Origin of the sequence: Frateuria sp. GZRR35 (assembly GCF_051900415.1) — a bacterium.
Classification (GTDB): Bacteria; Pseudomonadota; Gammaproteobacteria; order Xanthomonadales; family Rhodanobacteraceae; genus Frateuria_A.
Window position 1 is genome coordinate 1 of sequence record NZ_JBHZGL010000001.1, and the last position, 113721, is coordinate 113721.

Consider the following 113721-nt stretch of genomic DNA (forward strand, 5'->3'; position numbering starts at 1 on the left):
GCGCCCTTGGGCGCGACCGCGGGTTTCGATGCGACATGGCGGTCGCGCCCAAGGGCGCTCCTACAGGAACCGGTCGCTCTTCTGCAGAGAGCGCGCACTGTACGCGACCGGCCGAAACAGTCCACGGCCACGCACAGGGTTCCCTCCTGTCTCGGCTCGCATCGGCGGCGTGCACGCGGCGACCACGGCGGCGCGCGCAACGTCGCAGTCGTCCGGCGCGGGGGCGCCGGCGTGCGACCCGAGGGAGTGTCATGGAGATTTCAAGCAGCCGGCCGGTGTCATTTACCCAGGTCGGCAATGAGCTGGATGGCTTGAAGAACGAAGTGGAAGCGATGTCGCTGGTGCTGCGCGCGCTGGTCGAATCGCATCCGGCACCGGCCGAACTGGTCAAGCGCTGGCACGCGTTGAGTCGCGAGCCGATTGAGCAGACCCGCCCCAAGGGCTCCCACCAGGGCGTGCTGACGCGGCAGGAGCGGCTCTACCAGACACTGCAGCGCTGGTCGCACACCGTGCACAGCGCCGAGATATCCGGTGCGGTGTCGCCGCCAGGCAGGGGCGTGGGATGAGCCCGCCGGCACCGCGCTAGCGGTTGTCGCCTTTGGGAAACTTCACCCGGTCCGGCTCGGCGTTGAGCCGCGCCAGCATGGTCCCGATCAACCGTGTCTTGACGCTGCCGGCATGCCGCGGATCCACCACGTAGCGCACGATGGCGTCGATCCACGTGTTGGCGTTGACGCGGAACAGCACCGACGGCCGCTCGTTGACCTGCAGTTCGTCCACCGGCGTCTTGGCCAGCACCTCGCGAAAGGTGCGCACGCGCTCGAGCATGGCCTCGCCCAGTTCCTCCTCCGTCGCTTCGCGCATCACCTGGGCCACGAAGGCGAAATCGCTGTTGTAGGCGATCTGGAAATTGATCTCGTTCCAGACATACGGAAACACCGGCCAGGAATAGTTGTAGACCGCGCTGGTCAGCACGTTCGCGTTGGGGAACTTGATGATCCGCCCGCTCGGATGGTCCGAGGAAAGATACGGGCCGCCGACTTCCCACAGCGTGGTGTCCAGGTAGGTCACGTCGATCACGTCGCCAGTGGCGTCGCCGATCTGGATGCGGTCGCCCACGCGGTAGGGCTCGCGTACCAGGATGTAGACCCAGCCGATGAAGCTGGTGATCGGCGTCTGCAGCGCGAAACCCAGCACCAGCGAGATCAACCCCAGTGACGCCACCGCGGCGTACCAGTTGGCGAACAGCACCGATACCACGATCAGCGCCAGGATGATGTACACCACCAGCCGCAGGATGCGCTTGAGGTTGTAGCGCGTGACCGCCGTCTGCGCCCGCTCGATGGCGAACGCCCGCACCAGCCGCGAGGCGGCCAGCGTCAACACGATCGCCATGGCGCCCACGGTCGCGCGCCGGGCCATCGGCAGGTAGCGCCCGAGGATGCCGAAGAACTCCAGCCGCAGCAGGTAGAACAGGATGCCAAGCCCCACCAGCACCAGCGCGTAGACGAGCAGCCACAGCTTGTGGCCGGAGCGCAGCGGGTGCTTGTGCTTGTGGTGTGTCGCGGTGCTGTTGGCGAGCGCGCGGCGCACATCGGCGCGGCGCTCGACCCTGCGTACGGCCTTGTCGGTCATGCGTTCTCCCGGGGCGTTCCACGCACAGCAGACAACCGCGGCGGTGCCGGGCAAGTGAAGGCGTTGACCCGGGCTGCACGCGGGCGCCGGATGATGAGCCTGGTTCCGCGCAGGAGCGCACCCTGTGCGCGACCTGCGCGGAGTAGTCGCGCACAGGGTGCGCTCCTACAGGTTGCCACCAGCCAGGAGACCCGATGCCGGCCGAATCCGCACCCACCCGCGACACCGGCGAGACCTGCCCGCCGCCACGGCCACGCTGGAAGCGACGCCTGCTATGGGCCAGCCTTGGCGGGTTCGCGGCACTGGTGATTGGCGTGCTGGCGCTCAACCTGGTCCCGCAGACCCAGCAGTTGGTCCATCCGCTGGGTCCGCTGAGCCCGGTCGAGAGTCCGCAGTTCCGGCGCGAGATCGGCAACCTGCTCGGGCCGACGATCGTCGACGGCAACGCTGTGGCGGATTTCCAGAACGGTGCGGAGATCTTCCCGGCGATGCTGGAGGCGATCCGCTCGGCGAAGGTCAGCGTGGACATGGAGACCTACATCTACTGGTCCGGCCACGTCGCCGACCAGTTCGTGCAGGCGCTCACCGAACGCGCCCGCGCCGGCGTGCGGGTGCACGTGATCGCCGACTGGGTCGGCTCATCGAAGATGCATGACGACGTGGTCAAGGCACTGCGCGCCGGCGGCGTGCACTTCGAGTACTTCCACCCATTGCGCTGGTACGACATCGACCGCTTCAACAACCGCACCCACCGCAAGCTGTTGATTGTCGACGGCCGCGTGGCTTTTACCGGCGGCGTGGGCATCGCCGACGAGTGGAACGGGCATGGCGACAAGCCCGACATCTGGCGCGACATGCAGATCCGGGTGACCGGCCCCGGCGCACTGCAGATGCAGGCGGTGTTCGAGGACAACTGGATCACCACCACCGGCCAGGCGCTGCTCGGCTCGGCGTACTACCCCGAGGTGCCCGCGGCCGGCGACGTCGCGGTGCAGACCGTCGCCAGCTCGCCCGAAGGCGGCAGCGAGAACCTGCAGCTGATGTACCTGATGGCGATCGACGGCGCGCGCAAGGCGATCGACCTGGAGGCGGCCTATTTCGTGCCGGACGACCTGACGATGTCCGCGCTCAAGCGCGCCCTGGCGCGCGGCGTGCGCATCCGGCTGGTGGTGCCCGGGCCCTACACGGACAGCCAGATCATCAAGAACGCCTCGCAGACCCGCTGGGGCGAGATGCTGCAGGCCGGCGCGCACATCTACCGCTTCCAGCCGGCGCTGTTCCACAACAAGCTGATGATCGTGGACGGCTACCTCACCATCGCCGGCAGCGCCAACTTCGACAACCGTTCCTTCAGCCTCAACGACGAATCGAACGTGCTGGTGTTCGACCACGGCTTCGCGGCGCACATGACCGAGGTAGTCGACCGCGACATTGGCCGGTCGGAAGAGCTCACCCTGGAACAATGGCGACACCGCCCGTGGACGCGCCGCGTGCTGGACTGGCTCTCCGCGCTGGGCGCAGCGCAGTACTAGGAGCGTGGGCGGCAGAAACGTTCCGGGCTGCAAAAGCGGCCGCGCGATCCATATTTCCGCCCTTTTTTGGCCCATAGAGGAACTATGGGTCGGCAAAAGGTCGAAAGCCTGTCCTCACGCGCCCACTTTTTCGCCTCGGAAGTTTCTGCCACCCACGCTCCTAGAGGACCGCCGATGCCCGCCCGCAAGCCGCTCAAGGTCGCCACCTTCAACATCAACGGTGTGCGCACGCGCCTGGCCGCGCTGCTGGCATGGCTCGAACGCGAGGCGCCGGACATCGTCTGCCTGCAGGAACTGAAGGCGCCGGACGAGGCGTTTCCGGTCGAGCCCATCCGCGACGCCGGCTACGGCGCGATCTGGCACGGCCAGCGCTCGTGGAACGGCGTGGCGATCCTGGCCCGGGGGGTCGAGCCGCTGGAAAGCCGCCGCGGCCTGCCGGGCGACCCGAAGGACGTGCAGAGCCGCTATCTGGAAGCGGCCGCGCACGGCCTGATCGTCGGCTGCCTGTACCTGCCCAACGGCAACCCGCAGCCGGGACCCAAGTTCGACTACAAGCTGGCCTGGTTCGACCGCTTCATCGACTACGCGCAGGGCCTGGTCGAAAGCGAACATCCGGTGGTGCTGGCCGGCGACTACAACGTGGTGCCCACCGACGAGGACATCTACAACCCGCGCTCCTGGCGCAAGGATGCCTTGCTGCAGCCGGAAAGCCGCGAGCGTTATGCGGACCTGCTGGCCCAGGGCTGGACGGACTCGCTGCGGCAGCAGTTCGGCGAGGAGCGCGTCTATACGTTCTGGGATTACTTCCGCCAGCACTGGGAGCGCAATTCCGGATTGCGCATCGACCACCTGCTGCTCAACCGCGCGCTGGCACCGCGGTTGAAGGACGCGGGGGTGGACCGGTGGGTGCGGGCCTTGCCGCATCCGAGCGACCACGCGCCGACGTGGGTGTCGCTGGCGCGCAAGCGGCAGGGCTGAGGCAAGGCTTCCCCCATCCGCCCTTCGGGCACCTTCCCCCGTGAACGGGGGAAGGAACACCAGCGGCGGCCCCCTACCGAGCCTTCCCCCGTTCACGGGGGAAGGTGCCGACAGGCGGATGGGGGCAGCCCCGCCGCGCCCCCGCATTTCTGGCACATTGGTTCCCGCCTTTCGCACACTCGGGGAACCCATGCGCCTCCTGCCCTGCCTTGCCGGCTTCGCGCTGGCCGCCACTGGCCTGGCCGCCCACGCCGCCGACACCCTCGCCGCCAGCGCCTTCGCGCGCGACCCGGGCCAACCGATCGACCCGGCCTACACCGCGCAGATCGCCCGTTTCACCACCGACCCGAAGTTCAACACGCCCCTGACCGACTACCTGCCCGCCTCGGCAGGCGTTCCCACCCCGCTGCAGGTGCTCGGCCATATTTCGGGCGCCGCCGACTGGTTGCCCTATTCGGCCGACGTCTATCGCTACTTCCACGCGCTGGACACCGCCAGCCCGAGGGTGAAGGTCTTCAGCATCGGCAAGACCGAGGAAGGCCGCGAGATGATCGCCGTGGCGGTCGCCGACGAGGCGCTGCTGGCCAATCTGAAAGCCAATGACGCGCGCCTGGCGCAACTGGCCGACCCGCGCACGATCGGCATGGACGACGCGAAAGCCGATGCGCTCATCCGGCAGACCACGCCGGTCTACTACATCACCGGTTCAATCCACTCCACCGAAACCGGCGCGCCCACCGCGCTGATGGAGCTGGCTTACCGCCTGGCGGTGGACGACGCGCCCTACATCCGCAACATCCGCTCGCACGTGATCACCCTGATCACGCCGATCGTCGAGGTGGACGGTCGCAACCGCATGGTCGATCTCTACAACTGGCACAAAGCACACCCGGGCCAGGACTACCCGCGCCTGCTCTACTGGGGCCATTACGTCGCGCACGACAACAACCGCGACGCGATGAGCATGACCCTGGCGCTGACCCGCAACGTCGCCGACACCTACATCGGCTGGCACGCGCAGGTGTTGCATGACCTGCACGAGTCGGTGCCGTTCCTGTACGACAACACCGTCGGCGATGGCCCCTACAACGCCTGGATCGACCCGATCCTCACCAGCGAGTGGCAGCAGCTGGGCTGGGACAACGTGCAGAAGATGACCCAGCTCGGGCTCCCCGGCGTGTTCACCCACGGCGACTTTGATACCTGGAGCCCCGGCTACCTCATGTTCATCGCGGCCATGCACAACGGCATCAGCCGCCTGTACGAGACCTTCGGCAACGGCGGCGCCGACACGCGCAAGCGCATCCTCGATCCGTCCGAGTACGAGCGCACCTGGTACCGGCCCAACCCGCCGCTGCCGGAAGTGACCTGGTCGCAGCGCAACAACAACAACTACGAGCAGACCGGCGTGCTCACCGCACTGGACTACTTCGCCCGGAACGGCCAGGCGTTCCTGAAGAACTTCTACCTGAAGGGCAAGCGCTCGATCGAAAAGCCGACCGAGGCCGGCCCCGCCGCCTACGTCCTGCCCGGCGACGACAAGCGCGCCGGCACCCAGGCCCAGCTGCTGCGCGTGCTCGAGCGCCAGCACGTGGAGATCAGCCGCGCCAGCGCGTCCTTCAGCGTGACCCTGCCGGCTACCGGCGACGACAGGAAGACCCGCACGCGCCGCTTCCCCGCCGGCAGCTACGTGGTGCGCATGGACCAGCCCTACTCGCGCATCGCGGACACCCTGCTGGATCGCCAGTACTGGTCGCCGAAGGACCCGCAGCAGCATCCCTACGACGACACCGGCTGGTCGATGGGCGACCTGTTCGATGTCGAGGTGGTGCGGATCACCGATCCGGACGTGCTGAAGGTGTCCATGGCCAAGCTGGATGAGCCGATCCGCGTGCCGGCGGGCCTCGGCGGTGTCGACGTGCCTGCGGGGAAGTTGCCCCGCATTGCGTTGATGCACACCTGGCTCAGCACCCAGACCGAGGGCTGGTGGCGCATGGCGCTGGATCAGCTGGGCGTGCACTACGACTACATCAGCACGCAGGACGTAGCGCGCATGCCGGACCTGCATGCGAAATACGACGCGATCCTGTTCGCCCCCGTTGGCGGCGCCAGCCTGCGCCGCATCGTCGACGGCCTGCCGATGTGGGGCGCGCCGATGCCCTGGCAGACCGGCCCGCTCACGCCCAATCTGGGCCACATCGACAGCACGCCGGATGTACGCCCGGGGCTGGGCGAGGTGGGGCTGGCCAACCTCAAGCGCTTCGTGCACGAGGGCGGTCTGCTGGTGACCGCCGAGGACACCGCCCGATTTGCGATCGACGCGGGCCTCGCGCCCGGCGTGTTCGTCACGCCCACGGCCAAGCTCAGGGTGGTCGGCAGCGTGCTGCAGGCGGACTTCGTCGACCATGACAGCCCGGTCGCGGCGGGCTATGGCGACCATTTGGCGCTTTACAGCTCGGAAGGGCAGTCCTTCACCGTCGCCAACCTGCTCAGCGGCGACCGCGGCCTGCCCACCGCGCGCGACGCCGAACGGCCCACTGGCCGCGGCGGCCCGCAGGACGAGGACATGCCCGAAGGCCGCCCCTTCGCCCAGCCGCCCGCCCTGCCCGACGCCAAGCCGTGGCAGGCGCTGCCGCTCAACGAAGACCAGGCCTACAACAACCCCTGGGTGATCCCTGAAAACCAGCGGCCACGGGTGATCCTGCGCTTTGCCGACGCCAAGCGGCTGCTGGTCTCGGGCCTGCTCGACGGTGGCGGCGAAATGGCCGAACGCGCGGCCGTGGTCGAGGCGCATTACGGCAAGGGGCACGTGCTTTTGTTTGCCGGCAACCCGATCTGGCGTGGGGAGACGCTGGGAAGCTATCCGCTGGTGCTCAATGCGCTGACCCATTTCGATCGGCTGGACCAAGGCCGCTGAGGCCGGGCGGCCGTTCGACTTGTTTTGCGACACCAAGGCGAACGGTGTTTCACCGCACCGTTCGCACCGGCCACCGCATCCAGCACGGCTTTCCGAGCGTTCCCTGGCAGGCACCGGCAACGTCGAAGCCCGTTCCCTTGAGTACCCGCCTGCCTGAACACCGCCCGCCCGTCTCACGGGTTTTTCATCGCCCATTGCCGTTTGCGCCCGAAGACTCGGGCGCACCACTCCCAAGGAGAACGGCCATGAAAAAGCTCGCTTCGATGACCCTTGCGCTGGCCCTGGGCGCCTCCGGTGCAGTGATGGCGCAGCAGGCGATGACCGAGGCACAGGTCCGCGAGACGCTGATCCACCAGGGCTACAGCGACATCGACGACCTGAAGTTCGACGGCGGCATGTGGCGCGCCAAAGCCGAGAGCGCGGACGGCAACGACGTCTCCCTGCGCATCGACGCCAAGAGCGGCAAGGTCTATCCGGACGAGAAGGTCTCCCGCCTGAGCGCAGATGACGTGCGCGCGTCGCTGGCCACGCAGGGCTACACCGACGTGCACGACGTGGACTTCGACGACGGCGTGTGGCACGCCAAGGCCGACGACAAGAACGACCACCGCGTCGAACTCACCATCGATCCGGCAAGCGGCAAGGTAGTCGACAGCGACGACTGAGCCTCAGCGCGTCGGCGCGGTCGCGGCCGGGCTCAGCGCCTGGTCCGCGGGCGCGGCACGGAACTGCTGGCGCCAGCGCAGCGCACCCAGCACCAGCAGCACGAGCAGTGCCACCAGCAGCAGGATCAGTCCGAGTCGGCGCTTGGGCTTCTTCACGTATATTCCCGAGGTTCGCGGCCCACGCTAACGACGCCCGCGTCGTGACCGCGTGCGCACGGCGCTAGCCGGCGGGCAGCGGCCAGCGCCCGAGCACGCGGTACTCGGTGCGCCCGAGCAGGCTGTGGATGAGCAGGAACTCGCGTACCGTCCAACCCAGCGGTTCGATGGGCCGCGGCGCGACGGTGCGGGCGTCGTAGAGCAGCGTGATGTGCGGCACGAAGGCACGCTCGCGTCGCGCCAGGCCGGCCGTCGCAAGCCTCGCCCCGAGACTTTCGTACAGTCCGGCCAGGCCGGCGATGCCTTCGGCACCCAGCAACACGAACGGATGCTTGCCCGGGCGTCCGCGGAAGCTGTCCACGCGATCGAAGCGCGCCTCGAACGATGGCACGGCCACCCCGGCTGCCGCCGCGCAGGCTTCATCCACCCGTTGCTGCGGCAGGCCGGCGAAGTCGCCCAGGTGATGCAGCGTGACATGCAAATGGCTGGTGGGCCGCGGCCGCCCATGCAGCCCGAGGTCACCGCTCAGCTGTCCGGCAAGCGAAGCCATCCGATCCGCGATGTCCGGTGGCGGCATCACGGCGAAGAACAGGCGGTCGGTAGGATGCGGCGCGGCAAAGCCGCCCAGGGAGCTCTGGTGCATGGCGTCGTCGAGGGAAGGCAAAGCGCCATTGTAGGCGTCGATGCAGAATGGAGCGCCCACCACGAGGAGTCTTCCGATGCCGAAGATCGACGTCCCTGACGTTCCCGAGCGCCGCGGCTCGGGCTACCCGGCGCCCTACGCGGAGGCTGCGAAAGATCGCATCAAGCAGGCGCTGGGCGATGCCGGCGGCCTGTCGGATTTCGGCGTCAACCTGACCCGGCTGCCGCCGGGCGGCTGGTCAAGCCAGCGCCACTGGCACACGCGCGAGGACGAGTTCGTCTACGTGCTGTCGGGCGAGCTGGTGCTGGTCACCGACGCGGGCGAACAGCCCTTGCGCGCGGGCGACTGCGCGGCATTCCCCAAGAACGTGGCCGACGGCCATCACCTCATCAACCGCGGAAGCGACACGGCCGTCTATCTCGAAATCGGCACGCGCTCGGCGGATGACGCCTGCCACTACCCGGATATCGACCTGTACGTCGAAGGCGACCAGGGCTACGTCCACAAGGACGGCACGCCCTACTAGTTCATTCCCCGCCCTGGCGCAGGTCGCCCTCGGGGTTGCTCTGGCAGACCGCGTGGCCGCATCCGCATGGACCCGTTTCGGCGCGGCCCGAGGTGGCCGCCTCACGGCAATGGTCGCTGCAGTACTGACCGCCGCCGGGCTTGGTGGTGCATTGACAGGGAGCGTGGCCGCAGCGGTAACCCTCGTCGGACATGAGGTTTGACTCCAAATGGCAGGCATCGCGATGCCGTGGAAACGAACGCGGCGCATCGCGCTTCCTTGCCCTGGCTCAGCCATGGGCCACCGCAAGGGGGGGTGCGGGGAGCCGGGTGCCACCCGGCAAGGGAAGCGCGATGCGCCAACGCAGCCGAGGTTGCCCAGCCGCGCGTGAAGGCGCCGGCGAGGAATCGCGCAGCGTTCGTCACTTGTCGCGCAGGGCCTCGACCTGGATGCGCAGCGCAACCTGCATGTCGAAGCCGTAGTCCTTGCCCGCGTCCAGCCCGAACGCGCTGCGGTCGAAACTGCCCACCGCGTCGGCGCCGCAGTATTCGCGCTTGAACACTGGATGCGGGATGCACTTGAAGTGGTCGATCCGCAGCTCCACCGGCCGGGTCACGCCATGCAGGGTCAGGTTGCCCTCGACCCGTGTCGGCGCGCCATCCACGAAGCCCGCAAGCGTTCCCTTGTAGACCGCGCGCGGCTGGTGGGCGACATCGAAGAAGTCTTTGCCGCGGGCCCATGCGTTGAGCGCGTCGTGGCCGAAATCGATGCTGTCCAGCGCAATGCTCACCTCGAGGCTGCCATGGCCGGCAGCCTGATCCATCTCCACCCATCCCTGGCTGTGGTTGAACTTGCCGCGCCAGGTCGAGATGCCCATGTGGTCGGCCTCGAAGCTCGGGTAGGTGTGGTCCGGATCGAGCGTGTAGTGCACCGGCGCCGCGGTGGCGACGCCGGCCAGCAGCAACGCGACGGGTGCCAGCCGACGGGCAAAGCGGGAGGGGATGCGCATGATCTTTCCTTCGGTGGCTGGCGCCCTGGCGCCGATACGGAACGACGCGCGACGGTTCGGCGAATCGACATCCCTGGCCCATCCCCTTGCGTGCGGGTGGACCGGCGCGTCATCGCAACTACCTATCGCGTCAGTTTTTTGCAGGGAAACCTTGCTGCCATGATGCCCGGGCGGTCGCCACCTTGGAGTTTTCCATGGTACAGAGCACGCGGCACTCCTCCTCATGGCCGGTCGGCCAAGGCGAGATGGCCGAGTGCATCCGCCGGCACGACTGGGCTGCCACCGCGCTGGGACCGATCGCCGGCTGGCCACCGCATCTGCGCGCCGCGGTCGACATCTGCCTGGCCTCGCCGCTGCCGATCGCGCTCCTCTGGGGCGAACAACGCCTGCAGCTCTACAACGATGCCTACCGCGCGATCGCGCAGCAGCGGCATCCGGCGATCCTGGGGCGCCCGGCACTGGAAAACTGGGCCGAGGCACGCGACATCATCGGCCCCATGCTGGACCGGGTGTTCACCCACGGTGAGCCGAGCGAGGCGGAAAACTGGCCCGTGCTGCTGAACGATACGTCCGGCACGCCGGTCGAGCGCTTCTTCAGTTTCACCTTCTCGGCCATCCGCGACCGCTACGGCCGGGTGGCCGGGGCGTTCCATACCGCCGTGGAAAGCACCTCGCGCCTGCGCGCCGAACATCGCCTGCGTGGGGTCATGGGCGAGGCTGGCCTGGGCGCGGGCTTTCATGCGCTGTTCCAGGCGGCGCCGGCGCCGTTGCTGCTGCTCGCGCCGCCGGACTTCCGGGTGGTCGCCGCCAACGATGCGCTGTTGCGCGCCAGCGGCGAGTCGAGCGAGAACCTGCTGGGCCGTCCGGGCTTCGACCTGCTCGCCTCCTGGACGAATCACGCCGAGGTCGAACAGCAACTGCGGGCATCGCTGGAACGGGTGCTCACGCAGCGCGTCGCAGACACCCTGCCGATGGTGGTGCAGCGCCGTCGCTCGCGCCAGCGGGGGCCGCGCTACTGGTCCATCATCAATACACCCGTGCTTGACCCGCACGGCCAGGTCGCGCTGGTGCTCCATCGATGCGAGGACGTGACCGAACTGGTGCGTCTGCGCAGTGCCAGCGAAGCGCAGGCACAACTGGACCGCGACCAGCAGGCCCTGATGGCGCGCCTGTACGACATCGGCAAGACCGGGCACGGGATAGCGCCGCCGCGGCCATTGCGGCTGTTCGCCGCGATGCTCGATTCCATCCCCGACTACATCTACGCCTTCGATCGCGAGCACCGCTTCGCCTACGTCAACCGCGCAATGCACCACCTGTTCGGTCCGGCCGGCGACCCGATCGGCAAGACTTTCCAGGAGTTGGGCTATCCGCCCGCGCTCGCCGACCGACTGAACGGCCACCTGCGACACATCTTTGACACCGGCGACACCGTCGAGGATGAGCTTTTCTTCACCGGCCCGACCGGCCCGCGCGCGTACTACCAGTTTGTCTGGGGACCCGTGCGCGGCGACAGCGGCCGCATCGAGCAGGTGGTCGGCGTCTCGCGCGACACCAGCGAGCGCCGCCGCATGGAGGAGCGCCTGCGCCAGGGAGAGGCGCGTCAGTCGTTCCTGCTGCAGATGGGCGACCGCATCCGCGGGCTCAACGATGCCGCGCAGATCACCAGCGCCATCAGCGAGATGGTCGGCCACCACCTGCGCGTGGGTCGCTGCGGCTACGGCGAGGTCACCGAGTGCGGGCAATTCTTCATGGTCGAGCGTGACTGGACCGACGGCGAGATGCCCAGCCTCGCCGGACGCGTGCCGTTGGCTGCGTTCGGCACCGCAGTGGTGGAGCAGTACCGCACCGGCCAGACCGTCGTGCTGGACGACACGCTGGAAGACATCCGCACGCGCGGCAGCGAACAGGTCTATGCCGATGCGGGCCGCGTACGCGCCGGCGTCGGCGTGCCGTTGTTCAAGGGCGGCCGCTTCGTCGCGGCGTTCTACGTCCACCAGGCGCGCCCGCGGCACTGGCGCGACGAGGAGGTTGCGCTGCTGGGCGAGGTCGCCGAACGCATCTGGGCCGCGGTTGCCCGTGCGCGCGCCGAGCGCGCGCTGCGCGAGAGCGAGCGCCGCTACCGCACCCTGTTCGACGCACTCGACGAGGGCTTCTGCCTGCTCGAAAAAGTCGATACCGCGCCGGACCAGCCGTCCGATTACCGCTACCTTGGCACCAACCCCGCCTTTGTCACGCATACCGGCATCGGCGGCGTGATCGGCAGGACCATGCGCGATGTGTTCCCCGACGCCTCGGCGTTCTGGTACGACACCTTCGACAGCGTGATCGGCAGCGGCGAAGCCTTCCGCTTCGAACACGGCATGGTGAACCGCGGGCGGGTGTTCGACGTGTACGCCTGCCGGCTCGACGACAGCACGCACAAGCGCGTGGCCGTGCTCTTCCACGACATCACCGAGCGCAAGCGCCACGAACAGCACCAGCGGATGCTGCTCAACGAGCTCAACCACCGTGTCAAAAACACGCTGGTGACGGTGCAGTCGATGGCGATGCAGAGCTTCCGCGCAGGCGTCGACCCGGAGCTGGCGCGCATACAGTTCGAGGGCCGGCTGATGGCGCTGTCGCGTGCGCACGACATCCTCACCCGCGAGAGCTGGGGCCGTGCGCCGCTGGCCGAGATCGTGCGCGAGGCGATCGCTCCGTACCGCGACCAGCACCACGACCGCCTGCGGGCGGACGGGCCGCCCGTGTGGCTGCCGCCGCGCCATGCGCTGGCCTTTGCCATGGTGCTGCACGAGCTGGGCACCAACGCGGTCAAGTACGGCGCGCTGTCCAACCACGACGGCCGGATCGACATCCAGTGGCAGGCCAACGGCAGCCTGCGCCTGACCTGGACCGAATCGGGCGGGCCGCCGGTCGAACTGCCGAGCGGGCGCGGCTTCGGCTCGCGACTGATCGAGCGCGGCCTGCGCCATGAGATCGGCGGCCGCGTCAGCCTGGACTTCGCGCCTGCGGGCGTGGTCTGCACCATCGAGGTGCCGCTGGACGGGCTGGAACCGCTGGATCGCTTCTGATCCTTTCCAAAGCCGGGCCTGCTGTGCGCGTGTGCACAGTTCGGTTATCGTGCGCGGGCAGCCCTTATGCAGGGGGAGCATGGTGGTTGACGCAGGCCCGATCACGTTCGGCTACTACACCGCAGCGCTGGTGACGACCGCCGGCATTGCCCTGGCTTCGGGCACGCAGTTTGCCGTCATCGGGCTGTGGCGCCGGCGCGAGGCGATGTATCTCTCCTACGCGTCGCTGTGCCTTTGCATCGCCACGCTGGCCTTCGCCAATGCCCTGCTGCACTCGGCAAGCAGCCTGTCCATGGCCACCGGCGCCCTGCGCACCATGATCGGTGCGGCGGCAATTTCCTTCCTGCCGTTCGTGATCTTCATCCGCGCCTACACCGGCGGCCCGCCGCAACCCTGGTTGCAACTGGCGGTGGGTGTGACGGCCTGCTTTTTCGTCTGGCTCAACTTCCTGCTGCCCGGCACCGTGTTCTTCGTCGATCTGGCGCCGGGCACCGGCATCGCCCTGCCCTGGGGCGAGCGGCTGTACGACGTCGCCGGCACGGCCTCGCTTTGGGGTCTGCTGTTCCATGCGCTGACCTACATCGCCTTCCTGTGGGCCATGGCGCGCGCGGTGAAGCAGATCCGCGAGGGCGAGGGGTTGCGCGGTGCGCTGCTGGCGATCTGCCTGTTGGCACAGTTCGCCGCGCTGCTTTGGGGCGACATCGTGGTGGACGCGCTCAAGCACCACTACCCCTACCTGGATGCCTTCTCGTTCCTGCCGTTCGTGTTGCTGATGGGCCTGTCGCTGGCCGCGCAACTGCGCCAGCGCACGGTGCAGCTGGAGCTGACCACGCGTCGGCTGGAGGCCGAAGCCAACACGCGGCGCGAGGCCGAGTTCACCCTGCGCCACGTCGCCTACCACGACAGTCTTACCGGCCTGCCCAACCGCCTGCGCGCGCTGGACCACCTGGCCGAGCTGCACGCCGATGTGCTGGCCCGCGGACAGCACGGCGCCGTGCTGCTGATCGACCTGGACAACTTCAAGACCATCAACGACGCGCTCGGGCATCCGATCGGCGATCGCATGCTGGAGGCCATCGCCGACCGTCTGCTCGCCGCCGTACCGGCCGACGCGATGCTCGCACGGCTGGGCGGTGACGAGTTCGTGCTCGTGCTCGGTCCGCTGACCGGGTCCGCCGAGGCGGCGCGGGCGCAGGCCCAGCAGGCGGCCGAACGGATGGTCGCGCGACTGGCCGAGCCGGTGACCGTGGACAACCGCATCCTGGCGGTCGGCGCCAGCGTGGGCGTGGCCTCGTTCCCCGCCGGCGAAGAAGGCGTGGCCGATCTCCTGCGTCGCGCCGACATCGCGCTCTATCGTGCCAAGGCTGCAGGCCGCAACACCGTGCGCCTGTTCCTGGGGCCGATGCAGCAGGAGGCGGACACCCGGCTGGCACTGGAACGCGGCCTGCGTACCGCGCTGGAACAGGAGCGCATGCCCACGCAGTTCGCGCTGCATTTCCAGCCGCAGGTCAACCGTCGCGGCGAGCTGCTCGGCGCCGAGGCGCTGCTGCGCTGGCAGCACCCGCAACTGGGCGAGCTGTCGCCGGCGGTGTTCATCCCGCTGGCCGAGGAAACCGGCCTGATCCACGCGCTCGGCGCCTGGGTGATCGGCCAGGCCTGCGCGCACATCCGTGCGTGGGACCGCGACGGCGTGGCCTTCGGCGGTCGCCTGGCAGTGAACGTGAGTGCCTGGCAGCTCAACCATCCGCGCTTTGCCGAACAACTGGAAGCACAGGTACACGCCGCCGGCATCGAACCCTCGCGGCTCGCGCTGGAGCTGACCGAGAGCGCGCTGCTGCAGGACTTCGACAGCGCGCTGGAAACGCTCAACCAGCTCTCCGCGGCCGGCTTCCGGCTGGCGCTGGACGACTTCGGCACCGGCTATTCCTCGCTGAGTTACCTGCAGCGCCTGCCGCTGGACGTGCTCAAGGTCGACCGCGCCTTCGTCCGGGAATTGAGCCCCAACACGGCCAACCCGCTGGCGGGCTTCATCGTCGACGTGGCCCATCGGCTGGGTATGGCCACCGTGGCCGAAGGGGTGGAAACCGTGCCGCAGCGACTCGCGCTGGAACGGCTCGGCTGCGACGGCCTGCAGGGGTACCTGATCTGCCGCCCGCTGGACGAGCCCGGCTTTCGCCGTTGGCTGGCCGAACACCAGCAGGCGCGCGCCCTGCCGCAGGCGCAGCGCAACGCACCCGAGGCCCCGGAAGCGCGCGACCAGCCATCGCGCGACAGGAATTCATCGGGAGATTAGCCGCGTGCGGCAGGGCGCCCGCCCCGCTCCGCCTACGCCGGCTCCGGATCGGCATCGCCCTGCGGTGCCGCGCGCTCGGCCACTTTGCTCGCGTACATGGCCCGGTCGGCAGCGGCATACAGGCGCGTTTCGTCCTGGCCATCGTCCGGATACAGCGCCAGGCCGATGCTGGCGGCGATGGACAGCTGCAGGCCCTGGAACTCGGTGCTTGCATCGAAGGCGCGCGCCAGGCGCTCGGCACGTGCCAGCGCACCGGCCCGATCGGCCACTTCGGGCAGGATCGCGGCAAACTCGTCGCCGCCCAGCCGCGCCAGCGTATCGCCCGCGCGAACGCCCTGCTGGAGCCGTTGCGCCACGAAGTGCAACAAGGCGTCGCCGGCTGCGTGGCCCAGCGTGTCGTTGATGCGCTTGAAGTCGTTGAGGTCGATGACCAGCATCGCCATGCGCCCGCCGCTCTCGCGCGCGCGCCGGAGCGCCTGCTCCAGCCGGTTGGCGAACACGCGCCGGTTCGGCAGGCCAGTCAGCGCGTCGTGCTGGGAGGCATGTTCGGCGTGGCCGATCTGCTCTTCCAGCAGGGTGAAAATCATGCCCGTGGCGACCAGGAACTTGGGCAGGTTCCATGCCTCGTCCTGGATGCCCCAGCCGGCCAGCCACGGATCGAGCACGGACGCCACCGGGAACACCGCCGCCCACGCGACGAAGCTCACGGTGGTGAACGCCACGCCTACCGACGGCCCCGTCGCGCCGCGGTAGAAGCAGAACGCCACCGCTAGGTAGTGCCAGAACAGCATCCAGTTGAGCGCCTGGTCGATCGCGCCCTGCCAGACGTACATGGCCTGCACCGCATAGATGCCGACCACCACCGGTACGCACCAGGACGGCTTGCGCCGGTCGCGGCGAAACACCCAGGCGGTCGAGGCCAGGCCCAGCGCGGTGCACAGCAGATACGCAAAGCGCGCCTCGGCCCCGTAGGCGGCCAGCACGAAGAACGCCACATCAGGGATCGCCGCCGCCAGCGTGATGGCCAGATCCCGCCACCAGGCCAGGCGCGTGTCGGAGCCAGCCCAGATGAAGGCCACGCTGGTCAGCAGCAGCATTGACAGCGACACCGCCAGCGCGGCGTCGGCCGCCGGACCGGCTACCAGGTTGCGCTCGACGAACTGCGCCACGATGTGCACCAGGATCATCGCCCACCCGACCAGCCAGTAACGCGGGCGCATCTGGCCGGTTTTCCTGAGCAGCGCGGCGAACACCAGCACCAGGCCGCCGATGGCAAGGAAATCGGGAACGACGGACAGGTTCAAGCGCGTGTCTCCGCACCGTAGGCCGGCGCGATCAGCCAAAAGACTCCTGATCGTTTATCGGCCATGTGCGCGCAAGCTTGAATCGGCCCGCCACAAGGCGCAACCGCTCGCGCGCACGTACTCAAGTGCCTGCCTCGCCCGGCCGATAAGGAGACATGAAAACCTTCCTCCTGACCGGGTTGTTCCTGTTGCTGCCGGCCCTCGCCATCGCCGGCGAGCGCGTGGACGACGTGCTGCGCGACCAGCGCCTGCACGGGTACCGCTCGGTGGACTCGGCCGTCGGGCGGCTGGGCAAGGCGGTCGACGTGCCGGGGCCGGATGCGCCGCTGACTCAGCGCTGGCGCTACCAGAGCGCGCTGCTCGACCTGGCCATGGCCGGCGACAGGGTTGCTCCGATAGAAGCGGCCATCAAGTCCCTGGAGGCCATGGCGACCAACGACGCCTGCACGCGCTGCCGCTTCGACGCGCTGCTGGCCCGGGCCAACCTGACCGTGCGCACCACCACGCCCGCTGCGGGACAGGTCTATCTGAAGCAGGCCGCCGCGCTGCTGCCGCAACTGCACGACGATGCCTCCGCACCCGGGGCGCTGCTGTCCGCGCAGGCATGGAATGCCGGGGTGGACGGCCGCTTCAACGTGGCCATCGAAAAGCGCCTGAAGGCCTACGCATTGGCGGCCGCGCGCCATGACGAGGCCGAGCAGATCCGCCAGCTCGCGGGCATGACCCCGCTGAACGCCAACCTGGGCGACGTGCGCCGCGCCGTGGAGGTGGGCGAGGAGGCCTACGCCCGCGCCAATGCCGTGAACTACCACGCCATCATGGGCACCATTGCGCTGGACCTGGGCCACGCCTATTCGCTGCTGGACGACCGGCCGCACCAGCGGGTCGCACTGGAGCGCGCACTGGCCCTCTCCGAGCACGACCCCGGCCAGTTGGACACCCATATCCTGGCGCTCAACAACCTTTCCGACTACTACCTCAGCCAGCCCGGCCAGAACCAACGCGTACTCGACTATGCGCGCCGCGCCGATGCGCTGGCCCGCGACGCCGGCAGCGAAATCAGCCGCGCGGCACCATTGGCCAACATCGGCATCGCGCTCAGCCGGCAAGGCAAGGTCGACGCGAGTGTGACGACCTTGCGCGAGGCCATCGACCTTTCCGAGCGGCACGCCAACACCGTCTACGTCATCGGCATCACGCAGGAACTGGTCAAGGTGATGCAAAGTGCCGGCCGCTACCGCGAGGCGCTGGCGCAACTGCAAAAGGCCAACGCCCTGGAGGCCGACCTTACCCGGCAGCAACGCGAGAAGGCGGTGCTCGACCTGCAGGAAAAGTACGCGGCCGAGCGCAAGAGCCAGCAGATCGCACAACTGTCGGCGCAGAATCAGATCAAGCAGGCACAGCTGGCCGCGGAGAGCTGGCGCAACCGGCTGTGGATCGCCCTGGCGGCCATGCTCGCGCTGGGCTCGGTGCTGCTGATGCATTCGATCCGGCGCACCCGCCAGGCCAACCGGCTGCTGGCCCGGCAGTCCTCGGTCGACCCACTTACCGGCGCGTTCAACCGTCGCCATGCGCAGGGCTTGCTCGACCACCTGCAGCAACCGGCGCGCCGGCGCGCGACCGATACGGGACAGGAGGTGGGCACCGGCCTGCTGATGCTGGACCTGGATTTCTTCAAGCACATCAACGACACCTGGGGCCACGCCGCCGGCGATGCCGTGCTGGTGGCGGTCGCGCAACGCCTGCGCGGCCTGCTGCGCCATGGCGATGCGATCGTGCGCTGGGGCGGCGAGGAGTTCGTGCTGATCCTGCACAACACACCGGCCAGCGCCCTGCCCGCGTTGGCGCGCCACGTACTGCATGCGATCGGCGACGCACCGGTGAGATTTGCCGATCAGCCCGTGCCGGTAACCGTTTCGATCGGCGCGGTGAACTTCCCGGCCCGTCCCGGCCAGGGGTGGGAGGCTGCGCTGGCGCTGGCGGACCTGGCGCTGTACCAAGCCAAGGCCGGCGGCCGCAACCAGGCCTTCTGCTTGACCCGCGTATCGGCGGACGCCGACTCCGCGCGGCTCGCCCGCGACCTGGCACGCGCGAGCGCGGCCGGCGACGTGGATCTGGAAGTGATAGCCGGCCCCGTCAGGGTGCTCCCCGCCATCGGCGAGGAGCGCGTGGCGCTGTCGGCCTGAGGCCCGCGCGACGCTCATGCGTGGCGTGCCGGGCGATCCCGGCCGTTCGCGCCGATCATGTTGCGCACCTTGGCCAGCAGGTCCTCGTCGCGGAACGGCTTGCTCACGATGCGGTCGTCCCCGATGTCCCTGAATGCGCCGAAATCGGCATAGCCGGTCAGGAACAGGATGGGCAGCGAGGGCCGCTTGGCGTGCGCCTCGCGTGCCACCTCCGACCCGTTCATGCCAGGCATGGCGTAGTCCATCAGCATCAGGTCGACCTCGCCCCCCTGGCGGTCGAGCACGTCCAGCGCCGAACCGCCGCTGCCGGCCTCGATCACCTCGTAGCCGCGCTCGGCGAGGATCGCGGCGGTGACTTCGCGCACGTCGGTGTCGTCGTCGACCAGCAGGATGCGCTGCCGCGACGCGCCGCCGGCCGGGTGCACCGGTGTCGACGCCGCCTCTTCCGCGTGCGCCGCGGCGCCGGCCGCGCGCGGCAGGTACACCTTGACCGAGGTGCCTTCGCCCGGCCGCGTGTCGATCCGTACGCCGCCACCGGACTGCTTGGCAAAGCCATATACCTGCGCCAGGCCGAGCCCGGAACCCTTGCCCACCTCCTTGGTGGTGAAGAACGGCTCGAACGCCCGCGCGAGCACCTCGGGTGTCATGCCGCTGCCGTGGTCGGTCACCGCGACCATCACGTAATCGCCCGGCGCGGGCTCCTCGGGCCGCGACGCCGGGTCGCGCAACGCCACGTTCGCGGTTTCCACGATCAGTTCGCTGCCCACGGGTGAGGCGTCGCGCGCATTGATCGCCAGGTTGAGAATCACCAGCTCGATCTGGGTCGGATCGACCAGCGCGGCCCAAAGGCCCGGCTGCAGCCTCATGGTGAGCTGGACCGAACCGCCCATGGAGCTCTGCAAGAGATCGCGCATGCCGGCAACGATGCCGTTGAGGTCCACCGCCTTGGCCTCCAGCCGCTGGCGGCGCGAGAACGCGAGCAATTGCGCGGTCAGCTTGGCCCCGCGAGAGGCGGCGTCCTTCATGAAGGTCAGCCGCTGGCGGATGCGCGGATCGCTCTCGAGCTTTTCCGCGCACACGCGCTCCAGCATGCTGATGTTGCCGGTGATCACGGTGAGCAGGTTGTTGAAATCGTGCGCCACGCCGGAGGTGAGCTGGCCGACGGCTTCGAGCCGCTGCATCTGGCGCAACGTAGCCTCCACCCGCTCGCGCTCCTCGATCTGCGCCAGCAGTTGGCGGTTGGTCGCAGCCAGCTCGGCGGTGCGCTCGGCCACGCCGCGTTCGAGCGTCTCCTGCGCCTGCTGCTCGAGCGTGCGATCGCGCAGCACCTTGAGGTAGCCCAGCAGCCGGCCGCCGCCGTTGCGCAACGGCATCATCAGGCCGCTGGAAAAGAAGCGCGAGCCATCCTTGCGCACGCGCTGGCGGTCGTACTGCGCGCGCCCGGTCTCGGCGGCGCATCGCATTTCCTCTTCCAGCACGCCCTGGCTGCGGTCCTCGGGCGTAAAGATGATGTCCACTCGCTGGCCCAGTACTTCGTCTTCGCGCCATCCCAGGAGTCGCTGCGCACCGGGATTCCACAGCGTGATGCGGCCTTCCAGGTCGAGCGTCAGGATGCCGTAGCCGGTGGTGCTTTCCAGGATCAGCTTGAGTCGGTTGCTGGTCGCGCGCAGCGCGGCTTCGGCGCGCGCACGCTCGACGTTGGCCCAGGTGCGCTCGGCCACCTCGCGCACGACCGCTTCGTCCTCGTCGGTCCAGTGTCGCGGCTCGCGCTGCTGCACCGAAAGAAAGGCCGCCAGCCGGCCGCCCTTGACCAGCGGCACAGTCAGGCTGGCACGCAGACCGCCGAGCGCGTGATGGGCCTTGGCCACCTCCGGTTCGACCCTCGGGTCGTCGAACGGGTCGTCCACGCGGATGGCCACGCCGGTCAGCGCTTCGGCGATCAGCCGGGGACCGAGCTCGGACAGGCGGTGCCGGCCCACCGCGCTGGGCATGTCGCCGCGGAGCCAGTCGCGCTCGACGGTGAAGTATTCGCCCGTGTCGTCCACTTCGCAGTACCCCACCCGATCGGCACGCAGGTGCCAGCCCAGCCGGCGCGCGGCAACGGCCATCACGTCGCGCGGGTCGGTCAGGTCGCGCAGGGCGTCGCCCAGCCGGGTGCGGAAGCGCAGGCGTCGTTCGGCGAGCACACGCTGGGTGGTCTGGATCGCTTCATTGACCAGCCCCGTCACCCGTCCGCTTTCGTCGCGCACCGGTCCGATCCAGTAGTCGTAGTACGCCACCTCGCGAAACGTCTGGCGCTCGATCAGGAAGCGCGCGTCGCGAAAGCAACTGGGCGTGCCCTCCAGTGCGCGCTGGATCACCGGTTCGGTGATGTCGGGCGCTTCCGGCCAGACGTCGCGGAACGGACGGCCCAGCGCCTCCGGCCGGCTACCCAGCAGCGGCCGGTACGCGTCGTTGTAGATGCAGGTCAGCTCGGGCCCCCAGCCGAGTGCGATCGGCAATTCGCTCTCCAGCATCATGGACACGAGCGTGCACAGCGAGCCGGACCATTGATCGGACGGACCCAGCGGCGAGGCGGCCCAGTCGAACTCGCGGATGCACTGCGCCATCTCGCCGCTGCCGGCGATGAAACCGCCCCCTGCTGACGCTGGCAAGAAGGATCCTGGCAAGCTCACTCCTCGCGAGCCTCCGTGCGCGACATGTTGGTTGGATGGGATGGCCGGTTCCGGCGTTGCGGCAAACCCTGCCGTTGCCCGCACCCTGCGCCTTCCGCCCGGTCAGGCCGGCGGCCGGTCGCAAGTCACTGCCTGTGACGCCGTTCACACTATCGACCGGCCGTTGTCGCCGGGCCGGCAAGGGGCCGTGAGGGTGCTGTCTCGTCGCGCCTGCTTCGCCGGCCGGGCTTCACGCGATGGCCACCCCGGGTGTCGCCCCATGGCGCACCCGCATGTCCGAAGAAATGCTCGATTGCCTGATCGTGGGCGCCGGCCCCGCCGGCCTCACGGCAGCCACCTACCTGGCCCGCTTCCGCCGGCACATCCTGCTGGCCGATGCGGGAGCCAGCCGCGCGCGCTGGATCCCGGCCAGCCACAACTGCCCGGGCTTCCCGTTCGGCGTGGCGGGCAACGAGTTGCTGGCGCGTTTCCGGCTGCAGGCAGAGGCCTACGGTGTGCCCGGAGTGCGCACACGCATCACCCAGCTTGATCGCCATGCCGAAGGCTTCACCGCCAGCGACGGCCAGCGCCACTGGCATGCGCGCACGGTGATGCTGGCCACCGGGGTGGTCGACCGCCTGCCTGCGCTTGAAGGCGTGGAGGACGCAATCGCCACCGGCACCGTGCGTCTGTGCGCGGTCTGCGACGCCTACGAGGCACGCGATGACGTGATCGGCGTGCTCGGGCCCGCCGATGCGGCGGTCGGGCACGCGGCGTTCCTGCGCACGTTCTCCCGGCACGTCTGCGTGCTGCCCGTCGACGGTGCGTCGCCGGACGAGGATCTGCAGCGACGCGCGACCGATAGCGGGGTGCAGCTGTGGCCTGCCCCGCGGCGGCTCGAGCTGGTCGACGGCGCCTGCCAGGCTCACTTCGCCGACGGTCGCCGGCTGCGCATGGAAACGCTCTATCCAGTGCTGGGCGCCGACGCGCAGTCGGGACTCGCGGCGGCGCTGGGCGCGCGCATGGACGACGAAGGCGCGCTGGTGGTGGACGATCATCTGCAGACCAGCGTGCCGGGGATCTATGCGATCGGCGACGTGGTCAGCGCACTGAACCAGATAAGCGTGGCGGTAGGCCATGCGGCGATCGCTGCCACCGCCGTGCACCGGCGGCTGCCGTCCAACCACTGCTAGGGGCTCGACGTAGGGTGGGCTTCAGCCCACCGCCGGAGCCAGAGCGGTGACCTGAAGCACGCCTACGATTCATGGCGTCGAAGCGGCCCCAGCCGGCAGCGTGGCGCCGGTCAGCAACGCACGGATCTGCCGCAGCTTCGCCTTCACCCGGGCCTCGTCGTCCGCGCCCAGGCGCATCAGCAGTTTCTGCCCCGCCGAACGTGCCTCCAGGCCGGGATCGGCATAGCGGTAGAACACCTTCGGCTGCACCAGCGTCACCGGGGCGTCGGGCACCGGCGCGGCCAACATGTCGTCGATGGCGACCACCAGGCGATCGTTGAAATAGCCCTTCGGATAACCGAGGTCGCGATAGGCCTGCTGGAACAGCGGATAGTGCGCGACGTACCAGCCCACCAGCGCCTTGGGATCGACGCCTTCGAGCACCTGCATGTACGGCGCGTAGCGCTCGGCATTGCGCGGGCTCAGCGTGATCGAACCCTCAGCCTGCTCGACCAGGAACGCGCCCTGGGGCGTCTTCAGCGGCAGGATGTTGGTGCCCACGCTCTGGCGCGGCAGCGCGTCCACCGTGGCGACAAAGCGGCGGATGATCTGGTCACGCTGCAGCAACCCGTCGAGCGGTTTGCCACCCAGCGCCAGCAGTGCGCCGGCGACGTCGGTATCGCTGGCGTCCAGCGCCGGCAGCGGCGCGGTCGAGGCGGGCGCTGGCGTCGCCTGTGCGATCGGATGCTGGATCGCGGTGGAGGCGGCCGCCGGGCCGGTGCCGGTGGTGGCGGTCGTCGCAGTGGCCGCCGGCGCCGGTTCGCCACCCGCCTGGGTGGCCTTGCGCCAGATGAACACGCCCACCGCGATGGCCAGAACCACCACCACGCCGGAAACCAGCCACTGCCCTATCGAAGACTGCTTCTTTTTCAATGCGCGTACCGCCTGTATGAATTGCCTGCCCCCTGCATAACGCCCGTGGCGACGATGTGCAACCCGCGCGATGGTGCCGTCCTCAGGGAACCGCACCGAAAAGCATGCCGGTGCCCGTGGTAAGGCCCATCGCCAGGGCACCCCAGAACGCGATGCGCAGCGCGCCGACGCCGGCAGCGGCCCCACCCATCCGTGCGGCAAGCGCGCCGAGCAGCGCCAGGCAGGCGAGCGAGACGGCGAAGACCAGCCAGAGCTGCCCCGCAACGGGCGAAACCGCGGCCACCAGCAGCGGCACCACCGCGCCGACCGCGAAGCTCGCCGCAGAGGCAGCCGCCGCCTGCAGCGGGCGGGCCCGGAACACCTCGGTGATGCCCAGTTCGTCGCGCGCGTGGGCGTCGAGTGCATCGTGCGCCATCAGTTGCTCGGCGACCTGCCGCGCCAGCGCCGGCTCCAGTCCCCGCCCGACATAGATGTTGGCCAGTTCGCGGTGCTCGGCATCGGTGTCGGTGGCCAGTTCCTCGCGTTCGCGGGCGAGCTCGGCCTGTTCGCTGTCGGCCTGCGAATGGACCGACACGTATTCCCCCGCCGCCATCGACATCGCGCCGGCCACCAGCGCCGCGATGCCGGCGAGCAGCACCGCGTGGCGGTCAGCGTGGGCAGCCGCCACGCCCATCAGCAGGCTGGCGGTGGAAACGATGCCGTCGTTGGCGCCGAGCACGGCGGCGCGCAGCCAGCCCATGTGCCCGGTCCGGTGGCGTTCGTGGTGGTGGCGGCGCATGGGCGCTCCTCGGAGACAGATGGGGCGAGCATACCGTCGGCGGCCCTCGGCCACCGGCCACGGTCGCCCGTACTGGCTGACGTGCGCCTGGCAGGTTTTACGGCGTGGTCACCGCGCGACCGCCAGCATGGGCTCCGCTTCGAGGAGGAATCGCCATGTCCCGATCGACTACCCCGACCGGCTCCAGTCCGGGTAAAACCACCAGCAATCCAGCCATCAGCGGCGTCGGCACCGGCATGGGCGCGGGCAACGCCACCGGCCCCGGCGTCATTGGTGGCGTACAGGCCGGTACCGTCAACGATGCCGCCCAGGGCGCCAGCACCGGCGACGCGGCCGATCCGAGCCTGGGCAGCGGCATGGCCGTGCCCGAGCAGGGCAACCGCATGGGCGACGCAGCCACCGCGGGCGCGCCCGGGATGGGCGAGAAGCCGCTGGGGATCGGCGGCGCGCCGATCGAACCGTATGAGCTGCCCTACAAGGTGATCGCGCCACCGAACGCGGGGCGGTGACGCCCTCAAGGCCCGGACGTCTTGGGTCTGCGCTTCAGGAGCGCCCGCGGATGCCTTTGTGGCATGACGGTCGCGCCCAAGGGCGCTCCTACAAAAGGTGCGGACTACCGGGTGAGCATGGGCGCCCCTCTCACGCTGGCGAGGTGCCTCAAAAAAAACGGGCGCCCGAGGGCGCCCGTCCGTTTGCAGCAATGACGGATCGGCTTACTTCTCGCCGACCACGATCACCTTGACCTGCGTCTGCACGTCGGCGTGCAGGCTGATCACGACTTCATACTCGCCGGTGTTGCGGATCGGGCCTTCGCCCTGGATCACTTCACCCTTGCCGACCTTGTGGCCGGCCGCTTCCAGCGCCTCGGCGATTTCGCGCGGGCCGACCGAGCCGTACAGCTTGCCTTCCGGGCTGGCGTGCGCGGCGATGGTCACCTCGGCGCCTTCCAGCTTGGTCTTGCGCGACTGCGCTTCGGACAGCAGGTTGTTGGCCTTGGCCTCGTACTCGGCACGGCGCTTCTCAAAGGCTTCGAGGTTGGCGGCGTTGACCGGCACGGCCTTGCCCTGCGGCAGCAGGTAGTTGCGGCCGTAACCGGGCTTGACCTTGACCTTGTCGCCCAGGTTGCCGAGGTTGCGGACTTTCTCGAGAAGAATCAGTTCCATGGGTCTTTCCTTTCGTTAGCGCCGGTGAGGCCGGCGCAGCCGTGGACGGTTGTCCGAAGTTGCGTCTGGTTCCTTCTCCCCCGGAAGGGAGAAGGATCAAGCTCAGACGTCGTGGTTGTCGGTGTACGGCAGCAGCGCCAGGAAGCGCGCACGCTTGATCGCGGTGGCCAGCTGGCGCTGGTAGCGCGCCTTGGTACCGGTGATGCGGCTGGGGACGATCTTGCCGTTCTCGGTGACGTACTGGCGCAGCGTGTTGAGATCCTTGTAGTCGATCTCCTTCACGTCTTCGGCAGTGAAGCGGCAGAACTTGCGGCGGCGGAAGAACTTGGACATGGCTATGTGCTCCTGGATCAGTCGCTGTCGCGATCGTTGTCGCGCTCTTCGCGCTCACGGCGGGCCGGACGCTCGTCGCCGTCACCGTCGTCGTCGCGGCGGCGCGTGGACTTGGCGTCATCCTTTTCCTTGGACTTCAGGATGAAGGACGGCTCGGTGTCGGCTTCGTCGCGACGAACCACCAGGTGGCGCAGCACCGCGTCGTTGAAGCGGAAACCCGACTCCAGCTCGTTCAGCGCGTTCTGGCTCACCTCGATGTTGAACATCACGTAGTGCGCCTTGGCCAGGTTCTCGATCGGGTAGGCCAGCTGGCGGCGACCCCAGTCCTCGAGACGGTGGACCTTGCCGCCGTCAGCCTCGATCAGCGCCTTGTAGCGGTCGATCATGGCCGGGACCTGCTCGCTCTGGTCAGGGTGGACCAGGAACACGATTTCGTAATGACGCATGGTCATTGTGGTGTTGGCTCCTTGTGGATGCGGCCCTTAAAGGACCTCGCAGCCTCCCGCCGGATGCGGTGAGGCAAGTGCCTGCCCACGCCAAGGCGGCGCGGACAGAAGCGGAAGTGTAACTGGCGCGTCAAGGTGCGCGCAAGGCGTTGATTCGCGAGGGCCGACGGGGCCTGACCGTCGAGGGGTCATCCAACCGTGAAACTTTCCCCGCACCCGCACTCGCCCGTGGCGTTCGGGTTGTGGAACACGAACGCGGCATTGAGACCCTGGCGGCGGAAATCGATCACGGTGCCGTCGACCATCGCCAGGCTCTTGTCGTCCACGATCAGCCGGACGCCGTCGACCTCCAGCGTGTGGTCGCCGGGCTGGGCGGCCTCGGCCAGGTCCACCACGTAGGCGAAGCCCGAGCAGCCGGTGCGCTTGACGCCGAAACGCACGCCCACCGCATCGGGCGTCTGGGCGAGGAACTGGCGAATGCGCTCGCGGGCGGGGGGAGTGATCGAGATGCTCATGGCGCCTGAAGGTGAAGAAGGCCGCGGGCCTACATTATCATGCGGGTTTGCCCCGGCGCGCCGTACTCCGGCGCGGCGAATCGAACACGACAGCGTCCCAGATGCGGCGCGCGCGCAGGAGTTTCAACCCATGGCGGTAGTCAGCCCGACCTTGTGTAGCGTCAAGCAGGCCCTTTCCGGCGCCATCGAAGCCGGCAGCACCGTGACCGTGCGCGGCTGGGTGCGCACACGGCGTGATTCAAAGGCGGGCCTGTCCTTCGTCAACGTCAGCGACGGCTCCTGCTTCGACCCGATCCAGGCAGTGGCGCCGGCGACGCTCGCCAACTACGAAAGCGAGATCCGCCACCTGACCGCCGGCGCCGGCGTGATCGTCACCGGCACGCTGGTGCCCTCGCAGGGCAAGGGCCAGGCGTTCGAGATCCAGGCGACCGACGTGGAAGTCACCGGCCTGGTCGACGATCCGGAAACCTACCCGATCCAGCCCAAGCAGCACTCGATGGAGTTCCTGCGCGAGGTCGCCCACCTGCGCCCGCGCACCAACCTGTTCGGCGCGGTCACCCGCGTGCGCCACACGATGATGATGGCGATCCACCGCCACCTGACCTCCGAAGGCTTCTTCTGGATCAACACGCCGATCATCACCACCTCCGACGCCGAAGGCGCTGGCGACATGTTCCGGCTGTCCACGCTGGACCTGGCCAACCTGCCGCGCACGCCCGAGGGCAAGGTCGACTTCCGCAAGGACTTCTTCGGTCGCGAGGCGTTCCTGACGGTGTCCGGCCAGCTCAACGTCGAGGCCTACTGCCTGGCGATGAGCAAGGTCTACACCTTCGGCCCGACCTTCCGCGCGGAGAACTCCAACACGCCGCGCCACCTGGCCGAGTTCTGGATGATCGAGCCGGAGATCGCCTTCGCCGACCTCGCCGCCGACGCCGACTGCGCCGAGCGCTTCCTCAAGGCGATCTTCAAGGCCGTGCTGGACGAGCGCGCCGACGACATGGCCTTCTTCGCCGAACGCGTGGCGCCAGACGCCATCACGCGCCTGGAGAACTTCATCGCCCAGCCATTCGAGCGCATCGACTACACCGACGCGATCGAGATCCTGAAGAACTCGGGCCAGAAGTTCGAATACCCGGTCGCCTGGGGTGTCGACCTGCAGACCGAGCACGAGCGCTACCTGGCCGAAAAGCACGTCGGTCGCCCGGTGGTGGTGATGAACTACCCCGAGGCGATCAAGGCCTTCTACATGCGCCTGAACGACGACGAGAAGACCGTCGCGGCGATGGACGTGTTGGCGCCGGGCATCGGCGAAATCATCGGCGGTGCCCAGCGCGAGGAGCGCCTGGATTATCTCGACCGACGCATGGAAAAGTTCGGCTTGGATATCGCCACCTACGGCTGGTACCGCGACCTGCGCCGCTACGGCACCGTCCCGCACGCCGGCTTCGGACTGGGTTTCGAGCGGCTGCTGTGTTATGTGTGCGGCCTCTCCAACATCCGCGACGCGATCCCCTACCCGCGCGCCGCCGGATCCGCTGATTTCTGATTGCCATGCTCCGTCGCCTTCCGCTGACATTCCTGCTGGTCGCCCTCACCCTGCTGCTTGGCGCATGCCACGGCGTCAAGGTGCTGGTGCCGCCGAACCTGCGCGCGCCGACGGACACCGGCAATGCGCTGGAGCAGGCCAAGCTGCAGTTGCAGAAGGCCACGCCCTGCTGCGGCAGCTTCGCCGATTTTTCGTATCTGACGCCGCTGCCGTGGCGTCCGAAGAAATTCGAGCTGGGTCCCGGCAGCATGGTGGCCAGCCTCAATGGCGTGCGCAGCTATTTCCTCGCTTTCCGCCTGCCTGCCGACGCCAAGTTGCCCTACCGGGTGGCGCTGAAGTCCGAATTGAACGGCCGCTGGCTGCACTCGAGCTACCTGTTCGCGCCGACTACGGTGCTGCTCGATGCCGCGTTCCAGCCGATCGACTCGCAGGACATCCAGTTGTGCGAATACATGGGTTGGAGCAGCGCCACCACCGGCGCCTTCGGCCAGCTCAAGGTGACCAGCGACAAGGCACGCTACCTGGTCGTCTACAGCTCGGCCGACCAGCAGGCCGGCGACACCTACTGGGAGCAGTCGCCGGCCACGTTCTCGGCCGAGGCGCCGGTGCGGATGACCTCCAACGGCAGCTTCCGCATTCCGCACGGGCCTGACGGCACGGTCTGGATCGGCATGATGAACGAGAGCTACGCCAAGGCCGTGGAAAACGGCATCTGCGACAAGGCGCCGGAAGGCAAGGGCCTGCTCAACACGCTGCGCACCGCCCTGCCCACGCACTGGAGCAAGAGCGGCACGTGAACTCCCTCGTCGCACTCTACCTGCTGCTCCTGACCGGCGGCATCGCCTGCTTCGTGCTGTATTACCTGGCGCAGTACCGCATCGCGCGGCTGCTACGCGAGCGTCACCCGCAGCAATGGAAGATCATCGCCGAACCGGACCAGGGGCGACCCAGCACGGTGCGCACCTGGATGCGCATGCAGCACGTGCTGCGCTCCTCGCAGCCGCGCCTGCCGGAACTGCTGCAGGACGATGCGATCACCCGCTGGTTCGGCCTGTGGCGGGTGGCGCCGTGGCTGGCCTGGGGCTGCTGGTTCGCCGCGATGTTCCTGCAGTGGAAGGCGCGCTGAACACAGCTGCACTTGCTGTAGGAGCACGCTTGCGGGCGATGTTCTTTCCAAAGCCGGCGGGAGACAACATCACCCGCGAGGCAGTGCTCGTCTACAAGGAGGCATTCGATGCAACTGGATCTATCAGGTCGCCACGCGCTTGTCTGCGGCGCCTCGCAGGGCATCGGCCGCGCCAGTGCCATCGAGCTGGCCGAACTCGGTGCCACCATCACCCTGCTCTCGCGCTCGCCCGGTCCGTTGGAGGAACTGGCTGGCCAGTTGCCGCGCCCGCGCGAACAGGAACACCGCTGGCAGGCGGTCGACATGCTCGACACCACGCGCCTGCAGGGCGTGGTCACCGACGTGGCCGCATCCGGCCCCGTGCACATCCTGGTCAACAACACTGGCGGCCCGCCCGGCGGCCCGGCGCACACCGCCGATCCGGCTGCCTTCGAGGCGGCGTTCCGCCAGCACCTGCTCGCCGGCCAGGCGATGGTGCAGGCCCTGCTTCCGGGCATGCGCGAGGCCGGCTATGGGCGCATCGTCAACGTCATCTCCACTTCGGTGAAGGAACCGATCCCGAACCTGGGCGTGTCCAACACCGTGCGTGCGGCGGTCGCCGCATGGGCCAAGACGCTTTCCGGTGAACTGGCCGCCGACGGCATCACGGTCAACAACGTGCTGCCGGGCTACACCCGCACCGGCCGGCTGGACAGCCTGCTCGGCACGCAGGCGAAGAACAGCGGGCGCAGCGAAAACGGCATCGCGCGCGACCTGATGAGCACCATCCCGGCGCGGCGCTTCGGTGAGCCGGCTGAGGTCGCCGCCGTCATCGCCTTCCTTTGCACGCCCGCTGCCGCCTACGTCAACGGCGTGAGTGTCGCCGTCGACGGTGGCCGTACCCGCGCGCTGAGCTAAGCCCCCAACACACGCCCCGTTGTAGAAACCCGCTCGCGGGCGATGTTTTTGCCCCGATCCACGAGAGCCCGCAGCATCGCCCGCATGCGGGCTCCTGCAACGAACCAGCGGGTCGCGACATACGCCGCCGTCCGGTGCATTCCCGGCCCCCAGGTCGTAAGCTTGTCCGGATGCCTACCCTGCGCCTCGCCAACCTGATCGACGGCCGTCTGGTGGCCCCGCGTGCGGACCGCTGGCTCGACGTCCACGAACCGGCCACCGGCCAAGTTTTCGCAACCTGTCCCGACTCCGTCGCCAACGACGTGGCCGATGCCGTGGCCGCGGCGCGACGCGTCGCACCGGCGTGGGCGCACACGCCCGTCGAGCAACGTGCGGGCCTGCTGAACCGCCTGGCCGACCTGATCGAGCGTGACCTTGAAGCCTTCGCCGCGCTCGAGTCCCGCGACAGTGGCAAGCCACTCGCGCTGGCGCGCAACCTGGACATCCCGCGCGCGATCAGCAACCTGCGCTACTTCGCCGCCGCGGTGCAGGGATGGGAGAGCCAGTCGCACGCCATGGTGCTGGGCCAGCCGGATATCGGCGCGGTCAACTACACGCTGCGCCAGCCGCTGGGCGTGGTCGGCTGCATCAGCCCGTGGAACCTGCCGCTGTACCTGTTCACCTGGAAGATCGCCCCGGCGCTCGCCGCCGGCAATGCGGTCGTGGCCAAGCCCTCGGAAGTCACGCCCTGCACCGCGGCGCGACTGGGCGAGCTCAGCATCGAAGCCGGCTTCCCACCCGGCGTGCTCAACATCGTGCAGGGCCGCGGTCCAGACGTGGGCCAACCGCTGGTCGAACACCCCGACGTCAAGGCGATCTCCTTCACCGGCAGCACCGCGACTGGTGCGTCGATCGCCGCCGCCGCGGCGCCGCGCTTCAAGAAGATATCGCTTGAGATGGGTGGCAAGAACCCGGCCATCGTGTTCGACGATGCGGACCTCTCCGACGCCAACCTGGACACCATCGTGCGCTCGGGCTTCGCCAACCAGGGCGAAATATGCCTTTGCGGCTCGCGCCTGCTGGTCCAGCGGTCGATCTACGAGCGCTTCCGAGAACGCTACCTGGCACGTGTGCAGCAACTGGTCGTGGGCGACCCGGAAGAGCCCTCCACGAATCTCGGCGCACTGGTCTCCCGGCCGCATTTCGACAAGGTGATGGGGTGCATCGCCCAGGCCCGGACCGACGGCGCCACCGTGCTTTGCGGGGGCGAAGCGATGCACCTGTCCGGACGTTGCGCCAACGGGTGGTTCGTCGCGCCCACCGTGATCGAGGGGCTGCCCAACGCGTCGACCACCAACCAGTCCGAGATCTTCGGGCCGGTGGTCAGCCTGATCCCGTTCGAGGACGAGGCCGAAGCCATCGCACTGGCCAACGACAGCCGCTATGGCCTGGCCGCCTCGGTGTGGACGCAGGACCTTTCCCGCGCCCACCGCGTCGCCGCCGCGCTCGACTTCGGCATCGTCTGGACCAACTGCTGGCTGCTGCGCGACCTGCGCACGCCGTTCGGCGGCGTGAAGCAGTCGGGCCTGGGCCGCGAAGGCGGCACCGAGGCGCTGGCCTTCTTCACCGAGCCGAAGAACATCTGTATCCGCTACTGATCTGGAAAAACCATGCCGCACACCTTGAAGGACCTGCTCGCCAACAACCGCCGCTGGGCCGCCAGCGTCACCGCCTCCGACCCGGACTTCTTCGAGCAGCTCTCGCAGCAGCAGGCGCCCAAGTACCTGTGGATCGGCTGCTCCGACTCGCGCGTGCCCGCCACGCAGATCGTCGACCTGCCGCCGGGCGAGATCTTCGTCCACCGCAATGTGGCCAACGTGGTCGTGCATACCGACCTCAACGCGCTGAGCACCATCCAGTTCGCGGTCGACGTGCTCAAGGTCGAGCACATCCTGGTCGTCGGCCACTACGGCTGCGGCGGCGTAGGCGCGGTGCTGCGCAAGGACCGGCTCGGCCTGATCGACAACTGGCTGCGCCACGTCAAGGACGTCGCCTTCAAGCACGAGGCCTCGCTGCAGCCGCAGGTGCCCTTCACCGAGCGGCATGAGCGCCTGTGCGAACTCAACGCCATCGAGCAGGCGCTCAATGTTTGCGGCACCAGCATCGTGCAGGACGCCTGGGAGCGCGGCCAGAAGCTCACCGTGCACGCCTGGATCTACGGCCTGACCGACGGCCACATGCACGACCTGGGGCTGATCGTCACCGATCGCGAAAGCATGGCCGAGGCCTACCGCAAGGCGCTCGACGGCCTGGCCGAGCGCTGGCAGTCGAAGTCGTGAGCGAAGGCATCCGCACGGAGGCGGCGCCGGCACCGGTCGGCGCCTACCCGCACGCGCGGCGGGTCGGCAACCTGCTGTTCCTTTCCGGTGTCGGCCCGCGGGAGCCGGGCACCAACCGCGTGCCGGGCAACGTCCATGAGCACGACGGCAGCCTCGCCGCCTACGACATCGAGGCGCAGTGCCGGCAGGTGTTCGCCAACGTGCGCGCAGTGCTGGAAGCCAGCGGCGCGCGCTGGGAAGACCTGGTCGACGTGACCGTGTTCCTCACCGACATGGCACGCGATTTCCCGGTCTACAACAAGCTCTACGCCGAGTATTTCGCCGGCGCCGACGCCTGCCGCACCACCGTGGGCATCGATGCCCTGCCGACGCCGATCGCGATCGAGCTCAAGTGCATCGCAGCGCTGCCCGCGGACCGCTGAAACAAAAGACCCCGCCGGCGAAGCCGGCGGGGCCAATGAGGTGATACGACCGGCTTACTTGCCGGCAGCCGGCTTTTCCGCCGTCTTCTTCATCGCCTTGTGGGCGTGATGGTGGTGGGTCATGGCCTTCTTCGGGGCCGCGGCCGCCTGCTCGGTCTTGGTCGCAGCCTTGGGAGCAGCGTCCTGGGCCAGCACAACACCGGAAAGGGCCACACCCGCCACGAGCAGGGAAGCGATCACGAGCTTACGCATAAGGAAACCTCGGAACTGTTCAAGGAGCCGCGGACCCGGCCGGAACCCGGCATCGCGGGCGGCGCGGCGAAGGCACGATGCGGCGCGCGACGGATACGGCAACTGAACATCGCGGGCCTCGACACGCACGCCGATCGCGCCCGGCCCTTGACTTGCGACGGCCGGTTTACCGTACGAAGGAACTTGCGTCAGGCCAGGCAGGCGCGCAGCAGCGGCTCGATCGCGGCACGCAGCACCGCAGCCTTGCCTTCGTCCCACGCGAAGCTCTCTTCATCCATGTAATTGTGCTGGGTCATTTCCAGCTGCACCGCGTCGACGCCTTCGTTTGGCCGTCCATACTGCCGCGTGATGTAACCGCCCTTGAAGCGCCCGTTCACCGCGAAATCGAAGCGGTCCTGTGCGCGCAACACGTCCTCCAGCCGCTGCTGCAGCGACGGCGAGCAGCTCGCGCCATCGGCGGTGCCGAGGTTGAGATCGGGCAGCAGGCCATGGAACAGCATCGGCACGCGGCTGCGGATCAAATGCCCTTCCCACAGCACCACGCGACCATGCATCTGGCGCAGTCTCGCAAGTTCCTGCTGGAGCGCGGCATGGTAGGGACGCCAGTATTCGTTCACGCGGCGTTGAACTTCAGGCTCGTCCGGCTCCTCACTGTATGCGCCGGCCTAGCCATCGCCTTCGATTGCAGCACCCAGAACAACGCTTTAGCGGGGGGACGCTCCCTAGCTCGGGGCTCTTTTTACTAGGGCTCGCCAAAGAAGGAGCTCGTTCAGGCACTACCGCGGACCAAACCCGCGAGCAACACACGGTGCATCGCCGCTGGCGACGTGGGCCAGACAGCCCCGTCGACGCTTCGTGCAAGACGACTCATACCGGCCGGCGCTCGCCCAGGCGACCTAGCGAACTTACTTCAGTCTACGGATCTAATCCCCAAGCCCCTTAATCCTCTGCTTCCGCATCAACCATGTCGTCACACGCTCTTTCTACCTGTTATAGATTTCACTAACAAAGGACTTTCCATCGCTAGTAATGACGTAAGTAACGGACCAACGACCAGGAGTTCCTCCGTAGACGGGATCCTCGTCACCTCTAACCAGAAGAATTGTTACTTCAATATTCTCCGCCGTACGATTAAAAAATATTTTGTATTTTTTTACTTTTGGCATTTCCGATTTGTACCGCGTCAGCGCAATACCAATGGCGCCCGAAACATCTTCACTTAGCTCGCAACCATCCGCATCGCAACTGACCTGCGCACATGCAGTTCGGCCCAGGCCAAGTGCAATAATAAAAATAGCAACGATTCCAAGCCTGCCTAACATGGGTTACCTCCTTGGAGTATGGCTATCGCCGTTCTCATGCCGCCTGTTCCAATCCTCCATCTGACGTTGACACCGTTCGGTACAAGGAGGGGAAGGCAACAAGTCGGAGATGTATATTTCGGACGTGCCTGACGTAGTGCCATCCGTTGAGTAATACCTCCCGGACGGAGTAGACAAGTACGACATTCCATGTGGCCAAGTGTTCCGCGCGGCCTTAGCTCGAACTAGATCATTCCGAGAAAAATGATCGCTTCCAAAACTGTCCCGGCGGGGGTCAGATGTCCTAATAATTGCAGAAGCGGACCGGACCCGCTGGCGCTGACGTCCACCTCTTCGAACGACAAAGCACCGTCATACAGGTTGATGCTTTCGCCAAAGGGGTGCTCGCCGAGGGGTTGGATTTCCTCGTTGACCCGTATGAGCTTCCTGTATTCCTCTTCCGGTTTTACCGGAGCGGCTTGCGCGTCAAGGCATGCGACGCCACGGCGCACACAAAAGCCAAGCACAGACGACCTAACCTTCCCTGTGGACAACGCGACATACTCCCTGTCTCCTCAAAAACCGCAGCGTTGCGCGGCGGATGACGGAGTTGAAGGACAAACAACGCTATTGGTCAAGCGGCAAGCGATAAACCGTGAGCAAGGAGCAAATCACCGCGCGTCCCGCCTGTACAGAATTCCCGCCTAGCTGCGCTAACGCCAAACACCGGTTGAAGGCCACCTACCGACACTACCGTGCTCCGCACGGATAAAACCGCGCGGAGAGCAAGCCAAGTACACAACACATTTGGAAATTCGAACCACGTACATCGAGCACGGCTCGCAGACATGCTGGATCTGCAGTTGACTCTTCCGGGCCAGCCTTGTCAGGCCAGGCAGGCGCGCAGCAGCGGCTCGATCGCGGCACGCAGGACCGCGGCCTTGCCTTCGTCCCACGCGAAGCTCTCTTCGTCCATGTAATTGTGCTGCGTCATTTCCAGCTGTACCGCATCGACGCCCTCGTTTGGACGTCCATACTGCCGCGTGATGTAACCGCCCTTGAAGCGGCCGTTCACCGCGAAATCGAAGCGGTCCTGTGCGCGCAACACGTCCTCCAGCCGCTGCTGCAGCGACGGCGAGCAGCTCGCGCCATCGGCGGTGCCGAGGTTGAGATCGGGCAGCAGGCCATGGAACAGCATCGGCACGCGGCTGCGGATCGAATGCCCTTCCCACAGCACCACGCGACCATGCATCTGGCGCAGTCTCGCAAGTTCCTGCTGGAGCGCGGCATGGTAGGGACGCCAGTATTCGTTCACGCGACGTTGGACTTCCGGCTCGTCCGGCTCGCCTTCCAGATACAGCGGCTCGCCGTCGAAGCCGATGGTCGACACCAGCCCGGTCTCGCGCCGGCCCGGGTAGAGCGCGTGGCCATCGGCCGGGCGGTTGAGATCCACCACGTAGCGCGAAGCCAGCGGGCGCAGCAGGCTGGCGCCCAGCGCCTGCGCCAGCGGCGCGTAGAGGCGGGCGACGTGCCAGTCGGTATCCGGCGAACGCCGCGCCGCCGGATGCATGCGTGCGGCGATGTCGTCGGGAATATGGCTGCCATCGTGCGGCAGGCTGATCAGCAGGGGCGCGGTGCCCTGGTCCAGGCGGAAGATGTCCATCGGCCCAGTGTAGCGCCCGCGCCCCGCCGGCTCAGTGCATCAGGAGCAGTTCTTCCGACGAGGTCGGGTGGATCGCCACCGCGCTGCGCAGCTCGCGCCGCGTGAGCCCCTGGCGCATTGCCACGGCGAAGCCCTGCAGCATTTCGTCCACGCCGGGCCCGAGCGCGTGCAGGCCGAGCACGCGCTCGTCGTCGCCCGTGCAGACCAGCTTCATGACCGTCGGTTCGCGTTGCCCCGCCACCGCGAACTGCAACGGTACGAAACGCTTGCTGTACACCGCCACCGCATCGCCGTGGCGCGCCCGCGCCTGTTCCTCGGTAAGGCCAATCTTGCCCAGCGGCGGATCGGCGAAGACCACGGTGGGAATGGCCTGGTAGTCGAAGCTCGCCTCCGGCTGGCCACCGAACAGCCGCTCGACCAGCGCATACCCGGCAGAGACCGCCACCGGCGTGAGCGCGGGGCAATCGGTGACGTCGCCAATGGCGGTGATGCCAGCGACGGTGGTGTTCTGGTGCGCATCGACCTGGACGAAGCCCTTGCCGTCGCGCGCCACGCCGATTTCGTCCAGCCCGAGCGCATCGCTGTTGGGCACGCGGCCGACCGCCCACAACACCGCCTCGTACGGTCCGTGCGCGGCACCTCGTGCATCATCCAGCAGCAACGCGCCTGCTTCGCCGCGGGTGCCGTTGACGTTGCTCTGCGGCGTGATGCGGATGCCTTGTGCGCGCATCTGCGCGGCCAGCGCCTGCACCAGCTCGGCGTCGAAGCCATCGAGCAGTTGCTTGCGGATCAGCAGCTCCACTTCGCAACCGAGCGCGCGCAGCAGGCAGGCGAATTCGGTCGCGACATAACCGCCGCCGACAATACCGATGGAGCGTGGCAGCGTGCGCATGGAAAAGACATCGTCCGACACCATGCCCAACTCGAATCCCGGCAGGGGCAGCCGCCGCGGCCGCGCGCCGGTAGCGATGACGATCTGCGGCGCGCGGTAGCGCACGTCGCCGGCCTGCACGGTGTCGCGCGCCAACAGGCGGCCCGCCGCGCCGATCCAGATGACGCCCGCTTCCTGCAAGCGCTCCGCATAACGCTGGCGGATGCCCTCGATGTAGCGATCGCGCAGCAGGCGGAAGCGGTTCCAGTCGAGTCGGCCGGGCGTGAGGTCGAAGCCGTACTCGACGGCCAGCACCTGCGCATGCGCCAGTTGCGAGGCGAACCAGAGCGCCTTCTTCGGCACGCAGCCGAAGTTCGCGCAGGTGCCTCCGGGCGGTCCGGGTTCGACCAGCGCCACCCTGGCGCCGTAGCGTGCCGCGCGCTGCGCCACGGTCAACCCGCCAGACCCGGCGCCCAGCACGATCAGATCGAAGTCGCGTGTCATGCAGCCTCCACGGTGTGCTTTGGCAAGCATGCCCGCCCCAGGGTGACGGACGCGAGCAGACACATTCGCGTGGCCCTTGCCCGAAAGCCGTGTGAAATCTAGTCTGGCCTTGAGCCACCCGAGGGGAAGCCGCCGCATGACGTTCCGCCTGTCCGCTGTCCTCACGTTCGTATGGATTGCCGCCATGCCGCCGATGCCGACGCACGCCAGCGGCGTCTCCACGCGACAGTTGCTGGCCGCGATGCGCGACAGCAACGAGTTGGGACGCTACGGCTATCTGCTGCAGGCGATCCCGCAGATGGATGGGGTAAGCCGGGGCATGGCGCAACAATATTTCGCCTTCAGCGAAGGCGAACTGGGTCTCTATGGCGAGGCGGTACGTGACTTCCCGTTGAAGGCGCACCTGCCCGCGAATACCGTGCTGCCCACGCCGGGTCAATGGCAGGCCGCCGACGCGGTGGACACCATCGTCGACCTGGCCGCGCACCGGCGCGTGGTGATGGTCAACGAAGCCCACCACGACGCGCATACCCGGCTGCTCACCCTCGCATTGTTGCCGCGCCTGCGCGCGCTGGGCTTCACCCACCTGGCGATCGAGGCGCTGGTCGAGGATGGCGACGCGCTGCGCCAGCGTGGCTACCCGACCGACCGCAGCGGCACCGAATACATGCGCGAACCGGTCTACGGCGAGATCGTGCGGGAGGCGTTGCGCCTGGGTTACGTGCTGGTGCCCTATGAGTCGACCACGCCCGGCGGGCAGGAACGCGAAACGCAACAGGCACAAGCGCTTTACCAGAAGGTGCTGGCGGGCAAACCGAAGGCCAGGCTGCTGGTCCACGCCGGTTACGCCCACATCGACAAGGCCAAGGGACGACTGGGCGACGTGCTGCCGATGGCCATGCGCCTGGAGGCGTTGAGCGGACTGGATGTCCTCAGCATCGACCAGACCGAAATCCGCGAGGAAGAGCCGTTCAACGAGCTGGAAGCCTACCGGGTGGTCAACAACGCGGTGCGCACCGGCGATTCCCTGCGCGGCGTGCCACAGAGCGGCCTGACGCCTCACCTGGACACGCGCACCGCCCTGCGCGAGCCCTACCACCAACTCGTCGCGGCGTTCCATCCGCAGCACGCGATCGTATTGCGCCACGTGGGGGACGGCCGCTTGTGGAGCGCGCGTCCGCGGTCCTACGACATGAACGTGATCCTGCCGCCGGCCAACGAGCGGGTCAGCTCCTACGTACGCGATCGCGTCATTCCGTTGCAGATCGACGGCAAGGCCACCATCGCCCTGCCCCCGGCCGCTGATGGCCATCGCCCGGACTGGCTGTCGTTGCATGGCAAGCGCCGGGCGGTGCCGGTCAGCTCCCGCCTTTGCCCGAGTGCCTTTCCCTGCCTGGTGGAGGCCCACTACGCCGACGAGCCGGACGAGGCCGTCGCCGCCGACCGTTACGTGTTCCTGGAGGGCGGCAGCGACAACACGCTCTGGCTGCGGCCGGGACGCTATCGCCTGCGCAGTACGGATGTCGCGGGCAAGGTACTGGCCGAGCGTTCCTTGCAGGTCGACGCGGTGCGCTGAGGCTTGCAATCGGCTTCATGAACTTGACGCAAGCCATTGATTAGCTAAGCTTCGTCAAAACACTGCCAGGGTTGCCATGACTGCGTCCGGACGCCTTCCTGCCGCTACACGCCTGCGTGTCGTTCTGCTCGGGACGGTGCTGCTGGCCGGTTGCGCCGGCAGCCCGCACCGGCGCGAACCGACCTTCAGGAGCTCGCACTCGTCCCTGGCCAACCTGCCCGCGAAAGCGCCCTCGGCGGCCAGCGCGGGCACCGCCAACGATGTGCTGTTCCGGGCCATCGCCCTGGTCGGCACGCCCTACCACTGGGGCGGCAACACGCCCGACGGCGGTTTCGACTGCAGCGGACTGGTCGACTACATCTACCGCCAGGCGGCAGACATCCTGCTGCCGCACAGCTCGCGCGCCATGTCCGAAGTGGACGGCCGCAAGGTCCGGCGCATGACCGAGCTGGCCAGTGGCGACCTGGTGTTCTTCGACATCGGTGGCGACATCAGCCACGTGGGCGTGTACGTCGGCAAGGGACGCTTCGTGCACGCGCCGAACAGTGGCGGGACGGTGCGGCTGGACGATATCGACGGGCCTTATTGGCGCGACCACTTCGCGTTCGGGAAGCGATTGCTGGATTGATGGGCCGCGGCAAGGCCTCCCCCATCCGCCCTACGGGCACCTTCCCCCGCAAGCGGGGCAAGGATCAACCTGCACGCTCTGTCCACCAAGCCTTCCCCCATAAGCGACCAACCCGCGAGATGCAGCTATCGAGCCTTCCCCCGCCCGCGGGGGAAGGTGCCGAAGGCGGATGGGGGAAGCCTTGCCACAGCCTCACCCGCGGCAAAAAAAACGGCGCCGAAGCGCCGTTTCTCCTTGCCACCTCAGTGCGCTTCCTGCCCCGGCGGGTGCGCGTGGCCGTGCTTGACCTCGTCCTCGGTGGCGTCGCGCACGTCCTCGATCGCCACGTCGAAGTGCAGGCTCTTGCCCGCCATCGGATGGTTCAGATCCACGTCGATCGTGCTCATGCCAACCTTGTGCACGGTCACCGCGCGGTGGCCGCCTTCCTTCAGCGCCAGCACCGTGGCCATGCCCGGCTTGAGCTTGTTCGCCTGCTGGAAATACTTCTTCGGCACGCGCTGGATGCGGCCGTCCTCGCGCTCGCCGTAGCCCTCGGCCGGCGCGATGTCCACCGCGAGCGTCTCGCCCGCCTCGTGGCCTTCGAGCGCCTTTTCCAGGCCGGGGATGAGCTGACCGTGGCCGAGCAGGATCCACAATGGCTCGCCGTTGTCGCGCGAGCTTTCCACCTTGTCGCCGTCCACCGTGAGCGTGTAGTGGAACGCGATGACCTTGTCCTTGCCTGCCTTCATTGCCGTTCTCGTGGGATGCAAAGCCCGGGATTCTATCAGTCCCGGGCGTGCCCGAAGCCCACCCCGCGCGCCTCCGGACCCAGCCAGGCGAGCAGCGCCAGCACCAGCGCCACCACCGCGATCCATACCGACATGGCAAAGGCATAGTCGCCGCCGTGCGCCTTGGCGATCCACGCCTGCGCCGTGGCGGTGACCGCCGCCAGCAGGTTGCCGGTCTGGTAGGCGAAGCCCGGCAGCGTGCCGCGCACGTGGCCGGGCGAGAGCTCGTTCAAATGCGTGGGCACCACGCCCCAGGCACCCTGCACCATCACCTGGATCAGGAACGCGCCCACGCCATAGAGCACGAGGGTGCCGCCGTACATCCACAGCGGGATGACCGGGATGGCCAGCAGCGCGGCGATGACGATCGCGCGTCGTCGTCCGATTCGCTCCGATAGCGCGCCGAAGAACAGCCCGCCGACCAGCGCGCCGATGTTCAGCAGCGCCACCAGCACGAATGCCGCGGTCGAGCCGCTGGGAAGGTGCAGGTTGACCTCCTCGAACGTGTGGTAGAGATCCTGCGAGCCGTGGCTGAACATGTTGAACGCGGTCATCAGCAGCATCAGGTACAGCGCCAGCTTCCAGTGGCCGCGCATCGCATCGCGCAGGCCGCGCCGCGGGGCCTCGCGCTGCTGCTGCCACACCGGCGACTCGGGCACCTTGCGGCGGATGTAGAGCACCAGCAGCGCCGGCGCGGCGCCGACCACGAACAACCCGCGCCAGCCGACGTGGTCGATCAGCAGCCAGTTGGCCAGCGCGCCGAGGAAGAACCCGCAGGGATAGCCACTCTGCAACAGGCCCGAGACGATGCCGCGCGCCTTCGGCGGAATTGCCTCCATCGCCAGCGAGGCGCCGATGCCCCATTCGCCGCCCATCGCGATGCCGAACAGGAAGCGCAGCACCAGCAGCATGGTCAGCGAGGTGGAAAACGCGGTAGCCAGCTCGAACACCGAGAACAGCACCACGTCCAGCATCAGGATCGGCCGCCGCCCGTAACGATCGGCCAGCCGCCCGAAGATCAGCGCTCCGAACGGTCGCGCGGCGAGCGTGAGCAGCAGGGCCAGTGTCACGTCCGTCTTGTCGACGCCGAACTCGTTCGCAACGCCGACGATGACGAAGGTCAGCAGGAAGTAGTCGAAGGCGTCCAGCGTCCAGCCCAGGAAGCTGGCCAGGACCGTGTGGCGCTGGTCATGGTCCAGCTCACGCAACGTGGACACGACGCTCATCCGGAGGCTCCCAGCATCAGGCCGGTCATCAGGCTAGCACGCGGTCCTGTGAGGACCGCCGCCCGGATGCTGCGCGGCAGGATGACACGCTCCCCGGACCGGCGTAGGGTGCCCTGTCGGCACATCGTCCCCTGGGGAGGATCGGCGAGTGCCGATGCGACGGCGGGACGTGGCAGGAGGCTACCGCCCGCCCATCCATTTCCTTGGGAGGGAAACACCCATGATGCAAAAACCGCTTGCCGGCGCCCTGCTGGGCGCCCTCGGCCTGGTCGTGGCCGCCGCTGCCCAGGCTGCCACGCCGAGCCACATCCATGCGCCCGCACTGGGCCACCTGAGCGCCACCGCGCTGAGCCAGCAACTGGGCATGGACCCGCAGGCCTCGCTGGCCCCGGGCCTCCAGTTGCGCACCGCCCACGGCACGATCAAGACCCGTGAGCACCAGATGTTCCGCGGCGTGCCGGTCTACGGCCGCAGCGTGGTGGTCGAGCGCGATGGCGCCGGCAACGTGCGCAGCGTCGAAGGTCATCTGTCCAACGGCCTGGGCTTCGACCTGGCGTCGGTCACGCCGCGCCTCAGCGGCGCCCAGGCGTTGTCCGCGCTGCGCCAGCACGCCGGCTTCCTGCCCTACGGCATCGGCGCCAACGCGGTGTCCGACGCCAGCCTGCAGAACGTCAAGCATGAGCTGTACGTCTATGCCGAGGGCAAGAAGGCGCGGCTGGTTTACCTGACCTCGTTCTTCGACGACCACAACGGTCGCCCGACCCGCCCGACCGCGATCATCGACGCCGACACCGGCGCGGTGCTCAAGAGCTGGGAAGGCCTCACTACCAAGGGCAAACCCGGTGGCGGCGGCGGTGGCAGCGGTTCGCCGGCCACGGCCAACGGCCCGGGCGGCAACCAGAAGACCGGCCAGTACTTCTACGGCACCGACTACCCGGCGCTGGCGGTCACCCAGTCGGGCAGCACCTGTTCGATGGTCAACACCAACGTGAAGACCAATGACATGAACCAGAGCCGCAACCGCGCCACGCTGTGGACGTTCACCTGCCCGACCAGCAGCGGTGACGGTATCAACGGAGCCTACTCGCCAATCAACGACGCGCACCATTTCGGCGCGGTCGTGCACGACATGTACACCGCCTGGTTCGGCGCGCCGCCGCTGAACATGCAGTTGGTGATGAATGTGCACTACAGCCGCAACTACGAGAACGCGTTCTGGAACGGCTCGTCGATGAACTTCGGCGACGGTGCGAGCTACTTCTACCCGCTCACCGCGCTGGACGTGACCAGCCACGAGATCAGCCACGGCTTCACCGAGCAGCACTCGGGCCTGCAGTACTCCGGCCAGTCCGGCGGCATGAACGAGGCTTTCTCGGACATGGCCGGCGAAGCGGCCGAGTACTACGACCGCGGTGCCAACGACTGGCTGGTCGGCGCCGACATCACCAAGACCGATCCGGCGCTGCGCTGGATGTGCACCCCGAGCAAGGACGGCGGCTCGATCGACAATGCGTCGCAGTACTACAGCGGCCTTGACGTGCACTACTCCAGCGGCGTCTACAACAAGGCGTTCTGCACCCTGGCCAAGACCTCGACCTGGAACACGCGCAAGGCGTTCGAAGTGTTCGAGCGTGCCAACGCGATGTACTGGACGGCCACGTCCACGTTCAACGCCGGCGCCTGCGGCGTCGAGAACGCGGCGGACGACTACGGCTACTCGCGCAGCGACGTGGTGGCCGCGTTCAACGCGGTGGGCGTGACCTGCCAGTAAGCGATCCACGACGCGATACCCGACGAGCCCGGCCGCGTGCCGGGCTCGTTTTTTTTCGGCCCCCATGCGCCACCGCCATACGTGGCCACCTGTAGAAGCGCACCTTGTGCGCGACCGGACTGCCACCGGAAACATGGGCCACGCATGCATCCACTGCACACCCTGTAAAAAGGGCCTTGCCTATACTGGTCATTCCCGCCCGCGGAGCACGACCATGCAGCGATCGTCCCGACCCGAGGCCCGTCATGCGGCCATTCCGCAGGAGCAGAAGCCTTGACGGTGCGCCCGCGCTATCACCTCGACCGCTCGATGCGAGCCACGCTGTCGGCCCGGTTCCCCGGGTTCAATCAGCGCCAGTACGTGCGCGGCAAACTGGCCGGTGATCCGGTCTATGGCGCCGTCGCCAGATTGCTGCAGGACGCTCCGCCCTTCCCGCTGCTCGATGTCGGCTGCGGCATCGGTCTGCTCGGCCACTACCTGCACGGCTGCGGCGTGCTGCGCGGCTACGTCGGGATCGATCACGACGAGCGCAAGATCGCCACCGGCCGGGCTGCCGCGGCGGCGATCGGCGATGCGCTCGACCTGCGCCGCGCGGACGTCGCCGACCTGCCCGATTTCCGTGGGCACGTCTGCCTGCTCGACGTCCTGCATTACCTGCCGGCCGCACGCCAGGCCCCCCTGCTCGAACAGTTGGCCGGCCACGTGGCACCAGGCGCGCAACTGATGATCCGCAACGTGTTGCGGGCGAAGCACTGGCGCTTCCACGCGACGGTGATCGAGGAGCACGTCCTGCACGCAACCGGCTGGATGCGCGTAGGGGCCGACCATTACCCGTCCGCGCAGGAAGTGACCGAACCGCTCGAACGCGCCGGCCTGGTCACCACCCTCACGCCGCTGTGGGGCCGCACGCCGTTCAACAGCTATCTGATCGTGGCGCGCCGGCCCGCCCCATAGGAGCGCACCCGGGGCGCCAACGGAAGGGCGGTGGCGCATCCCTGCACGCTTCTGGCGGGAGCCGGCGCCTTGGCGCGCATTGCGCTATACTGTGCGGACGGCCTCGAGGCCGTTGCGGCTCCCAACCGCCCCTTCCCCATATCGCAACGCGGTTCTGAAAGAACGCTCCGGGTTGCACAGGAGTGTCTTCAATGTCTTTCGAATCGCTGGGCCTTGCGCCCGCGTTGCTGCGTGCGCTTGCCGAACAGGGCTACACGCAGCCCACCCCGATCCAGGCCGGCGCCATCCCGCTGGTACTCGAGGGCCACGACCTGCTGGCCGCCGCGCAGACCGGCACCGGCAAGACCGCCGCCTTCGCGCTGCCGCTGCTGCAGCACCTGTCCACCGCGGGCGCCACCCAGACCCGCCGCCCGCGCGCGCTGGTGCTGACCCCGACGCGCGAACTGGCCGCCCAGGTGCATGACAACCTGCGCGCCTACGGCAAGCACCTGCGCGTTTCCAGCACCACCATCTTCGGCGGCGTGAGCATGGGCCCGCAGATGCAGGCATTGCGCCGTGGCGTAGACGTGGTGATCGCCACGCCGGGCCGCCTTATCGACCACATGCAGCAGCGTTCGGTCGATCTCTCGGGCGTCGAAGTGCTGGTGCTGGACGAAGCCGACCGCATGCTCGACATGGGCTTCCTGCCGGCGATCAAGCGCATCCTCCAGGCGCTGCCCAGGCAGCGCCAGACGCTGCTGTTCTCGGCGACTTTCGCCGAGCCGATCAAGGCGCTGGCGATGCAGTTCATGCGTTCGCCGCGCGAGGTTTCGGTGACGCCGCCCAATACCGTGGCGAACACCGTCAGCCATCACGTGCATCCGGTCGATGCCGCGCGCAAGCGCGACCTGCTGCTGCACGTGCTCTCGCAGGACAGCCGCCGCCAGAGCCTGGTCTTCAGCCGCACCAAGCATGGCGCCGACAAGCTGGTGAAGTTCCTGGAGGCTTCGGGCGTTCGCTCCGCGGCGATCCACGGCAACAAAAGCCAGAACGCGCGCACCCGCGCGCTGAGCGATTTCAAGAGCGGCCGCATCACCGTGCTGGTCGCCACCGATATCGCTGCGCGCGGCATCGACATCGACCAGTTGCCGATGGTGATCAACCATGACCTGCCGATGGTCGCCGAGGACTACGTGCACCGCATCGGCCGCACCGGCCGTGCCGGCGCCGAAGGCCTGGCCGTGTCGCTGGTGAGCCACGAGGAATCGGGCCTGTTGCGCGATATCCGCAAGCTGCTCAAGCAGGAGATCGCGATCACCGACGTGCCCGGCTTCGAGCCCTCCGCGCCGCTGCGCCTGGACGCCGGTGCACCGCGCCCGGTGCAGGGCCAGCGCCAGCCGCGGCCGCAGCGCAACGGGCATGGCGGCCATGCCGGCGGCAACCATGGGCAAGGCCGTGCACCGGCCAATGCCGGCCGCAACAATCGTCGCCCGCGCCGCTCCGGCGGCAGCGTGACGCGGCCCGAAACGCGCGGCTGACCGGTTCACGGACCGCGACCGCTCGCTCCGGCGCCCCCATCCGCCTATCGGCACCTTCCCCCGCACGCGGGGGAAGACTCGGTCGGCGGCATCTCGCAAGACGCTGGATGTGTGTCCTTCCCGCGCGGGGGGGATCCGGCAGCTGGCATGTCGCAAGACCTGTATCGTGCGTCCTTCCCCCGTTTACGGGGGAAGGTGCCGACAGGCGGATGGGGGCAGCCTTGCGGAAAGCTACAAACCCAGCGCCTTTGCGTGATGCCGCAGGTGGTCGTTGATGAAGGTGCTGATGAACCAGTAACTGTGGTCGTAGCCGGGATGCCGGCGCAGCACGAGCGACTGGCCTGCCTCGGCGCACGCTTGCTCGAACAGCTCCGGTCGCAACTGCTCGGTCAGGAACCGATCAGCCTCGCCCTGATCGATCAGGATCGTGCCGGGAAAAGTCTGCTGCCGCACCAGGGCACAGGCGTCGTAGCCGGACCAGGCTCTGGGATCATCGCCAAGGTAACGGGCGAAGGCCTTCTGGCCCCAGGGCACGCGCGATGGCGCCACGATTGGCGCAAACGCGGATACGGCGCGGTAACGCTGCGGATATGCCAACGCCAGGGTAAGCGCGCCATGGCCACCCATGGAGTGACCGAAAATACCTGCGCGCGAGGTGTCGACCGGGAACTGCGCGGCCAGCAACGCAGGCAGCTCTTCGGCCACGTAGCTGCGCATGCGGAACCGTGCGGCCCATGGTGCCTGCGTGGCATCCAGGTAGAACCCCGCGCCTTCGCCGAACTCCCAGTCGCCCGTGGCGCCATCGAAACCGGTATCGCGGGGACTGGTGTCCGGCATCACCAGCGCCAGCCCCAGTTCCGCCGCCAGCCGCTGGGCACCGGCCTTGATGGTGGCGGTTTCCTCGGTGCAGGTCAGCCCGGCGAGGAACCAGAGCACCGGGCACGGCCGCTGCGTGGACTGCGGCGGCAAGTACAGCGCAAACCGCATCGGACCGCCGCATGCGCGCGAATCGTGCCGATAAAAACCCTGCACTCCGCCATGGCAGCGCTGTTCGGAAAGCGTTTCGATCGGTGTCACGCCACGGAGCTCCACATCCACACAAGCGCCCGATCATAACCACGACCCGCCGACATCACGTGTACTCCATGCCGACGCCACACCGGCGAGGCTGCTAGAATGCCGCGCCTGCGCGGCGCCGCCCTTGCTCGCCGTTGCCCACATCCTGAGGTTCCCATGTCATCCCCCGTTCCAGGTCCCACGCCGGCCGATCACGACCCGGCGCCGGCCGGTTTTGCCGCGCTCGCGCTGCGCCCTGAAGTCCAGCAGGCGCTCGCCGACGTCGGCTACGAGTCGCCCTCCCCCATCCAGGCCGCCACCATCCCGCCGCTGCTCGAAGGCCGCGACGTGCTCGGCCAGGCGCAGACCGGCACTGGCAAGACCGCCGCGTTCGCGTTGCCGATCCTCTCGCGCATCGAGGCGAAGCCCGGCAAGCCGCAGGCGCTGGTGCTGGCGCCCACGCGCGAATTGGCCATCCAGGTGGCCGAAGCGTTCCAGCGCTATGCCGCGCACATCAGCGGCTTCCAGGTGCTGCCGATCTACGGCGGACAGAGCTATGGCCCGCAGCTGCACGCGCTGCGCCGCGGCGTCCATGTCGTGGTCGGCACGCCCGGCCGCGTGATCGACCATCTGGACAAGGGCACGCTGGACCTGTCCGACCTCAAGTACCTGGTGCTGGACGAAGCGGACGAAATGCTGCGCATGGGCTTCATCGACGACGTCGAGAAGGTGCTGCAGGCCACGCCGCCGACCCGCCAGGTCGCGCTGTTCTCGGCCACCATGCCGGTGCCGATCCGCAAGATCGCCCAGGCGCACCTGAAGGATCCGGTCGAGGTCACCATCAAGGCCAAGACCACCACCGCGGCGAACATCCGCCAGCGCTACTGGTTCGTCAGCGGCATGCACAAGCTCGACGCGCTGACCCGCATCCTCGAGGCCGAGCCGTTCGACGCGATGATCATCTTCGCGCGCACCAAGCAGGCGACCGAGGAACTGGCCGAAAAACTCACCGCGCGCGGCCTGGCCGCTGCGGCGATCAATGGCGACATTGCCCAGCCGCAGCGCGAGCGCGTGATCCAGCAGCTCAAGGAGGGCAAGCTGGACATCCTGGTCGCCACCGACGTGGCCGCGCGCGGCCTGGACGTCGAGCGCATCAGCCACGTGTTCAACTACGACATTCCCTACGACACCGAGAGCTACGTCCACCGCATCGGCCGCACCGGCCGCGCGGGGCGCAGCGGCGAGGCGATCCTGTTCGTCACGCCGCGCGAGAAGGGCATGCTGCGCGCGATCGAGCGGGCCACCCGCCAGCCGATCGAGGAGATGAAGCTGCCGACCGTCGAGGCGGTCAACGACGTGCGCATCGCGCGTTTCAAGCAGCGCATCACCGACACGATGGCGCAGGGTGACCTCGGCCAGTTCCAGCAACTGATCGAGCAATACGAGCAGGAACACAACGTGCCGGCACTGGAGATCGCCGCCGCGCTGGCACGCATCGCCCAGGGCGACCGCCCGCTGCTGCTGACGCCCCCGCCGAAGCGCGAATACGAGCGGCGCGACAACGAACGCCGCGAGCACGCGCCGCGCGAGCGCGACACCGAACGCCACGAGCGCAAGCCGCGGGAAGCGCGCGAGTCCCGCACCTTCGACACCCGCCCGCCGCGCCCGCACAACGCACCGGAGCCGGGCAAGCGGACCTATCGCATCGAGGTCGGCCACGAGCACGGCGTCAAACCGGGCAACATCGTCGGTGCGATCGCCAACGAGGCCGGGCTGGAAAGCCAGTTCATCGGCCGCGTCAGCATCCGTGGCGACTACAGCCTGATCGACCTGCCCGAAGGCATGCCCACGGAGGTATTCGACCACCTCAAAAAGGTCTGGGTGAGCCAGCAGCAGCTGCGCATCAGCGAGTGGGACGGCACCGAGGAACCGGCCGGCGCCGCGCCCCCGCGCCGGCCGCGGCCGGGCGGGTTCAAGCCGCGCCAGGGCGGCAAGCCGCCTCGCCGCAAGTAGTCGCCTGTAGGAGCCCGCTTGCGGGCGATGTTCTTGCCAGATGACGGCGCAACGGCATCGCCCGCAAGCGGGCTCCTACAAGTACGCGGTCAGCCCAGGCGCTCCTGCAGGTAGGCCAGCACCTGTTCGGCCAGCTGTTCCGCCCCCAGCCCCTCGGCGTGCAGGTGCAGTTCCGGCGCAGTCGGCCGCTCGTAGGGCGAATCGATGCCGGTGAAATTGCTGATCTTCCCGGCGCGCGCCTTCGCGTAGAGGCCCTTCGGATCTCGCTGTTCGCAATCGGCCAGCGGCGCATCCACGAACACCTCGACGAACTCGCCCTCACCCAGGCGCCTGCGGGCGAACTCGCGCTCGCTCGCAAACGGCGAGATCACGCACACCAGCACCACCAGTCCGGCGTCGACCATCAGGTGCGCCACCTCGGCCACACGGCGCACGTTCTCCACACGCGCCTCGGCGGTGAAGCCCAGGTCCACATTGAGCCCGTGGCGCAGGTTGTCGCCGTCCAGCAGGTAGGTGTGAAACCCCTGCGCGGCCAGCTTGCGCTCGACCAGGTTGGCGACGGTCGACTTGCCCGCGCCGGACAACCCGGTGAACCACAGACACAGCGGCTGCTGGCCCTTGGCCAGCGCACGCGTGGCCTTGTCCACGTCGGTGTGCTGCCAGTGGATGTTGGAAGCCCGCTGCAGCGCGAAGTCCAGCATGCCGCAGGCCACCGTGGCGTTGCTCTGGCGGTCGATCAGGATGAACCCGCCGAGCGTGCGGTTGTCGGCGTAGCGTTCGAACGCGACCGGGCGGTCGAGGTCGATGTTGCAGTAGCCGACCTCATTGAGCTCCAGTCGCCGTGCGGCCAGCGGTGCCTGCGTGTTGACGTCGATTTTGTGCTTGATCACCGTCACGCGCGCATTGACCACCGCGGTGCCCAGCCGCAACAGGTAGCTGCGGTTGGGCAGCAGCGGCGCGTTGCCGAACCAGACCAGGTGGCAGCCGAACTGGTCGGCGACCGGCGCCGGGTCCGATGTGGCCGCGATCACGTCGCCGCGGCTGATGTCGAGCTCGCGGTCCAGGCACAACGTGACGGCCTGTCCGACGCGCGCCTCGGAAAGGTCGTCCGACGGTCCGGCGATGCGCTCGACCCGCGCGACCTGGCCGCCGGGCTGTACCACCACCGGGTCGCCCACTGCCACGCGCCCGCCGCACACCGTGCCGGCATAACCGCGGAAATGCTGGTCGGGCCGGTTGACCCACTGCACAGGCAACCGGAACCGTGCCGGCGGCGCCGCTTCGGCATCCAGCGTTTCAAGCAGTTCCAGCAGGCTGGGGCCCTGGTACCAGGGCATGCGCGTCGAGCGCAGCCCCACGTTGTCCCCGTCCGGCGCCACCACCGGCAGCGCGTTGACCGATTCGATGCCCATCGACGCGGCCAGCGCATGGTAAGGCTCGACGATGGACGCATAGACGTCCGCGTCCAGGCCGACCAGGTCCATCTTGTTCACCGCCAGGATGACGCGGCGGATACCCAGCAGAGCGCAGATATAGGTGTGCCGGCGCGTCTGCGGCAACAGCCCCTTGCGCGCGTCGACCAGCACCACGGCCAGGTCCACCTGCGAGGCGCCGGTGGCCATGTTGCGCGTGTACTGCTCGTGCCCGGGGCAGTCGCCGACGACGAAATTGCGCCGCGCCGTGTGGAAGTACCGCCAGGCCACGTCGATGGTGATGCCCTGCTCGCGCTCGGCGTCCAGCCCGTCGGTGACCAGCGCGAAATCCAGCGCTTCGCCGCCGCGCTTGTGGCTGTCGCGGCGCAGGGCATCGAGCTGGTCGTCGGCGAGCATGCCGGCGTCGTAGAGCAGGCGGCCAAGCAGCGTGCTCTTGCCGTCGTCCACGCTGCCGCAGGTGATGAATCGAAGCATGCCGGAGGCCATCAGAAATAGCCCTCCTGCTTCTTTTTCTCCATCGAGCTGGCGCCATCGTGGTCGATGATCCGGCCCTGGCGCTCGGAGCTGCGCGAAGCGCGCATTTCTTCGATGATCGCGTCCAGCGAATCGGCGTCCGACTCGATCGCACCGGTGAGCGGATAACAGCCCAACGTGCGGAAGCGTACGCGGCGTTGCACGATGTTCTCGCCCTCGCGCAGCACGAAACGCGCGTCGTCGACCATGATCCATGCGCCGTCGCGCTCGACCACCGGGCGCTCCTTGGCGAAATACAGCGGCACCACGTCGATGTGCTCGCGACGGATGTATTCCCACACATCCAGTTCGGTCCAGTTGGACAGCGGGAACACACGCACGCTCTCGCCCTGGCGGATCTGCGTGTTCCAGGTATGCCAGAGCTCGGGGCGCTGCTGCTTGGGGTCCCAGCGGTGCTGCGCGCTGCGGAAGGAGAAGATGCGCTCCTTTGCGCGTGACTTTTCCTCGTCACGCCGCGCCCCGCCGATCGCCGCATCGAACCGGTGCTGATCCAGCGCCTGCCGGAGCGCCTGGGTCTTCATCACGTCGGTGTGCACTGCCGCGCCGTGGGTGAGCGGCGAGATACCCTGGCGCACGCCCTCCTGGTTAATGTGCACCAGCATCCGCACGTCGCCCTGCGCGGCCACGCGATCGCGGAAGGCGATCATCTCGCGGAACTTCCAGGTGGTATCCACGTGCAGCAGCGGCATCGGCGGGGGCGCTGGCCGACTGGCCTTGCGCAGCAGGTGCAGCAGTACGGTGGAGTCCTTTCCGATGGAATAAAGCATCACCGGACGACGGAAACAGGCGAACACTTCACGAAGGATCTGGATGCTTTCCGCTTCCAGATCATCGAGGTGGGACAAGCGTTGCATGGACAGGCGTGTTCCTTGCCCGCGCACGGGCGAAGCGCACAAGCTAGCAGACTTGCCCCGGCCTGCGTGACCTGCCTTTGCCGCCAACCTTGCCGGGAAGACGTACCATCCCTTTTCCGCCAGCGAGACTCTCCATGCCTGCACCCTGGCCCTGCCCCGAGCATTTCACCGACATGGCCTCGCGCGTGGGGAGCCTGTCACCGGATGAGCGCCAACCCTTGGAGGCGGCGGCCCGGGCGATCCGCGATGGGGCGCTGGCGCCAGCGCAGCAGATGCTGGCGGCCGTGCTGGCGGCCGCACCGGAACACCCGGAAGTCCTGCGCCTGCTCGGCATCCTGCATACCCGTGCCCGGCAATACGGTGCTGCGCGCGAGGCCCTCGGCAAGGCCCTGCGACAGTGGCCGGCCGACCCCCTGGCGCTCACCGATCTGGGCAATGCGGAGCAGGCGGCCGGCGATGTCGAGGCGGCGCTGAGCCATTGGCGCCAGGCGTGCGAGCGGGCGCCGGACTATCCGATAGGCTGGTTCAACCTCGGGCGCAACCTGCAGGTGGCGGGCCATACCGAGCCTGCGGTGGAGGCGCTGGAACGCGCCTGTTCGATGGAACCGCCCCTGCTCCCCGCCCATGTGCTGCTCGGCGACGCACTGGTGCACCTGGGCCGTTTCGACGACGCCGACCGGCGCTACCGTGCGGCCCTCGCACTGCATCCGGCCTGCGGGGATGCCTGGCGTGGCCTGGCCAACATGAAGACGCGGCCTCTCTCGGATGAGGACAGGCACCAGATCGTCGACATGCTTGGACGCGCCGACGTGACCGAGGCTGATCGCATCGCGATGGGTTTCGCGCTCGGCAAGGCATGCGAGGACCAAGGCCGCTACGACGAGGCCTTCGCCGCCCTGAGCGACGCCAACGCGCGCCAGCGCCGGCTGGCCCCCTGGCAGGCCGGCGGCTTCCACACGTTCGTGGCATCGGTACTCCAGGCCAGCGCCAAGCTTCCCGCACCGATCGAACCCGCGCTGGGCGAAGAAGCCATCTTCATCGTCGGCCTGCCCCGTTCGGGCTCCACGCTGTTCGAACAGATCCTGGCCGCGCACCCGCAGGTGGAAGGCGCCAGCGAGCTGCCGGACCTGGGCGAAGTGCTGGTGGAGGAATCGACACGCCGCGGCCAGCCGTTCCCGCGCTGGGTGCCCTCGGCCACCGCACAGGACTGGCAGCGCATGGGCCGGCGCTACCTGGAGCGCACCGCCCGCTGGCGCCACCAGCGCCCGTGCTTCACCGACAAGCTGCCGGAGAACTGGCTCTACGCCGGCGTACTGGGCGCCATGCTGCCGGGCGCACGCATCGTCGACGTGCGGCGCGATGCGCTGGAAGCCGGCTGGTCGTGCTTCAAGCAACAGTTCTACCGATTGCCGCACTTCGCCTGCACGCTGACCGACGTCGCCGCCTACGTGCGCGACTACGAAACGGCGCTGGACGCCTGGCAGGCCGCCGCACCCGAACGCATCCGTACCCAGCACTACGAAGCGCTGCTGGCCGATCCGGAAGGCGAAATCCGCGCCCTGCTGGCGTTCTGCCGGCTGCCTTTCGACGCGGCATGCCTGGACTTCCACCAGGCCATGCGTGCGATCCGCACACCCAGCGCCGCGCAGGTCCGCCAACCGCTCAACCGCGACACCGCGCGGGCAGGACGCTACGGCCGCCTGCTCGACCCGCTGCGGCTGGGCCTGGGCCGGCCGTTGGCGTAGGAGCCAGGGCGGCACGAACATGCGGGCGGCAAGCAGCCGCGCGGTCGTCCGGCCGCGCAGGCTCCCAGTGGGCATGCTTGCAGAGGATGCGTTCGCCCCGATCTATCCAGGAGCGTCCCCAAGTGTGGATCCCGAAGGCTCCCGAGATGACCGCCCTGCCCAGCCTCTACATTTCCCACGGCTCGCCGATGACCGCGCTGCAGCCGGGTCCCGTCCGCGAGCGCCTGGCCGAATTGGCCGCCGATCTGCCACGCCCGCAGGCGATCGTGATTGCCACCGCGCACTGGTTGAGCCCCGCGCCGCAGGTGGGCGGGGCGGCGCAGCCGGAAACCGTGCATGACTTCTTCGGTTTTCCGGCAGAGCTCTATCGAATCCGCTATCCCGCGCCGGGTGCTCCGGCGCTGGCCGAACGCGTCGAAGGGTTGCTCGCGCGGGCGGGGCTGGATGCGGCCCTCGATCCGCAACACGGCCTGGACCATGGTGCTTGGGTGCCGCTGCGCCTGCTCTACCCGGAGGCCGACCTCCCGGTCGTGCCGATCTCGATCCAGCCGGAACGCGACCCGGCACACCACCTCGCGGTCGGCCGCGCGCTGGCGTCGTTGCGTGAGGAGGGTGTGCTGGTGATCGGCTCGGGCAGCATCACGCACAACCTGGGCGACCTGCGGATGGGTTATGGCGCGGAGCGCGAGGCGCCGTACGTACGCCCATTCATCGCCTGGGTGGAGGAGCGCCTGGCCGCCGGCGATGTCGACGCCCTGCTCGACTACCGCCGCCAGGCCCCCTTCGCCCAGCGTGCCCATCCGACCGACGAACACCTGCTGCCCCTGTTCGTCGCGCTCGGTGCAGCCGGCACCCAGCCGCGCGCAGAGCGTATCGACGCCGGCATCGACCACGGCATTCTGGCGATGGATATCTATCGCTTCGGCTGACTGTCCCGTTGACCACCCCGGCAGAGGATGACAGGCTACGCATCGGTCGCAGAACCGCACAGGGGACAGGGATGCTCAAGCGAACGCTGGTGGGGTTGGTCGTGTTTGGCGGTTTTCTGCTCTGGCGCTACGGCGGCAACGCCGCCATGCCGGCATTGGCGGACGAGGTACGCATGGCGCCACCGGTGGACGCCAGTCGCGTGACCTTCAAGTCCGGCACCTGGGCCTGCACCTTCGAGGAATTCAGGCACCAGGTACTCGGGCAGAAAAGCTATTACGCCAAGCCGGTGGTGATCCGCATCGTCGGTGGCCCGCCCGAGTTCTGCCGCGAGATAACCACCAGCCACGACTACGCCCTGCTGGACCCGGCACCGGACGGCGTCACCACGCAGACACCCTGCCCGGACCACAGCTGCGTGGGTTTCCACGCCCGCGTGGTACTGGACGGCCGCGAAGAAGATTGGGTCCTCTACGCGCCGAACAGCTTCATCGCCTCGTCGCGCTGAGCTTTCAGGCGCTCTGCGGCAACGGCGGGCGCGCTGTCGCCCGAGGGATCGAGCCAGTCCTCCGGGGTCAGCGGCCGCAGGCCGTAGGCCATGCGACCCTTGTCGCACTGCGGGCTATGGCGACCGAACTCCCACGAGGGCTCCACTTCGCGGCACACCGAGGGCTTGATCGGGTGGATGCCGCAATAAGCCGCCTCGCCAATGGTTCCCTTCAACGCCACACAGCGCGGCTGCCTCGCCTGCGTGCCGCGCATCACCACGCGGTGAGGGTCGAGTTTTTCCGTAAGTTCCACCGGCACTGTGCCGCCCAGGAAGGGATCGGTTTCGGACCAGTGAAAGGCGATGCGGAAGAAGGCGCAGCAGGCGCCGCAACTCAGGCAGGGATGGGCCATGGGACCGACGCAAGGCGCACCCCCTGGCGCGCAGCGCGCGGATTCTAGAGGGTGGCGGGGGTGCAGCGGAAGATGGCAAGCAGCACCGGAAAACGCTTTGGTAGCAGTCGTTTAGGGTGGATTGGGTTTCGTGGCGCAGCGCCTTCGGAATTCGCTTCGCTATCCCCGCGGCGAACGGTAAACCTGGCGCGATTCCGTTCCGGGCGTGGGTCCCGACCGCCCGAAAAACACGCTTGGGACTTCAGCGCAGGATCAAAGTGGAAGGGTTGCCGTCGCCCTCAGATATCCCCGGAGAACGTGTCGCAACGGGATACCTGCCCGCTTTCCAGCCCCGTCTTGAACCACTTCACCCTTTGGGCTGACGTGCCATGGGTGAACGAATCGGGCACCACCGTCCCACGGGCCTCCCGCTGCAACGTGTCGTCGCCAATCTTGCTGGCGGCATTCAACGCCTCTTCCACGTCGCCCGCCTCCAGCCAGTGCAAACGCTGCTCGCTGCGGTTGGCCCAGACGCCGGCAAAGCAGTCGGCCTGCAGCTCCTGGCGCACCGAGAGGCCGTTGGCGCCCTCCATCGGCGCACCCTGTTCGCGCGCCTGCTGCACCTGGTCGAACACGCCCAGCAACTTCTGCACGTGGTGGCCCACCTCGTGCGCGATCACGTAAGCACGGGCGAAATCGCCGGCAGCGCCGAAGCGGTCCTGCAGTTCCTGGAAGAACGACAGGTCGAGATACACCTTCTGGTCGCCTGGGCAGTAGAACGGCCCGACCGCAGTCGAGGCCAGGCCACAGGCAGTGCGCACGCCGCCGCTGAACAGGTCGAGCGTCGGGTCGGCATACTGGCGCCCGTTGGCGGCGAAGATGTCGCCCCAGGTCTTCTCGGTGGAACCCAGGATCGCGCTGACGAAGTCGCGTTGCTGCGGGTCGACCTGGGCCGGCTCGCTGACCTGCGCCGAGGTCGGACCCGGCTGGCCGCCCTGGTCGAGCAAGGCCGTCGGGTCCTTGAAGAACACCCAACCCAGGATGGCCAGCACGATCAGGCCGCCGATGCCCATCCCGCGGCCGCCGCCGAAACCGAACCGGCCGCCGCCACCGCGACCGCTGTCGATTTCCACGTTGCGGCTGCGCTCGCCCTTTTGCCAGTCCATGCTGTCGGCCCCAAGCCATGCGCCCAGCGCGCTCGCGGCAGCATAACGACCTTGGCGTCTCCCGCGTGTGGACGTTGCCGGTACAGTAGGCCACCGTTCAACTGCCCACTTCCATGAAAGAACACCTGCCCGCCCTGGTCACCCTGCTCGCCGTCCTGCTGATGTTCGGCACCGCCTTCGCTGTCGGCATCGCACGCGGCCGTTATCAGATCCACGCGCCGGCAACCAGCGGCCATCCAGCGTTCGAGCGGGCCTTCCGCGTGCAGATGAATACGCTCGAGGCGGCGCTGCTGTTCCTGCCTACGCTATGGCTGGCGGCACATTACGGCTTCGCGTTCTGGGCCGGCGTGGCCGGCCTGGTCTGGCTCGCCGGACGGACCTGGTACGCACTGGCCTACCTCCGCGAGGCCGCCAGCCGTGGCGGCGGCTTCGTAGTCGGCATGGTCGCCTGGGCGGCGACGTTGCTCATGGCTTTGACTGGCGTGGGCCGCGCCATCCTGACCGGTTGACCTACCGGCATTGCGCGATGCCAGGCCACACCGCTAGCGTGAGCGATCAGGCCGCGCACGTCCGTCCTTTCCTCGCAGGTTATTTCCGGCCGATGCCCTCCCGCCCGCTTCACACCATGCCGCTTCACACCATGCCGCACGACGCGCGACTGCCGCACCTTGGCAGCGCGATCGGCATGATCGTTGTCTATTTCGCGCTGCAGTTCGTCGCCAGTGGTTTGGTCGGTGTCGGGCTGGGTTTCGCCCTGGGAGTATCCGGCGCTCCGGCATCGGGCATGGCCGCCCGCATCAAGGCCGTGCTGGCCCAGCCGGACACCAACGCGCTGATGGTGATCCTGACGCTGCTGTTGGCCGCCAGCGTGACCATCGTGCTGGTGCGCCGGCTGTGGCCCGCGGCCTGGTCGCACGGCGCACCACCCGGCCTGGGGCTGACCCGCCCCGGTCGTCCGTGGTTCTACCTCGCCGCCGTGCTGCTTGGCCTGGCTTTGCCGATCGCCGGTGGCTGGCTGACTCGCTGGATGGCACACGGCCACCAGGTCACCCAGGACGTCAAGCAGATCGGCGGCGCCGCCTCGCTGGCACTGCGTCTTCCGCTGGCGCTGGTCGTCGTCAGCCTGGGACCGCTGGTCGAGGAACTGCTCTTCCGCGGCGCCCTGCTCTCCGCGCTGCTGCGGCGCATGCACGCCGGCTGGGCGATCGCCATCAGTTCGCTGCTGTTCGCCTGCGTGCACCTGCCGGACCTGGGCTTCCTCTGGTACGCAGTGCCCAACCTTGCGCTGCTCGCCGCCGCGCTGGCCTGGCTACGTCTGCGATCGGGCTCGCTGTGGCCGGCGGTAGTCGCCCATGGCGTGAACAACCTGCTGGCGGTAGTCGCCTGGTTTGTGGCGTCTTCGGGACTCCATTGACGGATCGGCGAAACCTGTCCGCGTTGTAGGGGATTGTCCATTGCGACCTTTCCGCGGCATGGCCTAGATTCCTGGCTCCCTCTTCCGCATCGAGCAGGACGCCCGATCATGCGACACACCCGCCTCGCCTCCTGCGCGTTGTTTCTTTTCGCATTGACAGGTTGCCTGACCGCCATGGCATTTCCATCCGAGACCTCGACCAAGCGCCTGGGACTTAACCGCTTTCCATTAACATTCAAGCAGCACGATTTCGCAGCGTATTGCTACAACACAATTGGCTGCGAAGTCATATACGCCAACAACAACTTCACCCGCCTGTATTCGGGCGACGTCGTCTCCCCGCCGCCACCACCAGGCGACTACAGGAAAAGTTGGGGCCTTGCGGGATATTTAGGGATACCGAACTTTCCGCCGCCGGCTGAGGTTCGATGGAAGTCTCTAGACGGCATCAGTCATGAAGCACGCGTGGATATCGGGGCAATTTTCAAGGATGAGCGCATGCGGTACACGGTGCCCAATGACGAGATCGCCAAGGGCATCTTTTCAAGCCCAGGCCCGTCGGGAGAACCGGGCGTCTATCTGGAAGTCAATGATCGAACCATCCGTGTCTTCATGAGGGCTTTTATACCCACTGAGGCCGAACAGATTCAGGGAAACAAGTACAGCAACTTCCGGGACGATCTGGTACTGGCCTGGACGCATACATACTGATTCTTGAGACCAAGGAAGGGGACAGGAATGGATCCTGGAAGAGATCGCCTACCAGAAGACGGTGTTTCAACGTACACCGCCAGCGCACTCGACCTAAAAATGTACATTGATGCGAGCAGGGAGCTCTCAGAATTCAAGGCGCCGACGTTCCTGCACGCAAACGATCCTCACGAACGACTGTACATGGCGTCGTTCGATGGCACGGGCAACGACAAGCTTAAGGACCCTTTGCACGCCACCAATGTGGCAAAAATCGACGATCAGATTAAGGCGATCGAGCAGAAGAGCTCTCACAAATTTGCGAGCGGTTACGTGCCCGGCCCCGGCACTCAGGACCACTGGTTCTCTCGCGCCCTTGATGGTGCCCTCGGCTACACGCATGAGGCTCGCGTCGAGAAAATGTACCGCCGATTTATAGAACAGGTTCAAAAATGGCGTCAGGAAGACCCACTTGCGGAGATACGCCTCGCAGACATCGGATTTAGCAGGGGCGCCGAGGAGGCAGCCAGTTTCGCACGCCTTGTGCATGACCGCGGTGTTCAAAATCCTTTGGGTGCTGTCTACACATACGACTCCCACGGCAACATCAAGCACGTCGAGTACACCAAGCCACCACTCGTCCCGCCCGGCAAAGTGGCGCAGGTCGTGGGCTTGTTCGATCCGGTCGGCACGGGGGCGCCGGTCAACGATTACGACCGGAGGTTGCCGCCCTCGGTGATCTCCGGCGTCCAGATCTTTTCCCGGGACGAGCACCGCGGGCTATTCAAGTCCGACCACATCATCGATCCGGGGCTGACGCCGGACGGGCGCTTCCTCGGCGTGCTGGTTCCGGGTGCGCACTCGGATGTCGGAGGCGGCTACCTGCTCGATGGGCTGAGCATCCGCAGCGGTAACCTGATGGTCGACTACCTCAACGCGCTGAGCGACCGGCCTTTCCTCGAAAAGTCGCCCGAGCCGACCGACTCTCGGCTCAACGTGGTGCACCGCTCGACCGAGGGCAACCCGGTCTACCGGGCGTGGAACGAGGTGGACCGGCTCAAGCCGGAGGGCTACCACACGCTGGAAGCGCCCAAACACCACCACCGCGGCTATCGCGTCACGGGCGATCCCTACAATGCCGAGCCACGCGATGAGGTCCTCAGCCGCGGGTTCGACTTCCGTTCGGTCTCGATCAGCCCGGTGCCTGGCGCCATCCCGGAGACGGCGCAGGAACCGGCCAAAGCCGCCACGGTCGATCCGGTCGACGCCATGGTCGAGCGCCTCTACCAGGCCGCGCTCAGACAGGACGATCGTGCGATGGACGCCGTAGCCGGCGACTACCTGCAATCGCCGCAGGGTACCGCCTGGTGGCGCGAGATCCGGCAATACAGCCAGGCGGTGCAGCTGCCGGAGCCTGTGCTCGCCTATCAGGCGCAAGCCACGGAGCCGGTGGCGGCGGCTGCCATACAACGCTGATTCAACCGGGAGGACATGCCATGGATGGCAGCGACATCGACGACGTGAAGCAACTGCTGGTCAAGCTCGCAGTGATCGCCGAACAACTCGACACGCGCAGCCGCGGCGCGCTGCAGCGCATCGACGCCAGCGCGACGACGCTCGATCGCAGTGCGCAACGCTGGACCGAAGGCGGGGACGACTTTTCCCGCAGGATGCTGGAGGCCCTCGGCACGCAGGCTCGCGACAGCATTGCAGGCGCCACCCGCCAGGCGCTCGCCCCGCTGGACGCACAGTTGCGCCAGAGTGCGGAAGCGGCGAAGTGGGCCGCCGAAGCCCTGGCCGAGCAGCGCAAGCTGCTCTCCCGGATGCAGCAGTCACTGCTCCGCAGAAGCCTGCTTGCCCTGCTGGCGGGGTCGGTGCTGGCAGTCGGCGCAAGCGGCTACCTCGCCTGGCGGAATCTGCGCAGCGCCGTGTTGGGTGACGACGTGCTGCAGGCAGTGCACTCGGGCGCGCTCGTGCACTGCCCGGACAGTCAGGCGCTATGCGTCCGGATCGACGCCCATCCGCGTCGATCCGGCCCCCGGGGCGAGTACCTCGTCGTCCAGCCCTAGCTGGATGTCCTGCCGCAACCACGCCAAGCGGCTCCGCGCTCCGTTCCGGGGTTAGCCTGCAGACGTCTCAGCCGCGGACGTCCCCCTTCGAAAGCGGCAATCCATTTTCCATTGGGCTAAGCGTCGCCAGGGTTTCCGCACCCGGAGGGATCTCGTCTGGTCGGAGCACCGGGCTTCGCTTGCCGAGGTCTGGCACCCACACAGTCCGAACAAGGCGAACAGCGGGCTTTTTCTCAAACCGTTGCGCGCCGCCCTCGCCGCGAAACAGCTGGCGAGAAAGCCCATCCAATCGTTCCGTTGGATGAGAAGAGCGAACCGCCTGCCCTCGACCAACCCCAGGCCTGCTGATCTGACTCCGCGCCATCACCCCGGCAGGATGCCGAAGCCGCGCAGCAGCCGCGCGGTCTCGAACAGCGGCAGCCCCATCACTCCGGAATAACTCCCCTCGAGGTGTTCCACCAGCGTGGCGCCGCGCCCCTGGATCGCATAGCCGCCGGCCTTGCCGAAGGGCTCGCCGGTGGCGACGTAGGCGTCGATCGTCGCGTCATCCAGCCGGGCAAAACGCACGCTCGAAATGCACAGCTCGCATCTGGCTTGTTGCGCGTCCACACCCCACACCGCCGAGATCACCGCGTGCGTGCGACCGGACAAACGCCGCAGCATGGCGCCAGCCTGCGCTGCATCCGCCGGTTTGCCGAACACCTCGCCGTCCAGCACCACCTCGGTGTCCGACCCGATCACCAGCGCATCGACCGCATCGGCCACGCGTGCGAACCCGGCCCGCGCCTTGTCCCGGGCAACCCGGCTGACGTACTCCTGCGGCGCCTCGTCCAGCGCACGCACCTCAGGCACCTCTACGTCCAGCGGGGCGTAGGCGATACCGAGTTGTTGCAGCAGCTCGCGGCGGCGGGGCGATTGCGAGGCGAGATAGAGCATGGCGTGTCGGGGCAAGGCGAAAAAACCAGCATAGCGGCATCGGCGATCCTGCCCAATGCGACGCCGTCGGCAATGCAGCCCTGGCAACGTTGTGCGGTGCCCGGCCAGCTTCCACAATCGGTCTGCCTGCCGTCCGGGTATAAACGGCAATCACCGAGGTCCCTCGTGAGAGTTCAGAGCTGGACGCCAAGGATCTACGCGCCGCTGCTGCTCGGCCACCTGGGCGTGCTGCTGTTCGTCGGCGAACGATGGATCCTGGCATCGAGCTACGCGCTCGTGCTGGCGATACTGGTGTTCACCGTGTTGCTTTGCTGCCGCCGCCTGCAGCTGAGCATCAGCCACAACCGGCCGCTGTGGGCCCTGCTGTTGGGTGCCCTGCTCGCCCAGCTCGCAGCCTTTGCGCTGCTGCTGGTCGATGCCCTGCACCACCCGCAAGGCACCCTGGTGGCGTTCGATCCCACGTTCTATTTCTGCCTGGGAAGTTTCTGGCTGATCGCCGCGGCGGCGTACAACCCGCTCACCCCGATGCGCCGCTGGACCACCGCGATCGACGGGGTGCTGGCCTGCGCCATCGTGGCACTGTTCTACCTGACGTTACGCCGGTTGCTCGGCTCCGGCGAACCGGCGCAGGCCACCGGCCGCTATGTCATGTGGATGTTTGACGGCATGGGCCTGTTCGTGGCGTTGTTCGCCACGCTGCGCTTCGTCGGCGCGCGACGCGCGGAAGAGCGACGTTTCCACTTCGTGCTGGCCGCCTTCGCCTTGGCGGAAATGGTGCTGCCGGCGATCCACAACCGCTTCATCCTGGCGAGCGAGTCGTGGCTGCCGGAATGGCTGCTCGGGTGGCCATTCGTGATGCTCGGTTTGCTGCTCAGCCGCCGGCGGACCGTGTGGCTGCGCGGCTACCGGCCGACCCGGCGCACGCGCCAGGTCGCCGCCAGCATCGCACCGCTGATGCTCAGCCTGGCCCTGTGCCTGCTCGGCTTCGCCCAACTCGGAGCGGACCGGCCGCTGGCCATGGGTGCGCTTATCCTGGCGGTAGCCGCCTACGGCGTGCGCACCACGGTGCTGCTGGGCTACCACCAGGCGGTGGAGGACGAGCTGCGCAGCCTGCGCCGCGACCTGCACCACAAGAGCGTGCGGGATGAGCTGACAGGGCTCCTCAACCGGGCCGGCTTTCGTCGCGTGCTGCGGCGCGCGTGGCAGGAGGCGGCGCGCGTGCGGCAGGCGTTCGGGATCGCCGTGGTGGACGTGGACAACTTCAAGTCATTCAACGACACCTACGGCCACCTGGCCGGGGACGACTGCCTGTCGCTGGTCGCCCACACGCTGCGCCAGGAGGCCGGTCTGCAGCCGGGCGTGGTGGCCGCGCGCTACGGTGGCGAGGAGTTCGTGATCCTGCTGAGCGATCTGGACATGGATCGGGCCGAGGCAGTCGTGCAGCGCTTGCGACAGCGCGTGGAAGCATTGCAGGTGCGCCATATCAACGCGGCCCACGGCGTGGTCACGATCAGCGCCGGCCTGGCGGTGATGCCTGCCGGCACCTCGCTCGCGAGCGAAAAGCTGCTGCGCGCCGCCGACGAAGCGCTGTTCGCGGCCAAGCGCGGTGGTCGCAACCAGGTGTGCCGCGCCGTGGCGACCGAGCCGGCGGTCAAAGCCTGAGCGCGTATTCGCAGAACTGACGGTCGCGTTCCCAGCCTTCGGATTCGTACAGCGCCTGCGCCGGCGCGTTGTCCAGCGCGGTCGACAGCGACAGGCTCGCCGCACCCAACGCACGCGCATGCGCAGCGGCCTCGCGCAGCAACGCCGCCGCCACACCCTGGCGGCGTGCCTGCGGCGACACGAACATGTCGTTGAGCAGATAGGTGCGCACCATCCGCACCGAGGAGAACAGCGGATAGAGCTGGGTGAACCCGAGCCCTGCACCTTCGGCATCCAACGCCAGCAGGATCACCGACTCGTGGTGCGCGAAGCGCGCCCGCAGGAATGCGCGTGCGGCGTCCGGATCGGACGGCTGGCCGTAGAACTGCCGGTAGCCGTCGAACAGCGGCACCAGCGTGTCGAGGTCATGGACGGTGGCATGGCGAACCTGGACGGACATGGCAGCTCCGGGGAAAGGCGCAAGACGCGACCGTATCGGCCTGGCCGCGGCGGCACAAGACACGTGCCGTTACCCACCCATTCACGGCCCCTAGAGCGGGCGTTGCCGACCGGTTGGCTAGCGTCGGATACCCGCCTGAAGCCGGACCCGCCCATGAAGCTGCCTTCCTTACTGCCCTTCCTCGCCCGCGGCTTGCTCTCCCTCGCCTTGACCGCACTGGTCCTGCCCGCGCTTGCCACCGATACGCCCACGCTGGACAAGCAGGAGCAGGCTTTCGTGGCCAAGGCCACGGCCGACAACTCGATGCAGATCGAACTGGCGAAAGTCGCGCGCGATCGCTCCTCCTCGGCACAGGTGCGCGAACTGGCCAACCACATCATCGACGACCACGAGGCGCTGAACCGCAAGTTCACCGATTTCTCGGTGGCGAAGAAGGCGCACGGCCAGGCCCACGGCACGCCTGCAGAGGACGTCACCGAGGACAAGCTGCGCCTGCAGCAGTTGAAGGGCGAGGCCCTGGACCAGGCGTTCGCCGGGATGATGGTCGCGGAGCACCAGGAGATCATTCCGCTCTACGAGCGCGCCGCGAACGACGGCCACGACCCGAAGTTGCGGCAGATCGCCGAGGAAGGCCTGCCGATGCTGCGCGACCACCTGCAGCGTGCGCGTGCCATTACCGCGAAGTGACGAGCGCCTTGTAGGAGCGCCCTCGGGCGCGACCGCCATGGCCCGGCAACGCCGCGTTACCGCGACCGGTCAGGGCTGGCTCTCGCGCATGCCTCCGGTCGCGCCCAAGGGCGCTCCTACAGGTCATACACCCAGGTGCGCGTCACGCGTTGTCGGCCAGCATGAACTTGGCCGCCATCTCGCCGATCACCGCCGACGGCGCCTCGGTGTTGCCGCTGATCAGCGTCGGCATGACCGACGCATCGGCCACGCGCAGACCCTGCACACCACGCACGCGCAATTGCGGATCGACGACCGCGTCCTCATCGGCACCCATGCGGCAGGTGCCGACCGGGTGGTAGATGGTGTCCGCGTGCGCGCGGATCAACGCGCGCAGTCCCTCGTCGTCCTCGATGCCGGTGCCGTACAGCGGGCGCGCACCGTGGGCGGCGAGCGCCGGCGCGGCAAGGATGCGCCGCACGATGCGCGCCCCCTCGACCAACAGCTCCATGTCTTCCGGCGCGGACAGGAAGTTCGGGTCGATCAGCGGCGCCGTGGCGACATCTGCGCGCGCCAGGCGCACGCGTCCGCGGCTGGCGGGCCGCAGCACGCACACGTGCAACGCCATGCCCGTGGACAGGTGCATGCGGCGGTTGTGGTCGTCCACCATGCCGATGCAGAAGTGGAGTTGCAGGTCGGGCCGGTCGACATCCGGGCGGCTGCGCAGGAAACCGCCTGCCTCGGCTGCGTTGCTGGTCAGCATGCCCTCGCCGCGGCGGCGATAGGCGCCGGCACTGGCGGCCACGCGCGCCAGGGTCGCCGGATTCATGCCGAACAGGCCATCGGCGCGTACCCGTAGGTTGGCGGTGTAGTCGATGTGGTCCTGCAGGTGCTCGCCCACGTCCGCAGCGTCGCGAAGCACTTCGATGCCGAGCTCGCGCAGGTGTGCGCCCGGCCCGATGCCGGACAGCATCAGCAGTTGCGGCGAGCCGATTGCCCCGGCGCAGACGACCACCTCGCGCCGCGCCCGCAGTTGCTGATCGCCGACCAGCAAGCCGCTCGCGCGATGGCCATCGAACAGGATGCGCTGTACCGGGCGCCCGGCCAGCACGCGCAGGTTCGGCCGCGATTTGCCATCGCCCAGGTATGCACGTCCCGCATCGACCCGGCGCCCGTCGCGCTGGTACACCTGATAGAGGCCCACGCCCTCCTGGCGCGGCCCGTTGAAGTCGTCGTTGCGCGGGTAGCCGCACTGCACCGCCGCCTCCACGAACGCGCGGCTCATCGGACTGGGCGAGCGCAGGTCGCTCACCGGCAGCGGTCCGCCGATGCCGTGCCAGTCGTCGGCGCCGCGCTGGTTGTCCTCAATGCCGCGGAACACCGGCAGCACGTCGCGCCAGCTCCAGCCGGTGCAGCCGAGCGCGGCCCAGCCGTCGTAATCCTGCGGCTGGCCACGGGTGCAGATCATCGCGTTGATCAGGCTGCTGCCGCCGACGCCACGCCCGCGCGGCACGTAGCCGCGGCGTCCGCCCAACTGCGTCTGCGGCACCGTCTGGTAGGCGTAGTTGTGCCGGCTGCGGAACGGCACCAGCGCGGCGATGCCCATCGGGACGCGGCTCAACCACGAGGGCGTGGCCGGTCCGGTTTCGACCAGGCACACGGTCGGCCGCCCCGGCGCATCGGCCAGCCGCGCGGCCACCGCGCAGCCGGCCGGGCCGGCGCCGATCACAACGAAATCGGCGCCCTCGCCGTCGATCACGCTCAATGCCCCGAGGTCGGCTGCTTGGGCTTGAGCGCGTTCTGCAACAGGTTGTTGAGCACGTCCTTGCCGCTGTCGGCCGGCGGCTTCGCCGCGGGTTGGGTGCTGTTGCCGCGCGTGCCCGCTTCCAGCAGGCCGACCGCCGCCTTCGGGTCGAGCTTGAAGCTGGGCGCGCTGGCGGTGCCGCCGACACGCACGCCCACGCCGTTGGTGCTCATGCCCTTGATCAGGCCGCCGAGCGCGCCGCCGGCCTTCGATCCGCCCAGCAGGCCGGCGAGGCCCTGACCGGCCTGGCCGGCGCCGGTGACGCCTTCATCGAGCTTGACCAGCATGCGGAAATCGAGCGCGCCGTCGGCGGCCATGCGGCCCTTGCCGGTGAAGCTGCCGAGCTGCGCGATCTGCGCCTTGGCCGGGTCCGCGTCGATACCCTTGGGCGAGATGGTCAGCATTGCCTCGGCGTGCCGGATCACGGTGTCCTTCGGCGCGCTGATGCCGGCCAGCGCCAGCGCGCCGCCGAGCTTGTCGCCCAGGCTGTAGCCGGCCAGCCGCGTGCCGTCGAGCGAGACCGGCCCGTGGATGACCAGCGCATCGAGCGGCCCGCGCACAGTCAGATCCATGCTGGCGGTGCCACCGGCCAGCCGCGAGTCCTTAGGCAGGATCACGCCGAACACCGGCAGCAGCGGCTGCAGGTCGTCGATCGGCTGGCGCTGGCCCTTCACCTTGAAATCCATGCGCATCACTGCGGGGCGGTTGTCGAAGCTGCCGCCGATGGACAGCTGCGCCGCGCCGGCGTGCAGCACCGTGTTGGCGATGCGCCCGGTGCCGTTATCCAGCCGGTAGTCCGCCTGGTAGTCGATGCGCAGCGGCTGCGGCGAGGGCGAACCGGAGGCCACCAGTTGCAGCTTGCGCGCATCGATGCGGCCCCTGGAGCGCAGCACGCCCTTGGCCGAGGTGATCTGCGTGTCCAGGTCGAGCACGCCGCCGACGCCGCTGTCGCGCGCCATCAAGCCGGCGCCGACCAGGTTCAGGTCGTGCATCAGCAAGTGCGCATCGACCGGCGTCAGCACGGCGTTGCCTGCCTGCCAGGGACCGAGCTTGCCGTCCAGCGCCAGCGTGCCGCCGCCGGCGATGTCAGCCTTGAGCTCGAACGGAAAGGCCGCCTGTGTGCCGACGTGGTCCGCACTCAGCTGCACGTGATCGTAGACCTTGCGGTCGCCGGCCATGCGCGTGAGTTCGATGCGGCCGTCGTCGATGCGCAGCCGGTCGACCGTGAGCCCGGTCGGCGCCGCCGCCCCGCGGCCTGCCCCCGACTCCGGCCCGCCCGCACCGAGCCCGGCGAAATTCCAGTCGCCCTTGCGGTTCTGCAGCAGGCGAACCACCGGTTTGTCGAGGGTCAGTGAGGTGACGTGAAGCTCGCGATGGACCAGCAACGGCCACAGCTTCACGCCCAGGTCCAGTGAGCGCGCGCTGACGAACGGCTGCTTGCCGAACCGGGGATCGTCGCCGATGCGGATCTCGTCCGCCTCCAGCGAACCGGTCCACACCGACATGTGCAGCGTGCCGATGCTCACCTCGCGACCCAGCGCCTTGCCCAGCGAGGCCTGGATCTGCGGACGGAAGTGATTGGCATCCACCAGCAGCAGCGCGGCAGCGCCCAGCACGACCAGGGCCAGCACGACGACGATCACTCCGACCAGCAGGCGCTTCATGAGGCTTCTCCCCAGCAAAGTGCCCCGATACTAACCAAACCCCGCGCGTGCTCCGACCGTCCGGCCATGCCGGCGTGACGCAGGCCCGCATCCGTGCCGTGGTTGAACCCGGTCAGGGTCGGGCCCACATTCTGACTCCATGGGCTGTCTTCCGGTTCCGCTGTTCTTCCTGCTCGGCTTCGGCATCGGCTATGCCGTGGGCGGGACGCCAGGCGCGCTGTGGGGTGCGGGCGTCGGCTTGGTCGCGGGGCTCGCCGGCATGGGCTGGATGATCCGCCTCATGCGTGGCCGTCGCTGAACGGGCCGCGGCGCGTGTGCTGGCCTTTACCTCCGGCGCGTAGTCGAATGGCGGGCAGTCTCCAGCGGAGTTCCGGGTGATCAAGGACATCGACCGTCTCAACCGTCACCTCGACCGCTTCGAGCGGCGGTTGCCGCGCTGGATCGCCTCGCCCCTGCGCTGGCTGCGCGCACCGTCCTCGCGCTGGGTACGCATTCCGGTGGGTGTGCTGCTGATCGTGGCGGGATTCTTCAGTTTCCTGCCGCTGCTTGGCCTCTGGATGCTGCCGCTGGGCGTGCTGCTGCTGGCCCAGGACCTGCCGTTCCTGCGCCGCCCCACGCGTTGGTCGCTGATCGTGCTGGAGCGCCGGTGGCTGCGCTGGAAACGGCGGCGGCGCCAGGCCCACCGGCCGTAGGGTGGGCTTGAGCCCACCGCAGCCCGCGGCAAGACCCCCGGTGGGCTGAAGCCCACCCTACATCACTCCGATGCGGCTTCAGTCGCCATTGGCGAGCGCTACGGCACCCTAGGCGGATGCGTAACCGAACGCCCTCCCGTCCTGTCGTCCTGCTTGCGCTGCTGGCCTTGGTCGCCGGCTGCGCGCGTCCGCGCGTGGAAGCGCCGCAGCGCCGCCCCGACGAGGTACGCGCGCAGATCGTACGCCTGCTGCCCGGCAACACCGCGGACCGCGCCGGCTGGGCGACCGACATCTACGCCGCTTTCTCTGCGCTCGACATCGAGCCGACGGCCAGCAACCTCTGCGCGACCCTCGCGGTCGCCGCGCAGGAATCGAATTACCACGCCGAGCCGGTGGTGCCTGGCCTCGGCGCCATCGCACGCAAGGAGATCGACCGCCGCGCCGCCGCGCACCACGTGCCACAGTTCCTGGTACGCGCCGCGCTGGCGCTGAAATCGCCCGACGGCAAGAGCTACGGCGACCGCCTGGCCGCCGTGCGTACCGAGCGCGAACTGAGCCGGCTGTACGAGGATTTCATCGGCATGGTGCCGCTGGGCCGCCGCCTGCTGGGGGACGACAACCCGGTGCACACCGGCGGCCCGATGCAGGTAAGCGTGGCCTTCGCCGAAGATTTCGCCGACGACCACACCTACCCGTACCCGGTCGATGGCTCGATCCGCCACGAGGTGTTCAGCCGCCGCGGCGGCCTGTACTTTGGCATCGCCCATCTGCTCGCCTACCCGGCCGACTACCCGCAGATGCTCTACCGCTTCGCCGACTACAACGCCGGCTGGTACGTCAGCCGCAACGCGGCGTTCCAGAACGCGCTCAGCGTCGCCACCGGCATTGAACTCGATTTCGACGGCGACCTGATCCGCTACCAGGGCGGCCTGGGCGCCACCGAGCGGGCCGCGCGCACGCTGGCCGCGCGGCTGGACCTGGAGCCGGGTGAAATCCACGACGCGTTGGCCGAAGGCGAGAACCCCGACTTCGTGCGCACCGCCCTGTACACCCGCGTGTTCGAGCTGGCCGACGCCAGCGCGCGCAAGCCGCTGCCGCGCGCAATGCTGCCGCGGATCCGGCTGGAGAGCCCCAAGATCACCCGCAAGCTCACTACCGCGTGGTTCGCCAAGCGCGTCGACGGGCGCTACCAGCGTTGCCTGGCGCAGGCCTCACGAGGTTGAGTCAGCCTCTGCACGGGTGACCGACGCGCCGCGCGGTACAACTGGTCTTCCGCAACCGGAGGAGACCCGACGATGGCCGACACCAAAAAGCCATCCCGCGACAGCGACGCGCGCCGCGAACTCGACCGCGACTACACCTGTCAGGCGAAGAACGCACGCGGCGACACGGTGGAAAACGAGCTGGACCAGGAAACCGATCACCTGCAACGCGACTACGACAGCGATTCGCCAAAGAACCGCGATTGATCCCGTAGGGTGGGCTTCAGCCCACCGGCTCTTGCCGCAACGGGGCGGTGGGCTGAAGCCCACCCTACGCGCAAGGCGTTACGACGCCTTCTTCTGCCCGGCCGGCTCGGCCGCGGGCGGCTCCCAGCCGAACACGCTGCGCCCGCCGTACTCGTGCGAGCGCAGGCGCTCCTCGGCGATGTACTGCTCCACCGAGGGCCCCCGGGCGTGCTGCTCCAGCCGGCGCGCCTGTTCGTCGAGCCGCCTGAGCGCGGCCAGTTGTTCCTCCCGGCCGAGCCTGGCGTTCTCCACCGCGGACTTGAGCACGCCAATGGTGTGGTCGTAGACGCGCGTAGGCACCGGGAAGGGGTGGCGGTCCTTGCCGCCGTGCGCGAGCGAGAAGCGCGCCGGATCGCTGAAGCGGCACGGCGCGCCATGCACCACTTCGGCGACCATCGCCAGCGCGCGCACCGTGCGTGCGCCCACGCCCGGCACCTGCAGCAGCTCGGTGAAGTCGCGCGGGCCGTTTTCCGCGGCGGCGGCCAGCGCGCCGTGCAGGCGGCGCGTGACGACGTCCGCGCCGCGCACGTCGTGGTGGTCAGGCATCACCAGGTGCGGTAGCAGGCCCAGTTGCAGCGGTGCATCGATCGGCGGTGCGGCCGGGGTTCTGCCTTCGATCCGGCTGAACTCCCGCGCGACGCCCTCCGGCCCGAGCGTGCCGAGCAGTTCCAGCTGCGCCAGGCGCGAGGCCTGCGCGCGATGGTCGGCCAGGTTGACGATGCGCCCCTGCCCCGGTCCGTCGACCGCCGCGTGCGGATCGTCGACGAAGCTCTTCAGGTTTTCCGACAGCCAGTGGTAGCGCCGCGCCTGCCGGCGCTCGCCGTTCATGCCCTGCTGCACCACCACCCACTGGCCGTCGTCGGTCACCACGAAGCCGTGCAGGTAGAGGTCGAAACCGTCCTGCACCGCGGCGCTGTCGACCTTGGCCACCAGCCGGCTCGCGCCCGCCAGCGCGCTGCCGTCGAAACCGACCTTTTCGCCGATCGCCACCAGCTCGCCCGGCGTGGCACGCGAATGCTTGCCGCGCCCGCCACAGACGTGGATGCCCAGTTCGCCCGACAGTGGCGCCAGGCCGCGCTTGAGCGCGCCGATCACGCTGGTGGTGATCCCCGAGGAATGCCAGTCCATGCCCATCACCGCGCCGAAGGACTGGAACCAGAACGGATGCGCCAGGCGGCGCAGGAATTCGTCGCGGCCGTACTCGCGCACGATCGCCTCGGCCATCAGCGCGCCGAGCCGGGTCATCCGGTCCGCCAGCCAGCGCGGCACGCGACCGCCGTGCAGCGGCAGGTCGGCGCTTCCGGATCGTCGGGTCATGCGGGCGGGGCTCCAGAGCGGTCGGCAGGGCGGGCTTCGGCCCGGCGTGGGCGGTGGGCTGACGCCCACCTGCAAAAGGCCGTGCAGGCCCGGACCGAGTATCGCAAACGGGCGTCTCACCGGATGAACCTCCGCCAGCCGGTGCCGCGCAGCCGGATGGACCGCGTGCGCGCCGCCTCGCTAAGCTGGCGCGATGCCCGCGACCGACCTGCCCATGACCGCCTCCGACCGCGCCGCCGCCCGCCTGGCCTGGGCCCGCGCCACGCTGCACGACGATACGCTGACGCTGGCGCCGGCCTCGTCCGATGCCAGCTTCCGCAGCTACTGGCGGCCACTACAGGAGGACGGCTGGATCGTCATGGATTCCCCGCCCGCGCTGGAGGATCCGGCGCCGTGGGTCGCCATCGGGGCACGCCTGCGCGACGCCGGGCTGCGCGCTCCGGTCGTACTGGCGCAGGACCCGGCACAGGGCTTCCTGCTCATCGAGGACCTTGGCCGGGAGGACTATCTCTCCGGCCTGGACGAGTACACGGCCGATGCGCTCTACGGCAAGGCGATGGACGCCCTGTTGCGCATCCAGACCCATGTCGACGGTTCGGACCTCCCGCCCTACAACCACGCCTTCCTGCAGCGCGAGCTCGAACTGATGCCCGAGTGGTTCCTGCAGCGCCACCTGGGCTACACGCCCGAGTGCGAGGAGTGGGACGTGATCGAGCAGGCCTTCACCGTGCTGTTGCACAACGCCGCCGAGCAGCCGCGCGTGTTCGTGCACCGCGACTTTCACAGCCGCAACCTGATGCGGACGCAGGACACGTCGGTCGGTCCGCACCGCAAGCTCTGCCTGACGCCCTTCCTCGAGGCCGGGCCGCGCGCGGAACGAACCGATCCGGATGATCGGCCTTTCCTGCGCAGCCCCGGCATCATCGATTTCCAGGGCGCGCTGCACGGCCCGCTCGCCTATGACCTGGCCTCGCTGTTGCGCGACTGCTACATCGCCTGGGACGAGGCGCGCGTGACGCAGTGGGTGGAGCAGTACCGCCAGCGTGCGCGGCAGGCGGGCCTGCTCGATGCGACGGTCGACCGCGAGCGCTTCCAGCGCTGGTTCGACCTGATCGGCCTGCAGCGGCACATCAAGGTGCTCGGGATCTTCTGCCGGCTCTGGTACCGCGACGGCAAGCGCGGCTACCTCGCTGACCTGCCGCGCGTGCTCGGCTACGTGCTCACCGTCGCGCGCCGCTATCCGGAACTGGCCGACCTCGCCGCGTTGATCGCGCGCTGCGTGGGCGAGCGCGACATCACTGCGCCGGCCGCCGCATGAGGCACGCACTGATCTTCGCCGCCGGCCTGGGCGAGCGCATGCGCCCGCTCACCGACCACACGCCCAAGCCGCTGCTCGAAGCCGGCGGCAAGCCACTGGTCGCCTGGCATCTGGAAAAGCTCGCTGCCGCCGGCGTGCACTATGTGGTCGTCAACACCTCGCACCTGGCCGGGCAGTTCCCGGAGGCGCTCGGCGACGGCAGCCGCTGGGGCCTGCGCATCCGCTACGCCTACGAAGGCCCGACGCCGCTGGAAACCGGCGGCGGCATGCTCAACGCGTTGCCGTTGCTGGGCGACGCGCCGTTCATCGCGGTCAACGGCGACATCCACAGCGACATCGACTATTCCATGCTGCCGAACGAGCCGCAGGACCTTGCGCACCTGGTGATGGTCGACAACCCGGCGCACCATCCGGCGGGCGACTTCCTGCTCGATGCCCAGGGCCGACTGCGCGCCGAAGGCGCGCCACGGCTCACCTTCAGCGGCGTCGGCGTGTATCGACGGGAACTGTTGAGGGACTGGCGCCAGGTAATCGGCGACACGCCCGGCGTGACGGACCAACCGCCACGCTTCAAGCTCGCCCCGCTGCTGCGCGCGGCCATGGCCGGCGGCCAGGTGCACGGCACGCATCACCGCGGCGCGTGGACCGACGTGGGCACGCCCGCGCGCCTGGCCGAGCTGGACGGGCGCCTGCGCCGTTAGCGCGCCGTTGCCGGCCGACTGCAAGCCAAGGGCATGCGGCGGCATTAAGCTTCTCCCTGCCGCACCCGGAGAGTGCAGGCAGACAGGCGCCCGCGTGGCAGGCAGGTGATGACGTGACCTGCATCCGCGAGACTGCATAGTCAAAAAAAAACACAACAAAAGCGCACCCATGGACGAGAACGAACGGATGCAAGCCGAACCACGGATGGCCCAGCGCGTGTCTGCCTATGACTGGGCGGCGACGGCGATGGGGCCGATGGAAAACTGGTCCCAACCCCTGCGTACCGTGGTCGACATCATCCTGTCGTCCAACCTGCCCATGGTGATGGCCTGGGGCCCGGACGCGCAGCTGATCTACAACGACGCCTATGCGGTCTTCGCCGGCGGCCGCCACCCCTACCTGCTCGGTCTCAACGTGCTGGCCGCCTGGCCGGAGGTGGCGGAGTTCAACCAGCACGTACTGGACGTGACGCTGGCCGGCGAGCCACTGTCGTACAAGGACCAGCCGCTGGTGCTGTTCCGTCACGGCCACGCCGAGGACGTCTGGCTGGATCTGGACTACACGCCGGTGCGCGATGCCGACGGCGTGCCGCGCGGCTTCCTTGCCACCGTGGTGGAAACCACGGCGCGGGTGAAGGCCGAGCGTGCCTACCATCGCGCCCGCGAACAGGTCGAGCTGGCGCTCAACGCAGGTGCGGCGATCGGCACCTGGTTCTGGGACATTCCCGGCAACTGCGTCGTGGTCGACTGCCGGCTGGCGCGCGCCTTCTCGATCGACCCGGCCCAAGGCGGGGCTGGCCTGCCGGTTGAAGCGTTCCTTCAGCGCATCCACCCGCAGGACCTTCCGGAAGTCGAGGTCCGCATCCAGGAGAGCATCGCCCACGGTGCGCCCTACCGTTGCCAGTACCGCATACGCCAACCCGACGACAGCTATCTCTGGGTCGAGGCCTCCGGCCGCTGCGAGCACGACGAGGACGGCAACCCCACCTGCTTCCCGGGGCTGATGGTCGACGTACACGAGCGCAAGCTGGCCGAACAGCAGCAACGCACGATGATCAACGAGCTCAACCATCGGGTGAAGAACACCCTGGCGATCGTGCAATCGCTGGCCACGCAGTCGTTCAGCGGGGCATCGTCGGTAGAGAGCGCGGCAGAGGTGTTCAACGCGCGCCTGATCTCGCTCTCGCACGCGCACGACGTGATCACCCGCGAGCATTGGCGCAGCGCGCTGCTGCGCGACCTGGTCGAGCAGATGGCGCACTCGCACAACTTCCGCGGCAGCGAGCGCTTCGACATCGACGGGCCGCGTGTGCGGCTGTCTCCGCAGAACGCGCTGTCCTTCGCCATGGCCCTGCACGAGCTGGCGACCAACGCGATCAAGTACGGCGCGCTGGGCGACCGCGGCGGCGGGGTGCGTATCCACTGGCGCATCGGCGAAGCCAACGGCAAGCGCATCCTGTACCTGGACTGGATCGAACACGGCGGCCCGCCGGTACAGCCGCCGGCCCGCAAGGGTTTCGGCACGCGACTGGTCGAGCGCTGCTTCAATCCGGCGCGCAACGGGGCCGTCAGCATCGACTATCGCGAGAGCGGCCTGGCCTGCCACATCGCCGTGCCCTTGCCGGAAGTCGACGAGGAGTAGGCGCCCGGAGCTGGCGCCATGAAAAAAGCGCGCGCTCCGGAATGGAGCCGCGCGCCCTGGAACCCTTGCCGCTACAGCGCGGGCGTGAACCCGCCGCGTCGCGGCGCCAGCGAGCGGCCGACGGCGGCCAGGGCGAACAGGCGTGCGATGCGCATCCAGCCCACCACAAGCACCGCCAGTTCGGCGAACAGCAGCGCCAGCAGGAAGCCGCCCAGCCCCACTGCCGGCGTATGCACGCGACCCACGCCGCAGGCCAGTGCGATCGCCGAACCGATGGCACCGATCACCAGGTAGCTGAGCAGCGTACCCAGCGGCCGGCGCAGCAGCTGCATGAAGCCACGGCCCAGCGCGCGGGTCGCCGAGCGCAGGCCGGGATCGACGATGAACGCGGCACGGGCCGATTCCACCGTCGCATGGGCCAGCACGAACAGCACCCCCAACACCCACTGTGCGGTATGCACGTACCTATCGGCGGCGCTCTGCAATACCGCGTGCTCCCCGGACTTGTGCGCGGCACCGATCGCCATGGCGCCCAGACCGATGGCGATCGCGTAGGGCAGCAACGACCACAGCATCAGGCGGAACATGCGGCCGTATTCGATCACGCCCGACTGCAGCAGCTGGCCGAAACCGAGTGCACGGCCGGCACGGCCGGTGGCCACCGTCATGCCGGTCAGGAACGGGCCCAGCAACAGCGCGAACACGGTCGCCAGCAGCAGCGAGCCGTGCAGCGCAGCGCCGCTGTCGCCGAGTCGGTCCACCACGTCGCCGAAGGCCAGCCCGTCGAAGTGCTGCGCCCAGTTGGCCGCATGCACGGAACGGTCGAGCAGGCCGGCCAGTGTGCGCCACACCGGCAGCGTAGCCAGCGCGGTCGGCAGCAGCAGGAACACCAGCCACAGCAACAACAGGCGCCACTGCAGGGCCGCCACGGGCGCGAGCATCACGGCGCCCACATCGGTACGTCGGGTCGAGGTCATCATCACAGCGACACCAGCAGGGAGTAGAAGGCCTGCACGAAGGCAGCAAAATCGGCGCTCCAGCGACGCGAGGCGGCGCCGTTGGGTTCGACCGTGCGACTGTCGTTCAACTTGTTCGCGTCGAGATAGATCTTGCGCTGCGGGTCGAGCTCGGCCGACACCACCTTGGCCGGGCCGGTGAACTCGAAGCGCGCCCAGCGCCGGTCATCGTTCCAGCGCAGCTCCTGGTGGCTGCCGTCGGCAAAGGTGACACGCAGGGTCTGCGGCACCGGCGCGCCCTCGCGCACCACGCTCACCGTGCTGCGCCAGGGAAACGGCCCAGTGCCCGGCTTGGCGTTCGGGTGCGCCTTTTTCCAGTCTTCGCGCTGCTTGTCGATCTGCTTGTCCTGCGCGGTGCTGTCGCCATCGGTGTGCTTGCCGTTGGCCACCGTGCTGCCGGCCGGCGGCAATACTTCGTCGCTGTCGATGTTGGCCACGCGGTCGTCGATGTGCGCCGTGCCGTAGACGTACTGGTCGAACACCTCGTTGACGTTCTTCGCGTCGCCGGACACCTCGATCAGCGTCGCGCGCAGGTCGGCGGCCGAGGGATGCCGGAAGTGCCAGCGCTTGTAGTACTCGCGGAAGGCGCGCTCGGTGACGTCCTTGCCCAACCGCTCCTCCAGGTCGTGCATCGCCGTGGCGGTGCGCGAGTAGACCGTGCCATAGCTGCCGCTGGAGAGCCGGTCCCAGGCGTTCTCGCCGAGCGGGTCGTAGGGCTGCTTGAGGCCGGCGTCCATCCGCTCCAGCGCGAAACCGCTGATCGAGGGTGCGAAACCCGCGCGCCTGAGCAGGCTGTTGGTCAGGTCCAGGCCCTGCCCGCGCTCGCGCAGCATGCGCTGGTCCCAGTACTCGTTGAGGCCTTCGTCGAGCATCGGCTCCTCGAATTCGTTCGAGGCGAGCAGGCCGTAGAAGTAGCCGTGGCCGAACTCGTGGATGGTCACGAAGTCGATCGCGTACTGGGTGACCGTGCCCGGCGTGACTTCCTTGTAGCCTTCGGCGGTGAAGAAGGTCGGGTACTCCATGCCGCCCGCTTCGCTCGCGTTGTACGGCGGCACCACCGCGGTAAGCGTGCGGTAGGGATAAGCGCCGAGCGTGTCGGAGAAGTAGGTCAGCGAGTCGGTACTGGCCTTGAGCACCGGCTGCGCACTGGCGGCATACTCGGGCGGGTACAGCACGCGCACCGCAACCTTCGGACTGCCCGGTCCCTGCCAGCTGCTGTCGAGCACCTTGTAGCCCTTGGCCGCGACCCAGGCGAAGTCGTGCACGTCACCCTGCACGTAGTGGTAGGTAGTCTTGCCGTTGGCCGTGACTGCCGCGCCCTGCTGCTCGCCCACCGCGCCCACGGTGTAGTCGCTGGGCACGGTCATGGTGACGTCGAAGCGGCCGAAGTCGGCGTAGAACTCGCTGTTGAAGTGGAACTCGTGCACGTTCCAGCGCACCTGCGTGGCGCCCCGCTCGCCCGGCAGCTCGAGCACACCGATTTTCGGGAACCATTGCGCGACCATGTTGAAATCACCCCACCAGCCGGTGCGCTCGACCACGCGCGGCAGCTGGCTGAGGAAGTCGATGTCCAGTGTCAGCGTGCCGCCGGCCGGAACCGGCTGAGCCAGGTCGATGCGCGCGACCGTCCGGTCGGTCTTGGGGCCGCCGTCGGGATGCACGAACGTCCACTTGAGCGCGGTACCGTTCTGGATGACCTGCTTGAGGTCGATCCAGCCCCACTGCCCTTTCTCCAGTTTCGCCGCGCCGCGCGAGCCGCTGTGCGCGGTAAGGATCTCGCGCTCGGTGAAGAAGGTGCTGCCCTCGTTCTGGAACGCGTTGAGGTACAGGTGCACGTAGATGCTGCGGACTTCGCGGTCGCTGCGGTTGCGCCAGGTCAGCTGTTCCTTGCCGCTTACCGCATGTTTGGCCGCGTCCAGCGCCGCGTCGATGCGATAGTCGACCACGCGGTCGGACAGTGTCGGCTCGTTGCCGGTGCGCGGACCGCCCCAGGCATCCGGCGCGCTGGGCACGTGCGGCGCGGAGGCGTTGGCCGGTGCGAAGGGAATGGGCGCAAGCGCGGGTGTCGGCGCGCTCGTCGCGGACGCGGGCGCGGCCACGCTCGTGGCGGGCGCGGGTGCCGTAGGCTGGGCCTGGGCATGCAGCAGCGCCGGCATGGCGGTGGCGCCGCACAACGCGAGCGCGCCCAGCCATCCGGTTACGGTCGGTTTCATCTGACGATCCCCCTGTCTGGCGGGCCCTGGCCCACCGATCCAAGACGCTGGTGGCCATCCCCAAAGCGCCACCGCAGGCGCGCAGCGTGCGGCATCCGTTGGCAGGGGCACATAGGCCAAAGGTCATGGGCGTCAGGCCTCCTTCCGATCCAGGAGGAGCTCCAGGAAAGAGCAGAACGCCGACCACGGCGGAGAACCAGCTCGCTCTGCCCGGAGTGAGAGGGTTCAAGAGCGAAGCGGTACGGACCCTGGCCGCAAACCCGGCTCCCTCTCCCCTCCGGGGAGAGGGTTCAAGAGCGGAGCGGTACCGAACCCTGGCCGCAAACTCAGCTCCCTCTCCCCTCCGGGGAGAGGGTTGGGGTGAGGGGCGCGCTTGCGGGGGGCCCCTACTGTCGCGATGCAGCTTCGGTGTTTCGCACGACCGACCTGTCGGGCGAGCCCCGGGGCCGCCCCCCCCCCCCCCCCCCCCGGGGGGGGCCGGGGGCGCCCCCCCCCCCCCCCGGGGCTCGCCCGGAACGCCCAGTTCCTGCGTGGCTTTTTGCCGGGCGCTTGGCTTCGGGCCGCCCTCCCCGCAAGCCTCGACCCCTCACCCCAGCCCTCTCCCCGAAGGGGAGAGGGAGCCGTATCGGTGGATCGGGTGTCGAAGAGGCCATCACCCTGCTTCGCGCTTGCTCCCGCCTTCCGGATTGCCCACCTGGCGCACGCGTGCGCCAGACCCGCCCCCTCTCCCCCATCCTTGATAAGCGACAGGGGAGAGGGAGCTGTATCGGCAAGCCCGGAGGTATCGGCATGACCGCCCCCCTGCTTGCCCCGCGCAAAACCAACGCGTCGATCACCGACAAGGTGAGCGCCATCGTGCTCGAGCGGCCCACCGGCCGTCTGTGGATGGTCGCCTTCGCGCTCTCCTTCGTGCTCACCGCCTGGCTGGGCGCCGGCATCGTGTGGCTGCTGGCCAGGGGCGTGGGCATCTGGGGCCTGGACATCCCGGTGGCGTGGGCCTTCGCGATCGTGGACTACGTCTGGTGGATCGCCATCGGCATGGCCGGCACCTTCATCTCCGGCGGGCTGTATCTGGCGCGGCAGGGCTGGCGCAACGCGCTCAACCGCTACGCCGAGGCGATGACCGTGTTCGCCGTGTCGGTCTCGGGCATCTTCCCGATCCTGCACCTGGGACGGCCGTGGTTCTTCTACTGGCTCGCTCCCTACCCGGACCGCATGGGCGTGTGGCCGCAGTGGAAAAGCTCGCTGTTCTGGGACTTCTCCGCGATCGTCGCCTACCTGATCGTCTCGGTGTTGTACTTCTACGTCGGCCTGATCCCCGACCTCGCCTCCCTGCGCGACCGCGCCACCACCCGCGGCAAGCAGGTGTTCTACGGCCTGCTCGCGGCCGGCTGGCGCGGCGAGGCGCGCCATTGGCAGCGCTTCGAGACGCTCAACCTGCTGCTCGCCGCGATGGCCGTGCCGCTGGTGTTCTCGGTGCACTCGATGGTGGCGCTGGATTTCTCCGAAGGCCTGCTGCCGGGTTGGCACTCGACCATCTTCCCGCCGTTCTTCGTCGCCGGCGCGCTGTTTTCCGGTTTCGGCATGGTGCTGGTGCTGGGCATTCCCCTGCGGCGCTTCTTCGGGCTGGGCGACTTCATCACCGAGCGGCACATCGCCAACCTCGCCAAGCTGATGCTCGCCGCCGGCCTGTTCGTCGACTACAGCTATGCGTCGGAACTGTTCAACGCCTTCTACAGCGGCGACCGCTACGAGATCGCGCACGCCATGGCCGAGCTGACCGGCGCCTACGCGTGGGTGTACTGGACCATCATCGGCTGCAACGTGGTGGCGATCCAGGCGATCTGGTTCGAGCGTGTACGGAAGAGCCACGCGGCGCTGTTCGTGATCGCGCTGCTGGTGCTGATCGGCATGTGGTTCGAGCGCTTCGAGCTGATCGTCAGCAGCCTGTACCACGACTTCCTGCCCTCGAGCTGGGGCATGTTCTATCCGACGTTCTGGGACATCGGCTTCCTGGCCGGCTCGATCGGGCTGTTCTTCCTCTTGTTCCTGCTGTTCGTGCGGCTGCTGCCGCTGCTGCCGATGTTCGAGCTGCGCAAGCTGCGCGCGCGGCTCGAAAGGGAGGGCGCATGAGCGCATTGCACGAGCAGGGCTGGCTGGCCCGCTTCGAGGATGCCGGCGCGCTGCTGATGGCGGTGCGCGAACTGCGCGGCCGCGGCTATACGCAACTGGAGGCCTATACGCCCTATCCGGTCGAAGGCCTGGCCCAGGCGCTGGGGCCGATGCGCAACCACATCCCCTTGCTGGTGTTGCTGGGCGGCCTGGCCGGCGGCTTCGGCACGCTGTTCCTGCAGTGGTACGCCTCGGTGATCGATTACCCGATCAACGTCGGCGGCCGGCCGAACGCGAGCTGGCCGGCGTTCATCCCGGCGGCGCTGGAGATGACCATCCTGTTCGCCGCATTGTTCGGCATCGTCGGCATGTTCTTCGCCAACGGCCTGCCACGGCTGAACCATCCGCTGTTCGACGTTCCCTGTTTCGATGCCGCGAGCCGCGATGGCTTCTTCCTGTGGCTGCGCGCGGACGACCCCTGCTTCGATGTTGCGCTGGCCCACGACGACCTCGCGCGGCTGGCTCCGCTGGCGGTCGATCGGGTGGGGCCATGAAGCGCCTGCTCGCTCCCTGTAGGAGCGCCCTTGGGCGCGACCGCGGCCTCCCGGTCGCGCCCAAGGGCGCTCCTACAGGGAAGGTCGTGCTCCTGCTCGCCACCCTGCTCCTCACCGGCTGCGAGCAGGCCATGCACGACATGTACTCCCAGCCCAAGTACAAGCCGCTCGAACCCAGCCCGCTGTTCGCCGACGGCAACAGCGCGCGCACGCCGCCGCCGGGCAGCGTGCCGATGGCGCAGGGCGCCGCGGCCGACACGGCCAGCGGCCGCCGCGGGCAGATGACGTTGCCGCCCGATCCGGGCCCGGCGCTGCCGCTGGATGCGCAGGGCCGCAGCCTCGCCCAGGCCGACGTCGGCGAGCGACGCTATGCCAATCCGCTGCCGGTGACCATGGCGCTGCTCCGGCGCGGACAGCAGCGCTTCGACATCTACTGCGCGCCTTGCCACGGCCTCTCCGGCAACGGAGACGGCATGATCGCCCGGCGCGGCTTTCCGGCGCCGCCGAGCTACCACACCGACCGCCTGCGCAACGCGCCGGACAGCCACTTCTACCAGGTGATCAGCGACGGCTACGGGGTGATGTACCCGTACTCCGATCGTGTCAGCCCGCACGACCGCTGGGCCATCGTGGCCTACATCCGCGCGCTGCAGCTCTCCCAGCACGCGCCACGCGACCGGCTGACGCCGCAGGACCTGGCACGGCTGCCGGCAGAGGTGCGTCGATGAACCGGCGCTGGCCCCGGGTGTCGCGCGCCGAAGGCATCGCCGCCGTGATCGGCGTGCTTGCGCTGGCCGGCTGCCTGCTGCTCGGACTGCACGCCCCGCGCACGGTGCTCTTGTCCTACCTGTTTGCCTGGCTGTTCTGGCTGGCGCCGGCGCTGGGCAGCGTGGGCCTGTTGCTGGTCCACGCGCTGACCGGCGGCGACTGGGGCTTCGCCCTGCGTCCCGCGCTGCTGGCCGCCTGCCGGCGCCTGTCGCTGATGGCCGTGTTGCTGCTGCCGGTGCTGATCGGCGTGGCGGTGCTGTTTCCCTGGGCGGACGCGCAGGCGGCCGACCCCAACCTCGCGCACCAGCGCTGGTGGCTCAACCTGCCGTTCTTCCTCGTGCGCGCGGTGATCGTGTTCGCGCTGTGGCTGTGGCTGGCGCACGGCCTCCGTCGCCGGTTGGCCACGCCCGCCGCCGGGCGCTTCGCCGCGGGCGGCCTGATCCTCTACACGCTCACCGTGTCGGTGGCCGCGATCGACTGGGTCGCCTCGCTGGTACCGCGTTGGCATTCAACGACGCTCGGCATCCTGGTCGGCACGGCGCAACTGCTGGCGGCCGCGGGGCTGGCCGTGTGGGTCAGCGTCACGCGCCGCGACGGTGTGTCGGCGCTCTGGACGCCCAGGCGGCTGAACGACCTGGGCAGCATCCTGATGGTGCTGGTGCTCGCCTGGGGCTACCTCGCCTTCATGGACTACCTGACCGTTTGGATCGCCGACCTGCCCTCCGAGACGGTGTGGTACCTGCCGCGGGTGAAGACGCCGTGGCGCTGGCTCGGCGCGTTCCTGGTGCTTTTCCACCTGGCGCTGCCGTTCGCCGTGCTGCTGTCGCGCCAGGCCAAGCAGCGCGTCGCCTGGCTGGCCGGCGTGGGGCTGTGGCTGTTCGTCGCGCAGATCGGTTATGTCGCCTGGCTGGTGCTGCCGGGCTTGCGCGGGCACGCCCTGGCCTGGAGCGACCCGCTGGCGTGGGTCGGCATCGGTGGGCTTTGGTGGCTGGGCTACGGCGCGCAGCGGCGCGCGGCGCTGGAGGTCGAACCATGAGTCGGCAACCCGATTCGCACGAGTCCTACGCGGTGGCTGCCGGCGTGCTGCACTGGGCCGCGGCCATCCTGGCGCTCAGCCTGCTGGCGATCGTGCTGCTGGTGTACGTATGGGCGCGGCCAGTACTGACCGGGGGCGGGCAACCGACGCGGCCGATCCCGCCGCAACCGCGGCTGCAGCCCGATCCGGCGACCGACATCGCCGCGGAGCGTGCGCTGCAGCGTTCGCGTCTGGACGCTTACCAATGGATCGACCCGGCGCATACGGTGGCGCGGATTCCGATCACGCGAGCGATGGCGCTGGTCGCCGCGGGGCAGGGCGCGCCAGCGCCGGCTTCTTCCGCGGAACCACCCCGATGACCACGGTTCCTTGCAGGAGCGCACCGTGCGCGCGACCGCGCAGCCCGGTCGTGCATGGCGGCCGCGCACAGGGTGCGCTCCTGCAGGTGGCATGGCTGTTCTTCGTGTGGATGCCGGTGGCATGGGCCGCGCACGCACCGCCACCGCCTGCCGACCTTACCCAGCGCGCCGGCTTCGACCAACGCCTGGGTGAGCGCATTCCGCTCGACGCACGCTTCCTCGACGCCAACGGCCAGCCCACCGACCTGCGCACCCTGGCCGATGGCAAGCCGTTGCTGCTCGCGCTGGGCTACTACCGCTGCCCCAACCTCTGCGACGTGGTGCTCAACGGCATGGCGCATACCCTGGAAGGACTCGACCTCCAGCCCGGACGCGACTTCGAAGTGGCCTTCGTCAGCATCGACCCGGCCGAGACGCCGGCGGACGCGCGCCACACGCAGGGCATGCTCGCGCGCATGCACCCGAAGGCCCGCGTGCCGCGCTGGCATTTCCTCAGCGGCGACGCGGCCTCGATCGGCGCCTTGGCCAAGGCCGTGGGCTTCCGCTATTTCTACGACGAAAAGCTGCACCAGTACGCGCACGCCGCCGGCCTGGTGGCGATCACCCCGGACGGCAAGGTCGCACAGTACTTTTTCGGCGTGTCCTGGCCGCCGGCCTCGCTGCGGCTGGCACTGGTGCATGCCTCGCAGGGCGAGCTCGGCAGCGTGATCGACCGCCTGGTACTACTGTGCTGCGGCTACGACCCCACCACCGGCCGCTACAGCCTGGCGATCGGCCGCACCATGCAGGTGATGGGCGTGGCCTTCGTGCTGGCGCTGGTCGGCTGGCTGGCCTGGCTGAAGGCGAGGGCGCGCGCATGATGCTGCCGCAGGCCTCCTCCGTCGCGCCGAACGTCGACCATCTGTTCGACACGCTGCTGGGGCTGTGCACGCTGGTGGTCGTCGGCGTGTTCACGGTGATGATCGTGTTCTGCGTCAAGTACCGCCGCGGCACGGCTGCCGAACGCACGCCGGCGCACTCGCACCTGGGCGTGGAGCTGACCTGGACGCTGGTGCCGTTCGTCCTGTTCATGGGCATCTTCGGCTGGAGCGTGCACCTGTGGATCAAGCTGCGCACGCCACCGAAGGACGCGCAGCCGATCTACGTGGTGGCCAAGCAGTGGATGTGGAAGGTGCAGCACCCGGGCGGGCAGCGCGAGATCGACCAGCTGCACGTGCCGGTAGGCCAGCCGATCCGGCTGGTGATGACCTCGCAGGACGTGATCCACAGCTTCTACGTGCCGGCCTTCCGGGTGAAGCAGGACGTGCTGCCGGACCGCTACACGCAACTGTGGTTCACCGCGACCAAAGCGGGCACCTACGACCTGTTCTGCGCCGAGTTCTGCGGCACCGACCACTCGCGCATGCGCGGGCGGGTGGTGGTGATGCCGCCGGCCGACTACGCGCGCTGGCTGCACGCGCACCAGGGCACCGGCCTGGCCGCGCAGGGCGCGGACCTGTTCCGCCAGCTCGGCTGCAGCGGCTGCCACGATCCGCGCTCGGGCGTGCACGCGCCCAACCTCTACGACCTCTACGGCCGCACCGTGCCGCTGACCGACGGCTCGCAGGTGCTGGCCGACGAACGCTACCTGCACGATTCGATCCTCCTGCCGAAGAAGCAGATCGCCGCCGGTTACGCGCCGATCATGCCCAGCTTCGAGGGCCGCATCGGCGAGGAGGACGTGCTGGCCCTGGTGGCGTACCTGAAGACCCGCACGAGCGCGGCGGAGGACACCGATGAGCACCGTTGAACTTGCGCCCCCGCGCAGCTACCTGGAGGAGGGCTTCGGTCTGCGCTCCTGGCTGCTCAGCCATGACCACAAGCGCATCGGCATCATGTACGGCCTGGGCATCACCTTCTTCTTCTTCCTCGGCGGCCTGGCCGCCGCGCTGATCCGCTGGGAGCTGGTCACGCCTGCCGGCGACCTGCTGAGCGCGGAGACCTACAACAAGGCCTTCACCTTCCATGGCGTGGTAATGGTGTGGTTCTTCCTGATCCCTTCGATCCCCGCCACGCTGGGCAATTTCCTGCTGCCGCTGATGATCGGCGCGCGCGACGTGGCGTTCCCCCGGCTCAACCTTTTCAGCTGGTACCTGTACATGCTCGGGGGCATCTTCACCCTGGCCTGCCTGCTGCTGGGCGGCGTGGATACCGGCTGGACCTTCTACACCCCGTTCTCGACGATGTTCTCCAACTCGCACGTGATGATGGCCGTGGTCGGCGTGTTCATCGTGGGCTTCTCATCGATCTTCACCGGCCTGAACTTCATCGTGACCATCCACACCATGCGCGCGCCGGGCATGATCTGGATGCGCCTGCCGCTGTTCGTGTGGGCGATGTACGCGGTGGCGCTGGTGATGATCCTGGCCACGCCGGTGCTGGCGATGACGCTGGCGCTGATCGGCCTGGAGCGACTGTTCGGCGTGGGCATCTTCGACCCGGCGCTGGGTGGCGATCCGGTGCTGTTCCAGCACTTCTTCTGGTTCTACTCGCATCCGGCCGTGTACATCATGATCCTGCCGGCGATGGGACTGGTCAGCGAGCTGATCACCAACGGCGCGCGCCGGCGCATCTTCGGCTACAAGTTCATGGTCTACGCGATCGTCGGCATCGCGGTGGTCGGCTTCCTGGTCTGGGGCCACCACATGTTCGTGGCCGGGCAGTCGATGTACGCGAGCATCATCTTCTCGATCCTCTCGTTCATTATCGCGGTGCCCTCGGCGATCAAGGTCTTCAACTGGACCGCCACGCTGTACAAGGGCGACATCAGCTTCGGTGCGCCGATGCTCTACGCGCTCGGCTTCGTCGGACTGTTCATGCTGGGCGGCCTCACCGGCCTGTTCCTGGCCGCCACCGCGCTGGACGTGAACCTCACCGACACCTACTTCGTGGTGGCGCACTTCCACTACATCATGGTCGGCGGCGCGGTGATGGCCTATCTGGGCGGCATCCACTACTGGTGGCCCAAGATCACCGGACGGATGTATTCGGAGGCCTGGGCGCGCTTCGCAGCGATCCTGATGTTCTTCGGCTTCAACCTGACCTTCTTCCCGCAGTACATCCTGGGCGTCGAGGGCATGCCGCGGCGCTATCACGAGTACCTGCCGCAGTTCCAGGTGTGGAACGTGCTGTCCTCCGCCGGCGCGACGATCCTGGGCGTGGCCTACCTGCTGCCGCTCTTTTACCTCGCCTGGTCGCTACGCCACGGCGCGCGCGCCGGCCCCAACCCGTGGGACGCGACCGGCCTGGAATGGCAGACCCCCTCGCCGCCGCCGCCGCACAACTTCGATGTGACCCCGACCGTCACCGAAGGTCCCTACGCCTACCGCCGATGAACGCCCGAACCCATTCCGTGCCCGAACAGTTCGACGACCCCGTGCAGCAGCGCGAGGCCGCGACGCTGGGCATGTGGGCGTTCCTGGCTACCGAGATCCTGTTCTTCGGCGTGCTGTTCGCCGGCTACACGTTGTGCCGCGTGCGCTTCCCCGAGGCCTTCGCCGAAGCCAGCCGGCACACCGACATGCTGCTGGGCACGATCGAGACCGCCGTGCTGCTGACCAGCAGCTGCGCGGTGGCGCTGTCCGTGCGCGAGGTGCAGCTCGGCGGCCGGCGGCTTGCCACCGCGTTGCTGGGCGTCACCGCGCTGCTGGGCGTCAGCTTCCTGGTGATGCACGGCTTCGAGTACTACGCCGAATACGAGGAAGGGCTGATCCCGTCCATCCACTACACCCAGCAGGGCGTGTACGCGCATGGCATGGCGATCTTCTATTGCCTGTACTACTTCATCACCGGCTTCCACAGCATCCACGTGACCATTGGCGTAGTGCTGATGGCGGTGATGGGCTGGCGCACCTGGCACGGCGCCTACGACGCCGACTACCACACGCCGCTGGAACTGACGGCGCTGTACTGGCATTTGGTCGACATCGTGTGGATCTTCGTCTACCCGGTGATCTACCTGGTGGGGAGGGCCGGATGAACGCCCGTCCGCAACGCAGCCACAAGAGCGGCCCGCGGCCGCCGTCGCTGCGCAGCAACCTGTGGACGCTCCTCGCCCTGCTGGTGCTGCTGGGCCTGAGTGCCGGCAGCGCACTGCTCAGGCTCGGGCCGTTCAACACGGTGGCCAACCTCGGCATCGCGGTGATCAAGGCGCTGTTGGTGCTGACGATCTTCATGCGCCTGAAAACCGACAACGCGCTGCTGCGGATCGTCGCCAGCGCCGGTTTTGCGTGGTTGGCGGTGATGATTGCGCTGTCGTTGTCCGACGTGCTGACGCGCACGCCGCTGCTGGCGCCCTGGTGAGGAAGCGTGGCATGGATTCTGCTTTCCCACGCGCAGGGGCGATTCATTGGCATGCTGGCACCATCGTGGCAGGCATCGTGACGCCCGCCTCTGCGACTGATCCTGTCTTCTTTTCGCCCATGAGCACGCCGCCCGAAACCCTGACACTTCCGCCGCTGCCCGCATTCGGCGGCTTCCGCGAGGCGGCCCAGGCCTGCCTGTCGATGCTGCGCGAGCGCACCGGCGTGGGCGCCTGGTATTTCACCCGCGTCGACGGCGAGGACTGGCTGGTGCTGGCCGCCTCGGACGATTGCTACGGCGTGCGCAGCGGCGATGCACTGAAGTGGGCCGACTCGATCTGCTCGCGCATGGTCCGCGGCGGCCCCTGCGTGGTGGCCGACGTCAGCGCCCACGCGCCGTATGCCGCCGCGCCGATCGTCAGCCGTGGCATCGCCGCCTACCTGGGCGTGCCGGTGCAGCTGGACAACGGTGCGATCGGCACCCTGTGCGGGATCGATCCGCAGCCGGTATCGGTGGACGTGGAACGCTGGCTGCCGATCGTGCAGCTGTGCGCGCAGATGCTCGCCACGCTGTGGCGCCACGATGTCGACCTCAAGGAAACCCGCCGCCGCGCCGAACGCGCCGAGCTGGAGGCGATGACCGACGCGATGACCGGGACCTTCAACCGTCGCGGCTGGCGCGAGCTGCTTGCGCTGGAGGAGCAGCGCTGCCGCGACGAACACACCACCGCCGGCGTGGTGGTGGTCGACCTGGACCGCCTCAAGCAGACCAATGACAGCCAGGGCCACGACGCCGGCGACCAGCTCATCCAGCGCGCCGCGCGCGAACTGTCGCGCACGGTGCGCGCCGCCGACGTGGTCGCGCGGCTGGGCGGTGACGAGTTCGTGGTGCTGATCCTCGACGTCGGCCCCACCGAGCTGGCGCGCCAGGCCGCCCGCATCGAACAGGCCCTGCGCGCCGCCGGCGTCGCTGCCACACTCGGCTACAGCTGGCGCGGCCCCGACCGCGACCTCGGCGAGGCCTACCGCGAGGCGGATTTGCTGATGCTGGACGCCAAGCGCGGACGTTCGCGCGCTTCGTAGGGTGGGCTTCAGCCCACCGTAGCCAGATCTGGCGTGGTGGGCCGAAGCCCACCCTGCGGGTTCCTGTCGAAGCGTCAGCCGTCCGTCACCACCGGCTCCCTGCGACGACGGCTTGGCAGCATCGACGCCAAAACGCCATCGCGGCGGATCAGCCCGTGGTACAGCCCCGCGCTCATGTGCGCCACGAAGGTAAGGAACAGCAGCCAGGCCAGGTAGCGGTGCGCCTCGCGCAGCCAGGCGAACAGCGCGGCGTTCTCCGGCAGGATCGCCGGCAACCGCAGTGCGCCACCCAGCACCACCGGGTAGCCGCCGGCCGAGAGCATCCCCCAGCCGAGCAGCGGCAACGCCAGCATCAGCGCGTAGAGCAGCCAGTGCGAGCCCGCCGCGGCGAGTCGCTGCCAGAGCGGCAGGTCGGCGGGCAGCGGCGGTGGGCGGTGGCGTAGCCGCAGCGCCAGGCGGGCGATCGCCAGCAGCAGGATTGCGATGCCCAGCGGCTTGTGCAGCGCCAGCAGCCAGGTGTGCTTCTGCGACACGGTGGCCACCATGCCGGCGCCGATGAACAGCATCGCCACGATCATCGCGGCCATCGTCCAGTGCAGCAGCCGGGCGAGCGGGTGGAACGGGGTCGGCGTGTTCATCGGGTGGCCTCCGTGGCGCGCGCGGTGCCGGGCAGATGCGCTTCCTCGGCGGTGCGACGCAGGTAGGAATCGGCGTAGGCCGCCGAGCGCGCCGCCAGCAGCGGATCGGCCGAGGGCGCGATGCCGGTCGGCAGCACCGTCGGGTCGTAGTTGACGTCGCGGCAGGAGCCGCTGTCCTGCGGCTGCATGCGATCGATAACCAGCGTGCCAGCGTCCACCGTGCGGCGCCCTGCCGGCCAGATGCGGGCGGCATCATCGACCGGATCACCGGGCACGGCGAAGGTGATGCGCAGGGTCCAGCGTTGCGGCGCCCGGCCCAGGCGTTGCTCCAGGTCGCGGGCAAGATAATCCGCGTCGCCGGCCGGACCGGGACCGCCGTCGGTGGCCTGCGGCACCATCGCCCAGCGCACGGCGCGTCGCTGTTCCTGCGCATCGACCAGGTAGAACGCGTTGATGCTGTCGTAGCGTTCGGTGACGTAGCTCGCCGACGGCTTGGCCTGCCTAGCCCATGCACGGAACGCGGCGGTTTCCGGATGCGCGGCGAAGAACGCGGCGAGCTTCGCCGGATCGGGCTTGCCGGTGGCCGGATCCGGCCGCCCCGCCATCATCTGTTCGTAGAACGCCTGCGGCGTGGACACCGGGAACACCGGCATCGCGTTCATGCCGGTGCGCCATTGCTCGCCGTCCGGCAGGTTGAAGCGCAGCGCCATGCTGCGGATCGGCACACTGCCATCGGGCGCGTACGGGTTGCCGCCGGGGATGGCGAACCGCCCGACCACTGGCGTGCGGCTGCGGCCGAACACCGCGGCAGTCGAATACGCACTTGCCTCGCCGTTGCCTTCGAACCACCCGGCCACGCACACGCCCTTGGCGTGGTTGCGGCGGTAGCCGGGATGCAGGCCGGCGTTGTCCTGCAGGGTATCGACCAGGCGTTGCGGGGTGAGTCGGCGCGGCGCCAGCCAGCCGCCGACGTAGCCGAACGCGGCCACGGTGACGGAGGCCAGGCCGCCGATCAGCGCCCCGCGCGCGGCGTGTCTGAAACGAATCTTCATGCAATGCTCCCGGCCCTCGGCCGTGTGGTGACGGTGAGGTGGACGCGCGACCGGGCGATTTATTCCCGCGCGATGGAATAATCGCTTCGCCGCCGCGTCTATCGGTCAGTCCCAAGCCAGAGTCCGGCCATGCCCGTCCACCCGCTCGACGATGCCCTGCGCGAATGGCTGCCGCGGTTGCGGCGCTTCGCGCTATGGCTGACACGCGAGACGTCCAGCGCCGACGACCTGGTGCAGGCCACGCTCGAGCGCGCGCTGTCGCGCTGGTCGAGCCGGCGCGAGGACGCCTCGCTGCGCAGCTGGCTGTTCGCGATCCTGTACCGGCAGTTCCTCGACGGCCGCCGTCGCGCACAGCGGCACGCCTGGCTGCTTGGCCGCCTGCGCGCGGAAGAGGAGTCGCAGGCGCCCTCGGCCGAACGCGAGGCGATGGCGCAATCCATGCTGCAGGCGTTCGGACGGCTGAATCCGGAACAGCGCAGCCTGCTGCTGTGGGTCACCGTGGAAGGCCTGAGCTACCAGGAAGTTGCGCAGATCCTCGACGTGCCGATCGGCACCGTGATGTCCCGCCTGTCGCGCGCCCGCGCCGCGCTGCGCCGGCTCGGCGAAGGCGAACCCACCACTGTCTCCCTGCGGGTGCTCAAATGAACGAACCCAGCGAACACGACATCCATGCCTATGTCGACGGCCGCCTCGAAGGCGAACGCCGCGCCGCGGTGGAGCTCTACCTCGCCCGGCATCCGGAGCGCGCCGGGCAGGCGCAGGCCTGGCAGCACGACGCCCAGCAACTGCGCGCGGCGCTTGCCGGGACGCAGTCGCTGCCGCCCAACCCGGCGCTCGACCCGGCCGCGATCCGCGCGCGTCGGCAGCGTCGGCGGGTGTCGCGTCTGGCGATCGCTGCCTCGCTGGTGCTGTGCATCGGCATCGGCGGCCTGGGCGGCTGGCAGGTGCGCGGCTGGCAGGTCGCCCGCGCGATGCCGCCGATGGGCGACGCGCTCGCCGCCTACCGCATGCTCGCGCTGGAACCCGGCGCCAGGCCGGACCTGGTGCCGCAGCACCCGGGCGACCTGCAGGCCTGGCTCGACCGGCATTTCGCCCGCGGCGTGCCGCTGCCCGACCTGCAGGCGGCCGGCTTCCGCCCGGTCGGTGGCCGGCTGTTCGCCACCGAGCAGGGCACGGCGGCGATGGTGCTCTACCAGGACGCCGCCGGCCATGCGATCAGCTTCTACGTACGCCCGCCCGGCCCGCGGCGTTACCTGCTGCCGCACGGCCAGCGCGTCGACGATGGCCTGCTCGCCCAGTACGGCTCGGGCAACGGCTACAACTACGCGATGGTGAGCCGGGCCGCGAGCAGCGACGCGCAGGTCGCCGCGCGCGCCTTGCAACCGCTCATCTGAGGCCGACCCGCACGCGGGCACGGAGATTGTGAGCGGGAGGCGGCGCGTGCCAATGGCGCGGGTCACGCGACAGAGATGGTCAACGGGCCAGCGCGTCGGCCGATCCGCACGCATCGCGCCGGCCACGGACGACGCAACGCGCCCCGCAGCCGTCGCCCGGCCGCCTCCGGCGCGCCACAAAACCCGGCGATAATGCGCCCCGCACCTCAAGGAAAGGGGATCGTCATGTGGCAAATGTCGGTGGCGCGCAGGTCGCGCCAGGTCGGGTTGTGTCTGGGTTTGCTGGGGCTGGCACTGCTGGCCGGCTGCAACCGTTCCTCGCAGGACCGGCCCGCGCTGCAGGGCGCGCCCGCCGCTAGCACCAGCGCGCACGCGCCCGCGGGCAAGGCGACGTTCGCACTCGCCTCGGCCGGCGCCGACCTGCGCGACACACGTACCGCGCTGGTGCTGCGCTTCAACGTGCCGCTGGCGGCGGCGCAGCCGTTCGACCGCGAGCTGGCCGTCACCGGCAGCAACGGCGAGCCGATCAGCGGCAGCTGGAGCCTGGACGACGACGGCAAGACGCTGCGCTTCCCCTTCGTACAGCCCAACACCCACTATGCCGTGCTGCTGCACGCCGGCCTGCTCGCCGCCGACGGCCGTACGCTGGGGCGCGAGCTCAAGCGCGACGTCTACTCCGGCAGCGTGCCGCCGGCGGTCGGGTTCGCCTCGCACGGCAGCGTGCTGCCGGCGCGCGGCAGCCGCGGCCTGCCGCTGGTCTCGGTCAACGTGCACGACGCGGACGTGGAGTTTTTCCGCGTGCACGACGATGCGCTGTCCGACCTCTACTGCGCCTACCCGTCGAACAAGCACCGCGACAGCTACGAGCTCGACCACGAGATCAACCGCTGGGACGTGTGCGAGCACGGCGACCGCGTCAAGCGACCGATCACCGACATGGCCGACTCCGTCTACGCCAACCACTACACCCTGGGCGGCGACGACAACGAACGCACCGTGACCTACCTGCCGGTGCAGCGCGTGCGCGAACTGCAGCGGCCGGGCGTATACATGGCAGTGGTCAAGCAGGGCGGCACCTTCAAGGGCAACTACGACAGCGCGATCTTCTTCGTCAGCGACCTCGGGCTGCACCTGCGCATGTATCGCGACAACGCGCTGCTGCACGTCGCCTCGTTGCGCGACGGTTCGCCGGTGGAAGGCGTGGCGATCGAGATCGACGGCCCCGACGGGCAGGCGCGGCTCAAGGCAACCACCGATGGCGATGGCAATGCGCTGATCGCCTACAAGCTCGATCCCGCCGACGTGCTGATCGCGCGCCACGGCGACGACGTCTCGGTACTGCCGTTCAACCGCCCCGCGCTGGACATCTCCAACTTCGACGTAACCGGCCGCAAGCAGGCGCCGTTCGAGGTCTACGCCTGGTCCGGCCGCGACCTGTACCGACCGGGCGAGACGCTGCGTGTATCGGCACTGCTGCGTGACTATGACGGCAAGCCGATGAAGGCGCAGTCGCTGTTCGTGCGCCTGAAGCAACCCGACGGCCGCACGCTGGCCGACCAACAACTGACGCCCTCCAATCTCAACTATTACGCGCTGTCCCAGGCGATTCCGGCCGACGCGCCGACCGGCCTGTGGCAACTGGAATTCCGGCTCGACCCGGCGGCGAAGGAGGCGGTCGAGGCTTTCCCGTTCCACGTCGAGGAGTTCCTGCCCGAGCGCCTGAAGCTCAGCCTGGACAGCCCGCAGGCGCGGCTGGTGCCGGACGAGCCGCTCAAGCTCGAGGTCACCTCCAGCTATCTCTACGGCGCGCCGGCCGACGGCAACCGCGTCACCGCCAAGCTGCTGGTGGCGCCGGAGGTGCATCCGCTGGACAACCTCAAGGACACCTTCTTCGGCGACCCCACGCTGGACCTGCCCCGGAGCGCCAACGACGTGCTCGACGCGAAGCTCGACGCGCAGGGCAAGCTCGCCCAGCCGATCGCGCTGCCGGACGACGTCAAGCCGGTCGCACCGCTCGCCGTCACGCTCTCCGGCAGCGTCTACGAAACAGGCGGGCGCGCCGTCACCCGCCTGCTCAAGCGCGTGTACTGGCCGGCGCCGCAGCTGGTCGGCGTGCGTCCGCTGTTCGATCCGAAGCAGGGCGCGCAGAGCGAAGGCCAGGCCGGGTTCGAGATCCTGCGCGCCGACGTCGACGGCAAGCTGGTCGCTGGCCATCACCTGAAGGTGCGGCTGCAGCGCGAGCTGCGCGATTTCTACTGGCTGTACGAGCACGGCGACGGCTGGAAATCCGACGCGCACCAGCAGCTGCAGCTGGTCGAGGAGAAGGACGTCGACCTGGCCGCGGGCCAGCGCGTGCACGTCGACTTCCCGGTCGAGTGGGGCGGCTACCGGCTGGAGGTCTACGACCCGGAAACGCAGCTCACCACGGTGTTCCCGTTCTTCGCCGGCTGGAGCTGGGAGGACGAGAACCTCGGCAAGGAGGCGCGCCCGGACAAGGTCAAGCTGCAGCTCGACAAGGCGCGCTACCGCGCAGGCGACACCATGAAGGTGACGGTGACGCCGCCGCACGACGGCCCCGGCCTGCTGCTGGTCGAGTCCGATCACCTGCTGTACGTGCGCGACATCGACGCCAAGGCCGGCAGTACGTTCGAGATCCCGGTGCCCAAGGACTGGGAGCGCCACGACGTCTACGTTTCCGCGCTGGTGTTCCGCGGCGGCGAGGCGCAGGAGCACACCACGCCGGCCCGTGCGCTCGGCGTCGAGCATGTCGCGATGGAGCGCAACGATCGGCGCATCCCGCTCACGTTGAGCGCGCCGGCGCTGATGCGCCCGGGCAATCCGCTCGAGGTGACCGTGCAGGCCAAGGGTCTGGCCAACACGCGCGCCTACATCACTCTGGCGGCGGTCGACCAGGGCGTCATCAACATTACCAACTACCCGGTGCCCGACGCCTGGGCCTGGATGTTCGCCAAGCGCGCGCTGAGTGTGGACGCCTACGATCTCTACAGCCGCATCATCGAGGCGATGGATGGCGCGGAGGCGAAGCTGCGTTACGGCGGCGACATGAGCGGCCCGGCGCTGCCGCACGCGGCACGCCTCAACCCCAAGGTGCAGATTGTCGACCTGTTCGCCGCGCCGGTCGCGTTCGACGCGCAGGGCAAGGCCACGTTGCGCGTGCAGGTGCCCGACTTCAACGGCAGCCTGCGCCTGGCCGTAATGGCCTGGAGCGCCGACCGTTTCGGCAACGCCGAGGGCGCCGTCATCGTGCGCGCACCGCTGGTGGTCGAGCCGAGCACGCCGCGGGTGATGGCCGCCGGCGACAAGGCGCGCGTCAGCCTGGACCTGAAGAACCTTTCTGGGCATGACGGCACGGCGAAGGTCGTGGTCAAGGTTAGCGGCCCGATCACCATCGCCAACGCCAGCCGCGAGGTGGCGCTCAAGGACGGCGCCGGCACCACGCTCAGCATGCCGGTCACGGCGAGCGCAGGCGCGGCCGTGGCCAAGCTCGACATCCACGCCACCCTCGGCGACTTCGCGGTCGACCGCCACTTCGAGTTCGCCGTGCGCCCGGCCTGGCCCGAGCAACAGACGACCGTGCCGCTGGCGATCGAAGCCGGCAAGCCCGCGCACCTGGATGCCAACGCTGCCGCCGGCCTGCTCGCGCCGACCGTGCGCGCCCAACTCACCCTGAGCACGCTGCCGCCGCTGCCCTACGGCTCGGCGCTGCGCGACCTGCTGCGCTATCCCTATGGCTGCATCGAGCAGACCACCAGCAAGGGCTACGCCGCGCTGGTGCTCGACCCGGCCACCGCCACGGCACTGGGGCTGTCCACCAGCGAAGCGACCCGTCGTGCCGCGGTCGACAGCGCGCTGGCGCGCATCGCCTCGTTCCAGGCGAGCAACGGGCACTTCAGCTTCTGGGGCGGCACCAGCCCGATCGAAACCTTCATGACGCCGTACGTGGTCGACTTCATGCTCGACGCGCGCGAGGAAGGCTTCGCCGTGCCGCAGGAAGTGCTGCAGAAATCGCTGCAGCGCCTGAGCGACGACCTGCTCGGCGGCGGTCATGCGTACTACAGCTACGAGCATCACGATCACCTGCGCATCGCCGACGAGGCCTACTCCGGTTTCGTGCTGGCCCGCGTCAACCGCGCGCCGCTGGGCACGCTGCGAGCGATCTTCGACCACGACCGCGACAAGCTGGTCGGCCCGCTGCCGCTGGTACACCTTGGCGTCGCGCTCAAGCTGATGGGCGACACCGAGCGTGCGCAGAAGGCCATCGATGAAGCCTTCGCCTGGGACAAGGAGCGTCCTTGGTACGTCGGCGACTATGGCTCGGACCTGCGCGACCTGGCGCTGATGGTCGCGCTCACCCACCGCTACGGCCTGGCCAAGCCGGCCTACGACGCCAAGCTGATCGACTGGGCCCGCAACGCTACCGCGCGCGACCACGCCAACAAGCAGGAAGTGCCCTACTACCACTGGTCGTGGTCCTACCTCTCCACCCAGGAGCAGGTGGCGATCGCCCGCGTGGCGCGCGCCTTCGACGCCGGCAGCGGTGCGCCGCTGGCGGTCACCCTTGCCATCGGTGGCAAGAGCGAGGCCGCGCCCGCCGACAAGCGCCTGTGGACGCGCGAACTCACGTTGGCCGAACTGAAAGGCGGCGTCAGCGTGCAGCCAGCCGGCCAGGGCACCGTGTTCGCTACGCTCGACATCGCCGGCATCCCGCAACAGCCGCCCGCCGCCGACGACCGCCAGGTCGACGTGCGCCGCAGCTACTTCACCACCGACGGCCAGCCGTGGACCGGTGACACGCTGAAGGAAGGCGACACGCTGATCGCCGAACTCACCCTGGAGGCGCGCACCGACATGCCCGACGCCCTGGTCACCGACCTGCTGCCCGGCGGCCTGGAAGTGGAGAACCTCAACCTCGGTGGTGCACAGCAGTGGGAAGGCGTCGTCATCGGCGGCATCGACATGCAGCAACACAGCGGCGCCGCCGACCTCGTTCACGAGGAATACCGCGACGACCGCTACGCCGCCGCCCTGCACCTGCGCCGCGGCGATGCCGCCCACGTGTTCTACCTGGTCCGCGCGGTCACACCCGGCACGTACACGGTCCCGCCGCCGCTGGCGGAGGACATGTATCGCCCGGCACTGCGCGGCATCGGCAGGTCAACACCGGCGAAGATCACGGTGGTCGAGCCCTAGCAACGTGCCACTAACCCGCACCCTCCCCTTCAAGGGGAGGGTGCGGGCGGAGGCGTGTTCGGTCGCCAGCTCAACTTGCCAATCGCAACTGCATGCACAGGGAGACGCCCATGCCGCAGCACGACGTCCTGGCGCTTCCCGGTATTCCCGTCGTGGCCACCCTGGGCGCGCTCGCCCTTGCCCGCCGCGGCCGAGTGCCAGCAGCGGCCGCCGTACCTGGCATTGCCATCGCCATGGTGTTGAGCTTCGTCGTTGCCGTACCGGTCGCGTCACAATGCCGGAATGCCCGGGACGTAGAGCGGGCAGCCGAGGCACTGCTCAGTCCCGCGGAGCGGAACACCCTCCAAGGCACTGGCCCCTTCTGCCCGGCCGTCCGTACGTTCGAGCGCAACGGAAAGAGGGCCTGCCTCGTGCCGGACGGCGAGGGAGGCGCCTCGGTCGGTTGCGGCTGACCGATCCTTTTCTTGCTCGTCCGACGCCGGGGCGATGGGTGATCGGCGGACGCGGAAAATCATACTCATGACCCCTCCCAACCAGGCCAAACAACCTTCGCGACGCAGGCGCTGGCTGCGTGCCATCGCGCTCGCCTCCGCTGCGCTCCTGGCCGCCGCGCTCGTCCTCGACCGCCTGTTCCCGCTCCCGCTGCCAGCCCCCGACACCGGCAGCACCGTCGTACTCGCCCGCGACGGCACGCCGCTGCGCGCCTTCGCCGACAGCGACGGCGTGTGGCGCTATCCGACCACCACGGCCAGGGTCTCGCCGCTCTACCGTCAGGCGCTGCTCGGCTACGAGGACCGGTGGTTCTATCGCCACCCCGGCGTGAACCCGTACGCGTTGCTGCGCGGCGCGGTGCAAGGCGCATTGCACGGCCACGTCATCTCCGGCGGCTCCACGCTGACGATGCAGGTCGCGCGCATCATCGAGCCGATCCCGCATAGCTTTGGCGGCAAGTTCCGGCAGATCTTCCGCGCGCTGCAGCTGGAAGCGCATCTTGACAAGACCCAGATCCTCGACCTCTACCTCAACCACGCACCCTTTGGCGGCACCATCGAAGGCGTCGAAGCCGCCTCGTGGGCCTACCTCGGCAAGAGCGCGAGCCGCCTGTCGCGCGCCGAGGCGGCCCTGCTCGCGGTGCTGCCGCAGGCGCCCAGCCGGCTGCGCCCCGACCGCCATCCGGAGGCGGCCCGCGCCGCTCGCGACAAGGTGCTGTGCCGGCTGCGCGACGAAGGCGTCTGGACGTCCAAACAGGTCAGTGACGCGGCGATCGAGCCGGTAGTCGCCCGCTCGCTGCGCGCGCCGCTCGCCGCCGCGTTGCTCGCCGAACGCCTGCACCAGCAGCGGCCGCGCGCGCGGCGCATCGTTACCACCATCGACGCCAATCTGCAGCGCGCCGCCGAAGACCACGTTGCCAGCTACCTCGCGCGCCTGCCGCCGCGCAGTTCGGTGGCGGTGCTCGCGGTGGACAATGCCACGCACGAGGCACGCATCTACATCGGCACCGGCGAGTTCGCCGATCCCGAACGCGCCGGCCACGTCGACATGGTGCGTGCGCGGCGGTCTCCCGGCTCCACGCTCAAGCCCTTCCTTTACGGCCTGGCGCTGGACGACGGCCTGGTCACCTCCGAAAGCCTGCTGGTGGACGTGCCGCAGGACTTCGGCGGCTACCACCCGGGCAACTTCGACGAGGCCTTCAGCGGCCCGGTCAGCGTGAGCGAAGCGCTGCAACGCTCGCTCAACGTGCCGGCGGTCGACATGCTCGACCGCGTCGGCCCCAACCGCTTCGTCGCGCGCCTGGCCAGCGGTGGCGTCGACCTGCAGCTGCCCGACGGCGCGCGGCCCAACCTGTCGATCATCCTCGGCGGCACCGCCACGAAACTGGAAGACCTCGTCGGCGGCTACAGCGCCTTGGCCAACGGCGGCATCGCTGGCGCCCCGCGCTACACGCCGGACCAGCCCACCCGCCCGCGGCGCCTGCTCTCGCCGGGCGCCGCCTGGATCATCCGCGACATCCTCGCCAGCAACCCGGCTGACGTCGAAGGCGCGCCGCTGGAAGGCACCATCAACCGGCACGCCGCCGTCGCCTGGAAGACCGGCACCAGCTACGGCTACCGCGACGCCTGGGCGATCGGCGTCACCGACCGCTGGACCGTCGGCGTCTGGATCGGCCGCCCGGATGGCACGCCCTCGCCCGGCCAGTACGGCGCCGTCACCGCGCTGCCGCTGTTGTTCCAGCTCACCGACATGCTGCCCGCGCGCGGCGGCGTGCACGCGCCGCGTCCGGCCAGCGTCCGTGCGGTCGACATCTGCTGGCCGCTCGGCCAATCGGCCGCAGCCACCGACACCAGCCTCTGCCGCCAACGGCGCACCGCCTGGATCCTCGACGGTGCGCTTCCACCCACCTTCGCCGAACGCGACCCGGGCGCCTGGATGAGCGGTCGCGTCGAACTGCGCGTAGACGAAAAAAACCGCCGCCTGAGTGCCGGCTGCCACGCCCCACACGAACATCGCCTCACCCTCGCCCGCTGGCCGGCGCTCGCCACACCCTGGCTCGACGCCGCCGACCGCGCCGCCTCCACCCTGCCCGCGCTGGCGCCCGGCTGCGCGCCGGACTCGCTCGCCGTCGCCGTGCCGATCCGCATCAGCGGCCTGCGCGAAGGCAGCCTGCTGCGTCAGGCGCCCAACGGCAGTGGACCATTGCGTGTAACGGTGCACGCACTCGGCGCCCAGGGCGCCGTGCAATGGCTGCTCGACGGCCGCCTGCAGGGCAGCACGTCGGTCGGCGAGACCATCGCTCTGACCTTGACGCGACCCGGCCACCACGCCCTCACCGCGCTGTCGCAGGATGGCGCCTGGGCGAGCGTGGGCTTCGCCGTGGCGGGTTTGCCTGACGTCGTGAGCAGGCCCGTGCCTCCAGTCCGCTGAGCGGCGGCAGGCGATCGGAAGCCCGCGGCGGGCGAGCCCAGTCGTATAGAGGCCGCGCAAGAACGACAGGCAAGACACCGCTCTCGCAGGCATTCCCGCGAGCCCCGGCCCCTCACCCCAACCCTCTCCCCAGAGGGGAGAGGGAGCAAGTGCGGCGCTCCTGCATCCAAACGCGCAAGTCCTCTTGCCTCAGCTCCCGAGCGCCCGCGGTAAAGCGGCGGCAGCTCCTCTAAGAGCAGACGGCTGACCAAGCAAAGCGCACAGGCACCTAGCTTTTTAGCTACCCCGTGCTTAGCAGGCCATTTCTTTGGTTACTTTCCTTGGGCCAGCAAAGAAAGTGACCCGAGCGCCGACAGGCGATCGGAAGCCCGCGGCAGGCGAGCCTAGTCGCGGAGAGGCCGCATAAGACGGCAGGCAAGACACCGCTCTCGCAGGCATCCCCGCGAGCCCCGGCCCCTCACCCCAACCCTCTCCCCGGAGGGGAGAGGGAGCAAGTGCGGCGCTCCTGCATCCAAACGCGCAAGCCCTCTTGCCTCAGCTCCCGAGCGCCCGCGGTAAAGCGGCGGCAGCTCCTCTAAGAGCAGGCGACTGACCAAGCAAAGCGCACAGGCGCCTAGCTTTTTAGCTACCCCGTGTTTAGCAGGCCATTTCTTTGGTTACTTTCTTTGGGCCAGCAAAGAAAGTGACCCGAGCGCCGGCAGGCGATCGGAAGCCCGCGGCAGGCGAGCCCAGTCGCGGAGAGGCCGCATAAGACGGCAGGCAAGACACCGCTCTCGCAGGCATCCCCGCGAGCCCCGGCCCCTCACCCCAACCCTCTCCCCGAAGGGGAGAGGGAGCCAAAAGTGCAGTGCTCGCGCGCGCAAGCGGGCAGCACGGCTCCGGTGCGGGAGTCACTTGACGCCGGGCAATCCCAGCTGTACTACTACACACAGTACAGACAGGACGAACAACCATGCCCCGTAGCCAGGCTTTGATGATCCAGATCGCCACCGGCGACGCCCGCCCGATCAGCAAGCAGATCGTCGACGGTGTGCGCATGAAGATCGCCACCGCCGAGCTCGCCCCCGGCGACCAGCTGCCCAGCGTGCGCGGCCTGGCCCAGCAGCTGACGATCAATCCCAACACGGTGGCCAAGGCCTACGCCGAGCTCACCGCCGAGGGTTGGCTGGAATCGCGCCAGGGGCTGGGACTGTTCGTCGCCACGCCGCGCCAGCGGCTTTCCAACAGCGAGCGCGACCGGCGCATGGACGAGGCGATCCAGGCCTTCGTGCATGAAGTGGCAGCGCTGGATTACCCGCCCGAGCGCGCGCTGGCACGACTGGACCGCGCGCTCCAGGTGTTGTCCCGCAAAAGCGCCTGACCTGCCCGGGAACCTTGAACCATGACCGACCACATCATCGAAACCCGCGCGCTGACCAAGCGCTACGGCGGCAAGCTCGCGCTGGACGCGCTGGATCTGTCCATCGCCGCCGGCCGCATCCACGCCATCGTCGGCGCCAACGGCGCGGGCAAGTCCACGCTGTTCCGCATCCTGCTCGGTTTCCTGCCGCCGACCAGCGGCAGCGCGCGCATCCTGGGCCGGGACAGCCAGCAGCTCACGCCCGAAGACCGCGGCCGCATCGGCTTCGTCAACGAGGAACATACGCTGCCCGGCTGGATGCGCGTCTCGGCGGTGGCCGCCATGCAGCGCCGCCAGTACCCCCGCTGGAACCAGCACGCATACGACGAGGTGATCGGGCACTACCACGTGCTGCCGGAGCAGAAGGTCAGCCAGCTCTCGCGCGGCGAGCGCGCCGGTTTCAACCTCGCGCTCACCCTGGCCCAGGGGCCCGAACTGCTCGTGCTGGACGAGCCCACGCTGGGCCTGGACGTGGTGGCCAAGCGCGCCTTCCTCGAATCGCTGATGTATTCCAGCGCGGCGGAGTCGTGCACGGTGATCTACTGCTCGCACCAGATGGAAGAGATCGAGCGCGTCGCCGAGAACCTGATCATCCTGGAGCGCGGCCGGCTGGCGCACATGTCCGCGCCGGAGGAATTCTGCGCGCGCGTCACCCACTGGGTTGCCGACATCCCGTTTGCCGGCCCGCCACCGGCGAGCGTGCCGGGGCTGTTGCAGGTGCAGCGCATCGACGGCCTGCACCACTACCTGGTACTCGACCAGCGCGAAGACTTCGCGCAGTTCCTCCGCGGCGCGGGCGCGCGCACGGTGCAGAGCATGCCGGTGAGCCTGGACCGCGCGGTCAACGGTTTCCTGGCCAAAAACCACGCCATGCCGGCGGCAGCATGAGGAGCGTCGACATGCGTGACCTGTTCAAGGCTGAACTGCTGCGCTTCCGTGGCTGGGCGCTCGGTGCCTTTGGAGTGCACCTGCTGGTGCTCGCCTTCCTCGCCCGCGTGGTGGACCTGGCCCAGCAGCCGGTGCTGGTTTACCGCGTGTTCGGCGGCGTGGACGCGCTGGCCGGCCTGCTGCTGGGCCTGTACCAGATGGGCAGCTACCGCCGCCCGAACACCTGGCTCAACCTGCTGCACCGACCGCTGGCACCGGCGCGCATCGCCGCGGCACTGCTGGGCGCGGGCGCGGCCTGGCTCGCGGTGGCGGTGGCCTTGCCGGTGCTGCTGATCGGCGTCTATCAATCCGGCCTCACGGCGCGTGTGGTCGACCTGCGCCACTGGCTGCTGCCGCTGGGGGCGTGGCTGCTTGCCGCCTGCGGCTATGTCGCCGGCGCCTGTTGCATGCTCGGCCCGGCGCGCCGCGCGATGGCCGCACTGGTGCTGCTGGTGGCGCTGGCGATCAACCAGGCCAGCGGGGCGTGGGCGCTGCTGGTGCAGACGCTGGCATTGGCCTGGCTGGCCGGGATGCTGCTGGCATCGTTCAAGCCCGATCTGTCGGCGACGCCGCGCACGCCGTTGGCCACGGTGCTGCTGGCCTTGCCGCTGCAGGCGGGCGCTTACCTGTTGATCCTGCTGCTGGAGTTCGGTGGCCAGATGGTGTGGATCATGCAGGGCAGTCATCCCAACAACACCGAAACCCCGCCACCCGGTGGCCAGAACGAGACCGAGCGCATGACGCCGCAACAGCGCATGCTCGCAGGTCTCGTGGCCAGCCGCGCGCCGCAGGCGCCGACCTGGCGCGAGCAGGTGGCGTTGTCGGACGTGGTTTCGATTGCAGTGGATCTGCCCGGGTTGCCCGTGCGCGGCGCACTTACCAACGCCGCGCCGGCCGACTTCGACGACACCGCGAAGAATGTGCGCTGGACCTTCAGCCACGACCGCATGCGCCTGGTCGGCTACCGCATCGCCGGCGGCCGTGGCGTGGGTACGCTGGGCGTGGGTGCGGCCGACGGTGCGTTCCCGGCGCCGGCCGTCGCCATCGCCGGCCTGCCCGGCCAGCCGAAGGACGACCGCAGCCTGGTCGCCGGCAACCGGCTTTACCACTACGTCAGCGAAACCGGTCAGGTACTGCCGCGCATCCAGCTCCCGTCGGGCGAGTGGCTGCTCGGCACCACGGCGGTGGGCGAGAACCTGGTGGTGCAGAGCGATCGCGCGCTGTACTTCTACGATGGCCGCGACATCGTCGCCAGCGAAGCGCCACTGCAACCGCGCGAGCGCATGCCGATCCCGGGCGCCATGGGCGATCTGCGCGACCTGGACCTGATCGAACTGGTCGACGGCTATCTGGTGTCCGCCTCGTTCACCACTTACGCCTGGGTCATGGACGGCACGGCGCCTTACCAGACGCTGACCTGGGTGCATGACGACGGCCGCGTGGAGGAAGTGGCGCGACGCGCCATCGCGTTCGACTACCCCGCCTGGTTCCGTTACCAGGCGTGGTGGCCCTCGCCGGTGCTGTATGCGCTGCGCCACGCCGTGTCCGGCCTGTTCGCCACGCCCGATCCGATGCAGGCCACCACGCCGGCACCGATGCCACGCGGCATCCGGTGGCTGGCGGGCGTATTGATGCTGGCCTCACTGCTGGCCGCGCTGTGGCTGGTCCGCCGACGCGAACTGTCGCTGCCGGCAAAGGTGGCCTGGGTGATCGTTTGCGGCGCCGTTGGCCTGCCCGCGCTGGCGAGTTTGTGGCTGTTGTATCCGGCCAGCGAAAAAAGCCGGCTGACAATGCACGCCCAGCCAGCCATCTAGACGGCTGAACGGTACAACCCGAAGCAACACGGCGGCGCTTCCCCTGCATGCAGGGGAAGGCCGGGCGGGCGCGCCCGCACGAGCGAGAGCCCTCCCCATCACCCCTACGACAGCACGGAAAACGCGCCATGTACCCGTTCGTCCGCTCCCTGCTCGCCCTGTGTGCCCTTCTGCTGGTCCGGCCCGCGCTGGCGCATGCGCCGGGGGATACGTTCCAGGCGGCCGTCGCGCACGAACGCGCGCGCGCGCCGGCACCGACGTTCCCACGTGCCGCTTTCCTGCTGCGCCCGGCCGTTGCCGCCGCGGCGCTTTCGCCCGACGGAAACCAGGTCGCCTACCTGCGCGAGCAGGCCGGTCGGCGCAGCCTCTGGTTGCTCCCCGCGGATGGTGCACAAGCGCGCCGCGTGCTCGGCAGCACCGACGCACGGGCGATCGCCTGGTCGCACGATGGCCGCTGGCTGGTGCTGGAGTCCGGGCGCCAGCTGTTCGCGGTGGCGGCCGCGGGCCAGGGCGGTTCGCATCTGGTCGCCACGCTGGGTGGTCGCGGGCAGCGCGAGCTGATCGGGATCGATCCGCTGCAGCCGGCCGCCGTGCTGCTGCGCGAGCGCGTGCCGGCCATGCCGGACGCACCCGAGCGCTGGCGCGTGTTGCGCGCCGACATGCAGGGGCGGCGCACGCTGTTGCACGAGGACGCACATCGGCTGGTCGAGGTGGCTTTCGACCGCAGCGGACGGCTGGCCTTTCTCGAGCGCGTCGAGGGCGCCGCCCTGGCGATCCATCGCGTCGACGCGCAAGGCCGCCTGCATCCGGTGCTGCGCTGCAAGCAACTGCATCGCTGCTCGCTGCTGCCGGTGACCGATGTCCAGGGCCGGTTGTTGCTGCTCAGCGACGTGGACGCCGACCTCGAAGGCCTGCGCCGGCTGCGGCCCGACGGCACGCTTGACACCCTCGCCATCGATCCGCGCGGAGAAGCCGACGTCGACGCGCTGGCACTCGATCCGGCCGAAGGCATGCCACGCATCGCCAGCTACCGCGGCACCGTGGCCGCGAACCAGGGGCTGGATGCCGCGACGCGCCGCGCGCTGGCCGGCCTGGAAGCGCGCCTGCCCGGTCGCGACCTGGACATCGCGCTGGGCAAAACACACTGGCTGGTCAGCGAACAGGCCAGCACCCTGCAGGGCGCGCGCTGGCACCTGGTGGACCCGCGTTCCGGCGCCTCGCGCGAGATCCTGGACTTCCCGCCGCTGGGCGATCGCGACGGCCGCCCTGCGCAGTGGCTCCCGGAAGCGGCGATGGCGCGCAAGCTGCCATTCGACTGGAGCGCTTCCGACGGCATGCGCCTGCACGGCTTCGTCTGGTTGCCACCCGGGGTCGATCCCGCACACCTGCCGCTGGTGGTGCTGGCGCATGGCGGGCCGTGGAGCGCCGCCCGTCCGGACCAGTTCGGCAATGGCTACAGCCAGGCCCTGGCCAACCGCGGCTATGTCGTGTTCGAGCCGAACTTCCGTGCTTCCAACGGACTGGGCCGCCATTACCTGATGTCCGCCCAGGGCGACTTCGGCCATGGCCGCGTGCAGCAGGACATCGTCGAGGGTACCCGCGCGCTGCTGGCCCGGGGCATCGGCGACGCCGAGCGCGTTGGCATCGCCGGCGCTTCCTTCGGTGGCTATACGACGCTGCTCGGCGTGACCTTCCAGCCGGACCTCTTCAAGGTCGGCGTGGCGGTGGTGCCGCCCCCGGACTTCGGCTGGGACATCCGCTGGATCGGACGCACCACCGAAGCGCTGTCGCTCTCGCGCTACATTCCGTTCGACGAATGGCTGGCGATGCTGTCGGTCGACCCCCGCGACGCCGCCACGATGGCGCGCCTGCACGACCAGTCGCCGCTGGCCCACGCCAAGCGCATGGACCGCCCGCTGCTGATCTTCGCCGGCGGCGAGGACCGCCGCGTGGCGCTGCGCGGCGTGCTCGGCTATGCCGCGCGCCTGAAGGCGCTGGGCAAGGACTTCAGCCTGTTCGTCGACCCCCGGGCCGACCACCACAACGACAAACCGGTCGCCCACGAGGCCTATCTCTATCTCCTGGAATGGATGCTCCATCGCCACCTCGGCGGCCTCGCGCCGGCGGCTCCCGACGCGACCGTCCGCGCCTACCTCGTGCGCAGCCTGCGCGTGGCCGGCAGCGACCTGCACGCGACCGGACTGACGCACTCGCCGTAGGGCGCGCCGCAGGCTGCAATCCTGGCGCAGGTTCCGGCGGCGCCGCCGGACTGCGGCACCGTTCTCCGTTTGGGCGCCTCGCCGTTGTTGATGAAGCCCGGCGCGTGTTACCCCGGGCGGTGCAGGGGAAACTTGCCTAAAAGGAGTTCGAGCATGCTTCGCAGGATTCTCACCTTCGCGCTGCCCACCATGGCCGCCGCGGCCGCGTTCACCTTCTTCCCCGCCAAGCCGGTGCAGGCCTACCCGGCGGTCTGCGACAGCACCTACTGGACCTGCATGTACAGCGCCAAGTCGATCGATGGCCTGAAGCAGTGCGTACTGGACTTCCAGGCTTGCAGTGGCGTCCTGTACCCGCCGCCCCCGCCGGCGCGCGCCCGCGGCATGGCCCCGCGCCAGCCCTGACAGAACGACCTCGGTACCGGTTTCAGCCATCGCCCGCATACCAGGGGCGATGGCTGGGACCCGCCTTGGCGGGGGCGCCAGGACCGTGGCCGCGTTCCGCGTTTGCCGGGCTGGCGGTTGCCGCAGGCCGGGACGCGTGTTACTCCGGGTCATGCAGGGGGACACTTGCTGAAAGGAGTTCAAGCATGCTTCGCAAGATCGTGACGATCGCTTTGCCGGTGGCGGCTGCGGCAGCCGCTTTCACCTTCTTTCCCGCCCGGACCGCGCAGGCCTACCCGGCCAAGTGCGATACCGCCTGGGAAACCTGCATGGCGCAAGCGGCCTCGCTGAGGGACCGGATGATCTGTAACCAGGCATTCGAACAGTGCAGCGGCGGTGCGATCCCGCCGAATGCAGTGGATCCGTTGCTCGGCGCGATCAGGAAACACTGACGTGAATGCCTCCCGGCCGGCGTCTGCCGGCCGGGAAGTTGCGCCTCACACCGCCTGGCGCTCTCCGCCGATCCAGGTCTCGCGGACGTGCAGGGTGTCGTCCAGCACGGCAAAGTCGGCGCGCTGGCCCGGTGCGATGCGGCCGTGGGTCTGTTCCAGCCCGAGCCATTCGGCCGGATAGGCGCTGGCCATGCGCGAGGCCTCGGCCAGCGGCAGGCCGAGCAGGTTGACCGTGTTGCGCACCGCGCTGGCCATGTCCAGCGCACTGCCGGCGAGCACGCCGGCGTCGTTCATGCAGATGCCCTCGCGCGCGACGATGGTCTGGCCGTTGAGCGTGTAGTCCGGTCGCGCGCTGCCCACTGGCGGCATTGCGTCAGTGACCAGTACGCACTTGCCCGGCGGCTTGGCGCTGATCGCGATGCGCAGCGAGGCCGGGTGCACGTGGTGGCCGTCGACGATCAATCCGCACCAGCTGGCCGGATCGTCCAGCGCCGCGCCCACCACGCCCGGTTCGCGGCTGGTGAGCGGGGTCATCGCGTTGTACAGGTGAGTGAAGCCGCACACGCCGGCGTCGAGCGCGGCGCGCGCGGTCGCGTAGTCGGCCGCCGTGTGGCCGGCGACCACGCGCACGCCCGCAGCAGCCAGGCGCGCGATCACCGACGGTTCCACCTGCTCGGGCGCCAGCGTCAGCATCACTACGCCGCGGCGTTGCGCGGTGAGCGCGAGCAGGTCGTCGGTGCCGGGCGTGCGGAACAGCGAGGCGTCATGGATGCCCTTGCGTGCGGGCGCCAGGAAGGGTCCCTCCAGGTGGATGCCCAGGATGCCCGGCACGCACTGCGCGATCGCCGCATCCACGGCGTCCAGCGCGGCGCGCATCTTGTCCGCGGTGTCGGTGATCAGCGTCGGGAGCAGGCCGGTGGTGCCGAAGCGCCGGTGCGCCTGTGCGATGCCGCGCAGCGTGTCCACCGTGGGCGCGTCGTTGAACAGCAACCCGCCGCCGCCGTTGACCTGCACGTCGATGAAACCGGGTAGCAGCAGCGCGCCGGCCAGGTCGTGGCGTTGCGCCTGCGCCACGCGTGGGTCGTCGGCCGCGGCCAGCGCGAGCACGTGGCCGTCGTGCACCAGCACCGCGACGTCCTCGCGCAGGCCCTCGTCGGTCAGCACGCGACCGTGGACCAGGGCGAGCAGGGACTGAAGCATCACAACGTCTCCGTGACTTTGCGCAGGTGTGGCGGCACATCCGGATCGTAGCCGCGCGCCAGTGAAAGCGCGCTGGCTGCGCGGTAGAAACTCTGCACGGCGAGCAGCGGAGTGGTGATCGCAGGCAGGCCGGCCGGCAGCGGCAGGGCGTCCGGCCCGCTGGCGCCCGGTGCCGCGACCCACACCCGCGCGCCGCGCGCACGGAACTCGTTGGCGACGGCGAGGGTGCCCTCCAGCGAGCCGTCCGCCTGCGCGAACACCAGCACCGGAAAACCGGCGCCGACCAGCGCCATCGGCCCGTGCCTGACCTCCGCCGCGCTGAAGGCCTCGGCATGCAGGCCGCAGGTTTCCTTGAACTTCAACGCCGCTTCGAGCGCGGCACCGAAGCCATAGCCGCGGCCGACCACGAACAGGTTGTGCACCTCGCGCAGGCCTTCGCCGAGTGCCTGCCAGTGGGCGTCCCAGCCTTGGCGCAGATCGCCCGGCAGGCGCTCGAGCGCGGCGTGCAGCGCCTCGTCGCCGCTCCAGTAGGCGGTCAACTGCAGCACCGCCGAAAGCGTGGCCAGGTAGCTCTTGGTCGCCGCCACACTGCGCTCGGGGCCGGCGTGCAGCGGCACCACCACGTCGGCCTGCTGCGCCAGCGGGGAATCGGCGTCGTTGACCAGCGCCACTACCTGCGCGCCGGCCTTCCTTGCGGCCTGCGCGCTGAGCAGCAGATCGGGGCTCTTGCCGGATTGGGAGATGGCCAGGAACAGTGCGCCTCCCAGCTGCAGCGGTGCATCGTAGATCGAGCTGACCGCCGGCGAGGCCGAGGCGGTGACCACGCCCAGGCGCGTCTCGAACACGTACTTGGCGTAGGCGGCGGCGTGGTCGGAGCTGCCGCGCGCGCAAGTGACGATGCACCGCGGCGGGCTGGCGCGCAGGCGCTCGCCCAGCTCGGCCAGCAGGCCGGCGTTGGCGGCGAGCTGGTGTGCGATCACGTCGGCGGCCGACTGCGCCTCCTGGTACATCAGGGTGTCACGGGATGATTTCATGGGGATTCCGGGGACGGACAGATGTGTTCCCTCTCCCGCCGGGAGAGGGTGCCCGCAGGGCGGGTGAGGGTTCGGGCGGAGCGGGGGACGGGGCGATGCCGAATCCTGCCTCTCACGAGCGGAGAGGAGTCCAGGCGTGGAGAGCTCAGCCCTTGCGCGGTGGCGCCGTCGACCCGCGCACCACCAGTTCCGGCACGAAGCCTTCGTTGGCCGTATCCGGCGTCGATTCGCCCTGCTGCAGCTCGGCCATCAACCGCAGCGCGGCATGCCGGCCGATCTCCGCAGTCGACTGCCGCGCCGTGGTCAGCGCCGGCCAGGCCTGCTTGGAAAACGGGTTGTCCTCGAAGCCGGCGATCGACAGATCCCACGGCACGTCCAGTCCGGCCGAGCGTGCCGCTGCCAGCACGCCGGCAGCGATCTCGTCGTTGCTGCCGAAGATCGCCGTCGGCGGCTCCTTCAGCGCGAGCAGCTTGCGCGCGCCGCGGAAGCCATCGTCGAACGCGTAGCGTCCGGGCAAGATCAGCTTCTTGTTGAGCGCGATGCCGTAATCCTTCAACGCATCGGCATAGCCCTGGTACCGCTCCGGGCTGGAGCGATGGTGTGGCTCGCCCCACAGGAAACCGATCCGCGTATGCCCGAGCTGGATCAGGTGCTCGGTGATCGCATAGGCCGCGTCGCGGTCGTCCACCCACACGCAGGGGGAGCCGTCGCACGGATCCTGGCGGGCGGCGAGGATGCGCACGAAGGCGATGTCGTGCGCCTTCAGCGTGGCGACCAGTTGCGGTTGCTCGGACATCGGCGGCGCCAGCACCAGCCCCGCCAGGCGCGAACGGCGCACCAGCGCGCACAGCTCCTCGGCCAGGTGCGGCGAAGACGAGTCGCAGGGATGGATCTGCAGGCCGAAGCCGCGTTCGCGGCAGGCCGACAGCACGCCGTTCTGCATGCTGATGACGTAGTGCGCGTTCGGGTTGTCGTAGACCAGTCCGATCGCGTACGAGTGCGCCGCGCGCAGGCTGCGCGCGGAAAGGTTCGGGCGGTAACCGAGCGCCTCGACCGCCCGTTCGACCTTTTCGCGTGTGTCCTCGCGCACAGAAGGCTCGCGGTTGATCACCCGCGATACGGTCTTCAGCGACACGCCGGCGCGCTTGGCGACATCCTTGATGGTGGCGTGACGCAACGACGGGTTCTCCTGCGGATCGGCGCGCCATCCTAGCCCACCGGCGCGCCGGCGTGGCGGTGCCTTCACTGCGGACGCGCGCCATCGCCATCACGCAGGCCCACGCGGTAGCCGCGCAGGCCGTAGAACAGGATGTACAGGTAGCAAGGGACCATCAGCGCCGCGAACACCAGCTGGAAGTCGTAGTGCGTCTTCAGGTGTGCGAACAACTGCGGAACCACCGCGCCGCCGGCGATGCCCATGATCAGCAGCGCCGAGCCGGCCTCGGTATGGCGGCCCAGCCGGTTGATCGCCAGCGGGAAGATCGCCGGCCACATCATGGCGTTGGCGAAACCCAGCGCCGCCACGAAGCCGACCGAGACGTAGCCGTGGGTGAGGTAGGCGCACACGCTGAACAGCACGCCGAGCACCGCGGAGACGGCGAGGTAACGCTGCTGCGAGATCACCCGCGGGATAAGCACCAGCCCGGCCACGTAGCCGAGCAGCATGCCGCCCAGGGTGAAGGCGGTGAAGAACTTGGTCTGGTCCAGCGGCAGGTCGAAGCCGGCGCCGTAGGTGCCAATCGCGTCGCCCGCCATCACTTCCACGCCCACGTACAGGAACAGGCACAGCACGCCCAGCCACAGGTGCGCAAAGCCCAGGATGCTGGTGCCTGCCTCGCCCGCCTGCTCGCTGTTGGCCTTGGAGGGACGGATCTCCGGCAGCGACGAGCGCACGATCCAGACCGCCAGCAGCGCCAGCAGCACCGCCATGCCCAGGTACGGCGCGTGGATCTTCGCGGCGAAGGCATCCAGCAATGCTTCGCGCGCCTGCGGTGTGGCTGCCGCGTGGACCTGCGCGTCGATGTCACCGATACCGGCGAGCACCAGCGAGCCGATCACGATCGGCGCCAGGATGCCGGCCACCTTGTTGCAGATGCCCATCACCGCGATGCGTTGTGCCGCGCTCTCGATCGGTCCCAGGATGCTGATGTACGGGTTGGAAGCCGTCTGCAGCAGCGACAGGCCGGCGCCGATCACGAACAGGCCGACGAGCGCGCCGGCGAAGATGCGCATGGTGGCGAACTGGCCGAACGCCATCGCACCGATCGCCATCACGAACAGCCCCAGCGCCATGCCCTTCTTCATGCCGGTGCGCCGCAGCACCATCGAGGCCGGCAGCGAGAACACGAAGTAGGAAATGTAGAAGGCGAACGGCACCAGGAAGGCGTAGACGTCCTCCACCTGGAAGGCCAGCTTGACGAAGGCGATCAGCGGTCCGTTGAGCCAGGTGACGAAGCCGAAGATGAAGAACAGCAGCCCGATCACCAGCATCGGCCCCAGCGCCGATGGCTTGGATTGATCGGTCGCGAGCGTGGTGGACGACATGGACGGCTCCTGTCAGGCAAACGCATGGCGATGCGAGCGCCGTCAACGGGCACTCCCCCGGCCGGCTTTATGGCCTCGCGGGCCAACGTTGTCAATTTATGTCTTTCGTGAATGTCGAAATGGCGTTTGCGCGGGCCCCTGACCAACGGCCTATCCGCGGTTTGTCTGATGCAATGCCGCATCACGATTTTCCTTGTGCGCGACCGCCGCAATTCAGTGTGCTGGCGGCTTGGCTGCGAGCTTTTCGCATGCCGTGACAGATAATCGGAAGGCCGGTTGCTGCAGTGCGTAAACCGGTCTTCCGAAAATGTCGCCAAAACGCGTTGACAACGTTGTCATCGCTGTCCAGACTCCGCCCCCGCCGACGTCCAGCGACGCCGGGCCAAGTGCAAAGGGAGGAGTCGTGGCCGAGGTCGCCAACTCGAGGAGCCCGCAGCGCCTGCCGCAGGAAAGCCTGCTGCTGGCCGCCGACGTCGGCGGCACGCATGCGCGCGTGGGCCTGCTCAGTCGACAGCCCCAGGGCGCCAGCCCGGTCACCGTGCTGCGCTACCAGCGCTACGCCTGCGCCGAGTGGCCCAGCCTCACCGCGGTGTTGCAGCACTTCGTCACCTACCTCGACGCCCCCGCGCCGATCGACCAGTGCGTCGTGGCCAGCGCCGGCTACGTGCTCGAGGACGCCATCGTCAACGACAACCTCGCCTGGCCGGTGTCGATCAGCGACATACGCGACACCCTGGCGCTCGACCGCCTGGCCGTGATCAATGATTTCGAAGCGGTCGCCTGGGCGACCCAGTTCCTGACCGACGCCGACACGCTGCCAGTGATCCAGACCAGCGCACCGCCACAGCGCGGCCCGGTGCTGGTGATGGGGCCGGGCACCGGCCTGGGTTCGGCGGTGCTGCTGCCGGGCCAGCCGCAAGCGACGGTGCTCGCCACCGAAGCGGGGCAGATTGCGCTGGCGCCGGGCAACGAGCGCGAGATCGAGATCCTGCGCCTGCTCTCGCGCGAGCGTTCGCACGTCGCCTTCGAACACGCACTGTCCGGCCCCGGCCTGCGCAACCTCTACCGCGCGATCAGCACGCTGCGCGGCACGCCGGCCGTGCTTTCCGAACCCAGTGCCATCACCCACGCAGCGCTGATGCAGAGCGACGCGGCGGCGGTCGAGGCGCTTCAGGTGTTCTGCGGCCTGCTCGGCAGCTTCGTGGGCGACCTGGTGTTGCTCTACGGCGCGCGCGGGGGCGTGTTCCTCGCCGGCGGCATCCTGCCGCAGATCCGCCAGTTGCTGCTGGCCAGCCGCTTCCGCGAGCGCTTCTTCAACAAGGGCGTGATGCGCCCGTACCTGCAGCAGGTTCCCGTACGACTGATGGAACACGGCCAGCACGGCGTGATCGGCGCGGCCGGCCTGGCTTTGGCCGGTCACGCCGTACCCGGCTGAGCTTTGGAGATCGCATAACAAACGGGCGCAAGCCCTTGCAACCAACCAGCATCACCGCGACGCGCGTGCTGCTGATCCGACTGGAGGGGAGCACCATGTCACACCGCAAGACGCTGTTAGCCGCAAGCATCGTCGCCAGCCTTTGCCTGGCCGGCGCGCTGCATGCACAGGACGCGGGCCAGGCCACGACCGGCGCCGACGCCACCGCGCAGACCTCGAAGGCCCAGGCCGAAAAGGACAAGATCAAGCAGCTGTCCAC

The 113721-nt window shown here is 68.7% G+C and carries 102 protein-coding genes and 1 pseudogene (1 of these 103 only partly in view); 65 read left to right on the plus strand and 38 right to left on the minus strand.

What is annotated here, in order from left to right:
- Positions 1–251: 251 nt before the first annotated feature.
- Positions 252–566: a hypothetical protein gene (locus tag ACFWZ3_RS00005; RefSeq protein ID WP_439705744.1), complete on the plus strand. Its 315-nt coding sequence runs from the start codon at positions 252–254 to the stop codon at positions 564–566.
- A 16-nt stretch (positions 567–582) separates the two neighbouring features.
- Here ACFWZ3_RS00005 and ACFWZ3_RS00010 read toward each other — a convergent pair whose 3' ends face one another.
- A complete protein-coding gene (locus tag ACFWZ3_RS00010) occupies positions 583–1635 on the minus strand; it encodes a mechanosensitive ion channel family protein (protein ID WP_439705745.1) in 1053 nt (350 codons plus the stop codon).
- Positions 1636–1829: 194 nt separating this feature from the next.
- On the opposite strand from ACFWZ3_RS00010, the gene ACFWZ3_RS00015 reads away from it, so the two are divergent.
- The 4 genes from ACFWZ3_RS00015 to ACFWZ3_RS00030 all read left to right on the plus strand — a co-directional run bounded on the left by ACFWZ3_RS00015 (position 1830) and on the right by ACFWZ3_RS00030 (position 7727).
- Positions 1830–3167, plus strand: coding sequence for a phospholipase D-like domain-containing protein (locus ACFWZ3_RS00015; RefSeq protein ID WP_439705746.1), 1338 nt, complete (start codon positions 1830–1832; stop codon positions 3165–3167).
- Positions 3168–3341: 174 nt separating this feature from the next.
- Positions 3342–4145, plus strand: coding sequence for an exodeoxyribonuclease III (gene xth, locus ACFWZ3_RS00020; protein WP_439705747.1), 804 nt, complete (start codon positions 3342–3344; stop codon positions 4143–4145).
- A gap of 190 nt (positions 4146–4335) precedes the next feature.
- Positions 4336–7062, plus strand: coding sequence for a M14 family zinc carboxypeptidase (locus tag ACFWZ3_RS00025; RefSeq protein ID WP_439705748.1), 2727 nt, complete (start codon positions 4336–4338; stop codon positions 7060–7062).
- A gap of 245 nt (positions 7063–7307) precedes the next feature.
- Positions 7308–7727 carry a PepSY domain-containing protein gene (locus ACFWZ3_RS00030; RefSeq protein WP_439705749.1) on the plus strand — a complete coding sequence of 140 codons (420 nt, stop codon included), beginning with the start codon at positions 7308–7310 and terminating at the stop codon, positions 7725–7727.
- A 3-nt stretch (positions 7728–7730) separates the two neighbouring features.
- On the opposite strand, the gene ACFWZ3_RS00035 is transcribed toward ACFWZ3_RS00030, so the two are convergent.
- Positions 7731–7883 carry a hypothetical protein gene (locus ACFWZ3_RS00035; RefSeq protein WP_439705750.1) on the minus strand — a complete coding sequence of 51 codons (153 nt, stop codon included), beginning with the start codon at positions 7881–7883 and terminating at the stop codon, positions 7731–7733.
- Between the two features lie 64 nt (positions 7884–7947).
- A complete protein-coding gene (thpR, locus tag ACFWZ3_RS00040; RefSeq protein ID WP_439705751.1) occupies positions 7948–8526 on the minus strand; it encodes an RNA 2',3'-cyclic phosphodiesterase in 579 nt (192 codons plus the stop codon).
- Between the two features lie 76 nt (positions 8527–8602).
- Between thpR and ACFWZ3_RS00045 the strand changes: the two genes are divergently transcribed.
- Positions 8603–9052 (plus strand): cupin domain-containing protein, encoded by a 450-nt coding sequence (locus tag ACFWZ3_RS00045; RefSeq protein WP_439705752.1) that lies wholly within the window; start codon positions 8603–8605, stop codon positions 9050–9052.
- 400 nt (positions 9053–9452) lie between these two features.
- On the opposite strand, the gene ACFWZ3_RS00050 is transcribed toward ACFWZ3_RS00045, so the two are convergent.
- Positions 9453–10040, minus strand: a complete 588-nt coding sequence (locus tag ACFWZ3_RS00050; RefSeq protein WP_439705753.1) for a YceI family protein — start codon at positions 10038–10040, stop codon at positions 9453–9455.
- Between the two features lie 194 nt (positions 10041–10234).
- On the opposite strand from ACFWZ3_RS00050, the gene ACFWZ3_RS00055 reads away from it, so the two are divergent.
- Together ACFWZ3_RS00055 and ACFWZ3_RS00060 are read left to right on the plus strand one after the other, a co-directional pair.
- On the plus strand, positions 10235–13114 hold the full coding sequence (locus ACFWZ3_RS00055; protein ID WP_439705754.1) for a PAS domain-containing protein: 2880 nt from the start codon (positions 10235–10237) through the stop codon (positions 13112–13114).
- 79 nt (positions 13115–13193) lie between these two features.
- Entirely contained in the window at positions 13194–15407 is a 2214-nt protein-coding gene (locus tag ACFWZ3_RS00060; protein WP_439705755.1) for a putative bifunctional diguanylate cyclase/phosphodiesterase, read from the plus strand.
- Positions 15408–15439: 32 nt separating this feature from the next.
- On the opposite strand, the gene ACFWZ3_RS00065 is transcribed toward ACFWZ3_RS00060, so the two are convergent.
- Positions 15440–16711 carry a diguanylate cyclase domain-containing protein gene (locus ACFWZ3_RS00065; protein WP_439705756.1) on the minus strand — a complete coding sequence of 424 codons (1272 nt, stop codon included), beginning with the start codon at positions 16709–16711 and terminating at the stop codon, positions 15440–15442.
- 155 nt (positions 16712–16866) lie between these two features.
- Between ACFWZ3_RS00065 and ACFWZ3_RS00070 the strand changes: the two genes are divergently transcribed.
- A complete protein-coding gene (locus ACFWZ3_RS00070) occupies positions 16867–18897 on the plus strand; it encodes a diguanylate cyclase (protein ID WP_439705757.1) in 2031 nt (676 codons plus the stop codon).
- A 14-nt stretch (positions 18898–18911) separates the two neighbouring features.
- On the opposite strand, the gene ACFWZ3_RS00075 is transcribed toward ACFWZ3_RS00070, so the two are convergent.
- Positions 18912–21551: a response regulator gene (locus ACFWZ3_RS00075; protein WP_439705758.1), complete on the minus strand. Its 2640-nt coding sequence runs from the start codon at positions 21549–21551 to the stop codon at positions 18912–18914.
- 293 nt (positions 21552–21844) lie between these two features.
- Here ACFWZ3_RS00075 and ACFWZ3_RS00080 point away from each other — a divergent pair, with 293 nt between their 5' ends.
- Positions 21845–22744, plus strand: a complete 900-nt coding sequence (locus tag ACFWZ3_RS00080; RefSeq protein WP_439705759.1) for an NAD(P)/FAD-dependent oxidoreductase — start codon at positions 21845–21847, stop codon at positions 22742–22744.
- Between the two features lie 69 nt (positions 22745–22813).
- Here the strand turns inward: ACFWZ3_RS00080 and ACFWZ3_RS00085 are convergent, their stop codons facing one another.
- Both ACFWZ3_RS00085 and ACFWZ3_RS00090 read right to left on the minus strand, forming a co-directional pair.
- Positions 22814–23656 (minus strand): DUF3014 domain-containing protein, encoded by an 843-nt coding sequence (locus ACFWZ3_RS00085; RefSeq protein ID WP_439705760.1) that lies wholly within the window; start codon positions 23654–23656, stop codon positions 22814–22816.
- 82 nt (positions 23657–23738) lie between these two features.
- Complete coding sequence (locus ACFWZ3_RS00090; RefSeq protein WP_439705761.1) at positions 23739–24434, minus strand: VIT1/CCC1 transporter family protein; 696 nt, start codon at positions 24432–24434, stop codon at positions 23739–23741.
- Positions 24435–24589: 155 nt separating this feature from the next.
- On the opposite strand from ACFWZ3_RS00090, the gene ACFWZ3_RS00095 reads away from it, so the two are divergent.
- Positions 24590–24943, plus strand: a complete 354-nt coding sequence (locus tag ACFWZ3_RS00095; protein WP_439705762.1) for a hypothetical protein — start codon at positions 24590–24592, stop codon at positions 24941–24943.
- A gap of 204 nt (positions 24944–25147) precedes the next feature.
- On the opposite strand, the gene rplI is transcribed toward ACFWZ3_RS00095, so the two are convergent.
- The 4 genes from rplI to ACFWZ3_RS00115 form a co-directional block, all read right to left on the minus strand.
- The gene (rplI, locus tag ACFWZ3_RS00100; RefSeq protein ID WP_439705763.1) at positions 25148–25597 is read right to left on the minus strand and encodes a 50S ribosomal protein L9; all 450 of its coding nucleotides are present in this window, start codon (positions 25595–25597) and stop codon (positions 25148–25150) included.
- A 102-nt stretch (positions 25598–25699) separates the two neighbouring features.
- Entirely contained in the window at positions 25700–25930 is a 231-nt protein-coding gene (gene rpsR, locus ACFWZ3_RS00105) for a 30S ribosomal protein S18 (RefSeq protein ID WP_209619137.1), read from the minus strand.
- Positions 25931–25947: 17 nt separating this feature from the next.
- The gene (gene rpsF / locus ACFWZ3_RS00110) at positions 25948–26382 is read right to left on the minus strand and encodes a 30S ribosomal protein S6 (protein WP_439705764.1); all 435 of its coding nucleotides are present in this window, start codon (positions 26380–26382) and stop codon (positions 25948–25950) included.
- A 182-nt stretch (positions 26383–26564) separates the two neighbouring features.
- Positions 26565–26891: a HesB/IscA family protein gene (locus tag ACFWZ3_RS00115; protein ID WP_439705765.1), complete on the minus strand. Its 327-nt coding sequence runs from the start codon at positions 26889–26891 to the stop codon at positions 26565–26567.
- 130 nt (positions 26892–27021) lie between these two features.
- Between ACFWZ3_RS00115 and asnS the strand changes: the two genes are divergently transcribed.
- The 7 genes from asnS to ACFWZ3_RS00150 all read left to right on the plus strand — a co-directional run bounded on the left by asnS (position 27022) and on the right by ACFWZ3_RS00150 (position 33200).
- Positions 27022–28437 carry an asparagine--tRNA ligase gene (gene asnS, locus ACFWZ3_RS00120; RefSeq protein ID WP_439705766.1) on the plus strand — a complete coding sequence of 472 codons (1416 nt, stop codon included), beginning with the start codon at positions 27022–27024 and terminating at the stop codon, positions 28435–28437.
- Positions 28438–28442: 5 nt separating this feature from the next.
- Entirely contained in the window at positions 28443–29234 is a 792-nt protein-coding gene (locus ACFWZ3_RS00125; RefSeq protein WP_439705767.1) for a MalM family protein, read from the plus strand.
- Entirely contained in the window at positions 29231–29563 is a 333-nt protein-coding gene (locus ACFWZ3_RS00130; RefSeq protein ID WP_439705768.1) for a hypothetical protein, read from the plus strand. Before ACFWZ3_RS00125 ends, ACFWZ3_RS00130 begins: the two co-directional genes overlap by 4 nt.
- Before the next feature lie 108 nt (positions 29564–29671).
- Positions 29672–30460, plus strand: coding sequence for an SDR family oxidoreductase (locus ACFWZ3_RS00135; RefSeq protein ID WP_439705769.1), 789 nt, complete (start codon positions 29672–29674; stop codon positions 30458–30460).
- Between the two features lie 170 nt (positions 30461–30630).
- Entirely contained in the window at positions 30631–32097 is a 1467-nt protein-coding gene (locus ACFWZ3_RS00140; RefSeq protein ID WP_439705770.1) for an aldehyde dehydrogenase, read from the plus strand.
- Positions 32098–32109: 12 nt separating this feature from the next.
- Positions 32110–32778: a carbonate dehydratase gene (gene can / locus ACFWZ3_RS00145; RefSeq protein WP_439705771.1), complete on the plus strand. Its 669-nt coding sequence runs from the start codon at positions 32110–32112 to the stop codon at positions 32776–32778.
- The gene (locus ACFWZ3_RS00150) at positions 32775–33200 is read left to right on the plus strand and encodes a RidA family protein (protein ID WP_439705772.1); all 426 of its coding nucleotides are present in this window, start codon (positions 32775–32777) and stop codon (positions 33198–33200) included. The genes can and ACFWZ3_RS00150 overlap by 4 nt, the downstream gene beginning before the upstream one ends.
- A gap of 54 nt (positions 33201–33254) precedes the next feature.
- On the opposite strand, the gene ACFWZ3_RS00155 is transcribed toward ACFWZ3_RS00150, so the two are convergent.
- From ACFWZ3_RS00155 to gorA, 6 genes and pseudogenes are all read right to left on the minus strand, one after another.
- Positions 33255–33452, minus strand: coding sequence for a hypothetical protein (locus ACFWZ3_RS00155; protein ID WP_439701305.1), 198 nt, complete (start codon positions 33450–33452; stop codon positions 33255–33257).
- A 188-nt stretch (positions 33453–33640) separates the two neighbouring features.
- A pseudogene (locus tag ACFWZ3_RS00160) lies at positions 33641–34099 on the minus strand (N-formylglutamate amidohydrolase); the annotation flags it as partial.
- A 336-nt stretch (positions 34100–34435) separates the two neighbouring features.
- Entirely contained in the window at positions 34436–34774 is a 339-nt protein-coding gene (locus ACFWZ3_RS00165; protein ID WP_439705773.1) for a hypothetical protein, read from the minus strand.
- Positions 34775–34998: 224 nt separating this feature from the next.
- Positions 34999–35265 (minus strand): hypothetical protein, encoded by a 267-nt coding sequence (locus ACFWZ3_RS00170; protein WP_439705774.1) that lies wholly within the window; start codon positions 35263–35265, stop codon positions 34999–35001.
- 374 nt (positions 35266–35639) lie between these two features.
- Positions 35640–36416, minus strand: a complete 777-nt coding sequence (hutG, locus tag ACFWZ3_RS00175) for an N-formylglutamate deformylase (protein ID WP_439705775.1) — start codon at positions 36414–36416, stop codon at positions 35640–35642.
- Between the two features lie 31 nt (positions 36417–36447).
- Positions 36448–37791 (minus strand): glutathione-disulfide reductase, encoded by a 1344-nt coding sequence (gene gorA / locus ACFWZ3_RS00180; protein WP_439705776.1) that lies wholly within the window; start codon positions 37789–37791, stop codon positions 36448–36450.
- 136 nt (positions 37792–37927) lie between these two features.
- On the opposite strand from gorA, the gene ACFWZ3_RS00185 reads away from it, so the two are divergent.
- Entirely contained in the window at positions 37928–39367 is a 1440-nt protein-coding gene (locus ACFWZ3_RS00185) for a hypothetical protein (protein WP_439705777.1), read from the plus strand.
- A gap of 76 nt (positions 39368–39443) precedes the next feature.
- A complete protein-coding gene (locus ACFWZ3_RS00190; RefSeq protein WP_439705778.1) occupies positions 39444–39995 on the plus strand; it encodes a C40 family peptidase in 552 nt (183 codons plus the stop codon).
- A gap of 242 nt (positions 39996–40237) precedes the next feature.
- Here ACFWZ3_RS00190 and ACFWZ3_RS00195 read toward each other — a convergent pair whose 3' ends face one another.
- Both ACFWZ3_RS00195 and ACFWZ3_RS00200 read right to left on the minus strand, forming a co-directional pair.
- The gene (locus tag ACFWZ3_RS00195; RefSeq protein WP_439705779.1) at positions 40238–40723 is read right to left on the minus strand and encodes an FKBP-type peptidyl-prolyl cis-trans isomerase; all 486 of its coding nucleotides are present in this window, start codon (positions 40721–40723) and stop codon (positions 40238–40240) included.
- A gap of 35 nt (positions 40724–40758) precedes the next feature.
- Positions 40759–41988 carry an MFS transporter gene (locus ACFWZ3_RS00200; protein WP_439705780.1) on the minus strand — a complete coding sequence of 410 codons (1230 nt, stop codon included), beginning with the start codon at positions 41986–41988 and terminating at the stop codon, positions 40759–40761.
- A gap of 220 nt (positions 41989–42208) precedes the next feature.
- Here ACFWZ3_RS00200 and ACFWZ3_RS00205 point away from each other — a divergent pair, with 220 nt between their 5' ends.
- From ACFWZ3_RS00205 to ACFWZ3_RS00215, 3 genes are all read left to right on the plus strand, one after another.
- Entirely contained in the window at positions 42209–43759 is a 1551-nt protein-coding gene (locus ACFWZ3_RS00205) for a M4 family metallopeptidase (RefSeq protein ID WP_439705781.1), read from the plus strand.
- A 279-nt stretch (positions 43760–44038) separates the two neighbouring features.
- Positions 44039–44713, plus strand: a complete 675-nt coding sequence (locus ACFWZ3_RS00210) for a class I SAM-dependent methyltransferase (RefSeq protein ID WP_439706191.1) — start codon at positions 44039–44041, stop codon at positions 44711–44713.
- A 191-nt stretch (positions 44714–44904) separates the two neighbouring features.
- Positions 44905–46230 (plus strand): DEAD/DEAH box helicase, encoded by a 1326-nt coding sequence (locus tag ACFWZ3_RS00215; RefSeq protein WP_439705782.1) that lies wholly within the window; start codon positions 44905–44907, stop codon positions 46228–46230.
- A 231-nt stretch (positions 46231–46461) separates the two neighbouring features.
- On the opposite strand, the gene fghA is transcribed toward ACFWZ3_RS00215, so the two are convergent.
- The gene (gene fghA, locus ACFWZ3_RS00220) at positions 46462–47298 is read right to left on the minus strand and encodes an S-formylglutathione hydrolase (RefSeq protein ID WP_439706192.1); all 837 of its coding nucleotides are present in this window, start codon (positions 47296–47298) and stop codon (positions 46462–46464) included.
- Between the two features lie 165 nt (positions 47299–47463).
- Between fghA and ACFWZ3_RS00225 the strand changes: the two genes are divergently transcribed.
- Entirely contained in the window at positions 47464–49299 is a 1836-nt protein-coding gene (locus ACFWZ3_RS00225; RefSeq protein ID WP_439705783.1) for a DEAD/DEAH box helicase, read from the plus strand.
- 89 nt (positions 49300–49388) lie between these two features.
- Here the strand turns inward: ACFWZ3_RS00225 and cysC are convergent, their stop codons facing one another.
- Together cysC and cysD are read right to left on the minus strand one after the other, a co-directional pair.
- Complete coding sequence (cysC, locus tag ACFWZ3_RS00230) at positions 49389–51206, minus strand: adenylyl-sulfate kinase (RefSeq protein ID WP_439705784.1); 1818 nt, start codon at positions 51204–51206, stop codon at positions 49389–49391.
- 11 nt (positions 51207–51217) lie between these two features.
- Complete coding sequence (gene cysD / locus ACFWZ3_RS00235) at positions 51218–52120, minus strand: sulfate adenylyltransferase subunit CysD (RefSeq protein WP_439705785.1); 903 nt, start codon at positions 52118–52120, stop codon at positions 51218–51220.
- A gap of 134 nt (positions 52121–52254) precedes the next feature.
- Here cysD and ACFWZ3_RS00240 point away from each other — a divergent pair, with 134 nt between their 5' ends.
- The 3 genes from ACFWZ3_RS00240 to ACFWZ3_RS00250 all read left to right on the plus strand — a co-directional run bounded on the left by ACFWZ3_RS00240 (position 52255) and on the right by ACFWZ3_RS00250 (position 55300).
- Positions 52255–53865: a sulfotransferase gene (locus tag ACFWZ3_RS00240; protein WP_439705786.1), complete on the plus strand. Its 1611-nt coding sequence runs from the start codon at positions 52255–52257 to the stop codon at positions 53863–53865.
- 146 nt (positions 53866–54011) lie between these two features.
- Positions 54012–54794: a dioxygenase family protein gene (locus tag ACFWZ3_RS00245; RefSeq protein WP_439705787.1), complete on the plus strand. Its 783-nt coding sequence runs from the start codon at positions 54012–54014 to the stop codon at positions 54792–54794.
- Positions 54795–54865: 71 nt separating this feature from the next.
- A complete protein-coding gene (locus ACFWZ3_RS00250; protein WP_439705788.1) occupies positions 54866–55300 on the plus strand; it encodes a hypothetical protein in 435 nt (144 codons plus the stop codon).
- On the opposite strand, the gene ACFWZ3_RS00255 is transcribed toward ACFWZ3_RS00250, so the two are convergent.
- Positions 55264–55692 (minus strand): YkgJ family cysteine cluster protein, encoded by a 429-nt coding sequence (locus ACFWZ3_RS00255; protein ID WP_439705789.1) that lies wholly within the window; start codon positions 55690–55692, stop codon positions 55264–55266. The genes ACFWZ3_RS00250 and ACFWZ3_RS00255 overlap by 37 nt on opposite strands.
- A gap of 278 nt (positions 55693–55970) precedes the next feature.
- A complete protein-coding gene (gene ypfJ / locus ACFWZ3_RS00260; RefSeq protein WP_439705790.1) occupies positions 55971–56837 on the minus strand; it encodes a KPN_02809 family neutral zinc metallopeptidase in 867 nt (288 codons plus the stop codon).
- A 113-nt stretch (positions 56838–56950) separates the two neighbouring features.
- Between ypfJ and ACFWZ3_RS00265 the strand changes: the two genes are divergently transcribed.
- The 5 genes from ACFWZ3_RS00265 to ACFWZ3_RS00285 all read left to right on the plus strand — a co-directional run bounded on the left by ACFWZ3_RS00265 (position 56951) and on the right by ACFWZ3_RS00285 (position 61010).
- Positions 56951–57346, plus strand: a complete 396-nt coding sequence (locus tag ACFWZ3_RS00265) for an MAPEG family protein (protein WP_439705791.1) — start codon at positions 56951–56953, stop codon at positions 57344–57346.
- Positions 57347–57462: 116 nt separating this feature from the next.
- On the plus strand, positions 57463–58251 hold the full coding sequence (locus ACFWZ3_RS00270) for a lysostaphin resistance A-like protein (RefSeq protein WP_439705792.1): 789 nt from the start codon (positions 57463–57465) through the stop codon (positions 58249–58251).
- A 108-nt stretch (positions 58252–58359) separates the two neighbouring features.
- On the plus strand, positions 58360–58962 hold the full coding sequence (locus ACFWZ3_RS00275) for a hypothetical protein (RefSeq protein WP_439705793.1): 603 nt from the start codon (positions 58360–58362) through the stop codon (positions 58960–58962).
- Between the two features lie 183 nt (positions 58963–59145).
- Positions 59146–60417 (plus strand): phospholipase effector Tle1 domain-containing protein, encoded by a 1272-nt coding sequence (locus ACFWZ3_RS00280; protein WP_439705794.1) that lies wholly within the window; start codon positions 59146–59148, stop codon positions 60415–60417.
- A gap of 20 nt (positions 60418–60437) precedes the next feature.
- Entirely contained in the window at positions 60438–61010 is a 573-nt protein-coding gene (locus tag ACFWZ3_RS00285; protein ID WP_439705795.1) for a hypothetical protein, read from the plus strand.
- 363 nt (positions 61011–61373) lie between these two features.
- Here the strand turns inward: ACFWZ3_RS00285 and ACFWZ3_RS00290 are convergent, their stop codons facing one another.
- Positions 61374–61946 carry a Maf family protein gene (locus tag ACFWZ3_RS00290; RefSeq protein ID WP_439706193.1) on the minus strand — a complete coding sequence of 191 codons (573 nt, stop codon included), beginning with the start codon at positions 61944–61946 and terminating at the stop codon, positions 61374–61376.
- 165 nt (positions 61947–62111) lie between these two features.
- Between ACFWZ3_RS00290 and ACFWZ3_RS00295 the strand changes: the two genes are divergently transcribed.
- Complete coding sequence (locus ACFWZ3_RS00295; RefSeq protein ID WP_439705796.1) at positions 62112–63608, plus strand: diguanylate cyclase; 1497 nt, start codon at positions 62112–62114, stop codon at positions 63606–63608.
- Here ACFWZ3_RS00295 and ACFWZ3_RS00300 read toward each other — a convergent pair.
- Positions 63598–64047 (minus strand): GNAT family N-acetyltransferase, encoded by a 450-nt coding sequence (locus ACFWZ3_RS00300; protein ID WP_439705797.1) that lies wholly within the window; start codon positions 64045–64047, stop codon positions 63598–63600. The genes ACFWZ3_RS00295 and ACFWZ3_RS00300 overlap by 11 nt on opposite strands.
- Before the next feature lie 153 nt (positions 64048–64200).
- On the opposite strand from ACFWZ3_RS00300, the gene ACFWZ3_RS00305 reads away from it, so the two are divergent.
- The gene (locus ACFWZ3_RS00305) at positions 64201–64734 is read left to right on the plus strand and encodes a DUF4142 domain-containing protein (RefSeq protein WP_439705798.1); all 534 of its coding nucleotides are present in this window, start codon (positions 64201–64203) and stop codon (positions 64732–64734) included.
- Positions 64735–64876: 142 nt separating this feature from the next.
- On the opposite strand, the gene ACFWZ3_RS00310 is transcribed toward ACFWZ3_RS00305, so the two are convergent.
- Together ACFWZ3_RS00310 and ACFWZ3_RS00315 are read right to left on the minus strand one after the other, a co-directional pair.
- On the minus strand, positions 64877–66472 hold the full coding sequence (locus ACFWZ3_RS00310; RefSeq protein WP_439706194.1) for a GMC family oxidoreductase: 1596 nt from the start codon (positions 66470–66472) through the stop codon (positions 64877–64879).
- Positions 66473–66474: 2 nt separating this feature from the next.
- Complete coding sequence (locus tag ACFWZ3_RS00315) at positions 66475–68181, minus strand: AsmA family protein (RefSeq protein ID WP_439705799.1); 1707 nt, start codon at positions 68179–68181, stop codon at positions 66475–66477.
- Between the two features lie 139 nt (positions 68182–68320).
- Between ACFWZ3_RS00315 and ACFWZ3_RS00320 the strand changes: the two genes are divergently transcribed.
- The 4 genes from ACFWZ3_RS00320 to ACFWZ3_RS00335 all read left to right on the plus strand — a co-directional run bounded on the left by ACFWZ3_RS00320 (position 68321) and on the right by ACFWZ3_RS00335 (position 70342).
- Positions 68321–68479, plus strand: a complete 159-nt coding sequence (locus ACFWZ3_RS00320; protein WP_439705800.1) for a hypothetical protein — start codon at positions 68321–68323, stop codon at positions 68477–68479.
- A gap of 76 nt (positions 68480–68555) precedes the next feature.
- Positions 68556–68873, plus strand: a complete 318-nt coding sequence (locus ACFWZ3_RS00325; protein WP_439705801.1) for a hypothetical protein — start codon at positions 68556–68558, stop codon at positions 68871–68873.
- Positions 68874–68989: 116 nt separating this feature from the next.
- On the plus strand, positions 68990–70096 hold the full coding sequence (locus tag ACFWZ3_RS00330; protein WP_439705802.1) for a DUF1615 domain-containing protein: 1107 nt from the start codon (positions 68990–68992) through the stop codon (positions 70094–70096).
- A 72-nt stretch (positions 70097–70168) separates the two neighbouring features.
- Positions 70169–70342: a hypothetical protein gene (locus ACFWZ3_RS00335; protein ID WP_439705803.1), complete on the plus strand. Its 174-nt coding sequence runs from the start codon at positions 70169–70171 to the stop codon at positions 70340–70342.
- Positions 70343–70420: 78 nt separating this feature from the next.
- On the opposite strand, the gene ACFWZ3_RS00340 is transcribed toward ACFWZ3_RS00335, so the two are convergent.
- Positions 70421–71698 (minus strand): DUF763 domain-containing protein, encoded by a 1278-nt coding sequence (locus ACFWZ3_RS00340; protein WP_439705804.1) that lies wholly within the window; start codon positions 71696–71698, stop codon positions 70421–70423.
- A 214-nt stretch (positions 71699–71912) separates the two neighbouring features.
- On the opposite strand from ACFWZ3_RS00340, the gene ACFWZ3_RS00345 reads away from it, so the two are divergent.
- The 3 genes from ACFWZ3_RS00345 (at position 71913) to ACFWZ3_RS00355 (ending at position 75359) form a co-directional block, all read left to right on the plus strand.
- Positions 71913–73016, plus strand: coding sequence for an aminoglycoside phosphotransferase family protein (locus ACFWZ3_RS00345; protein WP_439705805.1), 1104 nt, complete (start codon positions 71913–71915; stop codon positions 73014–73016).
- The gene (gene murU / locus ACFWZ3_RS00350; protein ID WP_439705806.1) at positions 73013–73717 is read left to right on the plus strand and encodes an N-acetylmuramate alpha-1-phosphate uridylyltransferase MurU; all 705 of its coding nucleotides are present in this window, start codon (positions 73013–73015) and stop codon (positions 73715–73717) included. Before ACFWZ3_RS00345 ends, murU begins: the two co-directional genes overlap by 4 nt.
- Before the next feature lie 169 nt (positions 73718–73886).
- Positions 73887–75359, plus strand: a complete 1473-nt coding sequence (locus tag ACFWZ3_RS00355) for a sensor histidine kinase (protein WP_439705807.1) — start codon at positions 73887–73889, stop codon at positions 75357–75359.
- Between the two features lie 71 nt (positions 75360–75430).
- On the opposite strand, the gene ACFWZ3_RS00360 is transcribed toward ACFWZ3_RS00355, so the two are convergent.
- The gene (locus tag ACFWZ3_RS00360) at positions 75431–76339 is read right to left on the minus strand and encodes a hypothetical protein (RefSeq protein WP_439705808.1); all 909 of its coding nucleotides are present in this window, start codon (positions 76337–76339) and stop codon (positions 75431–75433) included.
- Positions 76339–78588, minus strand: coding sequence for a M1 family metallopeptidase (locus ACFWZ3_RS00365; protein ID WP_439705809.1), 2250 nt, complete (start codon positions 78586–78588; stop codon positions 76339–76341). The genes ACFWZ3_RS00360 and ACFWZ3_RS00365 overlap by 1 nt, the downstream gene beginning before the upstream one ends.
- A gap of 789 nt (positions 78589–79377) precedes the next feature.
- On the opposite strand from ACFWZ3_RS00365, the gene nrfD reads away from it, so the two are divergent.
- The 11 genes from nrfD (at position 79378) to ACFWZ3_RS00420 (ending at position 88840) form a co-directional block, all read left to right on the plus strand.
- Entirely contained in the window at positions 79378–80721 is a 1344-nt protein-coding gene (gene nrfD / locus ACFWZ3_RS00370) for an NrfD/PsrC family molybdoenzyme membrane anchor subunit (protein ID WP_439705810.1), read from the plus strand.
- On the plus strand, positions 80718–81254 hold the full coding sequence (locus ACFWZ3_RS00375) for a DUF3341 domain-containing protein (protein WP_439705811.1): 537 nt from the start codon (positions 80718–80720) through the stop codon (positions 81252–81254). Before nrfD ends, ACFWZ3_RS00375 begins: the two co-directional genes overlap by 4 nt.
- 86 nt (positions 81255–81340) lie before the next feature.
- Positions 81341–81982, plus strand: a complete 642-nt coding sequence (locus ACFWZ3_RS00380) for a c-type cytochrome (protein ID WP_439705812.1) — start codon at positions 81341–81343, stop codon at positions 81980–81982.
- Complete coding sequence (locus tag ACFWZ3_RS00385) at positions 81979–83058, plus strand: hypothetical protein (RefSeq protein WP_439705813.1); 1080 nt, start codon at positions 81979–81981, stop codon at positions 83056–83058. The genes ACFWZ3_RS00380 and ACFWZ3_RS00385 overlap by 4 nt, the downstream gene beginning before the upstream one ends.
- Complete coding sequence (locus ACFWZ3_RS00390; RefSeq protein WP_439705814.1) at positions 83055–83417, plus strand: hypothetical protein; 363 nt, start codon at positions 83055–83057, stop codon at positions 83415–83417. Before ACFWZ3_RS00385 ends, ACFWZ3_RS00390 begins: the two co-directional genes overlap by 4 nt.
- A complete protein-coding gene (locus ACFWZ3_RS00395; RefSeq protein ID WP_439705815.1) occupies positions 83414–84277 on the plus strand; it encodes an SCO family protein in 864 nt (287 codons plus the stop codon). Before ACFWZ3_RS00390 ends, ACFWZ3_RS00395 begins: the two co-directional genes overlap by 4 nt.
- Complete coding sequence (gene coxB, locus ACFWZ3_RS00400) at positions 84274–85206, plus strand: cytochrome c oxidase subunit II (RefSeq protein ID WP_439705816.1); 933 nt, start codon at positions 84274–84276, stop codon at positions 85204–85206. The genes ACFWZ3_RS00395 and coxB overlap by 4 nt, the downstream gene beginning before the upstream one ends.
- Positions 85193–86791, plus strand: coding sequence for a cytochrome c oxidase subunit I (ctaD, locus tag ACFWZ3_RS00405; RefSeq protein ID WP_439705817.1), 1599 nt, complete (start codon positions 85193–85195; stop codon positions 86789–86791). Before coxB ends, ctaD begins: the two co-directional genes overlap by 14 nt.
- Positions 86788–87435, plus strand: a complete 648-nt coding sequence (locus ACFWZ3_RS00410) for a cytochrome c oxidase subunit 3 family protein (RefSeq protein ID WP_439705818.1) — start codon at positions 86788–86790, stop codon at positions 87433–87435. Before ctaD ends, ACFWZ3_RS00410 begins: the two co-directional genes overlap by 4 nt.
- Positions 87432–87758, plus strand: a complete 327-nt coding sequence (locus ACFWZ3_RS00415; RefSeq protein WP_439705819.1) for a cytochrome C oxidase subunit IV family protein — start codon at positions 87432–87434, stop codon at positions 87756–87758. The genes ACFWZ3_RS00410 and ACFWZ3_RS00415 overlap by 4 nt, the downstream gene beginning before the upstream one ends.
- A 119-nt stretch (positions 87759–87877) precedes the next feature.
- On the plus strand, positions 87878–88840 hold the full coding sequence (locus tag ACFWZ3_RS00420) for a GGDEF domain-containing protein (RefSeq protein ID WP_439705820.1): 963 nt from the start codon (positions 87878–87880) through the stop codon (positions 88838–88840).
- Between the two features lie 74 nt (positions 88841–88914).
- Here the strand turns inward: ACFWZ3_RS00420 and ACFWZ3_RS00425 are convergent, their stop codons facing one another.
- Both ACFWZ3_RS00425 and ACFWZ3_RS00430 read right to left on the minus strand, forming a co-directional pair.
- Entirely contained in the window at positions 88915–89478 is a 564-nt protein-coding gene (locus ACFWZ3_RS00425; RefSeq protein WP_439705821.1) for a cytochrome b, read from the minus strand.
- Positions 89475–90530 (minus strand): catalase family peroxidase, encoded by a 1056-nt coding sequence (locus ACFWZ3_RS00430; RefSeq protein WP_439705822.1) that lies wholly within the window; start codon positions 90528–90530, stop codon positions 89475–89477. The genes ACFWZ3_RS00425 and ACFWZ3_RS00430 overlap by 4 nt, the downstream gene beginning before the upstream one ends.
- A gap of 129 nt (positions 90531–90659) precedes the next feature.
- Here ACFWZ3_RS00430 and ACFWZ3_RS00435 point away from each other — a divergent pair, with 129 nt between their 5' ends.
- From ACFWZ3_RS00435 to ACFWZ3_RS00485, 11 genes are all read left to right on the plus strand, one after another.
- Positions 90660–91175 carry an RNA polymerase sigma factor gene (locus ACFWZ3_RS00435; protein WP_439705823.1) on the plus strand — a complete coding sequence of 172 codons (516 nt, stop codon included), beginning with the start codon at positions 90660–90662 and terminating at the stop codon, positions 91173–91175.
- Positions 91172–91924, plus strand: a complete 753-nt coding sequence (locus ACFWZ3_RS00440) for an anti-sigma factor family protein (protein WP_439705824.1) — start codon at positions 91172–91174, stop codon at positions 91922–91924. Before ACFWZ3_RS00435 ends, ACFWZ3_RS00440 begins: the two co-directional genes overlap by 4 nt.
- A gap of 234 nt (positions 91925–92158) precedes the next feature.
- Complete coding sequence (locus tag ACFWZ3_RS00445; RefSeq protein WP_439706195.1) at positions 92159–97135, plus strand: alpha-2-macroglobulin family protein; 4977 nt, start codon at positions 92159–92161, stop codon at positions 97133–97135.
- A gap of 110 nt (positions 97136–97245) precedes the next feature.
- Complete coding sequence (locus ACFWZ3_RS00450; protein ID WP_439705825.1) at positions 97246–97587, plus strand: hypothetical protein; 342 nt, start codon at positions 97246–97248, stop codon at positions 97585–97587.
- 67 nt (positions 97588–97654) lie between these two features.
- Positions 97655–100057: a penicillin-binding protein 1C gene (gene pbpC, locus ACFWZ3_RS00455; protein ID WP_439705826.1), complete on the plus strand. Its 2403-nt coding sequence runs from the start codon at positions 97655–97657 to the stop codon at positions 100055–100057.
- 952 nt (positions 100058–101009) lie between these two features.
- Positions 101010–101417, plus strand: coding sequence for a GntR family transcriptional regulator (locus ACFWZ3_RS00460; protein ID WP_439705827.1), 408 nt, complete (start codon positions 101010–101012; stop codon positions 101415–101417).
- A gap of 21 nt (positions 101418–101438) precedes the next feature.
- Positions 101439–102344: an ABC transporter ATP-binding protein gene (locus ACFWZ3_RS00465; RefSeq protein ID WP_439705828.1), complete on the plus strand. Its 906-nt coding sequence runs from the start codon at positions 101439–101441 to the stop codon at positions 102342–102344.
- Between the two features lie 11 nt (positions 102345–102355).
- Positions 102356–104197, plus strand: coding sequence for a hypothetical protein (locus ACFWZ3_RS00470; RefSeq protein WP_439705829.1), 1842 nt, complete (start codon positions 102356–102358; stop codon positions 104195–104197).
- A gap of 128 nt (positions 104198–104325) precedes the next feature.
- Positions 104326–106416, plus strand: a complete 2091-nt coding sequence (locus tag ACFWZ3_RS00475; protein WP_439705830.1) for a prolyl oligopeptidase family serine peptidase — start codon at positions 104326–104328, stop codon at positions 106414–106416.
- 153 nt (positions 106417–106569) lie between these two features.
- Complete coding sequence (locus ACFWZ3_RS00480) at positions 106570–106818, plus strand: hypothetical protein (RefSeq protein WP_439705831.1); 249 nt, start codon at positions 106570–106572, stop codon at positions 106816–106818.
- A 185-nt stretch (positions 106819–107003) separates the two neighbouring features.
- Complete coding sequence (locus ACFWZ3_RS00485; RefSeq protein ID WP_439705832.1) at positions 107004–107249, plus strand: hypothetical protein; 246 nt, start codon at positions 107004–107006, stop codon at positions 107247–107249.
- Between the two features lie 45 nt (positions 107250–107294).
- On the opposite strand, the gene nagA is transcribed toward ACFWZ3_RS00485, so the two are convergent.
- From nagA to ACFWZ3_RS00505, 4 genes are all read right to left on the minus strand, one after another.
- Entirely contained in the window at positions 107295–108449 is a 1155-nt protein-coding gene (gene nagA / locus ACFWZ3_RS00490) for an N-acetylglucosamine-6-phosphate deacetylase (RefSeq protein ID WP_439705833.1), read from the minus strand.
- On the minus strand, positions 108449–109489 hold the full coding sequence (locus tag ACFWZ3_RS00495) for an SIS domain-containing protein (RefSeq protein WP_439706196.1): 1041 nt from the start codon (positions 109487–109489) through the stop codon (positions 108449–108451). The genes nagA and ACFWZ3_RS00495 overlap by 1 nt, the downstream gene beginning before the upstream one ends.
- A 139-nt stretch (positions 109490–109628) precedes the next feature.
- Positions 109629–110660, minus strand: a complete 1032-nt coding sequence (locus tag ACFWZ3_RS00500; protein ID WP_439705834.1) for a LacI family DNA-binding transcriptional regulator — start codon at positions 110658–110660, stop codon at positions 109629–109631.
- A 65-nt stretch (positions 110661–110725) separates the two neighbouring features.
- Positions 110726–112027, minus strand: coding sequence for a sugar MFS transporter (locus tag ACFWZ3_RS00505; RefSeq protein WP_439705835.1), 1302 nt, complete (start codon positions 112025–112027; stop codon positions 110726–110728).
- 403 nt (positions 112028–112430) lie between these two features.
- Between ACFWZ3_RS00505 and glk the strand changes: the two genes are divergently transcribed.
- A complete protein-coding gene (gene glk, locus ACFWZ3_RS00510; RefSeq protein ID WP_439705836.1) occupies positions 112431–113462 on the plus strand; it encodes a glucokinase in 1032 nt (343 codons plus the stop codon).
- 95 nt (positions 113463–113557) lie between these two features.
- Positions 113558–113721: the 5' portion of a TonB-dependent receptor gene (locus tag ACFWZ3_RS00515; protein ID WP_439705837.1), read on the plus strand. 2554 nt of this gene lie beyond the right edge of the window; only the first 164 of its 2718 coding nucleotides appear in the window; it begins with the start codon at positions 113558–113560; its stop codon lies beyond the right edge, outside the window.

Excerpts from the sequence above, each read along its gene's own strand:
- ACFWZ3_RS00410 (WP_439705818.1), top strand. The coding sequence starts at position 86,788 with ATGAACGCCCGAACCCATTCCGTGCCCGAACAGTTCGACGACCCCGTG.
- ACFWZ3_RS00395 (WP_439705815.1), top strand. The coding sequence starts at position 83,414 with ATGACCACGGTTCCTTGCAGGAGCGCACCGTGCGCGCGACCGCGCAGC.
- ACFWZ3_RS00485 (WP_439705832.1), top strand. The coding sequence starts at position 107,004 with ATGCTTCGCAAGATCGTGACGATCGCTTTGCCGGTGGCGGCTGCGGCA.
- ACFWZ3_RS00330 (WP_439705802.1), top strand. The coding sequence starts at position 68,990 with ATGCGTAACCGAACGCCCTCCCGTCCTGTCGTCCTGCTTGCGCTGCTG.
- ACFWZ3_RS00375 (WP_439705811.1), top strand. The coding sequence starts at position 80,718 with ATGAGCGCATTGCACGAGCAGGGCTGGCTGGCCCGCTTCGAGGATGCC.
- ACFWZ3_RS00270 (WP_439705792.1), top strand. The coding sequence starts at position 57,463 with ATGCCGCTTCACACCATGCCGCACGACGCGCGACTGCCGCACCTTGGC.
- ACFWZ3_RS00505 (WP_439705835.1), bottom strand. The coding sequence starts at position 112,027 with ATGTCGTCCACCACGCTCGCGACCGATCAATCCAAGCCATCGGCGCTG.
- ACFWZ3_RS00055 (WP_439705754.1), top strand. The coding sequence starts at position 10,235 with ATGGTACAGAGCACGCGGCACTCCTCCTCATGGCCGGTCGGCCAAGGC.
- ACFWZ3_RS00080 (WP_439705759.1), top strand. The coding sequence starts at position 21,845 with ATGTCCGAAGAAATGCTCGATTGCCTGATCGTGGGCGCCGGCCCCGCC.
- ACFWZ3_RS00225 (WP_439705783.1), top strand. The coding sequence starts at position 47,464 with ATGTCATCCCCCGTTCCAGGTCCCACGCCGGCCGATCACGACCCGGCG.
- gorA (WP_439705776.1), bottom strand. The coding sequence starts at position 37,791 with ATGACACGCGACTTCGATCTGATCGTGCTGGGCGCCGGGTCTGGCGGG.
- ACFWZ3_RS00135 (WP_439705769.1), top strand. The coding sequence starts at position 29,672 with ATGCAACTGGATCTATCAGGTCGCCACGCGCTTGTCTGCGGCGCCTCG.
- ACFWZ3_RS00215 (WP_439705782.1), top strand. The coding sequence starts at position 44,905 with ATGTCTTTCGAATCGCTGGGCCTTGCGCCCGCGTTGCTGCGTGCGCTT.
- ACFWZ3_RS00140 (WP_439705770.1), top strand. The coding sequence starts at position 30,631 with ATGCCTACCCTGCGCCTCGCCAACCTGATCGACGGCCGTCTGGTGGCC.
- ACFWZ3_RS00305 (WP_439705798.1), top strand. The coding sequence starts at position 64,201 with ATGAAGCTGCCTTCCTTACTGCCCTTCCTCGCCCGCGGCTTGCTCTCC.
- ACFWZ3_RS00460 (WP_439705827.1), top strand. The coding sequence starts at position 101,010 with ATGCCCCGTAGCCAGGCTTTGATGATCCAGATCGCCACCGGCGACGCC.
- ypfJ (WP_439705790.1), bottom strand. The coding sequence starts at position 56,837 with ATGGACTGGCAAAAGGGCGAGCGCAGCCGCAACGTGGAAATCGACAGC.
- ACFWZ3_RS00190 (WP_439705778.1), top strand. The coding sequence starts at position 39,444 with ATGACTGCGTCCGGACGCCTTCCTGCCGCTACACGCCTGCGTGTCGTT.
- thpR (WP_439705751.1), bottom strand. The coding sequence starts at position 8,526 with ATGCACCAGAGCTCCCTGGGCGGCTTTGCCGCGCCGCATCCTACCGAC.
- ACFWZ3_RS00275 (WP_439705793.1), top strand. The coding sequence starts at position 58,360 with ATGCGACACACCCGCCTCGCCTCCTGCGCGTTGTTTCTTTTCGCATTG.
- nagA (WP_439705833.1), bottom strand. The coding sequence starts at position 108,449 with ATGCTTCAGTCCCTGCTCGCCCTGGTCCACGGTCGCGTGCTGACCGAC.
- pbpC (WP_439705826.1), top strand. The coding sequence starts at position 97,655 with ATGACCCCTCCCAACCAGGCCAAACAACCTTCGCGACGCAGGCGCTGG.
- murU (WP_439705806.1), top strand. The coding sequence starts at position 73,013 with ATGAGGCACGCACTGATCTTCGCCGCCGGCCTGGGCGAGCGCATGCGC.
- ACFWZ3_RS00090 (WP_439705761.1), bottom strand. The coding sequence starts at position 24,434 with ATGCGCCGCCACCACCACGAACGCCACCGGACCGGGCACATGGGCTGG.
- ACFWZ3_RS00470 (WP_439705829.1), top strand. The coding sequence starts at position 102,356 with ATGCGTGACCTGTTCAAGGCTGAACTGCTGCGCTTCCGTGGCTGGGCG.
- ACFWZ3_RS00245 (WP_439705787.1), top strand. The coding sequence starts at position 54,012 with ATGACCGCCCTGCCCAGCCTCTACATTTCCCACGGCTCGCCGATGACC.
- rpsF (WP_439705764.1), bottom strand. The coding sequence starts at position 26,382 with ATGACCATGCGTCATTACGAAATCGTGTTCCTGGTCCACCCTGACCAG.
- cysD (WP_439705785.1), bottom strand. The coding sequence starts at position 52,120 with ATGCAACGCTTGTCCCACCTCGATGATCTGGAAGCGGAAAGCATCCAG.
- ACFWZ3_RS00340 (WP_439705804.1), bottom strand. The coding sequence starts at position 71,698 with ATGACCCGACGATCCGGAAGCGCCGACCTGCCGCTGCACGGCGGTCGC.
- ACFWZ3_RS00335 (WP_439705803.1), top strand. The coding sequence starts at position 70,169 with ATGGCCGACACCAAAAAGCCATCCCGCGACAGCGACGCGCGCCGCGAA.
- ACFWZ3_RS00195 (WP_439705779.1), bottom strand. The coding sequence starts at position 40,723 with ATGAAGGCAGGCAAGGACAAGGTCATCGCGTTCCACTACACGCTCACG.
- ACFWZ3_RS00445 (WP_439706195.1), top strand. The coding sequence starts at position 92,159 with ATGTCGGTGGCGCGCAGGTCGCGCCAGGTCGGGTTGTGTCTGGGTTTG.
- ACFWZ3_RS00450 (WP_439705825.1), top strand. The coding sequence starts at position 97,246 with ATGCCGCAGCACGACGTCCTGGCGCTTCCCGGTATTCCCGTCGTGGCC.
- ACFWZ3_RS00025 (WP_439705748.1), top strand. The coding sequence starts at position 4,336 with ATGCGCCTCCTGCCCTGCCTTGCCGGCTTCGCGCTGGCCGCCACTGGC.
- ACFWZ3_RS00115 (WP_439705765.1), bottom strand. The coding sequence starts at position 26,891 with ATGAGCATCTCGATCACTCCCCCCGCCCGCGAGCGCATTCGCCAGTTC.
- ACFWZ3_RS00440 (WP_439705824.1), top strand. The coding sequence starts at position 91,172 with ATGAACGAACCCAGCGAACACGACATCCATGCCTATGTCGACGGCCGC.
- ACFWZ3_RS00060 (WP_439705755.1), top strand. The coding sequence starts at position 13,194 with ATGGTGGTTGACGCAGGCCCGATCACGTTCGGCTACTACACCGCAGCG.
- ACFWZ3_RS00420 (WP_439705820.1), top strand. The coding sequence starts at position 87,878 with ATGAGCACGCCGCCCGAAACCCTGACACTTCCGCCGCTGCCCGCATTC.
- ACFWZ3_RS00050 (WP_439705753.1), bottom strand. The coding sequence starts at position 10,040 with ATGCGCATCCCCTCCCGCTTTGCCCGTCGGCTGGCACCCGTCGCGTTG.
- cysC (WP_439705784.1), bottom strand. The coding sequence starts at position 51,206 with ATGCTTCGATTCATCACCTGCGGCAGCGTGGACGACGGCAAGAGCACG.
- ACFWZ3_RS00465 (WP_439705828.1), top strand. The coding sequence starts at position 101,439 with ATGACCGACCACATCATCGAAACCCGCGCGCTGACCAAGCGCTACGGC.
- ACFWZ3_RS00045 (WP_439705752.1), top strand. The coding sequence starts at position 8,603 with ATGCCGAAGATCGACGTCCCTGACGTTCCCGAGCGCCGCGGCTCGGGC.
- ACFWZ3_RS00415 (WP_439705819.1), top strand. The coding sequence starts at position 87,432 with ATGAACGCCCGTCCGCAACGCAGCCACAAGAGCGGCCCGCGGCCGCCG.
- rpsR (WP_209619137.1), bottom strand. The coding sequence starts at position 25,930 with ATGTCCAAGTTCTTCCGCCGCCGCAAGTTCTGCCGCTTCACTGCCGAA.
- ACFWZ3_RS00265 (WP_439705791.1), top strand. The coding sequence starts at position 56,951 with ATGAAAGAACACCTGCCCGCCCTGGTCACCCTGCTCGCCGTCCTGCTG.
- ACFWZ3_RS00255 (WP_439705789.1), bottom strand. The coding sequence starts at position 55,692 with ATGGCCCATCCCTGCCTGAGTTGCGGCGCCTGCTGCGCCTTCTTCCGC.
- ACFWZ3_RS00435 (WP_439705823.1), top strand. The coding sequence starts at position 90,660 with ATGCCCGTCCACCCGCTCGACGATGCCCTGCGCGAATGGCTGCCGCGG.
- ACFWZ3_RS00070 (WP_439705757.1), top strand. The coding sequence starts at position 16,867 with ATGAAAACCTTCCTCCTGACCGGGTTGTTCCTGTTGCTGCCGGCCCTC.
- ACFWZ3_RS00430 (WP_439705822.1), bottom strand. The coding sequence starts at position 90,530 with ATGAAGATTCGTTTCAGACACGCCGCGCGCGGGGCGCTGATCGGCGGC.
- ACFWZ3_RS00155 (WP_439701305.1), bottom strand. The coding sequence starts at position 33,452 with ATGCGTAAGCTCGTGATCGCTTCCCTGCTCGTGGCGGGTGTGGCCCTT.
- ACFWZ3_RS00360 (WP_439705808.1), bottom strand. The coding sequence starts at position 76,339 with ATGATGACCTCGACCCGACGTACCGATGTGGGCGCCGTGATGCTCGCG.
- ACFWZ3_RS00425 (WP_439705821.1), bottom strand. The coding sequence starts at position 89,478 with ATGAACACGCCGACCCCGTTCCACCCGCTCGCCCGGCTGCTGCACTGG.
- ACFWZ3_RS00030 (WP_439705749.1), top strand. The coding sequence starts at position 7,308 with ATGAAAAAGCTCGCTTCGATGACCCTTGCGCTGGCCCTGGGCGCCTCC.
- hutG (WP_439705775.1), bottom strand. The coding sequence starts at position 36,416 with ATGGACATCTTCCGCCTGGACCAGGGCACCGCGCCCCTGCTGATCAGC.
- rplI (WP_439705763.1), bottom strand. The coding sequence starts at position 25,597 with ATGGAACTGATTCTTCTCGAGAAAGTCCGCAACCTCGGCAACCTGGGC.
- can (WP_439705771.1), top strand. The coding sequence starts at position 32,110 with ATGCCGCACACCTTGAAGGACCTGCTCGCCAACAACCGCCGCTGGGCC.
- ACFWZ3_RS00165 (WP_439705773.1), bottom strand. The coding sequence starts at position 34,774 with ATGTTAGGCAGGCTTGGAATCGTTGCTATTTTTATTATTGCACTTGGC.
- ACFWZ3_RS00355 (WP_439705807.1), top strand. The coding sequence starts at position 73,887 with ATGGACGAGAACGAACGGATGCAAGCCGAACCACGGATGGCCCAGCGC.
- ACFWZ3_RS00285 (WP_439705795.1), top strand. The coding sequence starts at position 60,438 with ATGGATGGCAGCGACATCGACGACGTGAAGCAACTGCTGGTCAAGCTC.
- ACFWZ3_RS00345 (WP_439705805.1), top strand. The coding sequence starts at position 71,913 with ATGACCGCCTCCGACCGCGCCGCCGCCCGCCTGGCCTGGGCCCGCGCC.
- ACFWZ3_RS00205 (WP_439705781.1), top strand. The coding sequence starts at position 42,209 with ATGATGCAAAAACCGCTTGCCGGCGCCCTGCTGGGCGCCCTCGGCCTG.
- ACFWZ3_RS00010 (WP_439705745.1), bottom strand. The coding sequence starts at position 1,635 with ATGACCGACAAGGCCGTACGCAGGGTCGAGCGCCGCGCCGATGTGCGC.
- ACFWZ3_RS00385 (WP_439705813.1), top strand. The coding sequence starts at position 81,979 with ATGAACCGGCGCTGGCCCCGGGTGTCGCGCGCCGAAGGCATCGCCGCC.
- ACFWZ3_RS00300 (WP_439705797.1), bottom strand. The coding sequence starts at position 64,047 with ATGTCCGTCCAGGTTCGCCATGCCACCGTCCATGACCTCGACACGCTG.
- ACFWZ3_RS00315 (WP_439705799.1), bottom strand. The coding sequence starts at position 68,181 with ATGAAGCGCCTGCTGGTCGGAGTGATCGTCGTCGTGCTGGCCCTGGTC.
- ACFWZ3_RS00240 (WP_439705786.1), top strand. The coding sequence starts at position 52,255 with ATGCCTGCACCCTGGCCCTGCCCCGAGCATTTCACCGACATGGCCTCG.
- ACFWZ3_RS00185 (WP_439705777.1), top strand. The coding sequence starts at position 37,928 with ATGACGTTCCGCCTGTCCGCTGTCCTCACGTTCGTATGGATTGCCGCC.
- ACFWZ3_RS00320 (WP_439705800.1), top strand. The coding sequence starts at position 68,321 with ATGGGCTGTCTTCCGGTTCCGCTGTTCTTCCTGCTCGGCTTCGGCATC.
- ACFWZ3_RS00095 (WP_439705762.1), top strand. The coding sequence starts at position 24,590 with ATGTCCCGATCGACTACCCCGACCGGCTCCAGTCCGGGTAAAACCACC.
- ACFWZ3_RS00250 (WP_439705788.1), top strand. The coding sequence starts at position 54,866 with ATGCTCAAGCGAACGCTGGTGGGGTTGGTCGTGTTTGGCGGTTTTCTG.
- ACFWZ3_RS00480 (WP_439705831.1), top strand. The coding sequence starts at position 106,570 with ATGCTTCGCAGGATTCTCACCTTCGCGCTGCCCACCATGGCCGCCGCG.
- ACFWZ3_RS00390 (WP_439705814.1), top strand. The coding sequence starts at position 83,055 with ATGAGTCGGCAACCCGATTCGCACGAGTCCTACGCGGTGGCTGCCGGC.
- xth (WP_439705747.1), top strand. The coding sequence starts at position 3,342 with ATGCCCGCCCGCAAGCCGCTCAAGGTCGCCACCTTCAACATCAACGGT.
- ACFWZ3_RS00280 (WP_439705794.1), top strand. The coding sequence starts at position 59,146 with ATGGCGTCGTTCGATGGCACGGGCAACGACAAGCTTAAGGACCCTTTG.
- ACFWZ3_RS00365 (WP_439705809.1), bottom strand. The coding sequence starts at position 78,588 with ATGAAACCGACCGTAACCGGATGGCTGGGCGCGCTCGCGTTGTGCGGC.
- ctaD (WP_439705817.1), top strand. The coding sequence starts at position 85,193 with ATGAGCACCGTTGAACTTGCGCCCCCGCGCAGCTACCTGGAGGAGGGC.
- ACFWZ3_RS00125 (WP_439705767.1), top strand. The coding sequence starts at position 28,443 with ATGCTCCGTCGCCTTCCGCTGACATTCCTGCTGGTCGCCCTCACCCTG.
- nrfD (WP_439705810.1), top strand. The coding sequence starts at position 79,378 with ATGACCGCCCCCCTGCTTGCCCCGCGCAAAACCAACGCGTCGATCACC.
- ACFWZ3_RS00005 (WP_439705744.1), top strand. The coding sequence starts at position 252 with ATGGAGATTTCAAGCAGCCGGCCGGTGTCATTTACCCAGGTCGGCAAT.
- ACFWZ3_RS00200 (WP_439705780.1), bottom strand. The coding sequence starts at position 41,988 with ATGAGCGTCGTGTCCACGTTGCGTGAGCTGGACCATGACCAGCGCCAC.
- coxB (WP_439705816.1), top strand. The coding sequence starts at position 84,274 with ATGATGCTGCCGCAGGCCTCCTCCGTCGCGCCGAACGTCGACCATCTG.
- asnS (WP_439705766.1), top strand. The coding sequence starts at position 27,022 with ATGGCGGTAGTCAGCCCGACCTTGTGTAGCGTCAAGCAGGCCCTTTCC.
- ACFWZ3_RS00290 (WP_439706193.1), bottom strand. The coding sequence starts at position 61,946 with ATGCTCTATCTCGCCTCGCAATCGCCCCGCCGCCGCGAGCTGCTGCAA.
- ACFWZ3_RS00015 (WP_439705746.1), top strand. The coding sequence starts at position 1,830 with ATGCCGGCCGAATCCGCACCCACCCGCGACACCGGCGAGACCTGCCCG.
- ACFWZ3_RS00475 (WP_439705830.1), top strand. The coding sequence starts at position 104,326 with ATGTACCCGTTCGTCCGCTCCCTGCTCGCCCTGTGTGCCCTTCTGCTG.